Source organism: Paenibacillus sp. GCM10012306, assembly GCF_042649265.1.
Taxonomy (GTDB): Bacteria; Bacillota; Bacilli; order Paenibacillales; family Paenibacillaceae; genus Paenibacillus_AQ.
This window is the reverse complement of the sequence record NZ_JBHRYW010000009.1, coordinates 115,344-230,686: the sequence shown is the minus strand read 5'-3', so window position 1 is coordinate 230,686 and position 115,343 is coordinate 115,344. Positions and strand designations below refer to the sequence as shown.

The following is a 115,343-nucleotide window of genomic DNA, read 5'->3' as shown; positions in this document are numbered from 1 at the left end:
TCGGCTCTAACGTCCGCCCGAACTCTGTTAACGAATACTCCACCTTGGGTGGTACCTGGTTATAGACCTTTCTGGATATGATGCCTTCCCGCTCCAGCTCCCTTAATTGCAAGGTTAGCGTATGGTGAGTCACTTGCGGGTATATTTTGCGCAGCTCGTTGAACCGCTTGGTTCCGCTAAGCAGATAATAAATGATGACACCCTTCCATTTACCGCCGATGACGCCCAGGGTGGTCTCCACTGGACACCGTTTAGTTGTGGAATCTATCACTGCACTCATCCCTTCTAAGTATCTTTTTGGATACTGAGTATGATAATTTTGCGTACTTTTTGTATATAACTTATTTAACTATACTAAGGTTGCAAAGCGCAATTCATAAGAAAAGGAAGGAATGATCACCATGCAAAAACCAGAATCCATGCGAGCCGTTGGATATTATAAATATTTACCCATCACACATTCAGAAAGTCTGCTAGACCTCGAACTTCCAGTCCCTACTCCGCAAAGCCGAGATTTGCTTGTCCGAATCGAAGCCATCTCGGCTAATCCAGCCGATCCTATCGTACGTAAATATGAACAAGCCGGTGACGGTCCATATATCCTAGGATGGGATGCAGCAGGCGTGGTTGTAGAAGTTGGTCCTGAGTGCACATTCTTCAAGCCGGGCGATGAAGTCTTCTATGCCGGCAGTCTGGTCAGACCCGGTACCAATAGCGAGTTTCATTTGGTAGACGAACGGATCGTGGGTCGGAAGCCACAGACGCTGAACTTTGCGGATGCTGCATCACTGCCATTAACGACGATTACCGCGTGGGAGAGTTTATTTGATCGTTTAGGCATCCCTCATGCTCCCGAAATTAACCGCAACAAGTCCATTCTCATCATCGGGGCTGCTGGAGGTGTTGGATCCATCGCAGTACAGCTGGCCAGACTAGCAGGACTCACTGTGATCGGCACGGCATCGCGTCCGGAATCAGCAGCGTGGGTTCAAGAGCTTGGAGCGAAATATGTAATCAATCATTACGAGGACTTTGTGCCCCAATTGCAGCAGCACGGATTTGCTTCCGTCGACTATATCTTTTGCTTGAACAATACAGATCAACACTGGAACAAGATGACTCAGGCGATCGCTCCACAAGGTAAGATCTGTCTGATCGTAGAAAATGAAGAGCCTGTTGCGCTGAATCTGTTAAAAAGCAAAAGTGTTACCGTGGTTTGGGAGACCATGTTCACCCGATCCACGTTTCAAACAGAAGATATTATCGCACAGCATCATCTGTTGAATCGGATGGCTGAGTTGGTGGATGAGGGGAAAATTCGAACTGTAGTCACGGAGCGACTGTCCCCGATCAATGCTGCGAACCTCAAGATCGCGCATGCCAAAATGGAATCAGGGGCCGCCATTGGCAAGCTTGTGTTAGAGCACTTCAGCTAACAAAATAACATGAAATAAGTCGACCGACTTCTTGCTCGTCAGGTCGACTTTTTTTATTTTCGTTAAAAAAGACGAATTGTATCAAAGACGTTCTACATCTCGCCAAACTGCTTAACTTAATGCAATTCACTCTCTTCTTCCACTGCTTCATTATTCGCCTTCACCCGCTCTTCGTACAGGTATCCCCATTCTTTCATCATAAGGAGCATTGGCTCTAGCGTCCGCCCGAACTCCGTTAACGAATATTCCACCTTGGGTGGAACTTCATTGTAGACCTTTCTGGATATGAGACCTTCCCGCTCCAGCTCCCTTAATTGCAAAGTAAGCGTATGGTGAGTTACTTGCGGATAAATCTTGCGGATCTCATTGAACCTCTTGGTCCCGCCGAGCAGAGAATATATAATGACGCCTTTCCATTTACCACCAATTACGCCTAGGGTGGTTTCAACCGGACAGCGTGTACTTGAGGAGCTTATCACAGTATTTCATCCCTTCTATAGTATCTAACTGGATACTCAGTATGCTATTTTTGCGTACTTTTTGTATATAACTTATTAAACTATACTAAGATAGTAAAGCGCAATTCCACAAGAAAAGAAAGGATTGATCCCATATGCAAAACTCAAAATCCATGCGAGCCGTAGGATATTATGAGTATTTACCAATTACACATCCAGATAGTCTGTTAGACCTCGAAATTCCTGTCCCTACACCGCAAGGACATGATTTGCTTGTCCGAATCGAAGCCATCGCTGTCAATCCTGCCGATACAGTCGTACGTCAGTACAATCCATCTACTGAAGGTGCGCCTTATATTCTCGGATGGGATGCGTCAGGCGTCGTTGTTGAAGTCGGTCCTGAATGTACACTCTTCAAGCCAGGAGATGAAGTCTACTATGCGGGCAGTGTGATTAGACCTGGAAACAACAGCGAATTTCATTTGGTGGATGAACGGATCGTAGGCAAAAAGCCAAAAACGCTCGACTTCGCAGAAGCTGCATCACTGCCGTTAACTACGCTTACCGCTTGGGAGAGTTTGTTTGATCGTTTGGGGATTCCACATAATCCCGAAATCAACCGCAACAAATCCATTCTTATCATCGGAGCTGCCGGAGGCGTGGGCTCTATCGCAGTCCAACTTGCCAAACTGGCAGGGCTCACTGTGATTGGCACAGCATCACGTCCAGAATCAGCAGCGTGGGTTAAAGAGCTTGGAGCAGAGATTGTAATTAATCATTACGAGGACTTCCTGCCCCAATTGCAGCAGCATGGATTGGATTCCGTGGACTATATCTTCAGCCTGAACAAAGTAGACTGGAACCGTTTGACTCAGGTCATCGTTCCACAAGGGAAAATCTGCTTTATCATTGATAATGATCCGCCTGTTGAACTGGGTCAATTTTTAGGCAAAAGCGTTACACTGGTTTGGGAGAATATGTTTACACGTTCCACTTTTCAAACGAAAGACATCATCGAACAGCATCATTTATTAAATCAAATGTCTCAACTTGTCGACGAGGGAAAAATCCGGACCGCAGTCACCGAGCGGCTGTCCCCGATTAATGCCGCGAACCTCAAACTTGCGCATACCAAAATGGAAGCAAGAGGAGCTATCGGCAAGATTGTGCTGGAGCACTTCAATTAACACAGCAGCATGAGAAAGTCGACCGTCGACTTGCTTCGGCAGATCGGCTTTTTCACTTTCATTTTTTAAGAATAAAAGTCCTACAGCAAATTGACTTTAACACCCCTCCCCCATCTGGATAACTTTTCTTTCCACAGGACAAGCTAGTCCATAACCACTCCCACAGTTCGACAAAATCCGTATTTTATTCTTGACAGAAATCTAAAATTTAAATATAGTAAGCCCATCGGAATTAACCAACTGACTAATCAGTCAGGTCAAGAGGAGCGATGGAAGCTGCCCGCTATAGAGGAACAAGATCAGGATCGTCGCCAGCAGCTAATGGCCGCGGCGCTCGACTTATTTGCCCGTAAGGGATATCACGGCACCAAAATTTCCGATGTGGTCAAGGCCACCGGAGTGTCGCAAGGCACGTTTTACTGGCATTTTCAAAGTAAGGAACAGCTCACGCTGGAGCTGATTGAAGACGGCAAAGAAAAGCTGATTCTAGTCATCCAGCAAGGTTACCGCAAACACGCCGGTACGGTAGATGATATGGTAGGATCATCTGCGCGCCTGCTTACAGATTTGTTCACTTTTGCACACCAGAATCGGAATTTGATGGCTCTGCTGCTCATGAAAGGTCAGGGTGCTGATCAGCCGATCCGTGAAGCTGTCTCACAGACCTGGATTGCCTTTGAAGAAGCGTTCAAAAGCAATATAGAGCGAGCCGTAGAACTCGGAATGCTGCCCAAAACAAACAGCATGGCGCTGCGAGCCAACATTTTGGTCAGCTTGATTACAGGTGTTCTGTCCAAGTGGCTGTTCGGGCCAATGCATGACGTTGATTACCAATCGCCCTACTCCCCTGCTGCCATAGCTGAAGAAACCGCCAAATTCGAATTCCGGGGTTTGCTCGGATAACTTATAACCAGATCGTGTATAACAACATCAAAGAGAGCCAAGGAGGCCATCGTAATGACAACCAAACTAAACAAGTTTTTAAAATCCGCTTCACTGCTGAGCGTGCTCGTAATCGCACTCGCAGGCTGCGGAACGAACAACACAGCGGCACCAGCTGCTACGGATAACAATGCTGGTAATAAACCAGCCGAAACAGCCGCCGCGGACAACTCACTTGAGGTGATCAAGAAAGCTGGCAAAATCAGAATCGGGCTTATGGGCACCTATGCTCCATACAACTTCCTCAACGACAAGCATGAGATCGACGGCTTCGATGCCGACGTTGCCAAGGCCGTAGCTAAACGCATCGGCGTTGAAGCTGAATTCATCACAGGTGAATTTTCCGGGCTGATTGAAGGATTGCAAAAGGACAAATACGATGCACTCGTCAGCCAAGTCACCATTACCGATGACCGTAAGAAGACGATGGACTTCTCTACGCCTTACATCAAGAATGCTGTCAACGTAATCGTCAAAGGTGACAACACAACCATCAAAAGTCTTGAGGACTTCAAAGGTAAGAAGATCGGTGTCGGACTAGGCACGAACGATGAGAAATATTTGCGCGATGAAGCCATGCCGAAAGTCGGCAAGTTTGAAATTGCTACGTATAACGATGTGATCACCTCGCTCAAGGATCTGAACGTTGGCCGCATCGATGCCACGATCAATAACACTTTTGCCATCCAGCCACTGGTTGAGAAAAATCACTTCAATGTCAAGGCGGTCGGCGAGCCGATTAAAGAGGACTTTGCGGGTATCGCGATTCGCAAGAACAATCCGGAGCTGCTGGATGCCATCAATAAAGCACTGGATGAAATGAAGACGGACGGGACGTTCAAAGAGATTTTCCAAAAATGGTTTAAAGTTGACCCTAACATCTAATTAGTGTGAACGTGGAGGATGCACGGCATGGAACTGGTGTTACAGAACTTCCAATTTCTATTGACAGGCGCTTATTATACGCTGTTGATCACAATCGTCTCAATGTTCTTCGGCTTGATCATTGGGCTGCTTCTCGCCCTTGCCCGTCTCAAAGGAAATTGGCTGCTTAGCGGTCTGGCCAAAGGTTACGTGTCCATCGTTCGCGGCACCCCGATTTTGGTTCAGATTTTCATTATCTATTTCGGACTCCCCGATTACGGGATCACACTGGGGCCGCTCACTGCGGCCTTTATTTCGCTCAGCATCAACATTGGTGCTTACTTGTCCGAGACCTTCCGCGGTGCGATTCTATCCGTACCTAAAGGACAGACGGAAGCCGCACAGTCACTTGGCCTAACCTCTTGGCAGACCATGCGTAGAGTAGTTCTCCCGCAGGCAGCCAGAGTAGCCATTCCGCCGATGGGCAATACATTTATCGGAATGCTGAAAGAAACATCGCTTGTGTCTGTTGTAACAGTGACCGAGCTGCTGCGCTCCGCCCAACTGCTGATTGCACAGTATTACGTGGCTATGCCGTTTTATATCGCTATTGCTATTATGTATTGGGTGATGAGTGTGTTCTTTTCATTCATTTTGAACCGTATCGAAAACCGTTTATCAAAAGCTTATTAAGGGCGTGTGATGTTCATGATCGAGGTCAAACAACTCGGCAAAAGCTTCGGCGATCTTGTCGTATTTCGCGATATTCATCTGCAAATCCATCCCCGTGAAATTGTCGTTCTGGTCGGCCCCAGCGGCTCCGGCAAAAGCACACTGTTACGCTGTCTGAACGGCCTGGAAGAACCGGACGCGGGATCGATTGTGATTGGAGATGCGTCATGGGACGTCTCGATGAATGCTAACAGCAAGAAAGCGGCAATTCGGAACATTCGCACTTCAACAGGTATGGTGTTCCAGTCGTTCAATCTGTTTCCCCACATGACGGTTCTGGAGAATGTCATTATGGCTCCTACGATTGTCAAAAAGATGAGCCGCAGCCAAGCCGTCGAAATCGGAGAGTCACTATTGTCCAAGGTCGGTCTGCTTAGCAAAAAGGATGAATATCCTTCCCGCCTGTCCGGCGGACAGCAGCAGCGGGTTGCAATTGCCCGTGCGCTCGCCATGCAGCCGGAGATCATGCTGTTCGACGAGCCAACGTCGGCGCTGGACCCGGAACTGACAGGTGAAGTGCTGGCCGTCATGAAACAGCTGGCTAAGGAAGGCATGACGATGATCGTCGTGACCCATGAGATGAAGTTCGCACGGGAAGTGGCGAACCGGGTGATTTTTATGAGTGATGGAGTTATTCAGGAAGAAAATACGCCGGAGCAATTTTTCAAACAGCCGAAGACTGATCGTGCGCGGAAATTCTTACGGCAAATCGAAGGCGTACCAGACATAGAGTATCAAGTTTGATTCAAAGGAGTGGACAATGGGATGCCCAGCAAAACAGAGCATTTGAAGAACGTCGCGGAACGAGCGCGGGCAATCATGGAGAAGGAGAATGTGGATGCGCTCGTGGCGTCAAGCTGTGAGAATTTCTACTACCTGTCCGGCCATCCCAGCACGTTCATGTATACGCTGCGTATGAGCGAAGTTGCGCTGGCCGTCATGTTCCGTGATCCGAACCGGCCTACGGTCATCATTATGAATGAATTCGAAGCCGCCGGTGTTCCGGCGGACCTGCCACAGTGCGAGCTTCGTACATACCCGACCTGGGTCGACGTGGACGATCCGCTTGGGTTACGTGGTGCCAAGTATGAAGGACGCCGGCCCGTGAACCATCAGGTGCAGGAGATGTTCGGACTATTGGGACAGGTGCTGGCCGAATATGGCATAGAAAGTGGTAGAGTTGCTGTAGAGCTAGGCGCCATGCGTTATCCTGCTGTTACTGCGTTGCGTGAAGCCATTCCCGGCCTTCAGCTGGCAGAAGCAGGACCGATTCTTACCGAGCTGCGGTCGATCAAGACAGCTTGGGAGATCGCGCAATTGCGCAAGAGCTGCGATTACGCGGAGATCGGCATCGCTGAGACGATCAAGGGCATTCGAGCTGGTCATTCGGCAAAAGAAATTGCTGATGCGTTCCGGCTCGCTTTGCTAACTCATGCGGACGGCTTCGAATCCCGTTTTCATATGATATCGGTTGGCGATCATTTTGCACCCGCGCATGTTTTTGATACCCGGCCGAGCAAGCCAGGCGACCTCATCAAATTCGATGTCGGTGTCGATGTAGCCGGCTATGGCTCGGATATTGCACGGACCTTTGTGCTTGGTTCTCCATCGGATACGGTCACGCGCATTTATGGCGCGCTGCGAGCCGGACACGACCGGCTGCTGGAGATCATCGAACCGGGCTTGCCGATGAAGAATGCTTTTGACGAAGTGATGCCGCTGATTCGTAAGTCCGGAATCCCGAATTACAATCGCGGCCACCTGGGGCACAGCGCAGGATTGAGCCTTGCTGCCGAGGAAGCACCCTTCCTCAGCCCATCGGAAGAAACCCTTTTTCGCCCTGGCATGGTCATTTGTCTGGAGACACCTTACTACGGCTACGGTATCGGTTCGATCATGATCGAGGATATGGTGCTGGTGACAGACAACGGCTGTGAGCGACTGAATAAGCTATCGCGTGATTTGATATCGCTGTAACTGGATTTACTGTAATGAACAAAAGGACAAAAGGACAAAAGGACAAAAGGACAAAAGACGCGTTTACGCGGTCTTTTGTCCTTTTCTGTTGCCTAAACATATACGAATCTCGTCGACCGCACGGATGAATCAACCGACTGGTCGTGACACACTTTGGGCGCTTTTACGTCGCTTTTCACGGCGAAGGATGGTGGCAACCGTGATAACCCCAGCAATCGCCAACAAAGGAGATGCCATACCAGCGAGCGGAAGCGACGATGTACCATGTCCCGCGAAGATGCTCACATCCCAGAGTCCGTGCACGAACATGGAGGCTATGAGCGATCCGGTCGACCGCCGGGAGAGGTAGAAGATCGAACCGAGGCCGCAAGCCATCAATACCTGGAACAATGCACCCGCCCCGAGGCCCAGGAATATGTCCGGCAGGTGGAAGACTGCGAACATCGCTGATGAGAGTAACCAGACCCCGGTTTCACCGAAGCGGCTGCGCAGTGCGACTATCAATTGACCTCGGTGGATAGTCTCCTCATTGAAACCAACCAGGATGCTGCCGACGAAGAGATATAGCCACATGAGGGGCGTAACACGGGTGAAATCAGCGATCAGCATGTTCACAATCGCGATGACCGCCATGATGATCGGGAGAGTCATCGTCCACCCTGAAAGACTCCGCCTTTCAACCAGGCTGGGGCGCCACCAACCGTAGATCGTGACTATTGTGAAGGCCAGCACGGCACCGCCGGCCATTGGTATTACGTACCAGAGAAGAAGGGTCTCCTCACTCTCACCTATTCGCCTGTAGTTGACGCCGTTGGACACGAAGAGCGCGTAGAAGACTGCGATGTAGAGGAAATATCCGAGAACACCCCATTTCACGCGGGGACGAACTCGAAGGCTGGGATTCGAATCTTGCAGCATGTCCCTATTATTTGACATCATAATCACTCCTACTATAAATAAATATTTTCTTTCATTAACTCAAGTCCGCGGAAGTCGATCCCCCGTGCGACATGTGTTTCTTTTGCTATGTCTACTCCGGTTCATTTTATTCACTTGGCTTAAGCAGGCCATTGCGATCGTGGAAGCGCAGCGTCCTTCCTGTCGTCGCGGTCAGCTTGGCGAATGAGCCAATTGAATATGTCTTTTTTATCATTCTCAGCCCCTTTCTAGCGCCAGTATATCCCTTGACGCAACGTCAAGGGCAAGCATTTCTTTGATCTTATTAATGAGGAAAAATCAGCAAAATCCTCCCCCGATTATCAAGCATTTTTTTAACTTCAATCAAAAAAAGAAAGCCATAGCTAAAACTCCCGTATTGAATGGATCTGCCAACACATTCAATGGAAAGTTCAGTATGACTTCAATAACCGATTCACTTGCCACAACCTTAGACTTTAATTGTAAGCATCGCCTTCTTTGGCATCAATTGTGGAGTAGAAATCGTCAGTGTTAGCAACACCTGCATTTACCCCGACTTTATTGGGCGCATGTGCATGGATGGTTAGCAGCAATTGTTTCAGCTCAATATAAAATTGCACTTAATTAGGAAATACTCTTAGCTGCAACCATTTTAAGGTACAAAAATGCCGTTATTTACTCTTTTGAAGGCAATAGAAGAATCTCTTCTCTCCTCAGAGATGGTTTTTAATACGAACTATCAAGTTAACTCTTCAACTCAGCTAAATGTGAGGTATCGTTAAAGATATGCAGTTCATGTTGCTGATAGCCATTGGTCTGTAAAAGAGAGATACTGCCGACCGAAGCCTTAAAGTGCGATTTTTCTAACATATCAATGTTAAACCCCATCCACCAAGCAATGATATAGCCTAATGTTCCGCCATGCGTCGCTATAATTAAATTTTTCTGTTCCGTATGAATGATCCGTTCCATACAATCACAGACGCGCAAATAAAATTCCTTCCATGTCTCCCCGCCCTGAAACTCCTGATAATCTATATGAAAGCCGCGTTCTCCCATAGGGTTCCTATTCGCCTTTGCCCATTCTTTTGTTTTTCCAATTGCAGCTCCAGTATTGATTTCCCGCAGGCCTGCCTCTTCGATCACATTTAGTTCTAGATGCTTTCCAATAATATCTGCCGTTTGCTTAGCCCGCATTAAATCTGAAGCGTACAGCACGTACTCTTCTTTAGCTAGTTCACTCTTTAATTTTAGGCCAACCCGCTCGGCCTGCTTCATCCCTAGATCAGTCAGAGGCGTATCAGTCCAACCGCCCGACATATTGTTGATGTGATGCTCTGACTGGCAATGTTGAATAATATAAATTTTTCTCATCTCTAGTCCCCTCCCCATGGGTTTGTTCAACATTTTTAACATATATTATTAAAATTTTCAATAGAACAACCTACGAAAAGTGAGTGGATCCAACATGTCTCGGGTACTCGTTTTGTTGTGAATGATTGTCGTAAACAACGACTTGACATTCCATTTATATACATATAACATACGTTATATAACGATAGTTATTTATGAATCAATCTACTGTGGAGATGATACAATGCCCCCAAAAGCAGAAATAACCAAAGAAAAAGTTTTAGAGGCAGCATTTGAAATGGTTCGAGAGCAAGGACTTGATGTTCTGACAGCCAGAAGTATTTCGCAAAAACTAAAGTGCTCGACCCAGCCTATTTACAGCGTGTATGGAAACATGGAAGAGTTAAAAGATGATGTCTTTAATCAAGTTGCAACTTTTGCACTGACCAGCATGAAACAATACGACAATAACAGCAACGCACCTGCTATGAATTTTGCGATCGGGTGCCTGCTCTTCGCTCAAAATGAGAAACATCTATTCAGAGTTCTGTTCCTTTCTGATTATGGTGGTGACTATTTCAAACGGAATAAAGATAGACTCCAAGAGGAGATGTATACCGCCTTTCTACAAATCGATAACCGCTTAAGTATGCTGGAAAAGAGTAAGATCGAGAAAATCTTTTATAAGCTTTCCTTGTATTGGCTTGGAATTGGAACGATGATCAACACCAATATGTCCGAGCTCGATATTCACGAGGCTACAGAAATGCTCGAAGAAATGTACACAACGTTAACAATAAAAGAAGGCTTACACAATTAACCCTCACTTATAAAAATCCTAAAAAGGAGCGCGCGGCATGATCAGTAAACTGGGCAAAAAAATAGGAGAAGGCGGATGTTCGGAAGTATTCGAATGGGACGGCGCAGGAAAGATTGTCAAACTGGCAAAGCCTAACACCAGTCTCGCTGCCTTGCAAGCAGAATTGCATCATTCCCGAATCGCCAGGGAATGCGGGTTGCCTGTTCCTCAGCCATATGAACTGGTACATATAGGAGGCCGATCCGGTATCGTGTTTGAAAGGATTTATGGAGAGTCAATCATGGAACGTTTTATCAACGGCATACTACAGCCCTCCAGCCCGCAGCAACCACTTACTGTATACGATGATTATAATGACGTTCTAGCTACAGCTCAGCTCTTGTATCAAATCCACACGCATTCCATGTCCAATATGCCGAGTCAAAGAGACAATCTCAAGTATGATATTCGCCGTGCTCATTATTTGTCCGAGACTGATAAAACAGCAGTAATCAACCAATTAAATCAGTTACCGTTAAAGCATCAGCTGTGTCATGGCGATCCAAACCCAAACAATATATTGTTCCGGAATAATGAAGCAGTGATTATTGATTGGAACAATGCTTCGATCGGAAATCCGGAAGCGGACTTGGCCGAATATATCATTATGATTGGATATGCGATATTGCCCGATCATCTCCCATCAGAAGCAAGTACCGCTCTAAACGCCACGCGAGAAAATATCATTACCATATTTATGGACGAATACGAGCGGCTCTCCGGCATCAGTTATGCGGATATCGAGCCTTGGATTATACCTGTAGCAGCACGCAAACTTTCCGCTGATGGAATATCGGAAAAGGAGAAAAATTTGCTCGTAAACGAGATTAAAAAAGGGCTCCGTTGCACCTCCTTATAGTGGGTTTTATTGTACCAACATTAATTATGTTTAATCTTTACCCGCTTCAACTTAAACTTATCTTCTACAATTGTACTAATGGTTAGAATGCGGGGAGGCTGTACAGGTGCAAGTGATTTTAGACAGAATACGAGCATTATTTGTAGAAGAGCTAGGTGACAACAATTTAGTTGGAGTCTATCTGCACGGTTCTTTGGCTATGGATTGTTTTAATCCTGCAAAGAGTGATATTGATGTATTGATTGTGGTAAAAGAAACATTATCCGTCTTAGCTACACAACAGATCTCACAAAGACTTCTGTTACTCCATGACGATATCGAGAATAGCATTGAATGCAGCATCATCCTGGAGAAATTTTTAACTGAGTTTGTGTATCCAACACCCTGTGAGTATCATTTCTCGGATTTTCATCGGGAGCAGTATCGGACTAACGAGCATTACTTGTGCGGAGGGTATGAGGATAAAGACTTAGCCTCTCAAATAGCCGTAGCCTACCACAGGGGTAGGGCTTTATATGGCAGTCCACTTGCAGAGTGTTATCCACCGATTGAAAGGCAATACTATCTTGCCTCCATCCTGTACGACATCGAATGTGCATCCGATGAGATTTTGGATAAACCAATGTATGTAACGTTAAATCTATGTAGAGTGCTTTACTTTATTAGAAAGGGTGCAATCTCCTCCAAAAAAGAAGGGGGAATTTGGGGAACTGAGAATTTGCCAAGTAAATACCATGACCTGGTTCAATGCTATTTAGAGGAGTATACAAGGGGAAGCGTAAATATAAATATAGCTCCAGCCCGGCTTTCGGAATTTGCCGAATATATGCTGCTTGAAATACAGCAGGAACTCACGGGTGAGAGAAAATACAAATGCCCCCGAGTTTGAAATGACGTACGATCGTGGAAACAACATGTATGAAATGGAAATTTGGATTCCAGTCGTTAAGAGACCTGTTTCTTAGAAAAAAAAGAGCAACACGAGTGTCCCACTTCGTGTCGCTCTTTTTTATTTACAAAATATCAATACCGTCCCATAGTGCTTCATAAATCGTTTATAATCAGCATTCCCGCTTAACACAATGATGGCAGGATGAGCATTTACTTTGCGCTGCTTTAATATCGCCAACAACTCGTTTGATGTAAGGCAATAAAATTTACCGGCTTCATACCGAATTAGCAAAGGGGGGTGAGCGGCTATATCATCGATGGTTTGGTCCTCTCCCCCACGCACTGATCCTTCCTCCTGAATAAGCCGCAGCGGAAACTTCACAACACCGTAATACAAACGCTCTTCCTTCATGATATCATCCAGACTTAGAGCTACTTTTTGGGTGAGCAGCAGATAACAGTGAATCCATTCTTCCAGCATCCCGACATTCGTATATTGTACTGCTGATTCCAATGTGGGAGCGTATGTGATATGCCCATCATTTTTCTTAGAATAGATGATTTTCTTGATAGAATCCAAGGATAAAAAGTATTCATCCGCAAGCTCAGACACTGTCACTCCATGACCATACTTATTGCGAATCATGCGATTGCGCTTCTGCAAGGTCCCCCGGTAACCTGACGTTTCGCCCCATGCTCTTTTTTCCTCTCCGGAGGGAATATATAGCAGCTTGCCTGCCGCATATTTCTGCAATTCTTTGAGTAGTTCCGCTGGCAGGATATCACCGGCATTCTCATATTTCATCTCATCACCATCTATATAGATATAGCATCCATTCGGTCTTTCAATTCACTGATCGACTTCACAATTGAGCTGCAGGATCCCGTGTCATCAATAGATGCATGCCAGCGCAAGACATCGATTCCTTTATAATACGCCATACACAGGAATCTTTCCTTGTAATTCGGGATAACGATTCCTCTTTTCTTACTATACTCGGCCAACAATTCTGGAATTCTTAAGTATGGCTTATTCAAATCCATAATGGCAAAATCCAAAAGGAAATCGCAAATGCCGGAGTAGCTCCAGTCAGGAAATCCCACCGTGGTCTGCCCATCTGTAATCATATTTTCAAAAAACGTATTATTATTGACCAAAAACCGCTGGCCTTCACAATAAGAAATCCGCTTCTCCATTTCTTTGAAGTACTTGTCAAAAAATTCTCGTTCTAACACAGTCGTTTCGAACAACTCTTTCCAATTCAGCCAATACCCCTCACGGTCATCTGCAAAGTTATCGATCAGGAAATCTCTGCAGGTTCCGTAGGCCACTTTGCATTCCTCGTCGAATTCCCCATAGCCCTCTACGCTTGAAATATCGGATGAGCTAATATCGAAAATCTTGTCAAAAAACAACTCATAATGTTCTGCGAACTGCTCCGGACTTAATTGATCGGCAATGAACCCGGCTGGTGTCATGCTTACTTTTTCCGAAAGTATCGACTTAATAATATTATCTTTACTCATCTTATAATTTCCCCTCTCGTACTCTATTTATTAGGCCATCAGCTGCGCATCTGATAATGAAATCATAGCATTGGAAATGCCTGGGATATAGGTCGTGAACATCTTAAATAAACTTTACATACACGCCAGAAATACATTAGTGCTACATATTTTGCTTGTTATGAAGTGCCTGAAGGTAATGATATTCCAGAAGACATGGTGAGCTTTAAACTTCCTGGTCATACTTATGCAAAGGTTACTTGTACCAATAAAACAATCCAAGATGGGTACGGTTATGTATTTGATTGGATGCAAAAGAGTGGGCATAAGCAGCTAAGCGAAGCTTGTTCTATTGAGATTTTTTATATCGAAGAAACAGATGAGGAGAAGGTCGAGCTTTTAATACCTGTCGAATAACAAATGCATTCGATACCTCAATATTTCGCCTGTTACGAAGGCGGTTTTCTTTTTACATGTTAGCGATGTTCCGTTACAATTGGCTCAGCCGAATGGAACAATAGCCATTGTCTCATGGGGTGAATTCCCTCGCCAGATGATCGCGCATGCGAAAAGGAAATGGAGTGAAATGGATGAACGTTGTAATTGCGGCGGGTCGCCGTCATTCCGTTGGACTTAGGTCGGACGGTACGGCGATTGCTGTCGGTGATAATAAATATGGTCAATGCAATGTGAGCGGCTGGCGCGATATTGTGGCGGTTGCGGCGGGTAATGTCCATATGGCGACGAACACGGGTAATGCTCATACAATCGGTCTTATTGCACACGGCACAGTGGTTGCTGTGGGTTGGAATAAGCATGACCAATGCAATGTAAGTGACTGGCACGATATTGTAGCGGTTGCAGCAGGTTGGCGTCGTTCCGTCGGACTTAAATCGGATGGCACGGTGGTCGCTGTAGGTCGAAATCATGAAGGTCAATGCAATGTTAGTGGCTGGTATGATATTGTTGCGGTTGCAGCGGGTGACTGGCATACTGTCGGGCTTAAATCAGACGGTACGGTGACAGCTGTCGGTAATAATCGGTATGACCAATGCAATGTAAGCGGATGGCATGACATAGTGGCGACAGCTGCGGGTTACCTTCATACCCTCGGGCTTAAATCGGACGGCACGGTGGCTGCTGTGGGATTGAACAAGCATGGCCAATGCAATGTAAGCGACTGGCATGGTATTGTGGCGATAGCGGCGGGTAGTTATCATACCATTGGGCTTAAATCAGACGGTACGGTGTCGGCTGTCGGTGCTAATCAATATGGCCAATGTGATGTAAGCAGTTGGTGCGATATTGTGGCGATTGCGGCAGGTTGCGCTCATACCCTTGGGCTTAAATCAGACGGCACGATGGTTGCTGTGGGTGATAATGAATTTGGCCAATGCGATGTAAGCGGTTGGCGTGGCATCCGCACCCATTCTTGTAACTCTACAAGCAAGCCATAGGCAGCTACATGCGTGTGGTTCACCCCATAAGGTACTATGTCCAAAAGCCACATCGGGATTTCTTCCGGCGCGGCTTTTCGTCATTTTTTCCAACATACGCTTAGATTAATGGATTGTGTGTATGTTTGCTTTACGAGCTTCATTACAGAAGAAACGAATGAGCTTGCGGTGAATGCCCGGAAAAAGAATAAAGAAAATATCGCTCATCCGCCGAAAAGGCATTGGACAGATTAAAGGCTCATTTCGTTCAAGTCCTCTTAAAGCGATACGTGCAAATTGCTCGGGACTCATCATTTTTCTTTTCTTCATTTGCTCATTCATTTTCACTTTGTCGATGTTGATTCCTTCAGCCGTTGAAAAAATGGACGTATTTACGAATGTTGGACATAATGTGCTTACCTTTACACCGAACGTTTCCGCCTCATAGTGGAGAGATGTCGTCAAGCCTACGATAGCATGCTTGGTTGTCGCATAAGCCGCAGCCGTTGGCGAAGGTCCTAGTCCTGCCACAGAGGCGGTATTGGCGATGTGATCGAAGCCTTGCTTTTTCATTAGGGAATACGCTGCTTGAGTGCCATGGATCACGCTCCAGAGATTAACGTTTACGATTCTCTCCCAATGCTCTCGTGACATATCGTACAGTTCCCCATACATTGCGATCCCCGCATTATTAAACATATAATCCAGTCTCCCATGTTCCCCATATACACTGTGCACCATCGCCTCAATCTGATTGGCATCCGTAACATCCAATTTTAAAAATTGTGCATGACCACCCTCTTGTTCAATCCCACTAACCACCTGTTTACCGCCCTGCTCATCAATATCAGCAATGACGACGAATACATGGTTACTCGCTAATTGATTAGCAATCGCCTTCCCAATACCCGAAGCACCACCCGTTACAATCGCTACTTGGTTCAAAGCGTTCACGACCATCACACTCCTAATGAATGTAGTTAAAAACATTAGTACAATCGTTCTATTCTTAACAGAGAGAATTCTTATGATTTCAGAATCCCCTTTAGAAAGATGGTGACGCTTTGTTGAAACATCCCCCGCAACATGTCATAGTCCATCGTATAGATATGCTGGCATAATGCGCCTAACCAATTCCCGAACAGAAATGTTGCAGTCTGTACATCCTCGATAACAAATTCATTGCTTTCGACTCCATATTGGAAAATAGCCTCGTACGCGCGCATAGGTGTTGATACCAGATCGTATAGTTGCTTGGCCATTTCCGGCGATGAAGCCGGATTCCCCATTAATTCCTGATGGACCTTGAGCAGCGGGGTTTTGTAATTATCTAGCACAAAGATGGCTACTGCATACAATTTTTCTGTTGCCGTCGGATAGTTTGGCGAGAGAGCGTCCCATTTGTCACCCCACACCCGCATAGCATCTTGAGCTATAGTAATGAACAGCTTTTCCTTATTCTCAAAATGGTAATATACATGCCCTTTGCTAAAACCCGATTCCTTGGAAATATCCGAAATTGATGTTCCTGCAAAGCCCTTTTGCGAAAAAAGTTGCGCCGCTTTCTCCGCAATGATCTTCCTTGTCTGATCACTATCATAATGCCGCTTCATTGTTCTCATCCCTTTTGAACGATCGTTCTATTGATAGCATAACGGATTGACGGCTCATTTACAAGAAGTGGAAGAGAGATTTATTCACTCCTTTGGATGATAGAATTAAATCCCCGTTCATACCCACAAAAAAGAGGAACAAATGGCTACCATTAAATCGGCAGCCACTCTGTTCCCTTAACCTTTTTAGCTTTCGAATTCGCCCTTCGTTAAGCCAAAGACATATTCATCGAAGTGTTGTCCTTTGGAATAAATCATATTCCGTAGTCTGCCCTCTTGTACGAATCCAAGACGCTCCTGGAGGGCAATCGAACCTTCGTTAAAAGCATAGACATGTGCGGTCACTTTCTGATAACGTAACTCCTCGAAATAATAGCGTAACAGGATCGTAACTGCTTCAGAAGCATAACCCTTACGCCAGTGTTCTCGAAAAACGGCTACACCATACTTAAAAGTCCCATGCCGCGTATCACAGCCATGCGTATTAATACTGCCTACAAGATTGCCGTCGAGCGTTTCAATCGCTAGCATGATGCTATCACCCTCTGGCCCTTTTGACGCTTGATGCTCAGCCCAACTCTTCGTACCTTCTTCTGATCTTGGAAAATAGATCATATCGCAAAGTCTGGCACTTTCAGAATCGAAATCATTATTGTGGAACTTGTCCCAGTCGGTAGGTACAATCGCTCGTAATCTAACTTTATCGCCAGTCCAAATGTTGCTAATCATATAAACCCTCCTAAAGTAAATTGAAAATCTCCCGTTCCTCGCAAAAAGAGGTGGAGATCTTGCACGAGGATCTATATTTCTGATTATGAACTACATTGTTCTCACTCCTTTCGTGTAACGGGCCTTAAAAAGGTGTTGCCGCCAGCAGCGTCTTGTACATTTTAACAGCAGTCAAATGCTGGCCTTCATGGTATAGATTGAGGCTGAGGAATTCCTCTACTGATCCTAGCTTCATTCCGCCCGACGTAGTATACGGCGGCACGATAGGTTCTTCAAGGCGATCTGCCAAACTACGCTGAATGCGCTGCGGCTGCTCCCGCAGAAGGATCTTCAGTTCTTCGAGACTCGGAAGCACTAGAGAAGCAGGAGCGGTAAGCGGCGATGTGCCGTTCTCGAACAGCTCTGGAAATCCTTCAGGTAAATGCAGTGGTAGCCCGATACTTTTGAAAGCAAAGCGCTCGTTCAAAGTGTATACATGTCCCAAATGCCAGTGAATGTGATTGCGGAACCCCTGCGGAATACGTAACGCCGTTTTCTCGTCCAGTCCTTCCACGCTCTTTAATAGTTGTGCTCGTATATAAGCTGATTGGCTGAATAAGTAATGTTCCATTGATCTTACCCCTTAGCAATATTGATCTCTATTTATTCCATGAACGTGCTAGAAAATCCTTTTATACCAATCGGACGAAGGTTCAATGACGACAATAACTAGCAGGGATAATCCCCACTTGAATCGTACAATGAAGGGCTTTTATAAAAAAAGAGAGCGTCCACGTACCGGACCCTCTCCTTTACTTGTTTAGGTGGAAAATGAGGTTGTTGCACCTTTCCCCGGCAGCGGAGCGCTGGCTGGTTCAAGCCTGTCGGCTTCGGCCTTCCGCAGCACTTTCTGACCGCGCCAGCGCAGCAGGACGCACAGTCCTCTAACTAATTCATCAGCAATCATGCAGCAGTAAATTCCAATTAACCCCCATCCGGCCCAAATCCCGAAGACGTAGGAGCAACCAACGCCGATCAGCGACATAGAAGCAATGGACGTATACATCATATACCGGGTATCACCGATGGCACTTAGGGCGTTGCCCATGCCCATGTTGAGCATTTTGGACGGCTGCAGAATCAGATTAATGGCCAGCAGCGACACACCAAGTGCGAGGATTCCCGGATCTGTGGTAAACAGCCCCAGTATCTTCCGTCCGAACAAGAAGAGCAGCAGCATGTTCCCCATCACAACTGCAAGCCCGATGAACAGAGTGCGATAAGCCAGTTTGTAGGCTTCCCGCGTCTTCCCTCCTCCGTATAAATGGGCAATTTGAATCTGTCCGGCCAAGGCGACAGCGTACCCCAAGGTGAAGCAGTAAGATTCCAGTGTGTTCAGGTAGGTGCGCGCAGCCAAAGCTTCTGAGCCAAGCACAGCCAGGAACGAGTAGACGATCAGCTGTGAGAAGACCCAGCAAGATGAATTGACACCAAGCGGCCAACCGATCTTCAGAATTTCTCTGAACAGCCGCCGGTCAAAAATGAGGAAATCCTTCAGCTTAATTCTAATTTCAAATGCGCGTCTAAACATCATGGACAGCATAAGCAGCCCGATTGCCCGGCTTATGATCGTGGAGATCGCCACTCCCGCAAGTCCTAGCTTCGGCATGCCCATCACACCGAAAATAAACAGATAATTCAGAATAATATGAACAACATTGACCATAATCCCGGTATACATCGGTCCCCGTGTATTACCAGTATTGCGGATCGCCGTTCCGAGTGAAGCGATCAGGCCAACCATGAACAAACCGCCGCCGACATGCGCAATATAAACATTAGAGAGCGGACGAAGATTATCCGAAATATTCAATATCCCGCCAATCGGAGCAGCGAAGAAGAATAGCAGGATGCTAACGACTATACCGATAACCAAGCTCGCTGATACGCCCATAATCGCCAGCGTACGCGCCTCTTTGATCTTTTTCGAACCCATCCGCTGGGCGATCAGAATACCCGCGCCTCCGGCAAATGTCGTAAATAATGTAGTTAATGCGTTGAATAATTGGTTCGAGATCCCGACAACCGCGACCGCATCATCCGAGATCCGGCTGACCATCAGCGTATCCACCGTCCCCAGCAAAGTCTGGAGAAAAATCTCCAGGAATATAGGCCAGGCTAGCATCCACAGCCCAAATCCTCCAGTATCCTTTTTCACAAAACAAACCCTCCTTGCAAGTATACCAACCCTGATGTTCTGTCTACATTGACATGATTTATCTCCGTGACTAGTATATGATTATAGAGGAAAACGAACAGATTAAAGTACAAATAATCAACCAAAACTTTCAATATTCCAACTTGAACGAAAGGAGTTGTCCGGGTGGCTATACTACATTTCACCGTCCCTCCGATGCTGCATTATATTGTAAGCGGGCTGCATTATTTCGAAGCGGGCCACCGCCATATCGGGCGCCACCACATTGGTGCATTCGATCTATTAGTCGTGAAAAGCGGCTGTCTGTACATGGGGGAAGAGGAGTTGCGCTTTGAGGTTAAGGCGGGGGAGATGTTGATTCTTCGACCGGGCAACCATCATTTCGGCACAATGGATTGTACAGAACGGACTACGTATTATTGGCTACACTTTCATACGGCAGGATGCTGGAGTGTATCAGATGAGTACTCACCTCTGCCGGGTGGTAGCCCCATGGGCAGTGAGCTCCAGAATTCACAGCTATTCGAGGTCCGTCCGTTCACGCTTAGCCTGCCCCAGTACGCTGCGCTGCGGCAACCGCAGACCGTTCAAAGCCTGCTGGACCAGCTCATTCAGCTCGGCCCCAGTGCTCATCTGAGCGCTACACCGCTACGGCAGCAGCTTTTGTTCCAGGAGGTCATTCAGCATCTGACAGATTCCCTGAATAATGAGCGAAGCACGCCCTCCAGATCATGCGCCGAACAGACTGCCTCCTATCTGCGCACCCATTACCGTGAGGACATTACCGCGAAGCGGCTCGGAGAGCATCTGAATTTCCATCCCGTCTACATCGCACGCTGCATGGGTAAGGAATACGGCTGCTCGCCGATGGAATACTTGCTACATTACCGGATTCAACAGAGTAAGCTGCTCCTGATGCAGACCGATTATCCGGTGGCCCGCATCGCCGAAGAGGTTGGCTTCAATCATGTTCCGTATTTCAGCTCCAGCTTTGCCAAAATCGAAGGAATGTCGCCTCGGAAATACCGCCAGCAGTTCTCGTGAATCATCAGAAGCATATTTGCTCGGTGGACGATATATTATGCTTGTGAAGGGGCTTATAACCGATGCTCAATATCTTTTGGGAGGAGTGTGTCTTCTAAATGAAACATCAGTTGAGCCATAATATCCTTTGTATGATTGTTATAAGTCTAATTGCTAACATGAGCGGAAGTATGATACTTCCGCTCTTCGCAATTTATGTAGAGCAGTATGGAATTACGGCTTTTAGTGTGAGTGTGTTGTTCTCGCTTTTTTATGTAGGAAGATTTCTTGGTGGAGGCATTACGGGAAAGCTCTATAGTCAAATTGGAGCTAAACGTATAGGGATAGGGTTACTGTGTGCAGAAATCATATGTATGGTTATCTTCCCATTAGCTACGAGTTTCTGGCTCCTTGCCGTGCTGCGACTTATCCAAGGTTTGGTAGCCATTGGGCTTAGTGTATTCGTGAGAATTACCATAAACAATCTAAGTACTAGTGAAAACCGCGGGATCTTGAATGGCTACATGAGCAGTAGTGAAGGGGCAGGAATGATCCTAGGCCCTGTTATGAGTGGTGTCATTGTTTTGTATTTCTCGCTCTCGGTTCCATTCTATGTAGTGGCATTCCTCGCTTTCATTTCTCTAATCGCTGTATCTAGAATCGTTTTCCCTAAAGACTACACTCACCTACACAACGAAGGTACAGAAGGAGAAGAGCCAGCGAAAAAATTAACCGGACAGCTCTTTTTATATTCGAGTGTTCATTTCATTGAGATGAGTGCATACGCGATTTTTTTAACCTATTTCTCCGTATACGCAAAGTATAAGTTGGGTTGGGACACCTTTGACATTAGTCTTGCCTTTGCCATCGTCGGAATAGCTACGTTCTTATCTGCTCCCCTCATCGGTAAGCTATCCGACATTCTTAAAGACAGATTACTGCTATGTATTATAGGACTATTGTTAATCATCGTAGAAATTATCTTCTTTTTATTCTTTAACGAAAAATGGGTCGTTTATTTAGGAATGCTTATCGGCGGAGTGGGTGGAGCGAGTTATCTCGATTCATTTTTTTCACATATTGGAGACGTTATTCCAGAAAGACAACGAAGCGTATTTATGGGGAATTTGGCTTCTTTATCAGAATTGGGGGCCATTATCTCGCCACTTATCGCTGGTGTACTTATTGAAAAAATCAATATTACAGCTCCGTTCTATTACAATATTATTCTTGTCATCATTGCCATGTTCATTCAGGTAATTGTGCGATCAAAGCTTAAAAAGAAATAAGAACCTTCAGTATGCCTGATTCTCCGCATATAGCTTACCAATCACTTGATTGATTTCTTTAGCGGAGTCGGTAATTACTTTCAATGAATCCTGATTCGTCTCCGCAAAACTATTCATCTCATAAATACGAATTTCCTTAATTGCATCCGTTGAACAACCACTAACTGTCGAAATTAGAAATATGGCTATCAGCCCCGCTGGACTTTCATCTGTGCATCATCAGGACCTGAGATCTCGTTCTGCTCCTTTACGTTCTTGCTATGTTCGATATGATAAAATCCCCAATCACACATATCATTGAGCACCGAATGAAGTGTTTTTCCGTGCTCAGAAATGGTGTATTCCACTTTGGGCGGGATTTCCTGATACACCCGGCGGACAATGAGTCCGTCCTGCTCCAGCTCACAAAGCTGGTTGGACAGCATGCCTTGCGTGATGCTAATGGTTATACCTGTTTTCCAAGGCTATTCTCCATCGGTCCACCTGTCGTTCAAACCACCATTCTTTATAATCAGGATTAGGTCGCTCTTTCCACCAAGCATTGATTTCGGGGATGTGATAAGCCCCGTGTCTAGTAGCCAATTTAGAAGAGGTACTTGTTTTTCCTTCAGCACAAGTTTTAGGGCTATCCTTTGCGAGATAGCTCTTCTTCGAAACCCAATAAAGCGGAAAAAGGTTCTTACGTCTGAAAGAACGCCAAGAACCTTTCTTGTTCTAGTCGAGCATCATATACATGGCAATCGTGCTCTTCTTCGGATCCTCCGGCAAATTGATGTGCCCCTGATCTAGAGCATGCCGTAGGCTCATCATGCGCATGTTGAAAAGGAATTCGCCAGATACGAACTTCAGTTGCTCGTTCAGTCTGGCTGGCACGTCGTGTCCGATTACGGCGTAAACGGACTTGTAGAAGACATCCATGGCCACTTGCAACTGTGTGTAAAGTGGTAAGCTGACAAGGTGACTGAACTGTGTGAATTGTTCTTGCTTGAACACGGGAAAGTTCGGCACAAAAACTTCTTCTTGAAGATCTACAAAGCAACGAATTTCAAGTTTGCGCATAACTTCCTGTTCGACCGAGCCAAGTTCAGACAACTTCCGGTTAGCCCGAATCACGGATGCCAGGACACTGAACTCATAGGAAGACATCTCACCTGCCCGATCCCACAGGTCATGCATGCCAATCTTATAGAAACACATTGAGTCTCGTTCGTTCCCCGTACCGTTTTGTCCTTGCCTAATACTGTACGGGTAGTCATAAACTTCACACCCAACGATATCCCACTGGCCGTCGTGCGGGCGCTTCGTATACTCGTTGGGAACGGCGTTCCCCCTCAGTACATCCCGCGCCAAAAAGTCTACCGCCATAGGGATGAGTGTCCACATAATAAAGCTGCGCTCCCAACGCTTTCCTAGTACCTTCTCCAACTCCGGTAGCGCAGCATCCAGCAGTTCAATCAACAGTGGCGCGAATCTCACTGATGTCTCTTCCATCCTAAGGAAAATATCACGCTGCATCTCCCTATCCACAATAATAAAATCCGTTTCGAAATGATCCTTCTTGACTTCCTTTAGCAGCGTGCCGTCCACGAGTAGTTTGACCTCTTCCTCCATGTATGGCATTGAGATCCCGAGCTCGAGGCAGAGTTCCTCCAAGTTCAGCGGATTCCGGTAAGACGCTAGCAGAATGTTCTTCGGAATGAGCCGCTGAATTAGTTGCCAAGGTAAACCGTCCTTACCGTCCAAACCGCTCTTGCTAAAGCTTATGTCCTCTGCCTTAAAGCTTCGTAAACCGACTTCCCTTGCCATTTCGATTCCCTCCCGCATGTTCTTTCGGCATTCGTGAAGCTTGCGTTTAACCGTCCCTTCAGGTAGGCTTAGCCTCTTGGCAATGTCTGCGAGACGTACACCTTCGAAGTAATAGGCCACAACCATTTCGCGGTAGCCGGATGCCAGAAGTGATAACTCACGGCGCAATAAGGCAAGATTCTCTCGGAGCAACAGCTGATCTTCCGCTGTCGCTTGCCCGTCAGGCAAAATGGCAATCTGCACTTCGCTTAAGACCGTACCGCTTCGCCGTTTCTTATCTTTAGCCCAATGCGCATAGCGATTTCGCGCAATCGTCCAAATCCACCGGCTTAGGTCGTCTGGACAACTTCCATTCGCGAGGCTAAGTAGCGCCTGTGATGCAATGTCCTGTGCCAAATCTTCCGCTTCGTGTTTGCTTCCTGTCTTCTTCAGCGCGAAATAGTAGAGTTTCTCCAAGTAATCACGTTGAATGGACGTGGCGTTCATATCTAGCATCGCGCTTCACCTGCCTTTCATCTCAATAGTGTCGATTATGGCGGGATGGTTCGGAAAATGGTAAGTTATTTTTTAAAAGCGTTTAAATCATTCTTCCTCCTGCGAAGAATATAGCGTTGGATCATCTCCTGCAACCTTAAACACGTATTTCTTAGTAGACATGAATATCCATAAACTCTGCATTTCTAGGAAATACAGGCTCCAATAAAGGCACTTTTGCCTTTAATTCATTGAGACTTTTAAGCAATTGTACAACTTCATAATTTGTTTACTGAGTGATCTTCTTCTCATTAGCTATATATATCCCCTTACCCATGCCAGGTTTTAATGACCGAATAACGTTATCAACATCATGCTCCTCCTGAAAGGAGTCGATATTTATGATTGCCAGCACATCTCCTTTTTCACTTTTCATTTCCATGTTCTACGCTCTCCTATGAAACCGTTAGTTGCTTCTCTTCACGCCGTAATGTATCATCTTGCTGTTCTCATGCTTTTAGTATGATATACATAATCGATACGTTCACCAACACCATCTGCAATGGTTTGATTCTTCCTTTTTTGATATATCGTAAACCCAACACTCTCATACATTCTTTGCGCAGGGATCAGGTCATCATTTGTGGATACAATGATTTTCCTCACCTCATTTTGAGTGATTCTATCGACCGCTTCTTGAAGCTGTATTTTGCCATACCCCTTGCTTTTGTATTTTGAAGAAATGCAGTTATGGCCAATTTCCGCATACTCAGGCATGTTTCTTGGATCCAAAAAAACAAATCCGATGGCCTCATCGTTTAATGTTGTGATAAACCCATACTTATCTGCAATTTCCAAATTGTCAAAGAAAAAGTTTTCAAAATCTCGCCAATCAGAATTAGAACTCTGTTTATATCTGCCATCAAAAGAATACGCATCTGTCAATAATTCAAAGAGTATTCCTCGATTAAAATCACTAACTTTCTTGAATTCAATACTCATATTTTGACTCCCCCATTTCATTACTTGTACCTCACCCAAGCAATTTACAATATTTATTAATTCGTGGCAATCAATTCTTTAACACTACAGTTTCAGTTCATGCGCAAAAATATCATGCCCAGCAGATTTGGATAATCCTAAGAGCACGAGAGCAGAGTAACTCTGTAAAAGGAGGTATAACATGCTACAGAAAAGATGGGTAACTGTTCTTCTCGTTTTCTTCCTTACTGCATTCATTCCGACAGACGTGCTTGCATCAGGATCAATAAATAGACCTCAAGAAAGTGCTCAGTTGCCTTGCGATGTTGTGAAGGACGCGTTCGTCTCTACTTTATTCAAACCAATCGGCGCCGTCCTTGCCCAATACAACGATGAAAGACAGTTCGTGGTTGATCAAGTGGTTGAGGTTAAAAGATTAGAGCAAGGCCAGTATTACTGGGAAGCAACTTTAAAAGTTACGACCTTTGAGGGAGCGCATAACCCGCCCTACCACTCCTATATCATCACCTTCACTAACTTGTACTCAGATCAACCAAAAGTAGTAAGTGTTCAGCGGGAACCCTAACCTAATCAATCCAATTATGATATGGCGTCGCGTGGGTTATAGATAGTATTCAATATTCTTTTGGTGCTACAATTAACACCACGGGCTGATTCTACCGAATGTTAAAGAGAAGCTTGTAGAACTACAATCATTAATTAAAATCCATGTATTAACTGCTGATAGTAATGGTAGCGCGGCTAGAGAATGCGAAGATTTACCTGTAGAACTGCAAGTTATAGGTAAAGATAATCAGCGGGAAGAAAAGCGAAAGTTTATTAGCCAGCTCGATCAAGGTGTTGCTGTTATGGGCAACGGTGTGAATGATGAGCTAATGTTTCGAGAAGCAGATCTCTCCATTGCAGTCATTGGAAAAGAAGGCTGCGCAACGGTAACGTTAATGTCTAGCGATATAACCGTGACAGATATAATCGACGGATTAAACTTGTTAATCAATCACCATCGCCTAATTCCTACCCTTAGAAATTAAACGGTGAACCCATATAAACAGGCTAAGATAATGATCATCACTGATCTATCTTAGCCTATTTATGTTTTATTTCATTCGAAAAGGTGACATCAACTTACTTGTCATTAACCAAATGAACGCTTAGTTAAGAGTGATTCCATAAATTAATGTTAGATTATATAACATATACTCTATTAATCCATCAATAAAATGAGATTTTATTGCCTGAAAGCTAAATAATACGAAAAATACCCCGTAAATTCATTTAACAAGGGTTTTTTAGCTATAAAAAACAAAGAAAAACCTTTGAATATGCGATTAATAGCGTTATTTTATATAACTTAACATGACATTATACTTGACTTAATATTTTACACGATGCTAGAATTCCACTAGATTACATAAGGGAGTTGAGACATATTGATTAAATCCAAGAACAAACAGAGAGAGACAAGAAATCAAGCACACAGAGACCACATCAAAGCCTCCCCAACAGCAAGCCACCGTTTAAGTAAGAAATCTATTTTTGCAGCTTCACTTTCACTATCCATCGCTATCACCGGCCTGCTACCTATTAATAGCGCGCATGCACTAACGAGACTTACAGCGGATAACGGCACAAAATGGGATTTCCACGATTCCTTCGCACCAAACCTTGATACAGGTAGTGTTCGCAGTGCGACTTCTACACCGATGCAAGGCTTCGGTAATATTTTCGTACAAGTATCAACCCAGCCAGAACCTCGCATGAATGGCCAAATGATGCGTGACTTTGGACTTGTATACGATGGCACAGATACATTTGTTAGCACTCGCTCCGTTAATCTCGGCGATGTACACGTTACACGAGATGTCTACTTTGATAGCACAAATAACAGAACTCGTTTCTTCGATACGTTCACCAACACAACCTCTTCGCCGGTGACAGTTGATGTATCATTTGGTGGATCACTAGGCTATGGAACAGGTCCATACCACGCCTCCATTCAACAGACGTCCAGTGGTGACACCATCATCAACAATGAAGACTCATGGGTGCTAGTAGATAACGCCAGACCTGCAGACCGACCGATTGGTATTGTTCTTGGTACCCCAGGTCCCTTCGAAGGTGCTCTTAAGGGGACTGGTAACCAACAAAAAAATCCATTCACAACGCCAATGGCCGCTTCGGGCAATGATTCCAACTTTTACGGCTTCATTCATAGCCTATCCCTCAAGCCTAATCAAACCAAGTCACTTGCTAGATATGTAGTAGTAGGCGATACGGACGCTAATAAGTTGACCACAGCTGCCGATTCGATGAATCAATTAGTGCTTGAACCCGATTTCACCCACCTAACAGCAGAACAGGTGTGCACAATAAGCAACTGGGATCTAACTAAACTACCAGGCTATGACCCTAGTGCTTGCTCCACAGTTACCACCTTACCTATTCCACCAGCTCCAGCAGTACCACCAATGGTTACAACCTCCAAATATGATGTAGTGAACAAGACCATTGCAGAAATGCAAGCTGATATGGAGAATGGTATTACTACCTCAGCAGCTATCACACAAGCCTATCTAGATCGTATTAATGCCTATGACTTGGGTCAGCTTGGCTTCCACTCTTTCCTGCATGTTGGAGAAACAGCCCTCGAGCAGGCTAAGGCAGCAGATGCAGCTCGAGCGAATGGTCAGACAGGACCATTGCTAGGTATTCCAATTGCAGTCAAGGATATCTATGACACGAAGGACATGCCAACGACAGGCGGGTCCAAAGCGCTTGAAGGCTGGCAGCCTGGATCAGACGCTTATCAAATACAGAAGCTAAGAGAAGCAGGCGCTATCATCATTGGTAAGACAAATACATCGGAATTTGCCAATAGCGGCAGCATGAGCGAAAGCGGTTGGATGCAGACATGGAATGCAATTAACCCGTCCAAAACATCGTTTGGTTCAAGTGGCGGTTCAGCAGTATCTATAGCAGCAGACTTCGCCGCAGCAGCTATGGGTACACAAACAGGCGTTTCTCTGTACGCCCCTTCCGTAGGCGCAAGCTTAACTACCTTCCGCGGTACAGACGGCATGTCCAGCACACGCGGCGTTATGCCACTGACATGGGGTCAGGATTATGCAGGCCCAATTGCTCGCACCGTGACCGACCTAGCTATATTGCTTAATGCTACAACAGGAACTGATCCAGAAGATATCCTAACCAAGGATGCGGATCGATTAAAACCGGAGGATTGGACTAAGGCGCTGAATGCTAATTCCCTACAAGGCAAGCGTATCGGCTATATCCCTTCGTCATTTGTTTCTTCGTACGCAGATGATGGTACAGGCGAGGCGGTTAAAGCGCATTTTGCTGATCTGATTGCAGCAGGCGCCACAATGGTCGAAATGAGTTCTCCACCTAGCGGCGGATCAAATCCAGGGGGCAACGTGGGTAGCGAAGGTTGGGCACGTTACATCGAGCTGCACAAGGATTTCCCTTATGAGACCGGTGATCATCTACTCGCTTCACCACTTGTACTGCTGTACAACCAAAGAAACCTACAAGTTCGCCCACGTATGACTGAAGCTCAAGTACAAGCCTATATTAATTACAGAACCAATTATAAGAGTATAATTGCAAATTGGATGGATCAAAGCGGTGTTGACAGCGTGGTGTATCCTGGATTCATCAGTGACGTATACAACAATGACAGTGCAGCTAGTCAGCTGAGCTCAGATAGAGCCACTGGTGTCTTGACATCCAACGTTGGTCTACCAACCGTTGTGGTACCTGTAGGCACTAGTCCAAATGGTTACTCATTGTCTATGCAACTGGTGGGCAAGGCTTGGGATGATGCCAACATTCTCGGCATGGGCTACGCGCTAGAGCAACAGACAAAAGCTCGCGTTCTCACAAGCTTTGCACCTAAGCTAACTTACCTGTCGAACGAGACAACTGATCCTCAGGGTGGATCGGGCGAACCAGAAACCAAACCTACTGAACCAGCCAAACCTACTGAACCAGCTGAACCTGGGCCTACTGAGCCTACTAGTCCTACTGGCCCTACTGGCCCTACTGGCCCTGGACCTAACGGACCTACCGGACCCACTGGACCCACTCCTACTCCTGGCCCTACTGGAACAACCGGACCTGCTGGACCAACTGAGCCTCCAAAAGGCTCCACTGGAAAAGATGGCGCACAGACAGAAAAACCACCAGTAACCATTTCATTCACTGATACAAATGGACATTGGGCAAAAGAAAGCATTGACTTCCTGATTCAAAAAGGACTGATCAACGGCTATCCAGATGGCAGCTTCAGACCTAATCTGGGCATCACCCGTGCAGAAGCCGTGAAGGTACTGACTACCGAACTCGGATTGACACCGCAGGCGAACAGTTTTACAGATGTTACCTCCAGCCACTGGGCTGCTGGATTCATCGGAGCCGCACAACATGCTGGCCTTATGACTGGATACACGAACGGTACGTTTAAAGCAGATGCTCCGATAAGCCGTGAAGAAATGGCCGCTTTGCTGGTAAGAGCATTCAAACTGAGTGACGGCACTACCGTTTCGTTCCCAGACATTCCAGCAAACTCCTGGTCATACAACTATATTGCAGCACTAACAGCTAACCAGATCATCACGGGTTATACAGACGGCACATTCAGACCTGCCAATGACATCACTAGAGCAGAATTCTCCACAATGGTGACCAAGGTATTGAAGCTAATCAAGTAGTAATTACATCTATCAGTTCTAATTATTCAGCTATCATTTAAGGAATCATACAAGAAGAAGCTATCCCAAAAGTAGCTTTTCTACGACTGATGCTCCCCATACAGCAACAGGTATTATTAATTCACCTGTCTACTGTATGGGGAGCATTTTTATGCTACAAAAGAAATCCTGAATTTGTTGATTTCCCTGTAGACGGAAGACCTTCCAAGAGGATTAATTTAGTTTGTTTCATAGAGTAGCCTCCAGACACGCCAAAATCAATCGGATTTTCCACCCCATCTACGTGGCCTATCATATATTCTCTTGCTTTAATGCATCCATAATGTTTTCCTTTTTTACTTTTGCGCTGGAATATAGCATGGCCGAACCGACAATGACAAATACGGCGACAACGACAGACACAATGCTTATCCACGGTATGGTGAACCCGTAGCTAAATCTATTCGCAAATGCCCTATAGATCACATACATCACGACGAAACTGACGGGTAGCCCGAAGAGCAGCGACTTGACCCCATAAAATATACTTTCATAGTTCATCATTTTCGCAAAGCTTTTTGGCGTCATGCCAACGGATTTAAGCATCGCAAACTCTCGTTTTCTAAGGAATATACCCGTGGAGATCGTATTAAAAATATTCGCAATGGAAATCGCTGAGATCAATACGATAAAACCATAAGAAAAGACGGACAGCAAAAGAATCTGTTGCTCTTCACTTTTTCTGGATTGATATAAATTACTGACATTCAGATTAGTCTCATGCATCTCTTCGATTTCCTGTTGCGTCTTCATCGGTTCCGTACTTTTCAAATGGAGGGAGGTGTGAACGTTAATTAGGTCCTCGTCGACTGTCAATGTATTCAAGATCCGTTCCGAAACGATAATATCTACCCCGCCTATACCTATTGCGTTCATCCCCATAGGAGCTTGATCCGTCAATGCGGCAATGATCACTTTGTTTAGCTTCGTTTCTCTCACATTTTCTTCATAGATATTCGTTAATTCGATGACTTGACCGACCTTCGCATATACGGCCTTCGTCTGCACGTATTTTCCTGTGTCCATATCATTGTAATGGATCGTATCCCTCACGATCGCGGCAGGATGCTCCGGGTCTATGAGCCGTTCATAATCTACGCCGACCGCTTTGGCATAGGCTTGCAGACTGAAATCATTCAAGGCATGGATCTTAATATCGTAAGGATATTTTCCCTCTTGCAGCAAACTCTTATCTTTCTTAACCTTCTCTTGCAGTTCATCGGCGATGAATGCTTCATCAATCCAAGCGTTCTTATACAAATCATGCATCACGTTGTATTCTGTTACTCCATTCAGGGATGCAATTGCTTGTACCAATGAATCGTCGATTCTTTGTCCATTGCTATACGATACTCCAATATCGAAATTGACACCTTCTTGCGACATATTCAGAGATTGTTTCACCCCGGCAGTAAAAAAGGATACTGTCAGAAACAAAACAATGCTGATCACGAGCGAAAATACGATAGCATGATATCTTCGTTTGTTCCGTTTTAGATTTTTCAATCCGATTTCCGCCTCGATGCCGAAGAGCTTGCGAATGAATTTCGATGTTTTCACGGCTTTGACCGTGAGCTTTAAATCACTCGTTTGGCGAATGGCGTCCATGGCGGATACTTTAGATGCTCTGACCGCCGGGAAATACGTCGAAATGAAAATCGTCAGCATCGAGACAACACAGATGATCAAAAGCGTTAACGGTGTGACGATGAGCGTCAGCTTTTCAGTGGTCCATAACGCGCCTTGAATCATGGCATTCAGGAACCAAAAGATAATTCCCATCCCGGCAAGACCACATAAAATTCCAAGGGGAATGCTGATCGCACCAATGACGCCCCCTTCAAAAAGTACAGCGTTTCTCTTCTGCCTTTTCGTAGCCCCCACGCTCGCGAGCATCCCTAAATGGCGGGAACGTTCCGAAACGGATATCGCGAAAGCATTATAGATGAGTGAAACCGAGCCGATCATAATAACGGCTATCAAGATCACCGATAAGGAGTATATGGTGCTGTATGAGGCTTTATTTTTGGACAAGCCATAATAATGAAGTAAATCGTTATTAAATTCGACCCTCTTGATGTGGTTTCTTTCAACCAAGTTCTCCGCATGCGTGAACAAGTTGGGATTAATACTCTGAAGGACTACGGCCGCATTGACTCCATCATTTGCCCCGATAAGCTTATCATCGAGATAAGTAATAGCCGTATATCCTGGAGCCCAATTCGTTTCCCATACGGGACGCTTGATGAACCCCACCACCGTATAATCCTTTGTCTTCATATGCTGTAGCGTTTCAATCAAAATGTCGTTTACCCTACGGAGCGGATCTCTTTCATTTAGGGGATGATCGCCCCCTTGCTGAAATCGTTCGCCAACGCGAAGGGTTAAGTGATCGCCAATTTCGTATTTCACTTTAGCATTCGTTGCAACAGCTTCGGAAATAACGACTTCCTTATCACTTTGCGGAAGCCGCCCCTTGCTTAATCCAATTGGAAGTTGCGTGAAAGCTTGTGCATCATATTCCTTGATGATCAAATACGGCTTATTGGGATCCTGCCCGGTTTCTAATAAGGCATACCCAAGATCTTTTGTGACCGCAACCGTTTTGGTTGCATCATCGGCGCGTATCGCCGCGAGTTGTTCTTTGTTTACATTCTGATATTGAACATGCCACTCCCCTCTATCCGCAATGGTCTGCCTGATCATTAAATCGGAAAAAGAAAAAACAAATGTAGCAACAGCGGTCACCATAGCAACCGAAATGATTACACCGATGATGGTTACGAGTGTCCGCCGTTTGTTTTGTTTCAAATGCCGGATGGTGAGTGTATTGACAATATTCATCGCCGGATCACCTCGTCTTTGGCAATCCTTCCGTCTTCAATCGAAATGATCCGATCGGCCTGCAAGGCGATTTGTTCGTCATGCGTAATAACGATCAGCGTTTGATGATAGGTTTTATTCAGCATTTTCAAAAGTTCGACGATCTCGCTGCTATTCTTGCTATCCAAATTGCCCGTCGGCTCGTCTGCCAGCATGATCGCAGGATTGCCAATAATTGCTCTGCCAATCGAGACCCGTTGCTGCTGTCCACCAGATAATTGATTCGGCAGATGGTTAAGCCGATGCTGCAAATTCAGCGTACTGACAAGACTATCCAGATGCTTTTTATCTACCTTCTGCTTATCCAGCAGGAGCGGCAGCGTAATATTCTCCTCCACCGTCAGGACAGGAATCAGGTTGAAGAACTGGTAGATCAAGCCGATTTGCCTGCGCCGAAAGATGGCCAGCTGTGTTTCATTCAAGGCATACAGGTCCGTATCCTCGACAAAAACTTTACCGCTAGTCGGCCGATCCACACCGCCCAGCATATGGAGAAGCGTCGATTTCCCCGAGCCGGACGGGCCGATGATCGCGACGAATTCGCCTTTTTGAACAGAGAAAGAAACATCGTCAAGCGCCTTTACCACAGATTCACCTGTGCCGTACATTTTAGAGAGATGCTCTATTCTTAAAATCTCCAAAGGTATCCCTCCTTTCCTCGATACTCATTCCCAGAAATACTTCATCTTGCTATATCCAACATCCCATAGCGTTCCTTCTCCCTCAATGGTGATCCTAAGCTCATTTGCCTGCGGGAGATACATTTCAGACTCACCTATCTCATGGCCTTGATCTCCTGCAGATATGCTAAGGTACTCATTCCCATCGACGGAAACACTGATACTTCCATAATTACCCTTTTGGTCAGATATGCCATAATTTATGAAGAGATACATCTCCTCCTCAATGCCTAACGTGTACGTATACGTTTCCTTCATTTTTCCTGCGGTGCTATACACATTATAATGGGGTTTCACAGTATGACCGCCAATGATGAGACTGGATTGTTTCGTTCCCGTTGATAGATTGCCAGCGCTGTCTTTCAATTCATCTATAGCTATAAAAGGACCCATTTCTTTGGTGAACACTTTATCAACCACTACAAAGCACCCCCAGATCCCGCTCATAAGGACAACTATGGAAATACCTGTAGCCGCTATATTTCTCCAGACGTTTGTTGTACGAAATCCAAGCTTATACGCCCCGAATCCAACGGCTGCGCCTATTGCGTTCTGAATGACATCGTTCGTATCGAAGCTGCCAAGCATCGTTATTCCCTGAATGGTCTCCAGTACGAATATGGACAAGATGAACAATGTAATAAATCGAACAAAGCTAGTCCGGTATAACAACGGAATGAAGATTCCAAAAGGGGCGAAGGCTATGAAGTTTCCAATACCCACAAAATCCATCAACGTTGGGTGCAGAAAATCAGGTAGACTTGGCATCTTGAAAAAACTGTCTGGTAAAAAAATAAAGGTGTGCTCAGTAGCGTACCCTGCCTTACCTGCTCTACCGAAAGCGAAAAACAAAAAATAAAGAATTACAATAGAGTAGGATATGGTCAGGAACAAAAGAATCTTACGTTGTTGTTTCAATTGCATTGTGGTACCTCCATCGCTTATCTGATGGATATTATTCTATCTGTCTAACATGACTTTCCGGTGACGATAAAGGTGACAATTCAGTCACTTACCGAGTGTCCTAAATGACTTGCTTATAAAATTTAATCCGAAACTGCGTGCCTTGCCCGCTATCGCTCGTCACATCGATCACTCCGTTCTGGCTGGCAATAATGCTGTGAGCCATCGCAAGCCCTATACCGATACTACCTTCGCTGGCATTTTTCCCTTTGTAAAAACGTTTGAATATATAAGGCAAATCTTCTTTTGCAATGCCTTTTCCATTGTCGGCAATAATGATTTCCGTAAATAAAGCATTCTCGGAAAATACGATCGAAATGGCTCCGCCTTCCTGCGTGTGCTCTACACCGTTTTTCAAAATATTGATGACTGCTTCGACAGTCCAATTGAAATCGCCGATAAAAGTGACTTCGTCATCTCCCGTAATGGAAAGATTTTGTCCCTTAATATCCATCGGAATCATCACCGGCTCTAATGCCTTTTGAATAAGCTTGTTCATGGGAATTACATCTTTTTTGAATGGGATGGTTTTCGCGTCCATTTTCGATAATTTTAATAAAGAGGAAACAAGCCAATCGATGCGTTCAAGCTGAATGCGGATATGGTGGGTGAACTCTGTTCTTTTGGCGGGAGGTAAGTCAGGGGCGCTTAACAAATCGGCCATGACCGTCATGGAAGTGAGCGGCGTCTTGAGCTGATGTGAAATATCAGATATGGCATCCGTCAGCTGAAGCTTGTCCCGTTGCAGAAGCGACCGATGCTCCGACAACATGAGTGTCACTTTGTAAATATCATTTTTTAAAATGCTAAGCTCGCCTTCCTGATTATCCCGAACGTCAAGCGTATCGTTACCGTTGCTAATCTCCCGTAAATAGATGGACAGCTTCTCTAGCTCGCGGTATCTCCATCTCGTGAATAACAAACTGCTGGCAATAAGCAGAATGGATAGAATACAAACAAACGCTGCTGTGACAAACGAAATGAACGCAGCCACAATGATTGCCGTTACGCTAATGGAGCCCATGATGAACAATAACAATTGAATTTCCCTATTACGCAGCATCTAATCACCAACCTTATAGCCTAAACCACGTACGGTTTTGATCAAAGCCGGTTGCCCTGGATCATCCTCCAGTTTTTCCCTCAGCCTTTTAATATAAACCGTTAAGGTATTGTCGTTCACGAACTCGCCAGCCATGTCCCAGATTTGCTCTAAGAGCTGATTTCTTGTAAGAACCTGTCCAAGGTGGTTGCCGAAGATCAGCAATAAGCGATATTCCAAGGCGGTCAGCGAAACCTCGGCGCCGTTTTTATACACTTTTCCTTCCAGCGTATGGATACGGACATTATCGATATCTACGATCGCTCCCGTGTGGGACGACTTCTGGTATCTTCGCAAGACAGTCTTGATACGGGAGAGAAGCTCACGAACCCGAAACGGTTTGGTGATATAATCGTCAGCTCCCATATCAAGCCCCATCACAACATTGACCTCATCGTCGATCACCGTTAAGAAGATAACCGGAATATCCCGCCGCTCCTTCACCATCCTGCACAATTCATAGCCGCTTCCGTCCGGAAGCTGTAAATCGAACAGGCACAAAGCGAACTGATCGATATCTTCTTCGAGTACCTTTTTGGCTGAGGCGACATCATGGCATAGAACCGTTGAGTAATGATCTTGCTGCAGCGAATATTCCAGACCTGAGGCGATCGTCTTATCATCTTCGACTAATAAAATTTTCATGTGGGGATCATCCTTACATTTGCGTTAATTATTCTAATTTTTTCAGGCTTAATTGATCTATCGACTAAAAATGTGAAATATATTCAAGGGCGGTTGTTCCATATACGCTTTTAAAGTGTTTATTTAAGTGGGTTAAATCAAAGAAACCGCATGCAGCTACCGCTGAATAGATATCTCTATTTTTCTCAATCAACTGCTTTGCCCGTTCTACTTTGCAATTAAGGAAGTACTGGTAGGGTGAAATTCCAGTGTGAGCCTTAAATATACGGATAAATTGATATTTCGATAAATTAAGCTCTGTACAGATCTCATCAAGCTTGAGGACATGCTCCAGGTTTCCATAAATCATATCCTTTGCTTTTCTTATGATCGAGCTATCCTTCTTGTCGTCCAAAGAAAGCTTGGTCTGCACAAGACTATCTGTCAGAGATAGAAATAACTCACTGCATAACGCTTCATCTTTTTCGCTTAGTATTGCTTGAGACAGGCTTACAACTCGTTGTCCAAGTCTATCATCGTACACAATAGGCGTTGAAAAGCGCACAATATCCTTTTTTCCAATACCCTCTAGAAACATTTGCGTCGTATCAATATATAACATCACATAATCTAGACCTGACTCATCATGTGCCATACCGTCATGTACTTGTTCTGGATTGAAGAACATCACGCCATTTTGATGAGATAATTGCAAGCTGCCATCTATGTGATAATGTTGAATCCCGCGTAAGGTTACACCGATTGCATACTCCTTGTGAGCATGCTTTTTATACTTGAATTCGGTCATACTTGCCGACAATGCAGTAATACCTGCCGATTTTTTATAGAGAAATTTCTCCATTATAGCACCTCTATATGAACTTATCTAAATCCAGATCATGATACCAGCGTAAACTAAAAAAATGGCCATCATAACACTAACAATCTTATCGTGCTTCTGTAAGAACTCTTTAAAGATCGTGCCAAAGAGAACCCATGTAATAAACGCTAAAAAACCGACCAATGTTATCTCCATAACACTTAGCATTATAGCAGGGGCTCCACTGTAATAGGGCAGAACAAATGTTGGAATTACAGTCAATGTGAAAAGAACGGATTTAGGATTTAATAACTGCATCATAAAGCCAGACCAAAACGTGGCCGCTTGGTTTTCGGTTTTATCTGACGAACTCTTTTTACATATCAGATACGCCAGATAGAGCATATAAAGGCTCCCGATGACCTGCATGATCATTAATACTTTCGGTAGAATGGTTAGTAGTAAATTATTCAAGACGGCGGAAACAACAAGTAATAAGCCAAAACCAACCGTGGCTCCATACGAATATTTCATTGCTTTTTTTGCCCCAAAATGATTAACAGTGGACAAGATGACAATATTCGTAGGCCCCGGTGTAAATGTAGCGATCACGCAGTAAATCAAAAAAGATGTAGTGTCCATGAGAAGGTTCCTTTCAAGCGGTTCTCACATCCTACATCTTATAATGAGTGACATATAGTACATTATTGCTGATCATAAGCTCCATCCGGAGGTGTACAAATTTGCTCAGTCAATCAGTCTCGACCCGCCTCGTACAGCTTCTGCGCTACATAGGCCGGCTTTACGAATGCATCCGTCATATGGTCTCCGTCACCGACGATCAGGCGGAACATCCCAAGCCGCGATGCCATATGCGGATACCAGCCAAGGCCCTCTGCTCCTGTAAAAACGTTGTCCTGGTAAAAAAACAAATAGCTGCTAGGCGTGGTGAGTGTATAGAATTTTTTGAGATCCAACTTCTCAAAGAGTGGTTTTGCCGGTTCCGGAGTGACGCCTGCGTATATCCACTTGGCCTGCTCCAAAGTCGCTGTATTAACGAAAAGGGCCCGAAACAGCGGAAACGGAAGCATAATTGTATCGTCATTCGAAGCGGCTCTGAGCTGTGCGAACCCTTGCGCCGTTTGAGACGGTAACTCGTCAACTATAGCCTCGTCGTCTTTTAATACAAACGCATCCCAAAAGACGAGCCGCCTAATGCGATCCGGTATCTGTTCCGCAACCTTCTGGATGACCGAGCCACCGAAGCTATGCCCGACGAGAACGATGTCTTGCAGGTTCATTCTTGTTACATAGTCGACGACAGACTTCGTAATCATCTCATGCGTAACTGCTTTGTTCGGGTCTTTACCGTGCCCAGCATATTCTGGCGTATAAACGACATGCCCTCTCTTGCGCAGCTCCGCTGCTATGCCGTCCCAGAAGTGGGCATCGGCCCAAGAGCCATGTACAAGTACAAAGGTCAGTTTTTGCTCCGGAGGCAACCGGTGACTTTCAAATGTTTCACGGGCATCATATTGCCCAAACCATCCGCTTGCAGGATAGGGGGAGTAATAGAAGCCTGAAGGCATTAAACGGTAATTGGGATAGGAAAATTGAGGAACCTGCGGGTAATAAGGATACATGCTAAAACATCCTCTCAACATCGATATAACTCAGCTTATGCCTAATGCTTTTGAGAGGTTCCTCAGCTTCAACTACTACTTTCAATTTTTCCGATATACCTTAATTCATTCCCCATTCAATTAGGTTAAGTGCAGCTTATATTTTTCATACCATTCATAAATCGGCAACGCTTTGTTAAGTATTGAATCAGGGTCATGAGTTTTTTCTAATTTAGGAAATTCTGAAAACCTATTTAAATATCCATTAACGCACCAACGGACAGTCCAATTTAAATCTGTAGCCCAGGGGAGCCAGAAATCTATCTCATTTTTCGTTGCATCTTGTAATAAGCCATACGTATACCAACCACGCACCCCACCTTCTTTCTCTTGCTTTAAATTCCGCCAATAGATGTCACGCTCATCAGCATCTTTCGGTTTTTGCAAAGCCCAGATAGCGATTTTTCTTACCACAGGTGAATCATCACACGCAAATCTCCATAACTCATCTCGACTGCATTGTTCTTGTCTAACCAAGATCGAGAAAGCTAATCCTTTCTCTATGGGATCACTCGAAACAATTGAAATGAATGGATTTGTAATAGCAATTGGGGACGGACGGTTCGGAACACCGCTTTTTGAGTAACCATCGTTAAGTGCTTTAATGACATTCGAAACATTAATCCTCGGTGCCAGGTTATCATAGCCGACTAAAGGAATTCCAAAATCAACTAACGCATTTCGTAATGTATCTATCTGGAGATTCGGGTATTTAGAAAGTAAATATGCGCATACCCCTGTCACAAGTGTAGATGCCCCAGAAGTCCCTAAAAAATACGATATTTCATTAGGTTTCTCTAGTGCCTCGCAATAAGGAATTGGCAAGTACAGTCTTGGCGCTAAAACATCTGGTCTACTATGTCCGTCGCCATTTCTTCCCCAAGGCTCATCTGGATAAACTGAATGAACATCTATGTTTGCAGAGCCATGATCATTATAGCCGCCAACTGCTAAATATTCTGTGGGGGGCATTATATTATCTAACCTTGTATTACCGTTAGCACAAATTACAAGGATTCCACTCTTAACAGCTGAAGCCAGTGCCTGAACTGTAGAGTTCTCACTTGTGTTTTTTAACAAAACTGAATTATCCAATGCGTGCCAACCCATACTTAGAATTATTTTTATGTTCCACTCTTGACTTCGTTCGAGAATATAATCTATACCACGTTTTAACCGTTCACCTTCACCCTCTTTAAAAGCTAGATGATCGAGAACTATAAAATTTGAAGCAGGTGATAAACTTGTATATTTTATTCCTTTAAATTCAAAAGGCTCATGAGACAGTGCTAGTACAGCCATTAGTCCATGCTCACCTTTATCACCATCGGAATCGTTAGGCTCTTCAAAGGCAATTTCTCGACACTCTACGGATAAATCGTTATGAACTGAAACATATTTAATTCGTGAACCCAAATGACGAATTGTATGATGAGGTCTTATCGTATCAATTATTACAATACCAATATCTTTACCTGCATCCTCTTCAGGTGGGGAAGTAAAGCCAAGTCGTGACCATGTCGGCTCATATAATTTCTGATGCAATGAATCCTCATCCTCTCTATATATCAATGACGGAACCGGAGAGTGTGTTGGACAACTGAAGAACAACCGGGGTTTCCTGCGGTTTCTGCTTCGCGGCATAGAGAAAGTAACGCCCCCGGTTGGATGACTTTCGCTTACCCATAACGTGTTGAAGCAAGCGCAGTAGACCAAAAACGCAGAGCAACGATTCTCCAATAACGAGAAAATCGCTGTTCTGCGTTCTTTTTTTGTCGTTAGAATGAAAAAAGCTGTCTCCTGTCGTTAAAAAAACTACTTTTGGGACAGCCCCTTTTCGCTATTACAAGTATTGTCTGTGCTCAGGCCATTCCTTAAACAGCTATATCTTTTTTACTGGTCGCAACACTGCATAACCATATCCCTCTGGGAAATGCCGTTGGTAGTCCTGTTTGGTTTCTTCATCCCATTCGTATCCCATACCTTTGGGGTCGAAGTTCCAAGCTACTTCTTCCACTGTGTTCATAACAGCGCCATTATCCTTAAGGTAATCGAAAATCGGGTGGAAAAAGACCAAATATTCAGATTCCGGGATCTCCTTGCATTCCATCCCTTCCGGAATAGGACCATCATACCCCAGAGAAACGGGGATTCCATACAAGTACCCCTTTTGCCCATTCCGGTAAAACCATCCTGCCGTCTGACCAAGTTGTCCAGGAAGGGCATGATTAGACATACTCTCCAACGTACCACTAATCTCATCACAAGAGTGTCCGTTTCCCCAGAAGTCCCCATAGTTTGTTACAGAAATGTCCCAGATCCCGATAAATTTGTGCGCTGGTATGAACTCGACTTTGATCTCCGCTGGTTGCAAATGTACTTTACTCATCTTATCCCGCTCCTTGATCAAATAATGATAAGGTGAGAATACCTCCTGACGAATAGCCAATGGAATAGGCCGGGGAGCTTTTTGGTATGCTGCAGGGGTGAGCCGAAAAGCCTTGTTGAATGCTCGTGTAAACGCTTCTTGTGATGAGAATCCATACTTTACGGCAACATCTAGAACCCGCTGATCACTATCGCGGAGCTCCAGGGCGGCGCGGCTGATCCTTCGAGTCCAGATGTAATCCCGTAAGGTCATCCCGGTTAATTGATTGAACTGTCTAGAACAATAATAGGGTGAATAGCCTAGCTGTTCTGACATCTGAATAAGCGATGTGCTCTCCGTAATATTGCTCTCCACCCAGTCTACCATTAGCTGGACCATTTCATTCCATTCGTACATGGAAGTCCTCCCTCCTTTCGTTATGATCATAACACCGGTAATTTTTGCATACTTGATTCGAGTTGTACATCAAAGCGTCCCCTATTTTTTACAACTCCTCAAGATGTAACAACCTTCACGCGCTTCGAACGCATCCACCAGCCGCCAACCAAGACAGTAACCACGTAAACTACGCCACAGGTTAAGAACAAAGGCTTCAAGTTACTCTCAACATAGAGGAGTGAGCCAATCATCGGGCCAAGCGCACTGCCGATATACCGGACTAAGTTATACACGCCGATAACCGTAGCGCGTTCCTCTGGAAATTGCTCCGCCAGAATCGTCGTTGGCATGGACGTAGTTAATCCCATCGTAAAGCCGAATAGACACACATCCACAATCAAGATCGGCAACGATAGATGGGCGGTTAGCGCAAACAGAACGACACTAAATGCTTGAAAGAGAAAGGCATATAGTAAGCCTCTGCCGCTTCCCATTACATTACGCATCCAACTTCCCATTCTAATACTCACAATCGTACAGACGGACATCAGGAGGAGAACAGTACCGACTTTTCCCGAAGACATGCTGTAAAACGTACTTAGAATTTGGGGCACGAACACAATGTATACCAAATAAATTACAAACTGGATGGATCCATACAATACGACGACAGCGCCAAGATGATTGCGAAAAATAATCGTGAGCGATTTTAGACTAAAGCCCTGCGTAGATACTGTCTGTGACTTGGTCTCAGGTAAGAACTTCATGTTAGCGAGCAGAAGCAGCAGTATGATGAGTGTTAAAAAGATAAACACACCTTGGTAACCGAACTTCTCTCCAATCACTCCACCCAGAAGTGGACCTAAAGCAGGTGCTAGTAAAAGCATAAGCTGATAAGTGGCCATTCCCTTTGCCAGCTCTTTTCCACGGAACAAATCTCCGATTACGGCTGCCCCTATAACAGGAACGGCTGCTGAACCTATACCCTGCAAGACACGAAACACCAGGAACAAACCAATGGAATGAGAGAATGCGCAACCTAAAGATGCTACACAATATAAAACAAGCGCAGGTATAAGCACTTTTCGTCTTCCTTTGGTATCTGCCAGTGGTCCGAACACGATTTGCATAACAGCTAAAGCAACCAAAAATAATGAGACCGTCAAGCTCATTAAATAACTTGTTGTATTCAGTTCATTTTGCATGTCGGACAACAAAGGTGTATATAAGTTTTGTCCTAGAGATCCTGTAAAGGCACTGAAGCCAACGAGATATAAAATAAGGCGTAAATTCATAACAACTTTCTCCTTTTCGCATTAACTGACTATTGGTCAGTTTCTTGATGTCCAGTTCATTATATTGACTAACTGACTACAAGTCAATAAAATTAAAATTGCAAAGGGGGCACGAATACCATGAAGAGAGTAAACAAAAAACCAGAGATTCGACGTAATGAAATCATAGAGACCTCAATGGAACTATTCAGAGCGAAGGGTTACGATCAAACTGCTGTAAGCGATATCGTCAAAAAACTAAGCATCGCTCAAGGTACGTTTTTTTATCATTTCAAAACTAAAAAAGATATTATGATCGCCATTGTGGAGCGCTTGGTCGATGAAAAAATCACCAAGATCAAAGCGCTAGCTGAAACCGAAGAAATGAGTGCGGAGGCCAAACTCTATGCCATCTTGTGGAGACAATCCTACGATGATGAGAGCATTATAGAATTTCTTCACCACGAATATAATGCATCGATTCACCAGAAAGTCCTCGTACAAATCGTCCAGGAAAGCGTCCCTTATGTGATACAAATTCTGGAGCAAGGAATAGCTGAGGGAACCTTTCAAATTCAAGACCTGCAGGAAACCGCTGAGTTCATACTCGTTGGGGTTAACATTATGTTCGATACAGGGATATTCTTGTGGCAGGAAAATTCATTGGACCAAAAGAAATTGGCATTCAATCGAATCGTCGAGCGTATGCTCGGGAATTCTTTTACCTTTTCTAACCCGAATTCAATATCTCAGCTGCCAATAAACTGAATTTAAGCCCGTAGTAGACAGTTCTTCGCTGCGGTTTATGTAGGCCTCAAAATAGAAACAGACCGCATTCCTTCAACAGGATGCGGTCTGTTTCTTGTCTAAGCACACAAGCCAATCGCTTTTTTAGCGGGCTAAGTGGACTTATTTCATTAGAAAGGCTGGATGCCAAAACGTCCGATAACTACAAACAAACTAATCAAAAGCAGTACTAGACAGGTTACAGCCCCTGATGTTTCCTTGCGTCTCAAATGATATATTATTGCAAGTAACATGATAATTCCGGTTCCAATCGCAGCAACACCTGTAAGATATGGTGCGATGTTAAGTGCACCTGGCAAAATCAAACCGATAGCACCAAGTACCTCCGCAATACCAATAAATTTCACTAGCCCCACGGACAAGTTTTGCTCCGGCTTCGGTTTTGTAAACAGCTTCATTAAGCCAGGCAGTAAAAACATGACTGCAAGTAAGCCTTGTGCGATCCATAATGCAATATTCATTATAAACAACCTCCCATATAACTATTATTCATTAACTTTATTTATGTAACTTAGTGTAATTTCATAAGAACATTTTGTCAAGAAATTATTTACCGTTATCATTCGATCAGTCTCGCCGGCCTTGTATAGCTTCTGCGCCACCATAGCCGACCTTGTGAACGCATCGAATAGGATATTGAATCGAGAATAGCCATATATAAAATAACAAAACCACTCCCGCTAATATGGGAGTGGTTTCGTTATTTTCGAATAGTATTAAGGTTTCTTAATCCTTAACATACTGTTGGCACCCTTTTGAAACTCATAACCAACTTTGATTTCTTCCGTAATATAACCTTGGCTTTGTATAAAATCAATTAACTTATCTAGATGTTCATATCGATTGCAGGATAGGTCAACCAAAGGGAAAATGCGTATTTCTTCCTTGGTAACACGCATTAACTCCTGTATAGCTTGCAAGTGGAAGTCATAGTCCAACCGATCAGAATACATAAATAAGAAATGGGCAGATAATGTTAAATCAAATTCCTTATCTACAAATGGCAACACCGGTAAAACGGCAGGGACATAACGATCAGGTGACTTTTTCATATCATTGGCACAATCAGTTAACGCTTGTAGCCTGTGGGCTCTTAAGCCTTCTACAGACTTAAAATAATCCCAGCTGTAATTGGACTGTGCTTTTTCCATATTAAGCATAGCATGCGCAATATCTTCGGCACCTTTTGCAGCAAGCTGTTCAAAAGGATGATCATAAGCAATATCAGTGGCAGTAACGTCTGCCCCTAGTTGGTTGGCAATTGTAGTGAAAGAACATGCCCCCGCCGGACAATCAAGGATTTTTCGTTCTTGTAACTCCTCTTCAGATAGACCAAACATCAACATGTACTCATCAAATGTTCTTCCAATAAAAACAATCCGACTCAAATCTAATTTAACCTCTGCTCTACTCATCTCGGCTCACCTTTCCTCTTCTCAACTGTTCTCATCAAACCGGAGTGTTCAGGAGGAATTATACCAATAAATGTTATAAAAATCCATATTAATTATTAGCCATAATTACAAATTCCGTACTGTTCAACAATCTCATGTTCACCATAAATATTCGCAACTTGGAAGACCATATTAGACGCAAAGCATATTGAGAAATCGGGGTGAATATTGTCTTTTTCGCGTTAACAGTATTTGTTGCTATGAGTCATTTTTTAAATCAATATAAAAAGCGAAAGCACTCCTACTAATCGAAGTGCTTTCGCTTTTTAGAATTTCTTCACTAATTCCATCACTTAGGTCATTACGGTTCAACGTCGAATTACTTGCTTCTCATCATTAAGACAGACCAAGATTCTTCAGACCCAAGTTGTCCTCACTCATCCCCTCTTACCGCACTACCTCAACCAATGCCGAATCCACCGCCTGAACGAACGATGTCCAATCTTCAGTCGTATATAGCAACAGCCGGTGCATTGCACGAGTACATGCCGTGTAAAAATGCTTCCGTTCGCTCTCTCGCTGATACGTTTGCGGGGATGCATCATAGATCAGTACGGCGTCGAACTCAACGCCTTTTGCCAAATATACAGGAAGCACCGATGCCCCCTTCTCAAAGCGCTGAGTCTCCTTGGTGATGAGCCGCAATTCAGTCGCCCCCTGCGCCGTCAATGCTTCATAAGCCTCCCGGCTCTCGGCAGCAGTCTTGGTAATGATTGCGATGGAGTCAAAGCCTTCCGCTTGAAGCGCAGCAAGATCCTGCAGAATGCGGATTGCGCGATCTTCCACAGTATCTGCAACAACTAGCGACGGCTTCTCGCCATTTCTATTAAAAGGTACGATCTCTTCACCAGGAAGCAGCGACTTCGTAAACTCCACGATCTGCCGAGTAGAACGATAGCTCCGAACAAGCCGGATCAGACTCGTTTCCTCCGGGCCGTACAGACCGATCAATGATGAATTCGCCTCATCTAGTTGTGTTGACTGGGGAAAAATCGCTTGCCCAAAGTCACCAAGCACGGTCATGCGGGCGCGGGGAAACAAACGTTTGAGAAACACATATTGAAACGGGGAGTAATCCTGGCCTTCGTCAACGAAAATGTGCCGCACCACGGTGTTCGTCCGCGTGCCTTCGAGCAGTTCTTTTAAATATAGAAACGGTGTTGCATCCTCGTAGAAAAGTTCGTGCCTACTCAGTTTCTCCTTCGTTTGTATGCAAATTTCCGCCCACTGCTGAGGCACTTTGGCCTCACCCGTCATATGCAGATACGATGCTTCCTCGCCGAACAGCTGGCTGTACAGTCCAATCACATCGATGAACCGGAGTCGCTTCACCTCCCGCCGCAGCGGCTTGAAGTGTGCCTTCACAATTATCCGGCACAGTATCTCTTCTTGCTGCAGGGCAGAATCGAAGATTTCCTCTTCACCCTGCTCCTTCTCCGGACGATCGCCATAGAGATCCACATATTGCTGCGTAAAATCAAACACGGCCTGTTCCCGCTCGTACTTCTTACGGAGCATGCTATAGGCTTCCGTATAGTGATCCGAATCGAGGTAATCCAGTTCATCCTGAACCCACTCCGCTTCCAGCTCCTGCCCCGCAAGCGACGCCAGCTCTTTCAGCAGCCATTCTTGCAGCAGTAACACACGATTCATCAATCGGATGGAACTGTCGTAGCTGTAGAATTGAGCTTTCATTTGTTCAGCGGTAATCAACTCACGATCCTGGAAATAAATACTATGGAACAGCATGCCTTCCTTTCCTAGCCAAAGCGCATAGTTCTGGAGAGCGTGCAGAAAAGCTTCGGAAGCTTTATACTTCATACCAATCAGCCGCGCTTCTGCTTCCTCTGAGCCCGCCGCTGTCAGCACATATTCAATCTGCTCGAACGGATCTTCCAAGGTCATCGTGCCGCCAAGCCAATACGCGAGGTATTCCTGAAACGTCGTTTGCTGCATATTCTCTTCGCCAAGCTCAGGCAGAACGGTCGATACATAACTGTTGAACATCGGATTCGGCGAAAAAAGCACGATCTGGTCCGCGCTGAGCCGCTCCCGGTGCTTATACAATAGGTAAGCTACCCGCTGCAATGCTGCGGATGTTTTGCCGCTGCCCGCCGCCCCTTGCACAATTAGCATATGGCTCTTATCATCGCGGATGATAACATTCTGTTCCCTCTGAATCGTCGCCACGATGCTCTTCATTTGATTATCTGCGCCCTTACCGAGCACCTGCTGAAGCAATTCATCCCCGATCGTTACGCTCGTGTCGAACACATTCTGCAGCTTACCGTCCCGAATCTGATATTGCCGCTTTAAGGTCATATTCCCCGTGATTTGTCCGCCCGGTGTGTCATACTCAGCAGCTCCTGGCGAGTGATCGTAATACATACTTGCAATAGGTGTCCGCCAGTCATAGACCAGAAAGTTTAACCCATCTTCATCTACAAAAGAGGACACACCAATATACACTTTCTCGCTAAATTTCAAGCCGTCCTCATGAAAATCAATCCGCCCGAAGTACGGTGACGGCAGCAGACGTTTCATACTTTTATAACGCTGCAGCCGTAATTTGTGACTACGTTCGCGCTCGTTCAACAACGCCTCTTGCTGCTTGATGCTGTAGAAGGTCTCTTCGAAATCTTCGTCCGTACTCGTATTGACCGTAACTTCCTCCCAAAACTGCTTGCGAATGCCGACCACCTGATCACGAAGTCCGCTCACTTCCGGCTCCACTTCAGCGATTCTCAACTGTAATTCTTCCGTAACGGCATCCAGCCGTTCCTGTTCTTCCTGCCAATCCTTACCGTTAATCATCTTCTGAACACACTCCTTGTCATACGCGTTTGAAGGATGAAAAAAGACATTTGACAAACCCTGAATCCCCATGATAAGATTAAGATATAAATAAGATGCAATATTTATAACATTTTACATAAAAATGAGTAATGATTTAACTATATCATAATGCTTAAATGGACGCAATCCATTTATTCAGCGGAAGAACCAGGCGAATTACGCCCGGTTCTTTTTTTGTTCTCGTGAGAAGATCTATACGATGCTAATCGACGCAGGCATCCACCAGAATGTACCGAAGCGGTTTCGCTAGAATGGTATTGGTGGTCTCCGCAGTGAATGTGGCGCCAGGTTTAGTTTGAGCTTGATTGTAAATGTCAAAATGACTAAAGTTCGAATCCTGAACATAAAAACGCAAATAATGATTATCGCCTACTGTCGACTCTCCTGTATTTTGCGAAGTCAGCTGCATTTTGATCAGAGGAACTTCACCTTTCTTGTCTATCGTTTGAATGACAGATTGTATGGGTCGAACAAAAGAATCAGAATGCTGTCCCAGAACATGCTCCTCATCACTTACGACACCAGAAGGAAGATACCCAGGATCTTCGTAAAGACGGGTGATTTTGTGACTCGAATCCCACTTTGTATCCAAATGAAAGGCTTTGGCAACTACGCTGAGCGGAATGTACATACTTCCTTGAATCAAGACCGGTATCGTATCCATTCGGGATGCTACACCATTAATTTCAATGTCTTTTACCCCAACGTTCATCTTTAAACTATAGTTTTTCTCTGTTTCATTTAGGTAGTTTTTTCTGGAGATCACAGCACTTTTATTCACTGCATCATAAGTTACTTCCGCAGCTAATAAATCGGATAGACTTCGCAAAGGAACCATCAGACGATTGTTCTGATCGAGGTAGGGGGATTGTGGTGCAGTGTAGGTCACGTAATATTGATTGATTTGTAAAAGGACTGGGGAATGGACTGTTGCGATTCTAGCGGACGCCCTATCTGCCAACGACATCGAGAAACTAAGGATTAGCGCTAACGTGAGGAACATCATTATTCTTTTCATAGTCAAAAGGAGCCACCTTTCTGTCTCTATCGATTTCTTCTCTTCACCACAAATCTTTCTTTTAGTTCTGTATAGACTCCTAGATTTCCATTATTTATATTATAATTCAATTCAGTGATCGGAGTTACTAATTATTTGATAAAGCGAGTGAACATATGAAAGTCTCAATTGAAGAAATAAGCCGTGATCAGGAAGAGGAAATTCTCATCCGGTGCCATGAGGTAGATGACGAAATAAATGAAATCGTAAATAAACTACAGACAGACAACCTCACTTTGCTGGGACATCATAATGACAAGGTCCACCGCATCAAACTTAGTGATGTCTATTATTTCGAAGCCGTGGATGGGAAGGTGTTTCTTTACAGCAAAGATGACGTTTTTGAGGTAAAGCAAAAGCTTTATGAATTGGAGGAATTGTGCAAAGAAAAGAACTGTTTTCGGTCCTCGAAATCAACGATTTTGAACATAGCTAAGATTTCAGTTATTCATCCGACCCTTAGCGGCCGATTCCAAGCGGTGCTTGATAACGGGGAACGCGTGGTGATATCAAGGCAGTATGTGCCTGTGCTTAAAAATATGCTGGGATTGTAAGAGGGAGGGATACCTATGAAGCTTTCCGAATTTGCAAAAAATATTATACAAAGTTTCTTGATGATCTTCGCATTAATCATCCTCATCATTACGGTATTGCGAACCATTTTTTATCCCGATCTTGCCTTTGACTTGAAATCTATTTATATCATAATGGCCTTTTCACTTTTGGCGTCATTAATGAACATTATTTTGTATTCTTCACATGATTTAAGTGAGCAGCAGATGCGTGCAAGAATTATAGTCCATTTTGGGGCTTTGGAGTTGATCTTGCTTTCCCTTGCTGCTGTCCTTGGGATTGTAAATAACGTCTTGCAGGTATTCATTATGGCATTAGAAATTGCGGTAATCTACGTTATAATTCGTCTACTATCATGGCAAAATGATAAAAAAGAAGCCCAAAAAATCAACGAAAAATTAAAAATGATGCGGTGAGCGGATAGCTTATCGCTCTTTTTTTGCAACTTATTCCCCCGTAGCTACAGCTTATTGTTTTTCTATATACTTCCTTCTAGCCGTTTTTTATGATGATCTCATAAAAAATGAATACGAACACGAAGGGAGTAACAGCGATGGGAATGTTGGTTCTAAGTATTGCTCTGATTATAGAGATGGTCTTGGCAATATATTGCTTGATAACGAAGCACAACCATCAGAAATTAAGAAATTGGGTTAGAATGGCTATCTTTGCTGTCTTTATCACACTTACCTTGACCTCAATCATCATGTGGAGCTTCCGCTGGGTGTTGCTTGCTATACTGCTGTTCCTACCCGCGGTAATTGGTGCGGTTTCTCTTCTCCGCAACAAAACAACTACCCAAGCCTACAAAGGCACGCGTATTGTCAGAAAAGCAATTGTGATGATATTCACGTTAATGCTGGCCCTTGCACCTGCACTTGTTTTCCCCCAATATAAACCACTGAAAGTAACAGGCGAATATAAAGTCGCAACCGCTACTTACACCTACGTTGACAACAACCGGATTGAGGAATTTAATGACACGGGGAAAAACAGATTTGTTAATGTGGAATTTTGGTATCCCGTGCATGGGAATGGCTCCTTCCCACTTTTGGTATTCTCGCATGGCGCATACGGAATTAAGTCAAGCAATGCCTCTACCTTTACTGAACTCGCAAGCCATGGTTATATCGTAGTTTCGATTGATCATCCGTATCATTCCTTCTATACGACTTCAAAGGATGGGACGACTGTTACGATCAATAAAGAATATTATCAGGAAGTCAGTAATGCCAACAAAGATGGTATTTACACGATAGAGCAAGTCTATGGACTCATTCAAAAATGGATGAAGCTGCGAACAGACGACATGAATTTTGTAATCGATATGATCCTGCAAAAATCAAAGAGTGATCCTAACCCGCTTTATAAACAAATTAATACGGATAAAATAGGTGTGTTCGGACACTCCATGGGCGGTGCTGCAAGTATTGGGCTTGGCAGAGAGCGTGATGATGTGCATGCCGTTGTCAATATTGATGCCCCCATGTTCAGTGAGTTGAATTATGATAAAAAGACTGATGATCTCGTCGCCAGTGGCAAACCCTACACAACACCCGTTCTTAATATTTATTCTGACGATGTCTGGAAACAGCTCGATAACCAGCCATCTGTCTATGCTGCAAATAAAGTAGCTGATAGAAACTTCTCAGAGATGTATACCGTTCATTTTCAAGGTGCAAAACATTTAAGCCTGACGGACTTACCGTTGTTTTCTCCTCTACTCGCCAATATGCTACAGGGTGGAAAAGCAGATATTGATTCGCATTACTGTATTGAAACAGAAAACCAAATTATTCTTAATTTCTTTGACCATGTATTAAAGGGAACAGGCCCGTTCACACCTAAGGCTACCTATGGGTTAAAATAGAAATAGAGCTGCAACAGTTCTTATCACATTAACTGCACACTTGGGAGGACAACCAGAATGATTGATGCTCATATTCATCTTGAACAATATGAACCGGAATTTATCGCCAGCACACTGCGTGAGTTGCATGGTCTGGACGTTCAAGCGCTCCTGGCTGTCTCCATGAATTATGAATCCTGCCTTCGCACCGAAAAGCTGGCCGCCCAGTATCCCGGTCTCGTCCGGCCGGCTTACGGCTTCCACCCGGAGCAGCCGGCGCCTTCGCCGGAGGAGATCGCCAGGCTGCTGGAATGGATTGAAGCCCGGGCAGACAGACTGACCGCCATAGGCGAGATTGGGCTGCCCTATTATACGCGGGCGGAAGCGCTGGAGCGCGGCGAGTCTTTCGAGATGGCGCCGTACATTGCGCTGCTCGATAAGTTCTTGGGGCTGGCGGCGCGCCTTCGCAAGCCGGTCGTGCTGCATGCCGTGTACGAGGACGCGATGATCGCTTGCGATCTGCTGGACAAGCACGGCATTACCCGGGCCCATTTCCACTGGTTCAAGGGCCCGGAAGAGGCCATCGCGCGAATGATCCAGCGCGGCGATTATATCTCTTTCACGCCGGATCTCCTGTATGAACAGGAGATCCAGGATCTGGCCCGCCGCTACCCTCAGGAGCTGGTGATGGCGGAGACGGACGGCCCGTGGCCCTTTGAAGGGCCATTCGCAGGCCGGACCACCCACCCGGCCATGATCCATGATGTGGCCGCCGCATGGGGAGCATTGCACGGCCATTCAGAGAGCCGGGCGAAGGAAATTTTAACCGCCAACACCGTGCGGTTCTATGGATTGTAACGCGAGGCCGTGTGGCTCCGGACCAGTAGAAACGACTTTGTCGTCCTCTAAAGGGACGGTATCCGTTTCAGCAGGAAATATAAGAATGATTCATAGCGTAAAACATATAAATTCTTATATTTAAAAAGGGCGTTGACCGCTTGGCGGCAACGCCCTTCTTTTTTTCTCATAGCACACATTATCGCAGGGGATGAATATGGATTGTCCCAGCATCTCACCATCGGTTCTAGGCAAGCTTTTGATAACTTTCAATATTCGTCAATTTCGTTCTGCCTTCATCATGCTCTTCCTCCGGGTAACGTACCGGGTTCAACGCATGCAGCGTTCTAGCGATATTAATACACTCCTGGAGTTCCCCGTCTTGCTCATATTTCCTGAACAAAATCTGCAGCAAACGGCGGGTTGTGTCCTCTTCGGCAAGACCAATCTTCATTAACATGTCCAGAACGCTGAAGCGGATCAGGGAATCTGCAACAACGGTTGTGCCATCAGGCATTGGGCGATAGCCAGACAACATTTCGAAGAGAGTAACAAGCCAGTCAGTGGCCGGAGCACCGAGAAGTCGGATTTCATCCTCCATATTGTATTGATTGAGGTACATTCCCTTCAGCTTGGATGCTTCATCCGTATCTTTGTCGAGAGCGAGGTCCAGATAACTATTGGTCCAATACTCAACCTGCGCAGTTATGGGCAGTTGTTTTATTCTCTCCTTATGCACAGCAAATCTTTTCATTTCAGGAAATGCCCTGTAATAGGCCTCTTGACTCACCGTACGATCAAGGTATTGATAATAACCTCCACCATGATCCACCACAAAAGCCATGAAATCATCCGTCTTGTTCAAGAGCTGCATCACATCCTGAAGCTCATCTACCATCTCAATCAGCATTTCTATGAATTTTGCACGCAGATCATTGGCTTCCTGGATTTCGGGTGCATTCGCGTCCTCATCCTCCTTGTCATACAATTCGGTCAGCCTGCACTCCAGCAGGTATGCGAACTCATCCATTGCTTCCGGCTGAGCCGGATCTTCATAGGAAAAATCACCCGAATTAAACTTCAAGCCGCTGCGTCCGTTCACCCGATCTGGAGTGTAAGAACTGTAGTACGACTCTACCGTTTTTTGCAAGGCTGCTAGAGTATTCCACCGCAACAGTACCCGTCCGTAAGTGGACTCTGCATCCAAAACAACAGCATATACATCTTGATTTCCCTCGGTTTTGGAAAAGTCCTCTAGCGTCTTTCTGCAATGCTCCATAAACACTTCTTGAAATAAACTGAAATCAGGGTCTGCCATTACTACACCTCATGTTGGTATTTATTCCGGTTCTTTATCGGACTTTGCATTTTCGTACAGCTCATGTCCAATTACCTTCCATATCAGGGATTATCCCCCTTTAAAGTATGGCATAGCAATCTAATGGCCGAAAAGAGTATAAAGACTTATGTTAATCTCAACTATTCCCCGGCAAGCTGCTCCACATGAGATCTGGCATTTCCCTCTTTTTCAACATGCCACAGCACCCGCTGCAGCAGAAAACCTAGCAGTCCTATTGCCGCAAGGACACTACCGAAAATTATAAAAATGACGCCAGGGCCAGCACGTTCTACCAAGACTCCCCCCAGCATTGGGGCTACAATCATAACGGCACTGAGAATTGTACTTTGGATGCCGAATATCCGCCCTGTCATGTGCGATGGCGTCTCTTTTTGCAGGCAATAATTGAAGGTGATCATCGCCATTCCGTTCCCAAGTCCCAATAAAATCCCCAGTAGCAGCACCAGGATCACGGAGGCTCCCGGCGGCAGCAATCCCAAACCGGAGAACGACATGCCGATCAGCGCATATCCACAGCCAATCTTCCAGCCGTATCCAGCACTAGCGTTCATCTTGTTCATCACCATAATCATTAGCACAGCTCCCACACCCGAAGCTGCCACCATCCAGCCCAGCATCGCCTCCTGCTCTGGCGCAATGGCCCGGAATAAGCTCGTAAACTGAAAATCTATCATCTGGATCGCCAGTGATCCAATGAGACCAAATATCAGGGTGCTCAACAGCAAGCGACTGCGGAGAATAAAGCTCCAGCCTTCGCTCCACATCTGACGTAACGGAATCTGTTCCTCTGAAGTCTCCGAATGCGTCTTCTCTGCAACAACCCCGTCATTTTTGACTGTAAGCAACAGCAAATAAGAGCCGGCTCGCAAGCAAGCATTGAGTAAAATACACCATTGAGGCGAGAGTACCGACAACGCCAACCCGCCAAGCAGCGGACCGGCAATCTTGGAGCTTTGATTCACAATCCCATTCAGAGAGGTCGCCTGTAAAAGCTGGTCCTCCCGGACAATGCTACGTGTCAGGGATTGCTGGGCAGGAACATTTAATGTTGAGAGTCCCGCGCGCAGCATCAGCAAGGGGAGCAGCCACCACATGTTCGGAGCGAGCAGCACCAGAACGGTCAGGATGGCGGTAAGCAGATCACAGATGCGCATCAGCTTGAGCTGGTTCAGACGGTCAGCAGCCACGCCTGCCACAGAGCCCAGCACAATGCCGGGCAGCGCGAGCGAGACCGGGATCAGCGCCAGCATTAGCGGACTGGCCTGCCAGCGATAGCCCACAAGCACCTGAATCGCGAGTGCATCGAACCAGTCACCGAAGGTCGAAGTCGCGTAGGCGGTGTAGACGCGCATGTAGACTTTATTGCGTAATAGGCTTGGTGCTGATTGAGCAGTAACTTGCATAAGACATTCCTCCAGTGGCTTGAATGGATCAAGTTGATCCTGATGTCAAAGTAACAGAGGAATGTCAGAGAAAGATCAGAGGGGATGGATTGCCCCACGAATAACGGCCTCAAGCGGCTTTAACCATTGGTCCAGTCCCCGAGCCGCTTGCTCCGCTTCGAACATTTTTTTGTATTTAGCCTGTAAAGCCTGGGGAAATGAAAAAATCGCTCCACAGTACACGATTCGATGTAGTGCCTGCATTAGTAAGGGAACAAACCCTGAAGTCTCCAGAATCTGCAGCCCCTCATCCAGAAGCGCTTCACCGTCACGCCAATTCTTTTGCCGCAGCTTCCATAATCCCTTGGTGATATTGTAACTACCGCTCTCACGCAGAAAAGGTCTTGCGCTCAGACGCTCTTCTATGTCTCCTAGCATCGCTGCCACTTGTACGTCAGGCGTTCCGGCCGCCAGGTGAACAAACATCTCGCTTATGGCTACTGGTAGTTCAAAATTTTCGTACTCCGGTTCCTGGATGACTGTATAGGTGAGTTTTAAGCGTTCCAGTGCTATGTCCGTCTTCCCAGCCACTGCATAAAGGTCAAGTATATTCAGGATTTTCAGTTCCTGATGCTGAAACTGCGGCAAAATCTCTCGTTCAAGTAATAACTCACAGCTAGCCAATCGATCTGCAGGGTCGCCAGTGAACATGAAGAACAGCATCAAGGAGTACAGCCGATCCCTCAGCGGGGCTTCCGTTGTGTGCAGCAACCATTCCAGATCACCTTGCACAAAATGAACATAGACAGCATAAAAAGGATCTAATTCATAACCGAGCACATCCTGCTGCCGCGCCAGGGTCTGCATGGATCTCCCCTGTCCATATTGATGATATTTCACGAAAACCTCGCGCATGGTCTCATGCAGCGCGGTATCTTGGATAGATGGAGGGGTGAGTGTGCTGGCGGTATCTTGTACCGCCAGACTGTAGCCGAGACCACGTACCGTTCGAATCGTCAGCCCGTGAAAGCCCCCTAGCTTTTTACGCAATCGGTAAATATGATCATCCACCGTCCGTTCCACCGGATATTCCAGCGGCCATACCTTATCTAGCAGTTGTTCCCGGCTGAAGGTGCGTCCCTTGTTCAGATAAAGAAACCGCAGAAGTGCGAATTCTTTAGGCAGCAGCTCCACTGTAAGTCCTTCGGCAGTCACTTTATATTCATTGTCATTCAATTCAAGCCGCATCCAGGAACCTTCCTTCTCACGTTCACTTTAATGGCCTCATTATATCAGGCTGACCTCGCCTCACTCCAGAGAAAATAGGCATGTGGCTTCCTTATCCCCTCTCTTCATGCAAAAAAAGCCTCTACATCTGCTGCAATCAGCAAATATAGAGGCGTAAGGCCTGCTTCATTCTTTTTTTAGATCAAATCTGATTTCTGCAAAAGTCGCTCGATAATCACAGCTACCTCTGCACGGGTGATACTTGCTTTTGGAGCTAACTCTGTGCTGCTTCTACCGGAGACAATACCTGCTTGCAGGCTGTCTGCAATGGCATCTTTCGCCCAATCTGATGCTTGCACAGCATCTGTAAAGCTGCTCGTCTGAGCTGCTGCCGCTTGCGTTGCCAGCTTGTCTTTCAGACCGGTAATTTTCATAGCCTTGGCAATGATGTTCATCGCCTGTTCGCGCGTGATCTTGTCTGTCGGACGGAAGGTACCGTCTTCGAAACCGTTGATCAGGTTGTAAGAGACAGCGGTTTGCACCGCACTGCTATACCAAGCCGAATCCTGTACATCCGTGAACGCAGTTCCGCCGTTCTCCAGTTTCAAGCCCAAGCCTCTAACCACAATCGCCGCAAACTCAGCGCGGGTAATGTCTTGTCCCGGGTTGAACAAGCCGTTACCGACACCGTCAATAACCATCCGGGAGCCCATGTTGTTCACTGCATTTTTAGACCAATGATTCGCAACATCTTTGAACTCTTTCGGATGCCATACAATAGAATAAGTGCTGTTGGTCAGACTGTTCACCTTGGCAAAATACCTACCATTAATCTCAACAATTTTGGTTGGCACATGACGGACAGTACCATCCGGATCGACAACGATTCCGGTAGTGATTTTGTTAGGGTCTACACCATCTGGGATGGCAATCGTACGTTCTACATAGGCGTTGAACTTGGAGATTTCGATCGTTTTGTCGCCATGAATAGCTACAACCTTAAATTCAAGCGGGGGTGCAACTAAAGTAAACTGCCCTTTCGCCGCTGAATTCTCCACAATTTTTAACGTTTCTGGCGTAGATTTATCGACTTCAATTTGAACCTTAATATCCTGGAGAGATACCGCTGATCCGAATTGACTCGAGATGGAGTTGATATTAATTTGCTGTGCTGGCAGTGTGTACGTCGCTTGCCCAGTTTTAAGCTCCAGCACCGCCTGTTTTTGTTCCATGTCCTTGATCATTTGACCTGTCAATTGACCAATGGCCACATCCGTATTTGTGACCACAGGGATCGTAATCACAACCCCTTGTCGCTCACCAGCCAATTTCTCTTCCAGCTTGGGCTGATCAACTGAAATTGTGGTAACCGTCTGGTTGTTCACTTGCGTGGTTTCAGCCGTACCAATCTTCTCAACCTTACCGTTAACAATAATATCCACACCTGTGCTGCCCGGATTAGGGGTGCTCGGAGTGCTTGGTGTGCCCGGGGTTGGTGTTGGTGTTGGCGTTGGTGTAGGAGTTGGATTGTCTCCCCCGCCAGTCGCAGGTGCGCTTGGCGTTACGGTGTTAGAGCTTGCCGAAGCTACGCTGCTACCCTCGCTGTTGACCGCTTTTACTGTGAAGCTGTACGTTGTTCCGTTGCTCAGACCTGTAATTGTGATCGGGCTGGCAGTTCCAGTGCCAACGATTTTACCCGCTGCATCCAGAACGTCATACCTCGTAATCTCACTTCCCCCATTGTCGACTGGAGAATTAAAGAACACTGTTACTTGACCGTCCCCTGCGCTTGCAGTTACATTCGTTGGTGCTCCCGGTGCACCTTTCGGCGTTGCACTAAGTTCATTGGATAATGAGCCTTCTCCATCCAGAAGACTGGACCGTACTGCAAAATAATAAGTTGCGCCATTAATCAGACCTTTTACATCATAGCTGTATACGGAGCTGCTGACAGTCGCCGCCTCAGTTCCGAAATTGCCTGAAACGAGACTATAGTAGATTTTATAACCGTTAGCGCCTTTTACAGGCGTCCATATGAGGTTAACCTCCGCATTGCCTGCAATCGCGGATTGCAGCACCGGTGGACCCTCTACGATTGGCGTGGAATCAGTAATTGTAACCGCCAATACTTGTGGCGAGCCTGCGCTGAATTGGAATGCCAAGTTGGTTGTACCGACTGGCTGAATGGCCAGGTACTCTTTTTTAATCGAAACTGTGCTGCCACTCAAAGTGTAATCCGTACCTTCAGTCAGTACGTTGTCACCGTTCTTAATGCCTGTGAACGTGTTGCCGTTCAGCGTCAAGGTGACCGTTATATCGCCTTGCGCTGAAGTCTTCTTATCAAAGTTCGCGCTTGTCGGGCCGATGCCACTATTGTTTGGTGTGCTGTCGGTGACGGTAATCGTTAGTGTCTGCGTTGCACCTGCACTAAACTCAAAGGTTAACGTTGTCGTGCCTACCGCTTGCCCAGCTAAGTACGATTTCTTAATCGCTACTGTGTTGCCTGTAACTGTGTAATCCGTTCCAGCCACTAGTGTTGCTGTTCCGTTCTTAATACTGGACAACGTGTTGCCATCCAACGTCAGAATGGTTGTTACATCCGCTTGCGCTGAAACTTTTTTATCAAAGTTCCCGGTCGTCGGTGTGATCACGCTGTTCTTCGGCGTGCTGTCGCTCACTGTAATGGCCAGCGTCTGCGGGTTTCCTCCGCTGAACGTGAACTCCAGACTCGTTACTCCCACTGGCTGAAGCGCCAGGTATGATTTCTTGATCGCTACTGTCGCTCCTGTAACTGTATAATCCGTTCCAGCTACCAGTGTTGCTGTTCCGTTCTTAATGCTGGACAACGTGTTGCCATCCAACGTCAGAACTGTTGTTACATCTCCTTGCGCTGAAACTTTTTTATCAAAGCTTCCGGTTGTCGGTGTAATTACGCTGTTCTTCGGCGTGCTGTCGCTCACGGTGATGACCAGTGTTTGCGGGTTTCCTGCGCTAAACTCGAAGGTTAGCGTTGTCGTACCTACCGCTTGCCCAGCTAAGTACGATTTCTTAATCGCTACCGTGGTGCCTGTAACCGTGTAATCCGTTCCAGCCACCAGTGTTACTGCACCGTCCTTAATGCTAGACAACGTGTTACCGTCCAACGTCAGTACGGTTGTTACATCCGCTTGCGCTGAAGTCTTCTTATCGAAGCTTCCGGTTGTCGGTGTAATTACGCTGTTCTTCGGCGTGCTGTCGCTCACGGTGATGACCAGTGTTTGCGGGTTTCCTGCGCTGAACGTGAACTCCAGGCTCGTTACTCCTACTGGCTGAAGCGCCAGGTACGATTTCTTGATCGTCACTATGGTTCCATTCACATCGTAATCCGTTCCAGCCACCAATGTTGCCGCGCCGTTCTTAATGCTGGACAGCGTGTTGCCATCCAACGTCAGAACTGTTGTTACGTCCGCTTGCGCTGAAGTCTTCTTATCGAAGCTTCCGGTTGTCGGCGTAATCACGCTGTTCTTCGGCGTGCTGTCGCTCACTGTAATTGTCAGGGTCTGTGGGTTACCTCCGCTAAACGTAAATTCCAGGTTAGTTACTCCCACTGGCTGAAGCGCCAAGTACGATTTCTTAATCGCTACTGTGGTACCTGTAACCGTGTAATCCGTTCCAGCTACCAGCGTTGCTGTTCCGTTCTTGATGCTGGACAACGTGTTTCCATCCAACGCCAGAACAGTTGTTACATCCGCTTGCGCTGAAGTCTTCTTATCGAAGCTTCCGGTTGTCGGCGTAATTACGCTGTTCTTCGGTGTGCTGTCGCTCACTGTGATAGTCAGCGTCTGCGGGTTTCCTGCGCTGAACTCAAAGGTTAGCGTTGTCGTGCCTACCGCTTGCCCAGCTAAGTACGATTTCTGAATTGCTACCGTGTTGCCTGTAACTGTGTAATCCGTTCCAGCCACCAATGTTGCTGCGCCGTTCTTAATACTGGACAACGTGTTGCCATCCAACGTCAGAACAGTTGTTACATCTGCTTGTGCTGATGCTTTCTTATCGAAGCTTCCGGTTGTCGGCGTAATCACGCTGTTCTTCGGCGTGCTGTCGTTCACTGTGATTGCCAGTGTCTGCGGGTTTCCTGCGCTAAACGTGAACTCCAGGTTCGTTACCCCTACCGCTTGCGCCGCCAGATACGATTTCTTGATCGCTACTGTGGTTCCATTCACATCGTAATCTGTTCCAGCCACCAATGTTGCCGCGCCATTCTTAATGCTGGACAGCGTGTTGCCATCCAACGTCAGAACTGTCGTTACATCCGCTTGCGCTGAAGTCTTCTTATCGAAGCTTCCAGTTGTCGGTGTAATCACGCTGTTCTTCGGCGTGCTGTCGCTCACTGTGATAGTCAGCGTCTGTGGGTTTCCTGCGCTAAACTCGAAGGTTAGCGTTGTCGTGCCTACCGCTTGTCCAGCTAAGTACAATTTCTTAATCGCTACCGTGGTGCCTGTTACCGTGTAATCCGTGCCTGCCACCAGTGTTGCTGCACCGTTCTTAATACTGGATAACGTGTTGCCATCCAACGTCAGAACTGTCGTCACATCCGCTTGCGCGGAAACTTTCTTATCAAAGCTTCCGGTTGTCGGCGTAATCACGCTGTTCTTCGGCGTGCTATCGCTCACCGTGATTGCCAGTGTCTGCGGGTTCCCTGCGCTGAATGTAAACTCCAAGCTGGTTATCCCTACTGGCTGATTTGCCAAATATGATTTTTTAATCGTCACAGTGTTGCCTGTAACCGTATAGTCCGTTCCATCCACTAATGCTGCTGCGCCGTTCTTGATGCTAGTCAACGTGTTACCATTCAACGTCAGCGCAGTTGTTACATCCGCTTGTACCGCAACGTTCTTATCAAAGCTGGCAGTGTCCGGGCTGATTGTTGATGATACAGGTGAGGTCGTGGTCATCACGAGCTGTGAATTACCTGAGATGATCACCTGACCATTCACAGACATCAAAGAATACGCTTGTGCATCTGTTAAATCAACGTTGGCATTCTGCCAAGTCGTACCCTGATCATTGGAATAATAGACTACCGGTGTATAGGTACCGGAAACTGCACCAAGTGCATAGATATTATTCCCTTTTGCCCCCAATACCGGTGTCAAACCGAATAATGAATCATTCCCTATTACCGTTGGCGCAGACCAGGTGGCCAGATCCGTGCTGGTACGAGAGAACATTTTATATGAGGGATCATAGCCTAACAGAATATATTTAGTGCCATCATAGAGAATATCACTGATTGCATCCGTCTGGTTCGGATAGCCACTGGAGCGATTGGCCCAGTTGATGCCGTCCGGGGATGTCCAAATGCTCAATCCATTCACATTAGCGGAGTTATCGTAGGAGTAACCCAGCGCAATAAATTGTTGATTGGTAAAGGTCACAGAGAACAACGCCTGAATGTTCTGATTTGGCAGAACAGGATCACTCCATGTGACACCGTCTGCTGACGTTTTAAGAGAAGGACTAGAATACCCCTTCGTGCCTACCGCTACGAACTTGCCATTTCCAAAAGCGATATCTGAAAAAAGAGTAGAGTCCGTAACACTCGTCTGTACTGTCCAGGCGGAACCGTTCGCAGAAGTTGCAACAGTGGTTTTATCCTGGTTCCAGTCGCCTACAGCAACGTATTTACCATTACCGTAAGCTACGGCATTAAAACTGTTAGCTCTTGCCGACACGCTTGCCGGGTTCCAGGAAGTCAGATCATTAGAGGTCCATATGCCCCCGTCGCTTCCTTGTTTACCCACTGCGATATACTTCGAGCCGTCATGAATGATTTCATTATAGGTTCCGCCCCACTTGTAGCTCCAATCGGAGCCATTGGAAGAAACCATAAGTCCTTCGTTACCAAGACGGAAATACTTCCCGTTAAGGAAGGCTGAGCTTTGTGTCACGAAAAAATTGCTATAGGGCTGCATAGTCCAAGAGGTACCGTTTGTAGACGTGTAAACCGCCCCATATCCATAAGGGGCCTGAAAGCCAAACAAATAGTATTTACTGCCATCGTAGAATCCATTGAACATTTGATTATTTACTTGTGAGGAGTTTTGTTTAAACGGAGCACCCGCCAGTGTAAATGTAGACAAATCTGTAGACGTCCACACATAGGCCCAAGGGTCAGAGATGTAATACCGGTCTTTCATCCAAACCAGCATATTGGTACCGATAGAGGGGTTGCCCTCTGGATTCAGCGGACGTGCTGACGTCCATGTCGTACCATTCGTTGTAGAATAAATGAATCCTGAAGTATCACCAACTGCAAGGCGTGTACCATTATTGCCCACGGTGATTTGTGTTAGCGCTGTCGTAGCATTCAAACCAGTTGGCACAACTGCGGTCCATGTGATCCCATCAGCGGACTTCAGCAGCTTGCCTTCCGTTAGTGCATAAAATGCAGAGACTCCATTATGATCCAGATACTTCACATTCGTGATTGTTTTGGTCACACCTGAAGTCTGTTGTGTCCAGTTCGTACCATCCGTTGAGGTCAGTATCACACCATCATTTCCGGTAACAACGAATTTACCACTTCCGTAAGCTGCTCCATAAAAGACAAAAGAGCTGGGATTGCCCACGCCGGTGTAATTAACATCCGCCTGCGTTTTTACGTTACTCCAATTTTCGGCGTCCGTCGATTTGATAATTGCACCATAGTAGCCAACTGCAATATACAGATTATTGCCGTAAGCAATATTGGTCATCGCGGAACTAGGTAAATCTGATTTGCTCTTGGTAATAAAGGTGTCTGGCGCAGCACCTGCTGCGAATGAACCGGAGGGATGAATGCTGAAAAGAATGAATATGCTGAATAACAACAGGCCTATTTTCGCCAACCTTGATGCCGTGAAGCCTTCTCCCATAAGGTAACCCCCAATATTTTTTTCAATAAAATATAATTAGTAAAGAAGCCGTTTACTCCTTCCTCTCTTGAATGAAAATCAAAACAAACTAGACTTTGTTAAATCAATCCTATATTTCGACAAAAAAACTGGAATTCCTTCACGAATTCGACCTATAAACGCGAATATTTATGATTATTTTCATAGCAAAAGCAAGTTGACCTAATCAAAAGCAAATAACCCGTAAGAAGGTCACTTTTGTTCAAAGCGATCACTCCTTACAGGTTACTGTTCCAAATAGGCTTATCCCGTTCGATTCTTGACTCCCTCTAGTGTGTATGGGTACCATAGGATTAATATTGCTTATATATGGATTAAGCTTTTTAGATAACAGCAGCTGGAGCAAAAAACAATGGAATCCTATAAGATTTTGCGAATTCATAACCAGCTTAGACATAGGAGAGTGAGAATTTGAGTAGTTTGCAGCATTCATTCCAAGAGGTCTTTACCATTATGGAGGCTTCATTTCCCATCTCAGAATTCAGAACGCGTGAAGCACAGGAGGCGCTACTGAATCATCCACGTTACCGCCTCATTACAGACAAGAACGACGAGGGGAACGTTATAGCCTTTATGGCTGTGTGGGAATTTCCCGAATTCCGCTTTGTGGAGCATATTGCCGTCGATCCGGCTGCTCGGGGCAAAGGTGCAGGGGACAAGCTCATGCGCGCCTACATCGCAGAGTCGGAAACACCAGTTCTGCTGGAGGTAGAACCACCTGCAGATGAATGGTCCCGTAGAAGAATCGGTTTTTATGAACGTTTGGGCTTTTGTCTAAATACGTATGACTATATGCAGCCACCACTCCGAGAGGGTCAGGATGACCTACCTTTGAAGATTATGAGTCATGGCCGTCCTATAGATGAAGATGAATTTAATCACTTCAAGGACACCGTGTATAAACATGTATATAAGGTCCTGCCAATTGTGTAATATGCGTCAAAGAAGCCAAAAAAAGCCGGCAAGTCCTCGTGTAAACGAAGGCTCCCGGCTTTTTGTTTTATAAAACGTATGGTCAGTACTTTACAGGCTCAAATGGAGAATCGGGAACGGTTTACCGGAAGGATCCAGCTCTGAACGTCCCTGCTGCACAAATCCGAATTTAATGTAAAAGGCACAGGCACCGGGATTCTGCTCATTAACGTCTACCTCAAGCTTGTCACCCTTCAGGCTGATCGCCTGATTTAACAATCCCTTGCCAATCCCCTGACCATGAACCTTAGGGTCCACGAACAGCATCTCCACCTTGGCTCCATCCAGACCGATAAAGCCTGTCGGTTGCCCCGCCTCGTCTACTGCCATCCACACTTCCACGCTAGTTAACGCTTCATCACGCACCATCCCATGGAAGAACTGAATGTCCTCCTCTGTCAAAAAATGGTGTGTGGCGCGGACGGCCTGCAGCCAAATTTCCACCAGTTGTTCATGTGCTTGTGCTTCATAAGGAATAATCTTCATCGTCAATTGATCCTGCTTTCAAAGTAGTAAATTTATAATAAAAAATGAGTTCGTTATTATTTCAATAGCGTTACCGACTGCTGTTGCGGGTTCCATTTCACATCTATCCCAAACAGTGCAGGCACGCTACTTAATGGAATCAACAGACGGTCATTCACATTCCGGGAGGGAAGTATGGTAACAGTCGTACCATTAACTACAGCCCTATCAGACAATGGTTTATGAGTTACCGAGCGGTTCCCGATCGCTATAGTCAGCTCACCCGTTCCGGCGTTACGATTCATAGTCCCTCCGCTCAGAGTCACCAATTCTTTTAACGGAACGTAGACCCGGGATTGTTCAACAACAAACGGTTCTTGCAATTTCGTGGAAACCCCGCCCACGATGAATGTTCCGGGAACAATGCTTTTCCCCACAGCGTATCCATGATTGACCGCAATGCTCTCCATATCGGCAGAAGTTGAAATAATAACAACCGTCGTATTCTTGGAGATCCGTGGATACAACCAGCGAATATCTTCATTATGCATGCGGATGCATCCGGCGCTTACGTATTTTCCGATAGATGATTCGTTATTATTGCCATGAATCGCATAAGTAGTGCCTTTCGTCCCGTTCACTTCCAGCCCTAGCCAGCGATCACCCAGCGGATTTGAAGGATCTCCTCCAGGAATCTTATCTTTATAATAGGGTCTGTTCTGGATTTTGACAACAATCTTGAAGCTGCCTTCCGGGGTTAAAGCTTTGGTCTTGCCTGTAGCTACCGGGAAAGTCTTCTCCAGCTTCCCACCGCTGAAATACGCCAGCTTGTTGGTTTTCTTGTTCACAATCAGCAGATCCGAGCTGGCAGATGCTTCCGCCACGCCCCCTATGCAGGCTGTGAACAGCAGCCCGAGCACAAGCATAAGCCCAAGGGTCCGCTGCAAGGAAAGCCGCAACCGGCCTTCCGTCAAACAAAAATTCATGTACGCACCTCCGACAAGTCTTTGAGTGTTCCCTGGTGAAACACTTTTATTTACATACGAAAATCAGCCGCAATTGTTGCACCCCTACCTGTACCTATTTCGTTATCCCTGTCCACGACTTGGATCTACTGTTTCTTTCTCGAACCAAATACGATAACATGACCACCCAGCACTCCATCACCATGCCACTGGTAAATAATAGGACTACAGAATAATCCAAATTCCTGCAAGTCATAATAAAAGCGCATTATAAACCGAAACCGCCAAGGAGGCTACCCATTTGAATTCAAATCTTTCCAGCCAAATCAACCAATGTGAGCAAATTATTCAGCAACTTGTGAACCAAACGCAACAAGCGAGCCAAAACTATCAGCAGTTGCTTCAGCAGGAGCAACAAAATGCAGTGAGACTCGAAGAAATTGCCCAGCGTGAACATAAAGCTGCACAAATGATTCAAAGTACACTGCAAGGCCATCAAACAGCCATCCAGCAAATGCAACAGATCTCCCAGATCTGTAGACAGCTCGAGAACAGTGCACAGACTAGCAATTACAACACTTCAATGCCAAACTTCAATCCAGCCTTCAACCCGTCCTACAATCCGTCGTTTAACCAGCAGCAACCTATGCATTCAGCACAGCATTCCCCGATGCATTCAAGCAGCAGCATGGGGAACAACTCAGGTTATTCGAGTCTTCCCGGGTACAACGCAGGTTCCGGCATGAACCATTCCATGCAGAGTAATTCCATGCAGAACCATTCCATGCAGAACAACAACAGAAGCTATCAATAAACAGCATACGTTGTAAAAAAGGGCGAACGGGTCTCCGTCCGCCTTTTTTCAGCTGCTGACCAAACGATCTTTATCTCGCCTTCTACTATACAACCAGTCGACCTCTCTTCTCGGCCAGACTAATCGTTGCCTCCACGCCCGAGTTGAACTCCAGAAAGTCACTCTCTACACCGTCACTGAAGATTACTCCGTTCTCTGGCATCTGCGAAGTAATGCGTAGCGACTCCTCCTCGGCAATTTGTCCAAAGACCAGCTCAGCAGAAGTAGCTCTGCTGGGAAAAGGCTCTCTTACTGTGAAGTACAGCTTGGCATGATCCCAGGGCAGCCGGACCTCCGGCAGCTTCTGAGTTCCTGAGGCTGAAGTTACTCTACTGCTATCCGTTTCTTCCGACCAAGGCATTCCCTTCAGCTGTGCGGCCTTCTTCGTTATACCGGCAGCTCCGGCCAGTACGCTTTTGAGCCAGCCAGTCGAGCCAAGTCCAGTCGAAACGATGATTCCGCTGGAAGATTGCTGCTCTGTTCTTCCGTTAACCTGCAATTGGTAACGGGCGGACACGTGTGTATTCCGGCCAATGAACAGATCGTTGACGCCATAGAGACTTTGCCCATCGTTAAGCTGCACCTTGGCTAGGGTTATCTCTGTCAGTTGGCGCTTACCACGAAATACGTCGGGAATGATCAATCTCAGATCTTTGACCGTAAAAGGCAGGAGCACCCCGTCCCAGCGGCCCGGGTCGGGATTGACCCCGATCAGTGGCTGGCCGTTCAAATATTTAAGAATATTGGCGACTAGTCCATCCTGCCCGACGGCCACCACTGTATCCGCTTCGCCAAAGATAAAATTCGGGACATGCTGGCGATCCAGCACCTGCACCCGCCCCAGTGCACCAAGCTCCATTACAGCTTGTTCTACGGCTGCCCGATAATTGAAATCTTCTGACACATAGTCGCTGAAGTCTGCCCCCAGCCGCTCGATATAGAACTGGGCTTGCTGAATCGTATTATAGCGGACGACCAATTCCTCCAGTCGGGTCTTGCGCTTAACCAGAACAATCTTGTTCTCCGCTCTGGCTCCACTCATCGGCCGCCCGCCCCTCTGCCCGCCGCCGCAGCGACGCGATCAGGCTTCGCGATCAGTCCTTGCAGCAAATCAGGCGTAATATTAAGCTGCCCGATCTTGGCAGCGTTGCCGGCCAGATCCTGGAACGCGACGGCGATCAGCTTCTCCGGATTCATGCCGACCTGGGTCAAGGCCTGCAGCACATTCGGCGCCACATTTTGCAGCGAGTTCATGATGGCCGACAGTTCGTAGGCACGAGCGTCTGCTTCTGCTTTTTTATTCGCGATGGCCAGTTCAATCAGTTCCTGCTTCTTCTCTTCCAGTGCTGTATCAAAGCTAAGTTGTTCTTCCTTCATCTGATTTTGTTTCTGCTTCACCGCACGTTCAGCATCCAGCTGCGTCTCCCGGATCTGCTTCTTCTTCGTTTCTACAGCGATCTCGGTGCTTAGCTCATTCTCCTTAACCCGTCGCTCCTGGTCAATCGAGGCATTGCGCCGCTCGTATAGCGCATTGTCGGCGTCACGCAGAATTTCTTCTCTGGCCTGCGCTTCCAGCGCCCGCAGTGTCTCCTTGTTCGGTACGATGGCCAGAATCGACAACCCCATCAGCTCAATACCTAACTTCTCAATCTCTTCATTTCTGGCGATTTCCTGTGTAATGCTGCGGGCCATAAGTTCACTCGACTGGATCGCTTCCTTAAGCGGAAGCTGCTCCATCTGCTTCTTCGTCAAGACCTTGGCGATGTTGATGACCCGCTGGGCTAGTTTGCCGGGGTCGTCAGAGAGGTACGTATTTTTTTTCAGATTATAGGTGTAGTTGAGTATCTGTGTAGTCTTGCTGTAGTCCACGATCCGGTAGGTTAGCTGTCCCTGAACCGTTACGGTCTGGTAATCATGCGTAATTTCCTCGAACATGAATGGAACATCTATCGACGATACCGGCACTACAATAACTGAGGTAGTTGGAGCGTAATAGTGAAAAGAAAGGCCGATTCCTTCTCGGACGACTTTGCCGTTCTTCACCTTCAACACATATTCACTGGGTTGGAATTTCACAAATTTGAATCCGAACATAGACAAAACCTCCTGTTATAAATATTTTGTTATTAATTATTTGTTATTAACATTATATTATCACGCGCTTTTGTTATTATCAATATGTTATTAACATTTTTACGTTGTTCATGTTCACTGTTTTTGCACAAAATCAATTGTCCGCTTTAGGTTTGTCCATTGAGTCATGAAGCACATTCCTTTATGATGATTTTTATCGAGAATGATTATCATTATTGGTGATGGTCTTATATCTATATGGGGGGAAAAAATATAATGAAGTCAGTTAGGCAATCCATAGCCGTATTATGCATGATCGTACTAATGGGCACGCTGCTGTTGGCCTGCAGCAGTAAGAACGAACCACAAGCCAGCAATAATAAAGGAAACAGCACCAACACTACTGCAACAACACCAGCTTCATCACCGGAGGCTGCTACTGATACTGACACTAAAGCTAGCGGTACCCATTCGTATACAGATTACAGAGGGCATACGGTAGAAATTCCAGATCACCCGCAGAAAATTGTCTTCTTCGGGGAGACTTACGGCGACCTGCTGACTCTGGGTGTACAAGCCATTGGCGCGGCCAAAGTATTGTATGAGAACCAAATTTATGAGGATAAGGTTCAAGGCGTAGAGGATGTTGGCTTACCCATCAGCTTGGAGAAGACACTTGATCTGCAGCCCGACTTGATCATTTACTCCGTTACGGATGAAGCAGATTTTGAAGCGTTGTCCAAAATCGCCCCTACCGTCATCTTCGATACCTTTGCACCGCTGAAGGAACGGATGCTGGAGCTCGGAACAATCCTGGGCAAAACGAAGGAAGCCGAAGCCTGGGTCGCCCAGTACAAGGTTAAGGAAGCTGCGATGTGGGAACAGCTTAAGGCTTCCGGGATGAAGCCAGGTGAGACCGCATCGGTCTTCACATATTATCCCGGCGACCGTCTGTTCGTTATGGCTACTACAGGACTTTCACAAGTGTTGTATGAAGAGAATGGCTTTAAGCCGACTCCATTAATCCAGAAGGTGCTGGATGAGAAGAAAGGCTTCGAGGAAATATCCATGGAGCTGCTTAAGGAATACGCTGGTGATCGTATCTTCATCCTGAATCCGGTAGCGGACGAAGCCAAAAAATCCACGGAACAACTGATTAACAGCCAGCTGTGGAAGAACCTTCCTGCTGTCCAAAACGGACATGTATACTTCCAGGATATCGAGCAAACATCTGCTGACGCTTCCACCAGAGAATGGCTCCTCCAGCAGATTCCGAACCTGATTTCCGAAAAGTAAAACGGAGTTGCCGCTGCAGCAAATGATTCGAAGCCGATCAACATCTGTTGATCGGCTTCTTTGTTTTATATACAATAGTTATAATTGATAATGATTATCACTGAACCAAGGAGGATACTACCTATGCTTCACCCCACACCCCCTACCGTCCCGCTGCATTCCTTGCTGTTTCAACTGTCGGATGTTGAGCTAAGAATGCAAAATGCCGGTACATCCTCCCAGCCACCACCTGCTAAGCAGTATACTCTGCTCGTCTTTACCAGCGGTACAGGAGAGCTGCATGCAGGCGGCGAGACTGTGATGCTAAGAACAGAAGCATGCGTACTACTCTCCCCTGGGGAGTCTCTTCATATCTGCGACAACGAGACTACGCTCTATTACTACGAGGTTAGCTTCACATCCATCTATACCAGTGAAAGCAAGCCACCTATGGCCTATTCCCGCCGGATACTGACAGGTCGACGGGAACTGGTCGCCTATCCATTCTCCAAGCTGATCCGGCTTGTGGAGGAATTATACTCAGAACGTACGTATACCGATGAGATCAGTCGTATGAAGCAGAATCTTAAACTTCAGGGACTGCTACTGTTCTTGTTCGAGTACAATTTCCGTTCTGAAGACATTGAAAGCCCTACCCAATCTGTTGAACGTACGATACGTTACTTGCAGGATCGCTATATGGAGAACATTACAGTGAAGCAGCTGTCCGAGATTGCCGGCATGTCCATCTGGCAGTACACCCCTATCTTCCAGAATCTCACTGGCAGTAAGCCATTAGAATATCTCACGGATCTGCGGATTCACCATTCCAAGCACTTGCTGCTCCATTCAGGTGAACCGCTGCGAGAAATTGCCCGCCAGGTCGGCTACGCCGATGAGTATTATTTCAATCGCCGCTTCCGGCAAAGAACAGGAATCGCACCAGGTCAGTACGCTCATTCCCATCGCCCAACCCGCCGGGTAACGGACTGGACTGGACATGAAGTAGAAATTCCCGACAAACCGAGACGCATCATTTATCACGGCGAGACGATCGGCGATCTACTGGCGCTGGGCATTAAGCCTATCGGCGGAGAAGAGGCCTTCTCCTGGAACCGGGTCTACAAGCACCGGCTGAAAAAGCTGGTCAATGTTGGCTTTCCAATGGATGCCGAAGCCGCCGACTCCCTTAGTCCCGATCTGATCATTCTAGCTAATGCCAATGATCAAGAGTACAGCCGCATCTCCGCCATTGCGCCGACGCTGGCCTTCGATACATTCGCCCCATTGGAGGAGCGGCTTCATCTGCTGGGGAGCTGGCTAGGTAAAGAAAGCGAAGCCGCAGCCTGGTTGGATAGCTTCAGCACAAAAAACGCTGCCTTATGGCAGCGCCTGCATGCTGAAGAACTAGTAATGCCGGGTGAAACGGCGTCTGTTCTGATTCACGCCCATGGAAACCGCCTGTTTGCCATGGGACGCTCCGGTTTAGCCCCGGCGCTCTATGCGCTAGGGGGCTTTATGCCTGTGGATAGAATCAGAGAAGAGATTCTGGACCAGGATCTCGGCTTCGGCGAGATTGAAGCCGTCGACCTTGCTGCCTACACAGGCGACCGCATCTTCATGCTCATCCCCGAACACGAGGATTCCCGAGTGGCCATGGAGGAGCTACTGCGCAGTTCCGAGTGGGCAAGCCTGCCGGCTGTGCAAAACGGTCTCGTCTACTTGCTGGACGGGGCTAAGTGGAACGCCGGCGATGCCCTGACCCGGGAGAGGCTGCTGACATGGCTCCCCAAGCTGTTGCAAGAACCAACTCCTGCTCCAGTAGGACGATTACTTCAATGACCCGAGAATCCTGCGGATCTCAGTGACCCGCGCCGCTTCCACAGGGCGCAGCGGGTCACCGTTCTTCCGAACGGCGGAGCCAAAATGCAAGCGACGCACGCCCGTGTCGCGCACAAAATCGCTTAGGCCACTTGCAGTCAAGCCGCTGCCAGCCAGAATACGCAGTGGCTTCCCGGCGGTCAGCCGCTCCAGAACGGCCAACCGCTCTGCCCCTTCCGGGGCCGTCCGGCGGCCGCCAGATGTCAGAATATCCGTAATCTGCGGATATCTGAGCAGCACCTCCAGGGCCTCCAACTGGTCAGCCACTTCATCAAACGCCCGGTGGAAGGTAACTGGCACGCCAGGAGCTTCCTCCAGAAGCGAAACCAGCGCCCGCTCATCAATAGTACCATCCGGACATAACACCCCCAACACCAGAGACAGCCCTCCAAGCGATGATATATGACGGATATCCCTGCGCATTACTCTTAGCTCGGATTCATCATATACAAAAGAGCGGGCATGCGGACGAATCATCACCCGGACCGGGATATTCACAGCCGCCCGCACCTGCTCAATTAGGCCAAGACTTGGCGTTAATCCGCCTTCAGCGATGCCTGCAATCAATTCAATGCGGTCAGCACCATGACGCTCGGCTGTCACAGCATCCCCTAAAGTTGTCGCAATCACTTCCAATAGCATAGTCACTCTTCCCCCTAACCATGTCTTCTTGATGAAAACCTCTTATATGGCTTTATTCATTTCTCTATAAGTGACGTTAATCTACATTCATTGTACTGCGTTCCACAGGAAATTTACAATTCCCCTACAAATAAGGACTTAATTAGGTGAACAACCTTCTTAAAAGTTTATATATTACATAAATATAACATCATAAACTCTACTTTTGATTTTCATTTGTAAATATAGTTAACATAAGTATAATAACAATAGGTATACTTCATCATCGTAATATTGAAAGGATGGTCGCACATGAGCACCGAACCTGTAATTACACTAGTGGATTCATTAACTCCGGAAATGGAACTTGGGTTAAGTGAAATGCTAATCCGTGTTGTGGATGACGGAGCCTCCATCGGCTTCCTCCCGCCATTAGACAAAGCCGAAGCCTTGGACTACTGGAGGAGCGTTCCGGGTCCTGGTGTCTTGCTCTGGATTGCTTGGGAAGGAGACGCCATTACGGGCACGATTCAGTTGCAGCTAGCCAGAAAAGCCAATGCGCTCCACCGGGCGGAGATCGCTAAACTAATGGTGCATCCGGATCATCGCAGAAAAGGCATCGCCGGGCGGCTCATGGATACGGCCGAGGCTGCAGCTGCTGCAGAAGGCCGCGAGCTATTGACACTGGATACCCGTGAGGGGGATCCTTCCAATCTGCTCTATCAGTCGCGCGGTTTTATCGAGGCGGGCCGAATCCCGTATTTTGCCCGCTCCGGGGATGGACAACTGCACACCACTGTGTTGTACTACAAAAAGCAATAACGAAGCATTACTTTTTGAATAAGCGGCAAGCTCCGGGAATTGGGGCTTGCCGCTTATTCATGAAGATAAAACGGATGATCCGCAGGCCGCATAGCTGGGTCTTTGGTCATTTGACTCCCCTTTCACCAAATGATAGGGTAGTTTCGAAGTAAAACTTTTTCCGGGAGGGAACATCATGACTGAAGTGAAGCTTACGATTGGCTACGACGAATTCGAAGAGGGTAAGCGGATTGGTGAAGAGATTGAAAAGCTCAGTCAGAGCGCTGAAAGTGCAGCACTGAGCAGCCTAATTATTGGCGACTGGGGACAGACCTATGAGAACAGCTCGGAAGAGGTGGTAGAAGCCCTGGTCCAGCACAGTGCAAGCTTCCCGCTGCTTCGTAAGCTGTTCATCGGCGAGATGGACTCTGAGGAATGCGAGATTTCGTGGATTACCCAAAGTGATCTGTCTCCGCTGCTCACTGCCTTTCCGGAGCTGCAATCCTTCACTATTCAAGGCTCGAATGATCTCAGCCTGAGCCATCTGAAGCATGACAAGCTGGAGGAACTGAGAATCATCTGTGGCGGCCTAGGCAAAGATGTTCTTGCGCAAATTGCCGGCAGCAGTCTGCCGAATCTACGCAAGCTGGAGCTGTACCTCGGTGTAGATGAATACGGATTTGACGGCAGTCTGGAGGATATTCTCCCACTGATTGAACCCGGCAAATTTCCCAAACTCAACTATCTAGGGCTGAAAAATAGCGAGATTCAGGACGAGATCGCAGCAGCGATCGCAGATGCTCCAATTCTGGATCAGCTCGACACACTCGATCTCTCCCTTGGCACTTTAAGCGATACCGGTGCTGAAGCACTGCTCGCCAGTGAAGAAATCAAGAAATTAAAAGCGCTGAATCTTAGCTATCATTATATGTCTAATGAAATGGTAGCCCGCTGGCAGCAGAGCGGACTGCCTGTCGATGTCAGCGACCAGCAGCAAAGCGATGATGACGAGGACTGGCGTTATCCGTCCATCACGGAGTAACGCAGAGATGCAGCCGCTGATCGTCATCGGCCATCCTGGCGACCGGCGGACAGATGGCATCCGGCAGGCCAGGGAGAGGATTGGCCTCCCGCCTGCCATCATTCTGCCCTATGCCGGACTGCTTCAGGGCCGGCATATAGCTGAGCTGCTGGCAGAGCAGCAGCCAGGAATGGCTGACGCTGCTGCCAGGGGCAGCGTTTCCCCGCTGCTGCGGCTGGACTCGCCGGGCGGCAGCTTCGAGAGCGAGCGCGCCCTGATTGCCCTGGGCGCGCCGGACGCCCCGGATACCAGCGATGTGCTGTATCCGGGCACGGAGCGGCAGCAGCACGGCTCGCTGCCACAGAACACTGAGCAGCGACAACTCGGCTCGCTGCCGCAGAGCGATGAGCGGCGGCCGCTTGGCCCGCTGCCACAGAGCACTGAGCGGCGACTGCTTGGCCCGCTGCCGCTCAGCGTCAAAGCAGCACTCCGGCTACAGGATATGCCAGGCGTGCTGCACCATCCTTCCCAGTGGTTCCGCGGCTACTGCCGGCTGCTGGGAAGGTTGAAGCGCGAGGCGGCGGAGGCCTGGACCGGCGCGGAATGGCTTAATGATCCAGCGGAGATCGTCGCCATGACCGACAAGCGGGAGACACAGCGAATTCTCGCGGCAGCGGGAGTTCCTGTGCCGCGCCCGCTCGGTGGCGCCCAGCCCCCTGTGGACTATGCCACACTCCGTGAGAAGATGAGCGCAGAGCGAATGCACCGTGTGTTCATCAAGCTGGCCTGCGGCTCTGCGGCTTCCGGCGTAATCGCCTATCAGGTGAACCCTTCCACAGGGGCCGAGCTGGCGATAACAACCGTTGGGGTAGAGTCTTTCATCACTCGTCCTCCGATTTATTATAATTCCGGGAAGCTGCGTCGCTATACCGACCGGAAGACCATCGAAGCCATTATCAATTGGCTCTATCGGCACGGTGCCTATGCCGAACAGTGGGTGCCCAAGGCTAATCACGGCGGACGATCCTTCGATATCCGCCAGCTTGTCGTCTTCGGAGAGGCCTGCCATGCCGTGGCCCGCTGCAGCACAACGCCGATCACGAATCTGCATCTGCGCAGCCAGCGGATGACGCCAGCAGAAGCCGGACTATCTGGAGAGATGCTGGAGCAAGTACGAGAGACTGCTAGGCAGGCACTTGCTGCTTTTCCTAACTCCGGGATCGCAGGGATGGATGTGCTCGTATCAGGCAGCCCGCAGCGCACGTATATTGCAGACGTTAATCCGTTTGGCGATCTGTTGTATGATGTGGAGTACCAAGGCTACGGCACCTATGAATGGGAAATGAAGAGGCTGGCTGACAAAGGCCAGTTTCCCCTTTTCCAAACACCGCTTATAAAGGACGGATCATCATGATAGATATGAACACCATTGTTGGCACCCATGACATCCTAATGATTACACTCGACACCCTTCGTTATGATGTTGCCGTTCTGGAGGAAGAGAATTGTCCCAACCTGTGCGGAACCGGGTCATGGGAGAAGCGACATACGCCGGGAAGCTTTACTTATGCGGCTCATCACGCATTTTTCGGCGGCTTCCTGCCAACACCTGCAACAACGGACAAATCGGAACATATCCGTATGTTCCATTCCAAGAACACCGGGATGAAGACCCATCCCCACACCTGGCTGTTCGATACACCGGATATCGTCTCCGGACTGGCCGCTGAGGGGTACCGCACGGTTTGCATCGGGGGCGTTATTTTTTTCACCAAGAAGAACCCGCTCGCCCGGGTGCTTCCCGGCTATTTTCAACAAAGCTACTGGCGCATGAACTTCGGTGTGACCAACCCACGCTCCACGGAGCATCAGGTGAATCATGCCCTTAAAATTATGGACACAGTAGATCGGTCACAGCGGTTATTTCTCTTCATGAACGTATCCGCGATCCACGGGCCGAACCATTATTTCCTGCCTGGAGCCAAAAAAGACTCTGTCGACAGCCAGCGCGCTGCACTCCGCTACGTCGATGGAGAACTCGGCCGTTTGTTCCAGGGCTTCCGCGAACGCGGTAATCCGGTATTCTGCCTGGCCTTCTCCGATCATGGTACAGCCTATGGCGAAGACGGCTACCAGGGCCACCGGCTCGCGCATGAGACGGTATGGAATGTTCCATACCGCGAATTTATTTTATAATACTAAACAGATTCCGAAAGGATGGAGAACAGTCTATGGCGTCATCGTATCATCCCCGGTTGCTCCATGGCGACGTTAACTCGTCCCCCTCTTCGGAGGAGCTTCTGCAATGGAAAAGCGGCATTGCCGCAAATCCTTATCGTTCGTATCTATATTCCTATCCGCATAAAACGGCTTACCGCGATCTGGAGCCGCCACTGCCATTGAATGAATTATGGCGTGACGAACCTGCGGAATCATTCTTTCTGTACATGCATATCCCGTTCTGCGGTGCCCGCTGCGGGTTCTGCAATCTGTTCACATTACCCGACAAGCGGGCCGATGTGCACGCCCGCTATGTGGATGCTCTGGAGCGACAAGCCCGGCAGTGGGCAACGTTCACCGCCCATAAACCGTATGCCCGGTTTGCGATTGGCGGCGGCACCCCAACCTTGCTGGCCCCGGATCAGCTCCGTCGCCTGTTCGGCATTGCTACGGACGTCATGGGGCTCGCAACAGACAAGGTCTCGATCTCGGTAGAAACTTCGCCAGAGACCCTTACCGTAGAAAAACTGGAGATTCTGAAAGAAGCAACCGTAGACCGGGTCAGCATGGGCATTCAAAGCTTCGTCGCGTCAGAGTCAGCAGCGATTTACCGGCCGCAGGACCCTGATGTGGTCTATCGGGCGTTGGAACTACTGGGACAATATGATTTTCCAATTCTGAATCTCGATCTGATCTATGGACTTCCAGGTCAGACGGTAGAGACTTGGCTGTATTCGCTGAACCAAGCCCTGTCTTATAATCCAGGTGAGATCTTCATCTACCCCCTCTACACCCGCGAGCATACGATTGTGAAGCCCGGCGATCTGGAGCGGCAGGAGGATATCCGACTTCAGTGCTATAACGCCGCCCGGGAATTGCTTGAGCGTCATGGGTACCGCCAGTATTCCATGCGCCGCTTCGCCAAGGAGACAGCCGGAAGCCACAAGCCGCTCATTGACTACAGCTGCCAGGAGGAAGGGATGGTGGGACTGGGCTGCGGAGCGCGCTCCTATACCCGGGGCGTACACTATGCCTCCCGTTACGGGGTCAGCCGCAAGGCTACGGAGAGCATCATTGCCGATTATGTGGCGGCAGAGCGTTATGATACCGCCGATTACGGGATTGTGCTGGAGCCGGAGGAACAGAAGCGCCGCTTTATCCTGAAAGCCATCCTGCATAGCGAGGGATTGAAGCTGTCCCATTATGCAGAACGTTTCGGCACCCTGTTGTGGAGTGACTTTCCTGAGCTAGCCCTGCTTACCGACTCCGGCTTCGGCCTCGTAGAGAACGATGTGCTGCGCCTGACCGGTGAAGCCCTTGGCTACTCCGACTCTATCGGCGACTGGTTTATTTCATCCAGTATTCGGGAGCGTATGGAAAGGTTCGTCCTCCCATGAAGGCAGTGCTCTATTACCGCGGGACCCTCACCTCCTGTAACTATGACTGCCCTTACTGCCCCTTCGGCAAAACACGAGATAGCGCCGCTACACTCGCCAAAGACCGCGAGGGCGTCGAACGGTTCGTACAATGGGTGGGCGATCAGGGAGCGGCCGGTCACCGGCTTTCCATCTTCTTCAACCCGTACGGAGAAGGCCTGACTCACCGCTGGTATAAGGACGCCATCACAACCCTTGCGGGCATGGAACATGTCGATAAAGTGGCGATTCAGACCAACCTGTCAGCCAGACTGGATTTCACCGCCGCGCTGGATCCGGCCAAAGTTGCGTTCTGGGCGACCTACCATCCCGGACAGGTAGAGGAGGAGCGCTTTCTTGCGCAGTGCATGACCTTGTACCGAAGCGGGATTCCGTTCAGTGTGGGAAGCGTGGGCGTCCGCAGCGCCTTTGCCGCTATAGCTTCGCTTCGCACCTCACTGCCTGAGGATGTATACCTGTGGATCAATGCCTACAAAGATCGCCCGAATTATTACACGGTGGAAGACCTAGCCTATTTGCGATCGCTAGATCCACACTTCGAAATTAATGCAACAGATTATGAAAGCCTCGGTAAATTCTGCAGCGCTGGCAGCACCGTCTTCTACGTTCAGGGAGCCGGGCTGGTGAAACGCTGCTACAAAGACCGGGGTGTAATCGGCAACCTGTACCGGGACGGACTGGAAGGTCTCTCGGCCAAGCGGGCTTGCCGAATGAACGTTTGCGACTGCTATATCGGCTATATCCATATGCCCCATCTGGAGCTGCAGGAAATCTATGGCTCCGGGCTATTGGAGCGAATCCCTTACGGAGATATGAGACTATGAATGAGAATAAGAATACCGGATTTACGGTGTGGCTGACTGGCTTGTCCGGCGCTGGCAAATCAACGATTGCCTCCGGACTGACAGCAGCTTTAGCAGAACTGGGTCGACCTGTAGAATGGCTGGATGGCGATGACCTCCGGCAGCATGTCTGCAAGGGTCTGGGCTTCAGCCGCGAAGATCGATTCGAGAATATCCGCCGCGCCGCCTATCTTGCAGGACTGCTTAACCGTCATGGCGTAATCACAATCGTATCTGTGATCAGCCCTTACCGCGAGATGCGGGAATACGCCCGGCAGACCCTGTCAGGCTTCGCCGAGATCTATGTAGACTGTCCTTTACAGGTATGCGAGGAACGGGATGTCAAGGGACTATACGCCAAGGCGCGCCGTGGCGATATCCCCTTGTTCACAGGCATCACTGATCCCTATGAGGTCCCGGAACATCCGGAGCTAACCTTGCACACGGCAGAGCAATCCCCCGAAGAAAGTGTGGCTACTCTGCTGAAATGGCTGAAAAACAACAAGGGAATGTAATGCCTGCGTTAAATTTGCGATATTGGAACCCTGCCGAATTTTTCGGACAGGGTTTCTTTGCTGCATGTGGAAATAGAATGAGGATAGCCTGACTGATCAGGCACATTAAATAAACCATTGGAGGGACAGCATACCGATGACTTCAATTATCAACTTTGCCCACCGCGGCGCATCCGCCGTCTGCCCGGAGAACACCATGGCGGCCTTCCGCAAGAGTCTGGAGCTCGGAGCGACCGGAATCGAAACAGACGTTCAAATGTCCAAGGATGGCGCACTGATTCTGATTCATGATGAAACGCTGGATCGTACCACGAACGGCACCGGTGCCGTGAAGGATCATACACTGCGCGAGTTGCTCAGCCTCGATGCTGGCTCCTGGTTCGGCACAGACTTTGCAGGGGAGCCTCTGCCGCTGCTGGAAGACCTTCTGGAACTGCTCCACGAGACCGATATCATTCTCAATATTGAGCTTAAGAACGGAGAGTGCCTGTACCCTGGCTTAGAGGAGAAAGTTATAGCCGCTGTCCGTGAATGGGGCATGAGCGATCAGGTTGTCATTTCCAGCTTTAATCATTACTCTCTTGCTTATTTCCATTCCTTGGCACCGGAGATCCGCACGGGCATTCTATACATGGAGGGCCTGTACCGTCCGTGGGATTATGCCGCCAGCCTTGGTGCTACTGCTCTGCACGCCTACCACTACGCGTTACTTCCAGAATTCGTATCGGAAGCTGCGGCACGTGGTGTCGTCTACCATCCATTCACCGTTAATGATCCCGAGCGGATGAAGTACCTGATCGATGCAGGTGTAGCAGGCATTATTACAGACCATCCTGACATTCTGGCCGAGCTGCTGGCTGCCAAAGGAGTGTGACACGGTGAAAAAGGTCTGGCTGCTCGGCTTCGGCTTTTTCAGCATCAGCATTACATGGAGCTTGTATAATGCGTTTGTTCCATTTTTCCTGGAAAAGTATGTGCACAGTGTTGCCCTGATCAGCTTTATGATGACCATTGATAATTACTTTGCACTGTTCCTGCAGCCGTGGATCGGCAATCGCAGCGACCGGACAGTGACCCGTTATGGGCGCAGAATGCCTTATCTTCTGATCGGTATGCCCCTGGCCGCTGTACTGACGATGCTGATTCCGTTCCACACCGGACTATTCACCTTGCTACTCTTCATGATGCTCATGAATCTGGCGATGAGCCTGTTCCGTTCGCCCACTGTGGCGCTGATGCCCGATATTACGCCTGATAGCCAGCGGACAAGGGCGAACGGACTAATCAACTTCATGGGCGGAATCGGCTCCATCCTGGCTTTTGGCGTGGGCTCTGTTCTTTATGACTCCAGCCCTGTACTTCCCTTCATCGCTGCCGGACTTATCACACTGTTATGTCTGCTAATCGTGTCACGCTTTATTAATGAGCAACGGGACCGGGTGAATGAGCCAGCACCACTATCCGCTGAAGCTACGCCCTCCTTGCCCAACTCTGCAGCGCTCCCCTCCAAGCTCTCCAGGATCTCGTTCAAAAGTCAATTGGACCGGACCACCCTATTTCTGCTGGCTGCCATTTTCTTCTGGTTTGTCGCTTATCAGGGGGTTGAAACGTTATTTACGCTGTATGGCAAACATCATCTTGGCCTTAGTGAAAAGGCAGCGTCCTTCTCGCTCACCTTCTTCTCGCTGGCTTTTGTGCTCTTCGCCATTCCCAGCGGCTGGCTGGGCAGTGTCTTCGGCAAGAAAAAAGTCATCATAACCGGCGTATGCGGTCTGATGACTGTGTTTGCGCTTGTAGGTTTGGCAGAGAATCTGCTTATATTGCGGGGACTGCTACTGCTGGGGGGCATCTTCTGGGCCTGCATCAACATCAACTCTTATCCTTATCTCGTTGCTACAGGAACAGAGGAAAGCATCGGCACACGGACGGGAATGTATTATCTGGTATCTTCCCTTGCCGCCGTCGGATCTCCACCAATTCTCGGTCTATTAATTGATCTGCTAGGATATTCCGTTCTGTTCTACTGTGCAGCCTTGAGTATGGCGGTGGCTCTGCTCTGTCTGATGCTGATCAAAGAACGCAGGGATACATCCAGTTCCTACCAAACCCCCGGTGTCTGACCAGCTTGTAACGAGGTATCACAATAAATGATCTAATAAGATATTATCCTACTTAGCATGAGATATGTCGCTTGTCGGTTTATATACGGAGTAACGTCCGGTCCCAAGTTGCTTCGCATTATACATGGCGATGTCAGCCTCTCTAAGAAGGCGGTAGTGGTTAACCTTGCCGTGACTCATGGCAATACCTATACTGGCTGATACGAACAAATTATGCTGCTCCAGGCTATATTTTTTGGCGATCTTCTCCAGAATACGGACAGCGAGTTGCTCCGCTTCCTTCTGGCTGTAACGTTTGGCAATGATGACGAACTCATCTCCACCGATCCGAAAAATATGCCTCCGCCCCTTGCTAGAGAACTGGGCTAGCTTGCTGCCGACAGCTTCCAGCAATAAATCACCTACATGGTGACCGAGCTTATCATTAATCGACTTGAAACGGTTCAGATCCATATACAACACCGCAATCTGTTCATTTTCCTTGCAGTGGTCCCAAAAATGGTCCATACCATTCTTGTTCAGTAGTCCTGTCAACGCATCTTTATAGGCCAGCTCCTTGAGCTGGTCTCTTTCTACCATAACAAGCATAATTCTGGAGCCCAGGAACATTAGAAAAGCAATAGTTAGGACATAAACTGCTAAGGAGATGATAAGATCCTGTCCAGTCTCGTTAATATTTGGATTGCGCACCCGTCCCAGGATATGCATCCCCCATATTCCGCAGCCGTTGATAATAATGAATATGCCGGTATACATAGCCCGAACTCTCTGGGACTTGCCCGCATAACCTTGAAACAATCGCAGTGACGCATAGGCGGCCGACACAGCAATGAGGATAGAGCACACAACCAGTACAAATTGTCGGGTTTCTTCCATGTTGCCTCCACACAACCTTTTTTGCATATTGATTCTGCATGTTAAATTTCGAATAATAATATTTAAGTATAACATAATCTATCTCAACATTTTCTGAACAAGCCTTTCAAAGAGGCTACACAGGTGAACCTGAGCCATGAGAATACCACGGATAACCTTATGCAACAGTATCTGTATAAGACAAACTTAAGGATCGGTCGTCACTACGACGAATGTTGTTTGGACTCTGGTCGCTGTTGTCCTATTAAAAAATGGCAGTCCGCGATTGATATACGGACCGCCATTTTTATGATTTTACAAAGGAATTCCCCTTAATGTGTGAACAGCTACTCTAGTCACTCAGATGCTCGATACAGTTGTACAGCTCGCAACTCCAGATGCCATCGTTCTTGACCACCCGGGTAATGGAAGTGTTCTTAAGTAGTTCATGAACATCCAGACTGGGAACCAGCCCTCTGAGCGTGTTGCGCAGCAAGGCGCCGTGGCTGACTATCAGCACATTCTTGCCTGGGTGTCTCTCCGCCAGTTCTTCGATCGCCTGCCGGCCTCTTTGCTCAGCCAAATCGGGGCTTTCCAGTCCGAGATCAAGCGCTTTCCAGTCTTTGCCCCAGCGCTCCACCCGCTCCTGTTCATTCGTGCCTTCGATAAGTCCCCCGTCCATCTCGCGCATGCCCGGTACCAGACCGGCAATTTCCATGCCCAATCTTCGGCTGATGGTCTCTGCCGTCTGTCGTGCCCGAAGCAGATCGCTAGAGTAGAGATAATCCCAAGTCTCTCCACTGAGTCGTTCAGCAATCGCTTCTGCTTGCTCCAGCCCCTCCGCATCGAGTGGGTTATCTGTAATGCCCTGGACCCGGCCTTCCTTATTCCAGAACGTGCTCCCGTGCCGTATCAAGCCAATTGTGGTCGTCATTGCATTACCTGCCTTTATGCTTTATATATTCCATGATTACTTAAAGTATAAACTATGATGGCTGCGGTTGCACATGGCGGTCCCTCTAAGCGGTTCTTCAATATAAGCCTAACAAAAGAAAGTAACGAAAAGCGAAGAGGAACGAAGGGGGAAGTTTGGAACTGTAGGAGCGAAGCGCTCGTCTTTGTCGCCAGATTTCAACCGCAAGGAGCGGTTATAAAGAAGAAATCTGGGGACAACAACGACCGGAAGTCCAAACATTCCACCGTAGTGACGATAGAGCCTTACGTTCGGATCTTAGTTTCGTCTTATATAAGCTGAAAATACAGGCGTTTGCACCTGCGTTCGGGGCGGTATGAATTGACGGCTGCGAGGACCAGTTATATGATAAGAGCGCCCAAGATTATGCAAATTGGGCCATATTATCCTAATTGACGGCATGAGATGCTGCAACTGACAAAAGGAGATTCATACTGATTATGAACATGAGAAAAACATGCAGTTCACTGATTTTAACCGCCGCCCTTCTTCTTCCAGCTCTTACCTCGGTGCCTTATTCCGCCGGTGCGACCCCCGCACCCAAGACCCTGGTATATGTTGACAAGGGCAACCATTCTTACATTCCCCTCCGCTTCCTGAATGGCTTTGATGGAATTAAGGCTGGATGGAGCGCTGCCGGGGACAAAATTGAAATTACAAAGGACGACAATGTCCTCACATTAGTACCTGGACAAGTCGGAGCCTCCTTAAATGGCAATCCTACAACGACTACGGAACGCGCTTTTACAGATAACGGAACATTGTATGTCCCTCTATCTGTGGTTAGCAAATCATTGGGACTGGGGCTGAAATGGGATGCTCCATCCTCTTCCATTACAGTGACTAGCGGGGATGCAGCTTCCACCCTGCCTGTACTTAGCGGTGCGCTGATTCCTGCGGGGAGCCAGGGGGTAGTCGCGGCTGCCAAAAGCGTTAAGGTCGGAAGCCGCAGCTTCCAAATCCAGACGGTTACCGTTTCTCTACTGCATCCCAAGGTCAGATTAGATATGGTCCTGGCTGGAAATACAATCGGGAAAGTAGAAGATCTGAACAGTATTGCCAAGCGCAGTGGCGCCATTGCTGCTGTCAACGGAACTTTCTTTGATGCTTATACCAAAGGAGCATACAAGGCTCCTTATGGCTATATCGTGAGCAATGGCAAGCTACTTAAAAACAGCCCGGCCGACCGCAGAGTCGTCTTCACTTACGATAAGAACCACTTGGCCGGACTTGTGGCAGGTCTGGATTTCAAACCTCTCTTCGACACCGGACAAGTTGAGGGTGCTGTTCAGGCTGGCCCGCGTCTGCTCGTTGACGGCAAGGTATCCCTGAATGTGGCGGCTGAGGGCTTCCGCGATCCCAAGATTCTGACTGGCGGCGGGGCGCGCAGCGCACTGGGCCTGACACGCGATCATAAGCTGATTCTTGTGACCACAGGCGGCGCTACCATTCCGCAAATGGCAGAGATTATGAAGCAGGCTGGCGCCTACCAGGCCATGAATCTGGATGGCGGGGCCTCCAGCGGACTATTCTACAACGGAAAGTATTTAACCTCGCCAGGACGCCAGATCAGCAATGCCCTGATCGTCAAATATCAATAATTTGCACTGCTGCCTATACTCTGAACCAAAGGAGACTTGAATGTGGAGACAATTTTCATTGTTGAGGATGACGCCAAGCTAGCGAGCCTGCTGAGTGCCTATCTTACCAAATATGAATTCCGGACCGTTATCGTAGACGATTTCAATAGTGTTCTGGAGGATTTTAAGCAAAGCGCTGCTGATCTCGTGCTCCTGGACGTCAATCTGCCGCGATATGACGGGTTCTACTGGTGCCGCCAAATCCGCAAGTCCTCTCTCTGCCCCATTCTCTTCATCTCCGCCCGAGACAGTGGAATGGATCAGGTCATGGCGCTGGAGAACGGCGGTGACGATTATATTACGAAGCCCTTTCACTACGAGGTGGTCCTGGCCAAAATCCGCAGCCACCTGCGCAGGGCCTATGGCTCCTATGCGCAGATCCAGGAGGAGCGTACACTGCGGTCGGGAGGACTGATCCTTTATCCAGAGCGTTATGTCGTGCAGTATGCCGGGGGAACCGCCGAACTGACTCAGAAGGAAGCTGTGCTTCTAGAAGCACTCATGCTTAAGGAAGGACGTGTCGTCAGTCGGGAACGCCTGCTGGATCTCATGTGGGAGGACCAGCATTTCATTGATGACAACACCCTGAACGTATATATTACCCGGGTCCGGAAAAAGCTCAAGGAGCTGGGGCTGGAGACAATCGTGGAAACTGTGCGGGGCGCGGGCTACCGCCTCAGTCTTGTGGGCGGCAGCCTATGAAGCTGTTCTGGAAGAATCAACTCCCCTTGCTGCTGTTCTATCTGCTCCAAATGCTGCTAGTCCCTGTGCTGTACTGGATATCCGGGGAGAACAGGCCGTTCTCGATTGTGCTGTACGGGATACTGATTAGCAGTGTCATCCTCCTGCTCTATCTGTGCTACCGTTATGTCCAGCACCGCCGGCTATATGCCATACTGAGTCTGCAGCAGGAGCCTTCACCTAAGGATTATCTTGAACCGCTTGGCGACTCTCCGCTGCCGGAGGCGGTGCATGAACTGATGCAGGGAATCGATCGCCAATATCAGGAGCAGTTGAACAGTCATGTCACGCGAATGGATCAGCATATCGTATTCATGAACCGCTGGGTTCACCAGATGAAGACGCCCCTATCCGTGATCCAGCTCACGCTCCAGGACCTGGAGGACGATGCCGCTGCCAGTATCCAGGAAGAGGTGGAACGGCTCCGCAAAGGGCTGGAGATGGTCATCTACAGTTCTAGGCTGGACCGTTTCGAAGAAGATTTTCAGGTCGAAGCTCTGCTTCTGCGCCAGACGGTGAGCGCGGCGGTATCCGAGAACCGCCGGCTCTTCATTCGGCGGGGCATTCATGCCGAGATTCGGGTAGACCCGGATCTCTCGGTGTACAGCGATGCCAAATGGTTGATGTTCATGCTGAGTCAGTTACTGACCAATGCCGTTAATTACACCGCCGGCTCCGGTAAAACGGTGACGATCACGGCGGAGCGTCAGGGCCTGAATACGGTCCTGAAGATCTCGGACCAGGGTATCGGCATATCCCCGGAAGACCTGAAACGGGTATTCAATCCTTACTTCACGGGTGAACGGGGACGCCAATACCATGAATCCACTGGTATGGGTCTGTATCTCGTCCGCGAGATCTGCGCCCGGCTGGGACACCAGGTGAAGCTGGAGTCCAGACCCCAAGAAGGAACCACCGTACAGATCATTTTCAGTGGCACTGCCCAAAGACAGTAAGCCCCTAAGGGTCATTCGTAAAAGCCATTTGCGGTTTTTACGAATGACCTCTTTTTTATAACACTCGATACAAAGTTCAAGTGCCCCATATACAGACCCAAATCCAGAATAAGGAATCTGGAGCAGGGAATAATACAGCAGCACATCGAGCTCGCCCACCATAGAAGGCCCTGTTAGCGACACGAACATAACCTTAAAGGATCTGTAAGGTTATGTTAAGGTAATTCCATAGCGCACGCTCGCCCCATCCTGTACATTGATAGCAGGAAGTCATACCTTTTGCCCCTTTAAACGGCAAGGGCGACAATAACGCTTCAGACAGGAAAGGAATGAAACGTCATGAACGTATTGGAAGTTAAAGCTCTTAATAAAGTATATCCCGGCAAAGTGCTCACCCAGGCGCTGACCGATATCCATCTCAGCATCGAAAGCGGTGAATTTGTTGGTATCATGGGCCCGTCCGGCAGTGGTAAAACCACCTTGCTGAATATGGTCTCCACCATTGACCAGCCCACTTCGGGCGAAGTGAACATCAATGGCAGCAATCCTTATCGGATGAATAAGAAGGAGCTCGCCCATTTTCGCCGTAGACAGCTCGGCTTCGTCTTTCAGGACTTTAATCTGCTGGAAACGTTGACCGTAGCGGAGAATATCGTGCTGCCGCTAACCCTGGATAACCGTAAGCTCAGTGAAATGGAATCCTTGCTGCGCAAGGTGGCTGGACAGCTTAATATTACGGGTATTCTGAACAAGCGCACCTATGAAATCTCAGGCGGACAGCGACAACGGACTGCCATCGCCCGCGCCATCATCACCTCACCCGCGATTATCCTGGCCGACGAGCCAACCGGGGCGCTGGATTCCAATTCCTCCCGCATTGTGATGGAATCCCTGGAAGAGATCAACCGCAAGGACGGTGCCACCCTGATGCTCGTGACCCATGATCCGCTGGCAGCAAGCTATTGCAACCGGATCGTCTTCATTAAGGACGGGAAGCTTGCAGCCGAGATTCACCGGGGAGACAACCGGCAGGCGTTCTTCCAGAAGATCATTGACACACTTTCATTCTGGGGAGGGAATAGCCATGAACTTTCCTCAATTCGCGTTTAATAATGTCCGGCGCAACTCCAGGGCATACATCGCTTATTTTCTAAGCAGCGCCTTTATGGTCATGGTCTTTTTTGCATATACCGTCTTCATTTATCATCCCGATGTAGCCAATAATTCCATGGGACCGAGTGCAGCAATCAGTATGAAGGTGGCCGCGTCTATTGTATATGTGTTCGCCTTTTTCTTCGTCATGTACTCCATTGGAACATTCCTTAAATCGCGGAATATGGAATTCGGGCTTTTAAGTATTCTCGGTGCACGTCCGGGGCAGATCAACAAGCTGGTTTTTCTGGAAAATATGCTGATTGGCCTGCTCGCGATTGTCACGGGAATTGGAGGCGGCATGCTGCTCTCCAAGTTCTTTCTGCTGCTCAGCACCAAGATCATCGGCATTGATGGGCTTCCGTTCTACCTGCCTCTCAAGCCTATGCTGATCACAGCGGCTTCCTTTATCACTTTGTTCTTGGTGATCTCGATCTTCACTCTGCTGTTTATCCGCAAAAACAGAGTGTTGGAGCTGTTGCAAGGCAACGCGAAACCTAAGAAACCGCCTAAAGCCTCTATTCTATTGTCTCTGTTTGGCGCCGCACTGCTCACGACCGGATTTTTCGCGCTGCGCATAGAACTGAACCCTGTGACCATTATTCTTGCCGCCGTGACGGGAATCGCTGGAACGTATTTTTTCTACTCACAGCTGTCCGTACTGTTCATGCGCCTGCTCCAGCGCAGCCGGAAGTCAACCTGGCGCGGCACGCGGCTACTCTGGGTTTCAGAGATGAGCTACAAACTGCGCGATAATTCGCGGATGCTCTTCCTGATTACTGTGGTTACTGCACTCGCCAGCATGGGTGCAGGCGTCGTTCTGTCGATCAACCAGGCTGGAAGAGATATGTATTTCGGCAATCCTTTTGCCGTGACCAAGACCTTCTACGAGACTTCTTCCGCCGAACCTGACCGGAGTGAGATTCATCGTGAGCTAAAGGCCGCAGGCGTAGCTTATACAGAGACGAGAATCGATACACTATATGCCACGTTGGCCAATTCTCGCGGGGATGGAGGTAGGCCCAAAACACTTTATTTGCTGGGTTTGTCGCAATATAAGGAGCTTGTGAAGGTACTTGGATTCCCCGCAATAGATAACCTGGGGCCCAATGAGGCTGCTCTGATCGCCAGTAAGGATAACATCGCCTCAAATTATATCCGCGAGGGCGGAATCACTATGGAAGAACATCCGACAGAGACGCTTGCCGTTAAAAAGATCATTATTTCAGACCAAGCGGATTTCCTTAATAAAGGTATTCCTATCATTATTATCCCAGAATCTAGGCTAGAAACGATTCAGGCCGCAAAATCAGCCAAGACTGGAAAGACAATCAAACCCTATATAGAGTATCTCTACAAGGTACCAGCTTGGGATAAGGAGTCTCTGCCTACAGCAAACAGTCAGGATGCTATAATTGGGGCGAAGCTTTACCAGATTGAAGCCGCAAATCGGGACAATAACAGTGGAAGGTTGACTTCCTACCTAAACTCTCGTGCAGAAAGTTACTTATTACTGAAGCAAAGCACAGCTATGATCAGCTTCGTCAGCATCTTTGTCGCGCTGATCTTCTCGGTTGCATCCGCCAGTTTCCTGTACTTCAAACTGCACAGCGAGTTAGCTGCGGATATCCGCATGTACCGTGCGCTATCTAAAATTGGACTAAGTACTGGAGAGATGGCTGCAGTTGCAACCAAGCAGATCGCTATCTTGTTCTATATTCCTATCTTCATCTCAGCCATTCAAAGCCTGGTCGTGATCAGTCCCATTCTCGGGCAAATGGGGATCGTAAATGTCGTTGAGCCTGTCCTGGTCACTTTCGCCGCCTATCTCGTGCTGCAAAGTGTATTCTTCCTCATCGTGAAATCACGCTATATTCACAGTCTTAAGAAAATGATGGTTTAATCGTAAACTGGAAAACCTCCCGCTAATGCTACCTACACAGCCCCATATAGGGCCGTAAGCGCATTTTAGCAGGAGGTTTTCCTTCTATTTCTACAACTGATCGTGATATCGCTAAAATAGCAGGAGTTATTCTAGCAAAGCGCAAAAGTGCGGTTACCGCTCATTATAATTTTCGCGCCAAGGCCGTCAGCTTCTGTATGCCCTCACGCAGCAGAGGTTCACTTAAAAAGGAGTAGCAGAGCCGCAGCCATGATTTCATCTCGCCAAGCGGATCGCAAATCGATCCGGGTACAAAAGATATGGAATGCTCCAGACTTTGGCGAAGAAGAACATCTATCGGCGTCCCATCTGGCAGCTGCACCCACAGGGTCAGCCCGCCTCGGGGAGTCTTCCACTTCCAGCCGCTTTGGGACAACTCCTCCTCCATAATTTCCTTTTGCACCTGAAGCGCGATCCGCAGCTTGCCGAGATGCTGCTGCAGCCGGAGAGAGGTATAGTAGTGCAGGAATATTTTCTGGTTCAACAGCGGTGCGCCATTGTCTTCAAGCGATTTGAACATGATCAGCCGCTCCATCATCGGATATCGACAAGCGACAGCGCAGATCCTGAGTCCAGGCGCCACATATTTGCTGAAGCTACCGATATAGACGACCCACCCCTCCGTATCGTAGGCAAAAATAGGTGGTGGCGGCTCTTCCTCAAAATACATATCCCGAAATGCATCATCCTCTACCAGCAGGCAGCGGTAACGTTCCGCGAGCTCCACCAGCAGCTTGCGCTGCCGTACAGGCACTGTATAACCTGTGGGATTGTGATGCGTCGGATTCATGTAAAACATGCGAGGCTTATGCTTGGCCATCAAGGCCTCGAGCTCGTCCAGATCATACCCGTCCGGAGTAATCTCCACAGGGACCTGTCGTGCACCTGCCCGTCGAAAAATATCCATGGCTACGCTATACGTAGGTCGTTCTATCAGCACAGTATCCATTGGTCCCAGCATCATCCGGGCAATCAGGTTGAGCGCTTGCTGGGCACCGGAGGTTATCAGCAGTTCGCTCGAAGACAGCTGCAAACGTCGCTGCTTCCGAAAATGCCCGCTGAGCGTCTCCCGCAATTCCTCGTCGCCCTGTACACTGGCATAAGTCCCCATCACCTTGGGATACATGTCGAATACTCTTTTCACATAGTCAGATAAGAAAAGATTGGGCAGCAGCGCCGGATCAATGAGGGCCACGGAGAACTGGTATTTCGCCGGCACACGCTGGATGTCATACAAGGGATTGGCGCTCAGATAAGAAGAACCCCCGCTTCCTTCGCCAAAATTAAAATCGGGAACTATAATTTGACTGCTGCCCTGCGAGACATAATAACCCGACTTATCCTTGACATACACCTTGCCGTCCTCGGTCAATTGGCGGTAAGCCTTGAACACGGTCAGTCGGTGTACACCCAATTCCTCGGCCAACAATCGGATGGAAGGCAGCTTGTCATGACTTTTCCATTCCCCCCGCTCCATACGATTCAGGGCGTACTCATAGACTTGACGGAACAAGGGATGTGCCTGCTCGCTTACCTTCCCTTTTTTCATTAGGCACAAGCCTCCTTTCCATTCTTTCCTTACTCTCTATTCTTTCCGCACTTAGCATACTTCCTTATATCTTATTGTACATTATCTCGCCACCATCTGTTCTGTAATAATCAATCTGTTCTGTTCTCTTCCTTATATGATTAACGAATACTTCAAGTATGACTCTACAACATTTCCAAAGGGGAACTGAACATGATTCTTTTGGCTTATGCACTTGTTTGTCTAATCTTCGGCACGACCTTCCTGGCAATCAAAATCGGCGTGGATGCCGGAGCACCGCCGTTCTTCTCCGCAGGACTGCGTTTTTTCCTGGCCGGTGTTATTCTGTTCCTGTGGATGGTCTGGAAACGCAAAGCCAGCTTCTCCCTGCTATTACGCAAGGAAATGCTGATAACCGGAGCCGCACTGACCTTCGGAACCTTCGCTGCCCTCTACTGGGCTGAACAATATGTATCTTCAGGATTGGCTGCGGTGTTGTCAGCAACCGGCCCGATTATGATGCTACTCTTGCAAACCGTCGTTCTGCGGCAAAAGACCCCGACACTTTCCCTGTTCGGCTCTCTCATCGGATTCACCGGTGTTCTGTTGCTCGTTCTACCTAAACTTACTGTAGATGTCTCTCCCTTATGGATCATAAGCTGTGTTGCCATTCTGATCGGAGAGCTCTGCTATGCAGCAGGAGCGCTTTATTCCAAAAAAGTGACCACCAGCATGGCGGAAGTCTCGCCCATTGCCCAGAATGCCGTCCAGATGATGTATGGCGGAGCATTCATCTTTATTCTCTCGTTCTTTACAGAGGATGTACAGACGGATTGGCTGTTCTCCTTCCCTGTAGCCGGATCAGTACTGTATCTTATTGTGATTGGGTCCATGGTCGGTCAGACGCTGTTCTACTGGCTCGTCGCCAAGACCAATCCGGTTTTCCCATCGACCTGGCTGTACGTTTCACCACCTATTGCTGTAGGCGTGGGGGTCCTCTTTTACAATGAAACGATCAACTGGGTGACTCTTCTCGGCATAATAACCATTATCGTGGGAATCATTCTTATTAATGGAAAAACCCTGAAGCAGATGATTTTCAAATCCAAGGTTCTACCAGCGGTGCCAAAAAAAATATAGCTTACATTTTCAGAAAAATGACTTTTTTTTCACAGAATTTTAAGCGAGATATGATAAATTGGGGATGGTCCAGATGCCGGGAACGGCAGAGGCCATCCTTTTTTTCGCTGAATACGGTCAGAACGTTTGGACGGAATCAGAAATTTTCTACTATTTGTTTGTTGCCAAGGAGGATTCATCTATGAAATTGAGTAAAATGAAGCTTGTGACACTCACCGTAATCAGCGCCGTCCTGCTTGTCTTCTTGTACCGCATGTTTTTTCCGATACAGTACAGTGTTGAAGTAGAGGGTAAGGAAACACCGTCACCCAAATTCCAGCTTAGCCACGGCGAGTTATTCGTTCCCGCTTCCTTTCTGGAGAGTAGTTTGGGTTTGAAAATCTCATGGGACCCATTGCCGCAAGAATCAACTCCAACCGGTAAAGGGATCTATTACCGCGATAAGGTGCTTACGCTAATGTACCATGCCATTTCTCCAGAGGTGCAGCAGGGGGCCTCATCCATATCGACAGCCGAATTCAGAACCCAGCTTGAATTGTTAAAGAAAAATAATTTTCACATCATTACTATGGATCAGTATGCTGATTTCATACTCAAGGGCGACAAGGTACCGGATAACGCGGTACTGTTGACGTTTGACGACGGATACGAATCCTTTTACACATATGCCTATCCGATTCTGAAAGAATTTGGGGATACGGCGACCAACTTTGTCATCGTCGGCGCGGTTGACGGCCATGTACCAGGCATGCCAAAACTAACGTGGGATCAAATGCGGGAGATGAAAAAGTCTGGCATGAGCTTTTACAACCATACCTACGATGCGCATCATATGATTACTGTTGACAGTGAAGGCGATCAGAAGCCTGCGCTGCCGCATTTGCAATATCTGCCCAAAGAAAATCGGGTAGAAACAGTGCAGGAATACCGAAACAGAATCGATGCTGATTTACGGCACGCGGATAACCGCCTGCAGACCGAGCTCGGCAACACTCGCAACATTCTGTGCTTCCCTTACGGAAAATACAGCCTAACCGCCCTCGAAGTGGCAAAGGCACAGGGCATCAACCTGTTCTTCACGATCGGTAAAGGCATCAATACTAAATTCGACCAAATTGGCTACCGCTTGGACGCTTCCAGAGCAGGAGACACACCGGAGCGTTTGATTGCCAGAATGAAACGTGGAGGCAAAGAGTCGGAGAATGCTGAGACGAAGGGGCTACTCATGGTCAACGATATTCCGCTGCCTTTTTCCGGTTCTGTACCTAGAATGAAAGGCAACGAGTTGATGATTCCCTTACGGGAATTCAGCGCCGCAACAAAGATCAATATGACACTCAGCAACAGAGACCGCAAAGTGTCATTGAGCTTATTCTAGTTCTTAATTCAAGCAAGATATTGTGAGAGCAAACGAAGGCGATCTGTCGCGGATCAAATACCTGCATGCAGGATATTGGATCTGGTTACAGGTCGCCTTTTTATTGTTGATGCTTGAGTTAGATTGCTGTAGGGGTGAGGGCCCATGGACTACAGTCAGCCTTCGTTTTTACCGAAGTCCTCTGCCTCCCGCCGGCGCTCCTCACGGATCTGTTCGCCTACAGTGCCTTTACCTCCGTGTTCGCTCGGGAGCGTATCCATAGCATCCATCGTACCTGTTGAAAAGGCCAAGGATCTGGCGTCCTTCTGGTCGGCCGCTGCAAGTGCATCCGATTCTTCTACGGAACCAGTCATTCCTGCCCGCTTTATGTCTTGCGCTGCCCGGTCCTGTGGGAGCTTATCTGAGGAAGAACCGTTTCTAGTGTCCAACCCTGTATCATGCTTATCCTCCAGACCAGAACCATTGAAAGCGGCGTCGACAGTATGTTGTACGGAATCATCCGCAGCTTCCCGGATATCCAACGCCCGGGCTTCAGGCAATGCCTCCGCGACCTCTCTATCCGAGTAATTGGCATTCACTGCGCGATGCCGTCCGAAAATACGGTGGACTTCCTGCTCCTGCTCGCCTTCCGCATCCACCATCACCAGGATATGTCCCGAACCTACATACCGGTCATAACTCTCGGCTTCATCCTCCGGAACACCAAGTCCGATCAGCCCTCCAACCAGACCGCCAGTTCCGGCACCCACAGCTGCTCCTGCTAAAGTTGCCGCGATGGGTCCAGCTGCAATAATCGGCCCAATGCCGGGAATAGCCAGCGCCCCGATACCAACCAGTAGTCCCGTCACTCCTCCAAGCACACCTCCGGTCGCAGCACCTGAAGCCATACCTACTGACGCCCTGGTTCCTGTCCCTTCAAAAATCGTATGGGCATCCTCTGGATTACGGGCAATGACGGAGATATCATCTGTCCGAAAACCATGCTGTTTTAATTCCTCAATCGCTCCGGAAGCCTCATGTTCGACTGTAAAGACACCCACAATTCTTTTATCCATAACGATACCCTCCTGTTGTTAGTCCTCGTTAGTTTACCCTGCTTCATAGCTTAATTAACCAAACTTTCAGCAGATAAACGAATGCTGGTCCATTTCACCACGGGTATATACAGACCATCTACTCAGGAATTGGGGTATAATGAGGGTGCTGTTCTATATATTGAACTTAAGATACTAACATAAGGATCGGCGTCACTCCGGTGAAGCTTGGACTTACGGTCGCTGTTGTCTCCAGATTTCCTCTATTTAACCGCTTGTAGCGGTTGAAATCTGGAGACAAAGGCGATCGCTTTCGCTCCTTCAGTTCCAATCTTCCCCTCCACTCCTTCTCCCCTATTCGTTTTTCTTTAGTTCAACTTATATAGAATCAGAACTATTTTTTCGGAGAAACGAGGCTAAAGCAGCCATGGCTATCTATAACTATAATCCGGAGCGTCCCTTTCGGAGTAATCCCGATCTGCACCTGCACTATTGGGGGCGGGAACAATGCGTTCCCGGGCATACGGTCGGCCCCGGTGTGCGCGATCATTACAAAATTCATTTTATCCATGGAGGCACCGGTGTAGTTGAGGTTGGCGGATGTAGTCACACCCTTGGCGCCGGACAGGCCTTCCTTACGTATCCTCATATTGTTACTTACTATGCTGCTGATCAAAATGATCCCTGGTCCTATTCCTGGATCGGTTTTACCGGTGAACAGATGGATTCTATTTTGTCCAAAACTTCTTTGTCGCCAGGCTGCCCTGTATTTCCGATGGATGATCAGTTGATGCCGAATCTGTATGCGAGATTGACCTCAACAGCGGAAGCAGCAGATTGCCTGGATCTATCCTTAAAAGCGATTATGTATGAGTTCTTTTCTCTGCTGCTGCGAACCGTCCCGGCGTCTCCGATCAGCTTGCCCGTACCACGGCAGAAAAGCGCCTATGTGGAGCAATGTCTGCATTTTCTTCATTCGCATTACTGTGAGACGATTACAGTGGAGATGATGTCCTCCTCCTTGAAGCTGGATCGCAAATATTTATCGGCGCTGTTCAAGCGCACCGTTGGGCTGCCGCCGCAACAATATCTGCTTCATTTTCGCATCGCCAAAGCCTGTGAGCTGTTAACAGAAACACCCTGCAGCATAGGTGAAATCTCAAGGTCGGTCGGCTACCAGGATCCGCTGCTCTTCTCTCGCATGTTCAAGAAGGTGAAGGGCTGCTCCCCGAAGGATTTCCGGCTCAGTCATGCCAAAACGGACATTGTACTATAATTCCCTTCCTTTCTGACATACGTTTAGGCGTCTTCTTTCGCTACAATAAGAACGTAACACACACCCGAAAAGAGTGCAGATTCCCTGTGAAATCCTGCGTCTAATCGCACGATAACCAATGCTTTTCGGAGTCAGTTTTATTTTGAAGGATCTCAAGTGATTGAGCTTCACTAAAACATTTAGGAGGAACATTCATGTACAATGCCAGCCCTACCCGATACGACAGCATGACATATAACCGGACAGGCAATAGCGGTCTCCGCCTTCCAGCCATCTCACTCGGCCTTTGGCATAATTTTGGTGGAATTGATACCTTTGAGAACGGTAGAGCCATGGTTAGACGCGCTTTCGATCTCGGTATCACCCATTTCGATCTCGCTAACAACTACGGACCGCCTGCAGGTTCTGCGGAAGAGAGCTTCGGCCAGATACTGGCCAAAGATTTTGGTGCTTACCGTGATGAGCTGATTATTTCCACAAAAGCAGGCTATTATATGTGGCCAGGTCCTTATGGCGAATGGGGTTCCAAGAAATATCTCGTCTCCAGTCTCGATCAAAGCCTCAAACGGATGGGCCTGGATTATGTAGATATTTTCTATCATCACCGTCCAGACCCTAACACCCCGCTGGAAGAAACAATGGCCGCACTGGATCTGCTTGTCCGTCAGGGCAAGGCGCTCTACGTGGGAATCAGTAACTACGATGCGGAAGATACCCGCAAAGCTTCGCAAATTTTGCGTCAGCTGGGGACTCCATGTCTGATTCATCAGCCGAACTACTCCATGTTGTCGCGCTGGATTGAAGATGGACTGCAGGATGTGCTGTCCGAAGAAGGCATCGGCACCATCGCGTTCTCGCCACTGCAAAAGGGCATTCTGACCGATCGCTATCTGAACGGAATTGCCGCTGATTCCCGGGCAGCCGGACCAAGCGTGTTCCTCTCCGAGAATGAACTTACGGAAGAAGTCCTTGGCAAAGTACGGGAGCTGAACGAGCTGGCTGCAGCACGTGGTCAGAAGATGTCACAGCTCGCCCTGTCTTGGGTTCTTCGCGGCGGAAGAGTAACCTCTGCCCTGATTGGTGCCAGCAAGGTGAGCCAAATCGAGGATGCCGTAGCTTCCTTGAACGCACCTGAGCTTAGTGCGGAAGAGCTGGAGCAAATCGAGTCCATTTTACGCGGATAATTCCATACAAGTATCTCAAAAACGGCAACTGGAGCCGGACAGCTATACGCTGCACCGACTTTAGGTTGCCGTTTTTACTTTGAGACTTGCGTAACAAAGGGGCTGGCTGATAAGGGGCTATTATATTGCTTTGGGGACATTCTGCCTTGTTCTCTCGCTCTCTCGCTCCCTTGCTCTCTTGTTCCCTTGCTCTCATTGATCAATTGCCCCAGGTCTGGAAAGTCGGAGGTTTTGAGAAATAGAGGCAAATCTGCACCTTAATTTGTATTTATACACGATAAAAAGGGAATTAAGAGCAAAAGTGTATACTAATTCTTCGGCTTAGCCCGAAAAGAGGCTTCTCCTGTGAAAATAGAGTGCATTATTGCATCTATTTGCCAAATTCAATGGTTTTATCTTTAAATAAGGTGCAGAATTGCCACTATTTCGGAGCGACCAAACTTCGGTGCCACGAGCGGGCAGCAACAGAGCTATGGAGCACAGAGGGTATGGCGTTCGGGAGGGTAGCGGACGAGCAATTAGCGACCGAGCGTCAGCGGCTGAGCGGCCAGCGGACCAGCGGCCAGCGTTCGAGCGGCCAGCGTTCGAACCCACAAGCCACCAACCGCCATCACCCATCTTATTGGGTCAAGTCATACCAAAGAGGATGTCCTTAAAGCTATAGCTTTGGGGACATCCTCTTGAGTTATAGCATAATTCAATTCATTCTCGCCTCAGCATGAGCCATAAGCTATAGCTTAGAGATCACCATAACGGCTTCAGCGCGAGTAGCTTTCTTATTAGGATCAAGCTTATTATCACTGCTGCCTTGAACCAATTCAAGCTTATGGGCAGCGGCTGCGTATGGCTTGGCCCAGGCCGATATTTGCGCCTGATCGGCGAACGGTATTCCTTCATCGCCTACATTAAAAGGCAACATATACTTATAGGCATACGCCTTCATCACCATAACGACCATCTCCTGACGTGAGATCGGGCGCTCCGGCGCAAACACCGTTTCGGACTGTCCGCTGGCAATCCCCGTCTCCACTACCGCGGCTACGGACTCGCTATACCATTTGCTAGAAGGTACATCCGTAAAGTCAGATGTACCGTAAGCCTTTAAGTTCAACTTACGGGCAATAAAGGTAGCAAATTCCGCGCGTGTCACCTGCTGATTGGGCGAGAAGCGGGTATCACTTGTTCCTGTCGCGACATGCTGAGCTACCATCGATTTGATCGCAGGCAAAGCCCAATGTCCGGCAGACACGTCCGTGAACGACTTGTCATATTGCAGCACCGCATATTTACTGAAATGACTGACATCTACCGACAAATATCCGTCACTTAACCTTCCTCCCAAATATTGCATCCCACCCAATTCGTTCAGATTATAAATCCCCGTGAGATTAGGTTGGCTGCTTTCTACAACTTTGAGTTTTAACGTTACTGGGTAGCTGAACGAGCTTAGCTTGCTTTCCTTACCATCTTCCTTGATAAGTGACAGCGTAATATTGAAGGCTGCACCACCTGGCGTGATGACTGTATTAGCAGATTGCGAAGCTGCTCTGGCTGTATCTTCGGCAAGCTCGGTAATGCCGATCGGGGTGAACCCTACGGAAATTCTTGAATTGACCAGCTGTGCTACAGGAACCAAGCTTTTTAGCTGCTCAAGCACCTGTCCAGGGATAGCCAGCGATAGATCATCTTTTTCAATCACCAGCGTGTTGTCCTTATTTAGCAATTCTCCGGCTGCTGGCAGCAGAAGCTGCTTGATATCCTCGGCAACCGACACTTTGACCTTGCCGTTGTCGCTTCTTAACGCAACACCCAGGGTCTTGGAGGTTCCATCCTTGTCCACTAGAGTTGCTAATAGAGCTGGGCCTGCAGGAGCCAGTCCCACAGTTGCAGGACCCGTGGCAGTTACGCCGCCACCGCTACCACCACTTCCATTTCCTAGGCCTGAACCACCTGGTCCTTCCGTATTACCACTTCCATCCGGTACCTTAGGTATAGGGAAAATGAAGGCTTGCAGCGAACGGCCACCGTCCTTGTTCACAGCAGCTACGTTGACATGATACGTCTTTCCGTTGGTCAATCCATCAATGAAGAAGCTGGTCTTCTGAATCGGAGATTGCGTCAGCAGCTTGCCGTCCAGCCATACCAGATATCCATCCAGATCCGCCTCCGTATTACTGTTCCAGGTCAAGCTCAGTGTCCCGTCTCCTGAAGTAGCTTTCAGACCTGTAGGGGGATCTGGAAATGTACCGATAAACGCATCTACAAATGCTTCGAACCTATAGCTAACGGCATGTTCAGGCAGGGTTTGCAGATAAAGATCAATACCAGCGCTTCTTGTGTTCACCTTGGGTAGGGCAATCTCATCACCAGAAGCCTGTTTGGATAGTCGGAGCGTATAAGTTGCTTTGCTATCTAATGCCTGCTGGAAAGAAAGGCTAATAGTCTTATTCTTGGGCGTTAATCCTCTCACGGGGATCACCGTCCCGTCCGATTTTACCAGCTCGAAATCACTTGCCTGAATAGCATTATAGTTGAGTGTATATGGCGCGGCATTGTAGTCGTAATCAAGCGCATCCGTGAATTTCAAATCCAGATAGAATGCATCTGTAAAAGTATCTGTAAGCTGCTCCCAGCTTGGCGTGAAGGATACAATGCTATCAAGTGGCTGGAGTTTCGTTCCTGGTTTGGCCCCCGCATATTCTGCTTTTGCCTCCTTCATCAAACCTGGGGCTCTCATCATATACGGTGCCGACCTTCCCGTCTCATGGCCCAGCCAGTCCACTGCGCTTACCTGAAATTGGTGAAAGGAATGATATGAAAATACAGGAAGCCGGTCATATCGTTCTGTAATCGGAAACATAGAGTTGTCACGGGTTGAGAAAATCAGCTCGTTATTGTCATACACGTTGTAGTGGGAAAAGCCAAATATTCCTCCACGGTCTACAGGTGACCAATTTAGAAAAAGATGAGTGCCGTCATTATAGTAATCATATTGAAAATTTCGATAGATGTCGGGAGCACCAAACAGTGGGGAGAAATTGAATTCATAGGTGCTTCCCGTTACGCTGGCCGGTATCAGATTCTCATCTCCCGCTCTGACCTTAATGTTCCAGGGAGCCAGTCCCGTTCCGATCTGCCCGTTCACATTTGCCCAGAAAATATTGGATGAAGAGGAATGATACACTGCTCCCACCACGTCCGAAGAGACGGGAACCTCTTGTCCTCCGAGATCAAGACTCAGGGAAATATCCCTCTGATCGGAATAGATAATCCCCGAGATTTCTCCGGTGGACGCATCATACTTTAATTTGAGAATGCTAGCCGCATATGTCAATACCGGAGCGCTCAGGACCAGCAGCATGACAACTGCCAGGGAAACGCTGATTTTTCGTATGATCTTGTGCAGAATAATTCCTCCTAAAAATAGATATGTATGTATTGGAAATCTTTCCCCATAATAAGATGAATTCCAACAAATAACAATATATATTTGCTATAGATATATTCCTATTTCTTACTTTTCTGCACCTTTTTCAACATCTCCTGATACTTCTTGTTAGCGGGAACCTTCGAAGCAGCGATCCTAATCTCGTTAACGGCCTTTTTCATCGTATTCTCATCCCCTTGCGCTTGGGCCAAACCGGAATAAGCAGCAGCCATTTGGTAGTGTACTTCATCCGACCAAGGCAGCATTTTCTCCGCCGATTGCAGGCTTTGCAGCGCGTTGCTCCACTCTCTCGTGGCATTTGCCGCTTCTCCCTTAGAGATCAACATATACCCTGCCGTCATCCAGGCAAAAGCGCAAATAGCGATAAGACAAGGCAGTACGACGCCAGTAGGCCGTAGGCCAGTGAGCATGATCTCTTTTCCCTTGTATCCCGCTAGCTCCATTTCAGAGAGAAGCATTACAAACAAACCGAAGACCAGCGGATAAGCCAGGTCGATGTCAAAAGCAAGGTGGGCACAGAAAAATAGCACGGCCAGCATGCTGCTTAAGCCTTCCCGCCCCCGGCGCCAGCTGGCCCGAAGTGCAGCCAGGATCATGGCGATAAACGCCAAGGCCCCGACAATGCCTGTATCCAGCGCCATTTGCAAATACTGCTGATGCACATATTTTACAAAGACAGAGGGATACAACACCGCCCAGCCTCCCCCGCCGGTACCAATCAGCCAATGCGCCTTCCACAGCCGCAAGCCATCACTCCAATAGATACGACGCAGAGAGAACTCCGAGGCGTCCCAGCCAATGCTTCGAATGCTTCCAGCGCCGCCATGGAGCGCACCAACACCAACCGCGGTTAGAAGAAGCGTAAGGATGATAATTGCTCCCCATACAGCCCCCTTGCTTCTTCTATTCAAAAGCAAATAAAAGACCGTTCCGACAGCGCTAAGAATTAATACTGCTCTTGAACCTGACATCAATAGCCCGCACAGCTGAATGGCCATTAACAGCCAATATCTCTGCTGACTGGACCGCCTGTAGGCGTGCCAGCCTGCGGCCAAGCCAGCTGCCATCACGACAGCGTACACATTGGCATAGCCCAACGTGGATTCCAGTCTGCCCTCGCGGAAGAGGCCGAAGAAGAACCCCCAAAGTGTGAGTCCTGCACCACTCCAGGCCCATGCCGCCCAAAGTTGATCACGCTGATGACCGGATAAGCCAGTAAAGAGCAGCGCGACCGGTAGCAGCAGCGATACTTTGGCCGCCTCCAGCACGGCTTGTTCAGGATTAGCGGCATGTCCTACTGCCAGCCAATATAAAGTCATTATTATCAGTAGAAAGATATGCACCGGTAGCAGCGTAAACCTTTTAACCCTTACCAGATCTATCGCGGTTACAGCATAAAGGACCACAGCTAACGTCAAAAAGGAACGAGGCTCAAAAAAACCCGCTCCAAGCATTCCGACAATTATAAATAACAGCAACGTGTAAAAGGGCAACCTTTTCGTTTCATATGTGGTCATCATAATTGTTCTTGTTCGACAGACTTTACCAAAAATCCTTTATCCATCCTATTGAAAAATCTGTGTGATATACACCATGATTAGAAGCCCGATAATGAACGAATAGGTCGATGAACGCTCATAACCATGGCCGTGACTCTCCGGAATCAGTTCCTTGTAGACGATAAAGAGCATCGCCCCTGCAGCAAAAGCAAGACCATAGCCGACTACATTCTGCATCGAACTGGCTGTAAAATAACCGATCACTGCTGATACCATCTCCATGAGTCCGGTCAATGCGGCGATCCCTAATGCCTTCCACCGGCTTGTCCGGGAGTTCATCATAAATACAGCCAGAATCAGCCCTTCCGGGATGTTTTGTGCACCGATAGCCAGCGCAACCGTGGGTCCAAGGCTGGCCTGCTGGCTGGCATAGCTGAACCCGGTGCTGAGTCCTTCAGGGATGTTATGGATAAAGAGCGCAATGATGACGAGCAATGCCTTGGAATCCATATTGGTGTATCCAGGCTTGTTCTCTACATCTATATGGGGAATATGACTCTCAATCAAATCCAGTAGCAGAACCCCAGTGATCAGTCCAAGGGTCAAAGATATGATCCCCGACTCCTGGATTGCCTGCGGCATTAACCCAAAGGTGGCAGCAGATACCATGATTCCGGCGGCGAATGCAACCAGCACATCCTTCCATTTCTCCGATAGTCTCTTCACGAACAGTATAGGAATTACGCCGAGCACAGTCGCCATTGCTGATAAAAAACTGCCTAGAAGCGCATTAGCCAAGTCTTCAACTCCTTTGGGACAAGTCGGATAGACCAGCATATGCTCTAGACAGGGATATTATTACTATTATTGATATCTCATCGAATTCAAACCGTTCTCCGTTCATTTAAATCCAGGCTCATATGTTCATCGTCGTAGTAAGTATCACCGATCTTAACAGCTTTTTTCTCCTTGCCATAGCTAGTGAAACCCAGCGACTCATACAGCTTTACCGCCGCTTCATTACCAGACATCACAGCCAGGTTCAGAATCTCTACACCCTCAAGCTGCGCCGCTCTGGCGATCAGTTCCTGCATTAAAGCAAAGCCGAGACGAAGCTTGCGGGCTTCCGGGCTCACATAGACCGCTACTACGAGCCCTTTGTGCTTGACCTTCTCCCGGTTCTCCCGGATAAAAGTCACCATACCTACAAGCTCACCATTATCATTAAAAGCTCCGAGAGTGAATTTGTCCTGATCCGGCTGCAGTCTTGTTTCAACCATCCCCAGCGGCATATCCTTTTCATCTTCATAACTGCTTAGAAAGGCTTCAGGATGATCTTTCAATGCTCTTAGCCGAAGCTTCTGATAAACTTCAGCATCGTTAGCGTTTAAAATACGAATAACCAAATCTACCACTTCTCCTTCTTAAACTTACATTCTCCCCTTACCCTATTATAGTACCGCAAATACGATAATTATTGCTTCAATATAAACAAAACCCACACAGAGCTAACTTGTGTGAGTTATGTTTTGTAGCTATTTGTGTTTACACCAAACGCTTCCGAATCGTCCCTGAAATGATATCTATCACCGTAATCATCACAATAATCCCGAGCAGAATGATTCCTACACGGTCCCAATTTCGCGCTCCAAGCGCGAAGATTAGCGGCGTACCAATCCCTCCGGCACCAATGACACCAAGTATCGTAGCCGAACGGACATTGATCTCGAACCGGTAAAGTGTATAGGAGAGGAACCCGGGCAGCACCTGAGGCAACACCGCGAACCACAACACCTGCATGCGGGTAGCCCCAGAGGAAATCAGTGCTTCCAGCGGCCCACGGTCGATATTCTCGATTTCGTCTGCGAACAGTTTTCCCAGCATCCCTATCGAATGCAATCCCAGCGCCAGCACACCAGCAAAAGAACCCGGGCCTACAGCCTTGATGAACAGCAAGGCCATAACAATCTCAGGAAAGGTGCGCACAAAGCTCAAGACCAGCTTACCAGAACCCGAGATTACTTTTCCCCGGCTCATATTCACCGCTGCCCAGAAAGCAAACGGGATACAAACAAATGTAGAAATAAACGTACCTAACACTGAAATTGCCAGTGTCTCCAACAATCCGTGTAGCAAATCCTCGCCGTCCGGCAAATAGACGAATCCCCAGTCTGGGGAGAAGATTCCGCTAAAGATTGCCTTCGTAATCACCCCGGCCGTCTCTTTGAAACCGTTAAACGGAACACCTGAAAACGCCCAAATATAAATGGCGGCCAGCGCCACATAAATCAGCCAGCGGAAACGGTTCTTCCGTGGTTTGGGAACAAGCTCACTCCATGGTTTACTCATAATAATTTCTCCCGCAGCTTTGTACTTGCATAATCAATAATCAGCACCACTGCCAGCGTGAACAGAATGATGGTGCAGGTCTTGTCGTACTCCAGAAAGCCCAGCGTAACCTCATAGTAGTGACCGATACCCCCTGCTCCTACTAGACCAAGCACGGCCGCTGCACGGACATTGATCTCAAAGGCATACAGCACATACGACATGAAATGCGCTTGTACCTGTGGAATTACACCAAATACAATGCGCTGAATTTTGTTCGCCCCCACGGAAGTCATGGCTTCCAGCGGTCCCTGATCAATGGTCTCTAACGCCTCATAGGTAAGCTTGGCAATCAGCCCTAGCGAGAAGACCGTCAAGGCGAATATCCCCGGCAGTGGCCCTAACCCGAAAATCGCTACAAAGATGGACGCCAGCAGCAAATCCGGGATCGTACGAATCAAGTTTAATAAAAAGCGGACTGGATGATGCAACCAGCGGCTAACGGTGATATTGCTTGCACTAAGCAGCGCCACCGGTACAGCCAGAATAGCGCCCAGCGTAGTGCCGACCAGCGCCATCCGGATCGTCTCCAGCATTGCATCCACGATTTTGTTAAAGTAGGACCACTTCGGCGGGAACATCTCCTTCAGCAGGTCCAGCATGTTCGGCAGACCGGATATCAGTTCCCCCAAGCTGGAATTTGTCACAACAGCGCTTCTCCACAGCAGAACAATCAAGATCGCCGCCGTAAAATAATGCTTTAGCCTTCTCGGTGCTTTCGGCCGAAGTTTCTCCGTATTGGTACTCATGACACGGGCACCTCAAGCGCAGACTCACCAAGCAGTTCGTCCTTCTGGATGGGACGTCCATAGATTTCTGCGAACTTCTCATCTGTTGCTTCAGACACCGGCCCGTCAAATACGACCTCTCCGGCACGTAGCCCGATGATTCGGGTGGCATATTGTCTCGCCAAATCAATAAAATGCAGGTTCACAATCGTCGTTATGCCTAACTCTACATTGATTTTCTTCAGATCATCCATAACCTGCTTCGTGGTGAGCGGGTCCAGTGAAGCCACAGGCTCATCGGCGAGAATTACCCGTGCCTCCTGTGCCAGCACCCGGGCTATCGCCACCCGCTGCTGTTGTCCGCCCGAAAGCTGGTCTGCACGCGAATAGGCCTTCTCAGCAATATTCACCCGATCCAACGCCTGAAATGCCAGCTCGATGTCGCTTTTCGGGAAACGGCCAAGGATCGTGCGCAATGTAGAGTGATAACCGACTCTTCCGGCCAACACGTTACGCAGCACGGTGGTTCGTTTCACCAGGTTAAAGCTTTGAAAGATCATCCCGATGTCCCTGCGGATCATCCGCAGTCGGCTGCCCTTGGCCTTCGTAATGGATTGACCGCCGATGCGGATGTCACCCTCTGTAATATCATGAAGCCGGTTGATCGAACGCAGCAGCGTCGACTTCCCCGCACCGGATAGCCCCACAATCACAACAAATTCTCCATTAGCAATGGTCAGATTAATCCCGTTCAGGCCCTTGGTGCCGTTCGGGTAGGTTTTAGATACATTCTGAAGCTCTATCAATGGAATCATTCCTTTGTGTTATATCGAATAAAAGAGATAGCCAGACCGGGGCAAGCGCCCGGACCGGCTATCCTCATGTCTTATCGGTAAGATTGTTGTGAAAGACCCGACCTACTCTGTTTTAACCTTTTGGTTGTATTCGCGAACGATATCGAATTTGCTATCATCGGATTTTACATAACCTTCGTGGGAATAAATATCCTTGATGATCTCGTGACCTTCTTTGTCAGCCACAATATCGATGAAGGCGTTCTGGATTTTCTCCACCCACTCTTTGTTCATGTCAGAGCGAACCGAAATGGTGTCGTTAGGAATCTTATCCGTAAAGGCCAATACCCGTGTGTCTTCAAAGACTTTCGGATAGTCTTTCAAGACAATGTTGCGGGCATCTTGGAAAATTGCAGCAGCATCAACGTCACCGTTCAGCACGGCCAGCACGCCTTGGTCATGCCCTTTAACTGTGATCGCCTGAACATCCTTCAGTGGATCAAGGCCTGCGTCCATCAGTGTAGCAGCCGGCCATACAAAGCCTGCAGAAGAAGTTACGTTCTGGTAAGCAATCTTCTTCCCTTTCAGATCAGCAACAGTTTGGATCGGAGAATCTTTTTTAACAATGATCATCGATTTATAGAAATCCACCAGTTGGTCGGTAGGTGCGCCAGTATCATCATTCACACCGAAGCGTTGTGCTTGCAGGATAACTTCAGCAGCGCCTTTTTCCTTAGCCAATACATAAGCGGTTGGCGGCAAGAAGCCTACGTCTACTTTTTTGGAAGCCATCGCTTCGATAACGGTGTTGTAGTCAGTGGAGATGCTAACTTGGACAGGAATTCCAAGTCTGTCGCTCAGCAATTTCTCAAGCGGCTTGGCTTTGGCTTCGAGCGTATCCGCATTCTGGGACGGTACAAATTGTACAGTCAGCTTCTCGGGAACATAGCCTTCCGCTACTGGAGCCGTCGTTTCCTGTGGTGCGTTGGTAGCAGCCGATCCTTGGTCTGCGGAGTTGGCCTGGTTCGTGTTGTTAGTACCACAACCACTAAGAAATGCAAAGGACATCATTAGCGGCAAAACGAATTTACTGATTTTTTTCAACCTTAAGACCTCCAGATTTGTCTATTTTTTGTACTTCTAAACTATAAAGGGATTCTGTTAAAAGTAAGGAGGCTGATTGTCAATTCTCCGTAAAATCTTCACCCAACCTCTTAAATCCACTTTTATTTCTGTTAGAATGATAGCGAAATGATCTTGGGGAGGCCTATTACTAATGAAAAAAAACGATACTATCACCTGTGAAATTCTCGTCACGAGTGATCTGCACGGCCATATCCAGCCTGTCGATTACCGAACCCGCGAGATGAGTCATCAGGGCTTGGCCCGAATCGCCACCCTCATTCACAAGGAACGACTTCATACACCTGAACTGCTGCTGATCGACAACGGTGATCTTATTCAAGGCACACCGCTGGCATATTATTCAGCCACCCAAGGCAAAGAAGATCAACATCCGGCAATTTCTGCCCTGAATGAGCTGCGCTATGATGCAGCCGTTTTTGGTAATCATGAATTCAATTTCGGAATGGATGTGCTTGATAAAGCTGTGCAGGACTCTAGCTTTCCATGGCTCTCAGCGGGAATTACCGATAAGGATACCGGCGAACCGGCCTTCGGCAAGCCTTATATTGTCAAATGGATTGACCAGAAGATCAAAGTTGTGGTTCTTGGCGTAACTACACACTATATCCCCAATTGGGAGAACTCTCTTCATCTTCAGGGATTGGAATTCCATGACGCCCTTGAATCCGTAAAAAGATGGTGTGCGGACATTCGAACTGACGAACAGCCCGACCTCCTGGTCGTTGCGTATCATGGAGGATTCGAGCGGGATCTGCAGACCGGGGAACCTACGGAAAGACAGACCGGGGAGAACCAAGGCTATGCGATGTGTATGGAGATTGAGGGACTGGATGTGCTGATTACCGGTCACCAGCACCGTTCCATCACCAGTGAAATCAATGGAGTAACTGTGATTCAGCCTAGCTTCAATGGGCAGGCACTTGGCAAGATTACCGCTACCTTCACCGAAGAAAACGGGAAATGGAGACTTCAGGACAAGCAGGCCGAATTACTCTCTGTAGACTCCAGTATTGCTGTGGATGAGCGTATTATTGAGCTGACAAGTGCTGTTGAAGCTAAAACACAGGTCTGGCTCGATTATACCGTGGGGCAGGTTCAGGGGGACCTCTCCATCACTAGCGCTGCCGAATGCCGCTTGGCCGATCATCCGTTCATTGAATTTATGAACAAGGTGCAGATGGAAGCGGCCGGTGTGGACATTTCTACAGCACCACTGCTTCGCAACGAGTGTAGAGGTTTCGATCAGACCATAACACGCAGGGATATTCTCGCAAACTTCATCTATCCGAACACATTGACCGTACTGCGGCTGAAAGGAAGAGATATTCGACAAGCCCTGGAGCAGACCGCCAATTACTTTCAGATCGGTGAAGACGGCCAGCTTGAGATCAACCCAGCCTATATCGAGCCTAAGCCGCAGCATTACAATTACGATATGTGGGAAGGGATTGAATACATTCTCGATATCGCGCGGCCTGTCGGCGAGCGGGTGACCCTGCTGAACTATCATGGCAAACCGCTAGACAATGACGGGGATTATGATGTCGTTATGAACAACTACCGCGCAGTCGGCGGGGGCGACTATGAGATGTATCCAGGAAAACCAATCATCAAAGAGATTCTCATCGATATATCGGAGATTGTGACCCATTATATTGAGCAAAAGGGGCATATTGAGGCAACTTGTGACGGGAACTGGCGAGTAATTGTGGGAACTGATGAATAACTGTGCAAATCTATAAACACACAACATCATTCCGAAAATGAACTCGATGTCTCAATAATGAACTTCCTGTAGCCTAAAGTACAAATGACCCCTTCGTTCGCAAGAACTTCCCTCGGACAAATGACACAGCTCAAATCCACTCGATAGGGCGTGGAAAATAACAGGAATAACTCCTGTTATTTTAATCATATCTACTCTTTTTACGAAAATAGCTGGAAAAAATCCCGTTAATCACCTCGTGTCTGCCGCATTTACGGAGAAAAGAGGTTTTTAACGGGAGAAATTCCCGTTATTTTGATTAAATAAGGGGAACGGAGCGAATTAACGGTATATTTTCCTGATATCAAAATCCTGCTCAAGCTCAAACGTGGGCTAAAGCGAGCGAGTGCAGACATTTGTTCATACGTACAGCATATAATCAGAGGCTAATATAGATGAAGGTACCAATAGTAAAAAGCGCACTAATGAACGCTTCGCTTATTCAAATTAAGATCTGCGGATGAACGCTGCGATATCTTCCTCGATCAGCCCCAACGCCCCTCTCCAGAACTCTACAGAGTGAACATTGATGCCCATTTGGGCGGCCACATCAACGATGTTATGCTTGCTTGTGGCGCTTAGAAACAGACGATACTGAGCTGCAAAATCTTCTCCTCTTTTTAAATACTCCGCATAAAGCCCCTTGGAGAACAGCAAGCCGAATGAATATGGAAAGTTCAAAAATTCATTCCCGGCCATAAAATATCCCGCCTTGCTCAGCCACATATACGAATGAATCGTGTCCGGGTCAATGCTCTCCCCATAAGCTTCCGACATACATGTAAGCATTAACTCATTAAGCTCCACAACAGATAACGTTCCCGATGCCCTACGCTCATACAAGCGTGTCTCAAATAAATAGCGGGCATAAAAATCCACAAGATAATAGCCAGCGTCGGAAATACTTCTCTCCAGGATCGACACAATCTCTTTCTCTGCTGCGCCAGCGATCAATGTCTGGTTGACCAAAGTCTCACAAAAAATCGAAGCCGTCTCCGCAATTGGGATCGGATAATCTGTATTCAGCATCGTCTCTCCCACCAAACATGAGCTATGATAGGCATGACCGATCTCATGAGCAAGCACAGCAACATCCATAGAATTACCTGTAAACTGCGTCATGATTCTGCTTTCCCCAATCGGAAAAATATCAATACACATCCCATAGCCGCCTTTTCCAGCTCTCGGCTGCGCATCAATCCAACACTTCTCAAATACCTTCCGGGCAAAATCCGCCAGCTCCCCACTAAAGGTTCCGAAACTGGATACTATGGTGTTCTGTGCAACTTCATAGGAAATTTCACTCTTTTCATCACTTATTGGCGCAAAAAGATCATAGAACGGTAGCTTAGATGAATGTCCGAGCAATACCGCCTTTTTCTCATAAAAATTGTGGAAGCTTGGCAAGCTTTCTTGAAGTGCCGAGAGCATGGCGTTCAATGTCTCACGGTCCATTCTTGAAGCTGTCAGCACCTTGTCCAAAGGTGAAGCGTAGCCCCGCATTCCGTATACTGTTAGCGCCTCACCGCTAATTCCATTGATGCAGGCCGCACAAATTTGGGCAATCGATTTACAAGCTTGGGCTTCTGCCTCATAAGCTTCTTTTCTTACCATCGGACTATGATCATAGGCCATGCTTCTCAGCTCTGCCAGAGTTACTTTACGCACCTCTTCTTGACTCTCAAGTTCCGCAAGCACACTCGAAGCTGTCTCCATGTAGAGTCTCTCCCAAGCCTTGGACCCGGTGCTCTGCATTTTGGTAATAGTAGCCTCCACTTCTTCATTTAAAACAAACCTGGATTGAGACAACACTTCACTTAAATAGAAACGATGCTCCAACAGATAGGCCGAGCTTCCAACAAGCTCATCCAGATTCTCGCAATCAGCACACCAGCGTTTAAAACCAGCGATTATGCCGACAATTTCTGCATTCGCATGTTCAATATCATCCAGCAGGCTTATTGCCTCCTGACTACTGCCGTCGGCGCTGAGTACCAGCTCTGCGTAAGCCATCAGACAAACATACACACTTTTATATTGATTATGCTTTCTTAAAAAAGCCTCGGTTGCAGCAGGGGTTGGTCCCGCAGTATGCAAATTTGCCGCAGCCCATTCTTTTAAACCCTCTATATATTGATCCAGACGATTGCGATCTTCCTTCAGCTTCTCGGACTCAAAAGAAGGATACAGGCTATCCAGATCCCATGTCATATTCATTGATGAACCCCTCTCCTTAGTACAGTCATATATCTTAAGTTCAATTCCCCAATAATACCAGTAGTCTATATCATTTTTCATTATTATTTTTCACATTTTCCTATAAACTCTTTATTAGGAATTTTAAAGTATAATATGGATTAATATTAATTTTATTAGTAATTATTACTAAATGATTATTGGAGAATAATATGAGAAATTTTACGAACAGCACCGCCAAGAAAATATTGGCCAATGAAATCAGCATGGAAGTATTGTTACAGCAATATCCAGAGTATCAAGAAGAGGTCCTCCACGAAATTAGTGTACTAAGAAACGGCAGAGAGTCTAAGCTTATTACTGCCATCCTTGATAAATATACTGTAAGCGCAAAGATTGCTCATACTAAAATTCAAAAAAGCAGGTTCAATGAAACAACAATAAATGCATTTTTGCCCGATGTAATCAAGGCCCGATTTGCTATTTATCTGCTAGAGCAGCTTAACATCGCCGTTTCATCCAAAACCCCGGAGAATAATGTAAAGTTCAATTTTTGGGATGGCATTATATTGCAGAAGCTTTTATTCAGAAAGGGTCTTGAGAGGAAACCCGTCTCACTGGGACTGTTCAAGTTTTGGTGGAGGTTTGTCATTCAAAAGAAGATATTAATGCCTCTAGTCAATAAAAAAGGAATCTATTGTTTCTATTCGCGAGCGTTCATTAAAGAGCTTTCAACTCTGATCGGAAACCAATCCTGTCTTGAAATCGCTGCCGGTGATGGCACCTTGGCTAAATTTTTGCAGAATGAGCATGTAAACTGCCAAGCTACCGATGACTATAGTTGGAGCCATTACATAACCTACCCCTCCTTTGTGGAAAAAGCGGACGCCAAAACGGCCCTGCTTAAATACACTCCCCAGGTAGTGCTATGTTCTTGGCCTGTACCTAAAAACTCATATGAAAAACATGTATTCAAGGCACCCTCAGTTGACCTATATATCGTTATCGGAACAAAGAATCCCGCATTTACCGGAGATTTTGACGCCTATTATAACGCTGATAAGTTTACTATGGAGTTGGACGAGCGACTTTCTTCTCTCATTCTGCCCCCGTCGGATGAAAATGCTGTTTATCTTTTTAGGCGGAAAAAGAATCCCTCTGCATAGCCTTCCAGCCGTCCCCCTCAAGGCGGAGCTTGAGTGAATGCTTTACTTATTGCGAACTAAAAAGGGATCATGAGGGTCCCTTTTTCCTTGTAATAAATCCAATATTTTAACCTACCCAGGAAGCCTCTTCTTCCCCAATTGATCACACCTCAAAAGACAAGTAGAACAAAGCTACTCCTAAAACAATAACTCCGCCAATTATCATTTCCATACCTTTTCTGTTTCGCAGATAGCGATATCCCCCGATAGATATTAGTGCTCCAGACATCAGTACGATCATCAAGGATAGCTGTTCCCTATTCCTATCATCATGATCTTTGATTAATAACGAAAACACTATAAGAATAGTTGCCACACAGAAGTGGACACCAAGATCTTTAAAAACTTTTCTCACAACAACACTCCTTATGCAAAATGCCCCACCATTACTGGCAGGGCACATTGCTTCCGTTGCATTTATTTTACTGGACACTGGTATGATCTGTAAACTAAATCCACTAGTACATTTTTTACGGGCTTAGTAAACAAGGAAAACTCAATACACCTAAAACCGCAACATCAGTTCGTGACATAGAGGTTGATCATCAGATAATTGCGGGATTCGAAGATCTCTTAGCACTCACACATCACTGCTCGCCGAAGCAGGAGTGTCACTTGAACAACTCTTGCAGAGACTCGGACATGCAAACGACGAGATTACGCGTAAGATATACCTTCATATAACTAAAAAGAAAAGAGGCTTCTCAAAAGTTCAGCGAACTAATGAGAGCCTCTAAAAAAAACGGTTAGCTGTTAACAAATGAACCTATTAATCACCTAGACCCTTGTTCCAGCAAGGGGCTTTGGCTTTATTACATCATGCCACCCATTCCACCCATGCCGCCCATGTCAGGAACGCCAGCAGCGCCTGCTGGTTCTGGCTTGTCAGCAATAACAGCTTCGGTTGTCAGGAACATGGACGCTACGGAAGCAGCGTTTTGCAGTGCGGAACGAGTTACTTTCGCAGGGTCAACAATACCTGCGTCGAACATGTTCACCCACTCGCCAGTTGCAGCGTTGTAGCCGATGCCGATAGCTTCTTTTTTCAAGCGGTCCACGATAACGGAACCTTCTTGACCAGCGTTCGCTGCGATTGTGCGAACTGGCTCTTCCAACGCGCGAAGCACGATGTTTACACCCGTTTGCTCATCGCCGGATACAGTTACTGCGGCAACAGCGTTATATACGTTCACAAGAGCTGTACCCCCACCGGATACGATACCTTCTTCAACCGCAGCGCGGGTTGCGTTCAGGGCGTCTTCGATACGCAGTTTACGCTCTTTCAATTCAGTTTCAGTTGCAGCGCCAACTTTGACAACGGCTACGCCGCCAGCCAATTTAGCCAGACGCTCTTGCAATTTCTCTTTGTCGAACTCGGAAGTGGTTTCTTCCAGTTGAGCACGGATTTGGTTTACGCGAGCAGTGATGTCCGCTTTGTCGCCGCTTCCGTCAACGATTGTAGTGTTTTCTTTGGTTACGCGCACTTGACGTGCGTTACCCAATTGCTCGATGGAAGTGCTCTTCAGGTCCAGACCGAGCTTCTCAGTGATCACTTGGCCGCCAGTCAGGGCAGCGATATCTTGCAGCATAGCTTCACGGCGGTCGCCAAAGCCAGGAGCTTTAACAGCAACAGCGTTGAAAGTTCCGCGCAGTTTGTTCACGATCAACATAGCTTGTGCTTCGCCTTCGATATCTTCAGCGATGATGACAAGCGGTCTAGCTTGTTGAACGATTTTTTCAAGCAATGGCAAGATTTCTTGCGTGCTGCTGATTTTCTTATCTGTGATCAGGATGTACGGGTTGTCCAGAACGGCTTCCATTTTGTCCGTGTCAGTGATCATGTACGGAGAAATGTAACCACGGTCGAACTGCATACCTTCAACCACTTCAAGCTCAGTCAGGAATCCGCGGGATTCTTCAACGGTGATAACGCCGTCTTTGCCCACTTTTTCCATAGCTTCAGCAATCAGTTGGCCTACTTCGTCGTCAGCAGCAGAGATTGCCGCTACTTGAGCGATGGATTGTTGACCTTCGATTGGCTTAGCGATCTTTTGCAATTCTTCTACTGCTGCACGAACTGCTTTGTCGATCCCTTTGCGGATAACCATAGGGTTAGCGCCTGCAGTTACGTTCTTCAGACCTTCACGGATCATAGCTTGAGCCAGAACAGTTGCAGTTGTAGTACCGTCACCAGCAACATCGTTAGTTTTGGTAGCTACTTCTTTAACCAGTTGAGCACCCATGTTCTCGAATGCATCTTCGAGTTCGATTTCTTTGGCGATGGTTACACCGTCGTTAGTGATCAGCGGGCTGCCGAATTTCTTCTCCAGTACCACGTTGCGGCCTTTCGGTCCAAGTGTTACTTTTACCGCGTTTGCCAAAGCATCAACACCGCGCAGCATAGCGCGACGAGCATCTTCACTGAACTTGATTTCTTTTGCCATTGTGTAATATACCTCCTAAAAGTTTTGTTAGCATACACTACTTAGATATTCTCCGTCAAAACTGGCTTCGAAAGCATCGACTTAGTTTTGTGAATATACTTCTTCGATCTTCATCGTCAAAACTGGCTTCGAAAGCATCAACCTAGTTTTGTGAATATAATTCTTCGTGCACTATTCATAAGTAATTGAGTTCAAGCTTATAGACGACTCTTAGTCAAGAATCGCGTGAATGTCGCTTTCTTTCATAATCAAATATTCTTTGCCTTCGTATTTGATTTCAGTTCCGGCATATTTTGAGAAGATTACACGGTCGCCTTCTTTAACTTCTAGTGCCACACGCACGCCATCTTTCAATGCGCCGCTGCCTACTGCGATAACCTTGCCTTCTTGTGGCTTTTCCTTAGAAGAGTCCGGAAGCA

Annotated in this window: 102 protein-coding genes and 3 pseudogenes (2 of these 105 cut by a window edge); 48 read left to right on the top strand and 57 right to left on the bottom strand. The window is 47.4% G+C overall.

Going from position 1 to position 115,343, the window contains the following annotated elements; genetic code table 11:
* Positions 1–280: the 5' portion of a winged helix-turn-helix transcriptional regulator gene (locus ACFORK_RS20190; protein WP_379202288.1), read on the bottom strand. Its footprint begins 95 nt before the window's first position; only the first 280 of its 375 coding nucleotides appear in the window; its start codon is at positions 278–280; its stop codon lies beyond the left edge, outside the window.
* 121 nt (positions 281–401) lie between these two features.
* Between ACFORK_RS20190 and ACFORK_RS20185 the strand changes: the two genes are divergently transcribed.
* Positions 402–1,436, top strand: a complete 1,035-nt coding sequence (locus tag ACFORK_RS20185; RefSeq protein WP_379202286.1) for a zinc-binding alcohol dehydrogenase family protein — start codon at positions 402–404, stop codon at positions 1,434–1,436.
* A 116-nt stretch (positions 1,437–1,552) separates the two neighbouring features.
* On the opposite strand, the gene ACFORK_RS20180 is transcribed toward ACFORK_RS20185, so the two are convergent.
* On the bottom strand, positions 1,553–1,915 hold the full coding sequence (locus ACFORK_RS20180; RefSeq protein WP_379202284.1) for a winged helix-turn-helix transcriptional regulator: 363 nt from the start codon (positions 1,913–1,915) through the stop codon (positions 1,553–1,555).
* 134 nt (positions 1,916–2,049) lie between these two features.
* Here ACFORK_RS20180 and ACFORK_RS20175 point away from each other — a divergent pair, with 134 nt between their 5' ends.
* From ACFORK_RS20175 to ACFORK_RS20150, 6 genes are all read left to right on the top strand, one after another.
* Positions 2,050–3,081 (top strand): zinc-binding alcohol dehydrogenase family protein, encoded by a 1,032-nt coding sequence (locus ACFORK_RS20175; protein ID WP_379202282.1) that lies wholly within the window; start codon positions 2,050–2,052, stop codon positions 3,079–3,081.
* A 321-nt stretch (positions 3,082–3,402) separates the two neighbouring features.
* Entirely contained in the window at positions 3,403–3,984 is a 582-nt protein-coding gene (locus ACFORK_RS20170; protein WP_379202280.1) for a TetR/AcrR family transcriptional regulator, read from the top strand.
* 54 nt (positions 3,985–4,038) lie between these two features.
* Complete coding sequence (locus ACFORK_RS20165; RefSeq protein WP_379202278.1) at positions 4,039–4,908, top strand: transporter substrate-binding domain-containing protein; 870 nt, start codon at positions 4,039–4,041, stop codon at positions 4,906–4,908.
* Positions 4,909–4,935: 27 nt separating this feature from the next.
* Positions 4,936–5,580, top strand: a complete 645-nt coding sequence (locus ACFORK_RS20160) for an amino acid ABC transporter permease (RefSeq protein WP_379202276.1) — start codon at positions 4,936–4,938, stop codon at positions 5,578–5,580.
* Between the two features lie 15 nt (positions 5,581–5,595).
* The gene (locus ACFORK_RS20155) at positions 5,596–6,363 is read left to right on the top strand and encodes an amino acid ABC transporter ATP-binding protein (protein ID WP_379202273.1); all 768 of its coding nucleotides are present in this window, start codon (positions 5,596–5,598) and stop codon (positions 6,361–6,363) included.
* Between the two features lie 21 nt (positions 6,364–6,384).
* A complete protein-coding gene (locus tag ACFORK_RS20150) occupies positions 6,385–7,596 on the top strand; it encodes a M24 family metallopeptidase (protein WP_379202271.1) in 1,212 nt (403 codons plus the stop codon).
* A gap of 129 nt (positions 7,597–7,725) precedes the next feature.
* On the opposite strand, the gene ACFORK_RS20145 is transcribed toward ACFORK_RS20150, so the two are convergent.
* The 4 genes from ACFORK_RS20145 to ACFORK_RS20130 form a co-directional block, all read right to left on the bottom strand.
* Positions 7,726–8,535, bottom strand: coding sequence for a CPBP family intramembrane glutamic endopeptidase (locus ACFORK_RS20145; RefSeq protein WP_379202269.1), 810 nt, complete (start codon positions 8,533–8,535; stop codon positions 7,726–7,728).
* Between the two features lie 106 nt (positions 8,536–8,641).
* Positions 8,642–8,749, bottom strand: a complete 108-nt coding sequence (locus ACFORK_RS20140) for a MerR family transcriptional regulator (protein ID WP_379202267.1) — start codon at positions 8,747–8,749, stop codon at positions 8,642–8,644.
* Between the two features lie 241 nt (positions 8,750–8,990).
* Positions 8,991–9,134 (bottom strand): hypothetical protein, encoded by a 144-nt coding sequence (locus ACFORK_RS20135; RefSeq protein WP_379202265.1) that lies wholly within the window; start codon positions 9,132–9,134, stop codon positions 8,991–8,993.
* Between the two features lie 124 nt (positions 9,135–9,258).
* A complete protein-coding gene (locus tag ACFORK_RS20130) occupies positions 9,259–9,888 on the bottom strand; it encodes a histidine phosphatase family protein (RefSeq protein ID WP_379202263.1) in 630 nt (209 codons plus the stop codon).
* Between the two features lie 223 nt (positions 9,889–10,111).
* Between ACFORK_RS20130 and ACFORK_RS20125 the strand changes: the two genes are divergently transcribed.
* From ACFORK_RS20125 to ACFORK_RS20115, 3 genes are all read left to right on the top strand, one after another.
* Positions 10,112–10,687 carry a TetR/AcrR family transcriptional regulator gene (locus ACFORK_RS20125; protein ID WP_379202260.1) on the top strand — a complete coding sequence of 192 codons (576 nt, stop codon included), beginning with the start codon at positions 10,112–10,114 and terminating at the stop codon, positions 10,685–10,687.
* A gap of 37 nt (positions 10,688–10,724) precedes the next feature.
* Positions 10,725–11,585, top strand: a complete 861-nt coding sequence (locus ACFORK_RS20120) for a phosphotransferase family protein (RefSeq protein ID WP_379202258.1) — start codon at positions 10,725–10,727, stop codon at positions 11,583–11,585.
* 106 nt (positions 11,586–11,691) lie between these two features.
* Entirely contained in the window at positions 11,692–12,474 is a 783-nt protein-coding gene (locus tag ACFORK_RS20115; RefSeq protein WP_379202256.1) for an aminoglycoside adenylyltransferase domain-containing protein, read from the top strand.
* Positions 12,475–12,594: 120 nt separating this feature from the next.
* Here the strand turns inward: ACFORK_RS20115 and ACFORK_RS20110 are convergent, their stop codons facing one another.
* Together ACFORK_RS20110 and ACFORK_RS20105 are read right to left on the bottom strand one after the other, a co-directional pair.
* Entirely contained in the window at positions 12,595–13,281 is a 687-nt protein-coding gene (locus ACFORK_RS20110; protein ID WP_379202253.1) for a CD3324 family protein, read from the bottom strand.
* A gap of 11 nt (positions 13,282–13,292) precedes the next feature.
* The gene (locus tag ACFORK_RS20105; RefSeq protein ID WP_379202251.1) at positions 13,293–14,003 is read right to left on the bottom strand and encodes a hypothetical protein; all 711 of its coding nucleotides are present in this window, start codon (positions 14,001–14,003) and stop codon (positions 13,293–13,295) included.
* Positions 14,004–14,138: 135 nt separating this feature from the next.
* On the opposite strand from ACFORK_RS20105, the gene ACFORK_RS20100 reads away from it, so the two are divergent.
* Positions 14,139–14,399, top strand: coding sequence for a GyrI-like domain-containing protein (locus ACFORK_RS20100; protein ID WP_379202429.1), 261 nt, complete (start codon positions 14,139–14,141; stop codon positions 14,397–14,399).
* Positions 14,400–14,572: 173 nt separating this feature from the next.
* A complete protein-coding gene (locus tag ACFORK_RS20095) occupies positions 14,573–15,439 on the top strand; it encodes an RCC1 domain-containing protein (protein ID WP_379202249.1) in 867 nt (288 codons plus the stop codon).
* Positions 15,440–15,544: 105 nt separating this feature from the next.
* On the opposite strand, the gene ACFORK_RS20090 is transcribed toward ACFORK_RS20095, so the two are convergent.
* The 5 genes from ACFORK_RS20090 to ACFORK_RS20070 all read right to left on the bottom strand — a co-directional run bounded on the left by ACFORK_RS20090 (position 15,545) and on the right by ACFORK_RS20070 (position 19,957).
* On the bottom strand, positions 15,545–16,372 hold the full coding sequence (locus ACFORK_RS20090; RefSeq protein WP_379202247.1) for an SDR family NAD(P)-dependent oxidoreductase: 828 nt from the start codon (positions 16,370–16,372) through the stop codon (positions 15,545–15,547).
* Between the two features lie 71 nt (positions 16,373–16,443).
* On the bottom strand, positions 16,444–17,031 hold the full coding sequence (locus ACFORK_RS20085) for a TetR family transcriptional regulator C-terminal domain-containing protein (RefSeq protein ID WP_379202245.1): 588 nt from the start codon (positions 17,029–17,031) through the stop codon (positions 16,444–16,446).
* A 186-nt stretch (positions 17,032–17,217) separates the two neighbouring features.
* Positions 17,218–17,760 carry a GNAT family N-acetyltransferase gene (locus tag ACFORK_RS20080; protein ID WP_379202242.1) on the bottom strand — a complete coding sequence of 181 codons (543 nt, stop codon included), beginning with the start codon at positions 17,758–17,760 and terminating at the stop codon, positions 17,218–17,220.
* Positions 17,761–17,884: 124 nt separating this feature from the next.
* Positions 17,885–18,370 (bottom strand): DinB family protein, encoded by a 486-nt coding sequence (locus tag ACFORK_RS20075; RefSeq protein ID WP_379202240.1) that lies wholly within the window; start codon positions 18,368–18,370, stop codon positions 17,885–17,887.
* A 189-nt stretch (positions 18,371–18,559) separates the two neighbouring features.
* The gene (locus ACFORK_RS20070) at positions 18,560–19,957 is read right to left on the bottom strand and encodes an MATE family efflux transporter (protein WP_379202238.1); all 1,398 of its coding nucleotides are present in this window, start codon (positions 19,955–19,957) and stop codon (positions 18,560–18,562) included.
* Positions 19,958–20,122: 165 nt separating this feature from the next.
* Between ACFORK_RS20070 and ACFORK_RS20065 the strand changes: the two genes are divergently transcribed.
* Together ACFORK_RS20065 and ACFORK_RS20060 are read left to right on the top strand one after the other, a co-directional pair.
* A complete protein-coding gene (locus ACFORK_RS20065; RefSeq protein ID WP_379202236.1) occupies positions 20,123–21,001 on the top strand; it encodes an AraC family transcriptional regulator in 879 nt (292 codons plus the stop codon).
* Positions 21,002–21,099: 98 nt separating this feature from the next.
* Positions 21,100–22,269: an MFS transporter gene (locus tag ACFORK_RS20060; RefSeq protein WP_379202233.1), complete on the top strand. Its 1,170-nt coding sequence runs from the start codon at positions 21,100–21,102 to the stop codon at positions 22,267–22,269.
* Between the two features lie 188 nt (positions 22,270–22,457).
* On the opposite strand, the pseudogene ACFORK_RS20055 reads toward ACFORK_RS20060, so the two are convergent.
* From ACFORK_RS20055 to ACFORK_RS20040, 4 genes and pseudogenes are all read right to left on the bottom strand, one after another.
* Positions 22,458–22,709, bottom strand: a pseudogene (locus tag ACFORK_RS20055) (winged helix-turn-helix transcriptional regulator); the annotation flags it as partial.
* A gap of 274 nt (positions 22,710–22,983) precedes the next feature.
* On the bottom strand, positions 22,984–24,570 hold the full coding sequence (locus ACFORK_RS20050) for an RNA polymerase sigma factor (protein ID WP_379202231.1): 1,587 nt from the start codon (positions 24,568–24,570) through the stop codon (positions 22,984–22,986).
* Positions 24,571–24,838: 268 nt separating this feature from the next.
* Positions 24,839–24,991 carry a hypothetical protein gene (locus tag ACFORK_RS20045; RefSeq protein ID WP_379202229.1) on the bottom strand — a complete coding sequence of 51 codons (153 nt, stop codon included), beginning with the start codon at positions 24,989–24,991 and terminating at the stop codon, positions 24,839–24,841.
* 53 nt (positions 24,992–25,044) lie between these two features.
* Positions 25,045–25,551, bottom strand: a complete 507-nt coding sequence (locus ACFORK_RS20040; protein ID WP_379202227.1) for a GNAT family N-acetyltransferase — start codon at positions 25,549–25,551, stop codon at positions 25,045–25,047.
* Between the two features lie 181 nt (positions 25,552–25,732).
* On the opposite strand from ACFORK_RS20040, the gene ACFORK_RS20035 reads away from it, so the two are divergent.
* Together ACFORK_RS20035 and ACFORK_RS20030 are read left to right on the top strand one after the other, a co-directional pair.
* A complete protein-coding gene (locus ACFORK_RS20035; RefSeq protein WP_379202225.1) occupies positions 25,733–26,116 on the top strand; it encodes a DUF3888 domain-containing protein in 384 nt (127 codons plus the stop codon).
* A gap of 865 nt (positions 26,117–26,981) precedes the next feature.
* The gene (locus ACFORK_RS20030) at positions 26,982–30,281 is read left to right on the top strand and encodes an amidase family protein (RefSeq protein ID WP_379202223.1); all 3,300 of its coding nucleotides are present in this window, start codon (positions 26,982–26,984) and stop codon (positions 30,279–30,281) included.
* Between the two features lie 291 nt (positions 30,282–30,572).
* Here the strand turns inward: ACFORK_RS20030 and ACFORK_RS20025 are convergent, their stop codons facing one another.
* The 9 genes from ACFORK_RS20025 to ACFORK_RS19985 all read right to left on the bottom strand — a co-directional run bounded on the left by ACFORK_RS20025 (position 30,573) and on the right by ACFORK_RS19985 (position 40,619).
* Positions 30,573–33,164, bottom strand: a complete 2,592-nt coding sequence (locus ACFORK_RS20025; protein WP_379202221.1) for an FtsX-like permease family protein — start codon at positions 33,162–33,164, stop codon at positions 30,573–30,575.
* On the bottom strand, positions 33,161–33,844 hold the full coding sequence (locus tag ACFORK_RS20020; protein WP_379202219.1) for an ABC transporter ATP-binding protein: 684 nt from the start codon (positions 33,842–33,844) through the stop codon (positions 33,161–33,163). Before ACFORK_RS20020 ends, ACFORK_RS20025 begins: the two co-directional genes overlap by 4 nt.
* A gap of 24 nt (positions 33,845–33,868) precedes the next feature.
* A complete protein-coding gene (locus ACFORK_RS20015; RefSeq protein ID WP_379202217.1) occupies positions 33,869–34,807 on the bottom strand; it encodes a VanZ family protein in 939 nt (312 codons plus the stop codon).
* Positions 34,808–34,907: 100 nt separating this feature from the next.
* Positions 34,908–35,909, bottom strand: coding sequence for a sensor histidine kinase (locus tag ACFORK_RS20010; RefSeq protein WP_379202215.1), 1,002 nt, complete (start codon positions 35,907–35,909; stop codon positions 34,908–34,910).
* Positions 35,910–36,593: a response regulator transcription factor gene (locus ACFORK_RS20005; RefSeq protein ID WP_379202213.1), complete on the bottom strand. Its 684-nt coding sequence runs from the start codon at positions 36,591–36,593 to the stop codon at positions 35,910–35,912.
* A 64-nt stretch (positions 36,594–36,657) separates the two neighbouring features.
* Positions 36,658–37,434: an AraC family transcriptional regulator gene (locus ACFORK_RS20000; RefSeq protein WP_379202211.1), complete on the bottom strand. Its 777-nt coding sequence runs from the start codon at positions 37,432–37,434 to the stop codon at positions 36,658–36,660.
* 24 nt (positions 37,435–37,458) lie between these two features.
* A complete protein-coding gene (locus ACFORK_RS19995; protein WP_379202209.1) occupies positions 37,459–38,034 on the bottom strand; it encodes a LysE family translocator in 576 nt (191 codons plus the stop codon).
* Between the two features lie 113 nt (positions 38,035–38,147).
* A complete protein-coding gene (locus tag ACFORK_RS19990; RefSeq protein ID WP_379202207.1) occupies positions 38,148–39,035 on the bottom strand; it encodes an alpha/beta fold hydrolase in 888 nt (295 codons plus the stop codon).
* Between the two features lie 120 nt (positions 39,036–39,155).
* A complete protein-coding gene (locus tag ACFORK_RS19985; RefSeq protein ID WP_379202204.1) occupies positions 39,156–40,619 on the bottom strand; it encodes a S8 family serine peptidase in 1,464 nt (487 codons plus the stop codon).
* A 26-nt stretch (positions 40,620–40,645) separates the two neighbouring features.
* Between ACFORK_RS19985 and ACFORK_RS29100 the strand changes: the two are divergent.
* A pseudogene (locus ACFORK_RS29100) lies at positions 40,646–40,746 on the top strand (transposase); the annotation flags it as partial.
* Positions 40,747–40,956: 210 nt separating this feature from the next.
* Here the strand turns inward: ACFORK_RS29100 and ACFORK_RS19980 are convergent.
* Together ACFORK_RS19980 and ACFORK_RS19975 are read right to left on the bottom strand one after the other, a co-directional pair.
* The gene (locus ACFORK_RS19980; RefSeq protein ID WP_379202202.1) at positions 40,957–41,859 is read right to left on the bottom strand and encodes a helix-turn-helix domain-containing protein; all 903 of its coding nucleotides are present in this window, start codon (positions 41,857–41,859) and stop codon (positions 40,957–40,959) included.
* A gap of 98 nt (positions 41,860–41,957) precedes the next feature.
* Positions 41,958–43,136, bottom strand: a complete 1,179-nt coding sequence (locus tag ACFORK_RS19975; protein ID WP_379202200.1) for an MFS transporter — start codon at positions 43,134–43,136, stop codon at positions 41,958–41,960.
* Between the two features lie 120 nt (positions 43,137–43,256).
* Between ACFORK_RS19975 and ACFORK_RS19970 the strand changes: the two genes are divergently transcribed.
* Positions 43,257–43,883: a TetR/AcrR family transcriptional regulator gene (locus tag ACFORK_RS19970; RefSeq protein WP_379202198.1), complete on the top strand. Its 627-nt coding sequence runs from the start codon at positions 43,257–43,259 to the stop codon at positions 43,881–43,883.
* Positions 43,884–44,032: 149 nt separating this feature from the next.
* On the opposite strand, the gene ACFORK_RS19965 is transcribed toward ACFORK_RS19970, so the two are convergent.
* The 4 genes from ACFORK_RS19965 to ACFORK_RS19950 form a co-directional block, all read right to left on the bottom strand.
* Positions 44,033–44,383, bottom strand: coding sequence for a DoxX family protein (locus ACFORK_RS19965; protein ID WP_379202196.1), 351 nt, complete (start codon positions 44,381–44,383; stop codon positions 44,033–44,035).
* A gap of 255 nt (positions 44,384–44,638) precedes the next feature.
* Positions 44,639–45,337, bottom strand: coding sequence for a class I SAM-dependent methyltransferase (locus ACFORK_RS19960; protein ID WP_379202194.1), 699 nt, complete (start codon positions 45,335–45,337; stop codon positions 44,639–44,641).
* Between the two features lie 426 nt (positions 45,338–45,763).
* On the bottom strand, positions 45,764–48,190 hold the full coding sequence (helD, locus tag ACFORK_RS19955) for an RNA polymerase recycling motor HelD (RefSeq protein WP_379202192.1): 2,427 nt from the start codon (positions 48,188–48,190) through the stop codon (positions 45,764–45,766).
* 244 nt (positions 48,191–48,434) lie between these two features.
* Positions 48,435–49,250 (bottom strand): copper amine oxidase N-terminal domain-containing protein, encoded by an 816-nt coding sequence (locus tag ACFORK_RS19950; RefSeq protein WP_379202190.1) that lies wholly within the window; start codon positions 49,248–49,250, stop codon positions 48,435–48,437.
* 155 nt (positions 49,251–49,405) lie between these two features.
* Here ACFORK_RS19950 and ACFORK_RS19945 point away from each other — a divergent pair, with 155 nt between their 5' ends.
* From ACFORK_RS19945 to ACFORK_RS19930, 4 genes are all read left to right on the top strand, one after another.
* The gene (locus ACFORK_RS19945; protein ID WP_379202188.1) at positions 49,406–49,843 is read left to right on the top strand and encodes a LytTR family DNA-binding domain-containing protein; all 438 of its coding nucleotides are present in this window, start codon (positions 49,406–49,408) and stop codon (positions 49,841–49,843) included.
* Between the two features lie 15 nt (positions 49,844–49,858).
* Positions 49,859–50,278 carry a DUF3021 family protein gene (locus ACFORK_RS19940; protein WP_379202186.1) on the top strand — a complete coding sequence of 140 codons (420 nt, stop codon included), beginning with the start codon at positions 49,859–49,861 and terminating at the stop codon, positions 50,276–50,278.
* 137 nt (positions 50,279–50,415) lie between these two features.
* Positions 50,416–51,732 (top strand): alpha/beta hydrolase family protein, encoded by a 1,317-nt coding sequence (locus ACFORK_RS19935; protein ID WP_379202184.1) that lies wholly within the window; start codon positions 50,416–50,418, stop codon positions 51,730–51,732.
* 57 nt (positions 51,733–51,789) lie between these two features.
* Positions 51,790–52,569, top strand: a complete 780-nt coding sequence (locus ACFORK_RS19930; RefSeq protein WP_379202182.1) for a TatD family hydrolase — start codon at positions 51,790–51,792, stop codon at positions 52,567–52,569.
* A 226-nt stretch (positions 52,570–52,795) separates the two neighbouring features.
* On the opposite strand, the gene ACFORK_RS19925 is transcribed toward ACFORK_RS19930, so the two are convergent.
* From ACFORK_RS19925 to ACFORK_RS19910, 4 genes are all read right to left on the bottom strand, one after another.
* Entirely contained in the window at positions 52,796–53,866 is a 1,071-nt protein-coding gene (locus ACFORK_RS19925) for a DUF4303 domain-containing protein (RefSeq protein ID WP_379202180.1), read from the bottom strand.
* A gap of 161 nt (positions 53,867–54,027) precedes the next feature.
* The gene (locus ACFORK_RS19920; protein ID WP_379202178.1) at positions 54,028–55,311 is read right to left on the bottom strand and encodes an MFS transporter; all 1,284 of its coding nucleotides are present in this window, start codon (positions 55,309–55,311) and stop codon (positions 54,028–54,030) included.
* Between the two features lie 75 nt (positions 55,312–55,386).
* Entirely contained in the window at positions 55,387–56,538 is a 1,152-nt protein-coding gene (locus tag ACFORK_RS19915; RefSeq protein WP_379202176.1) for a winged helix-turn-helix domain-containing protein, read from the bottom strand.
* Between the two features lie 176 nt (positions 56,539–56,714).
* Complete coding sequence (locus tag ACFORK_RS19910) at positions 56,715–63,413, bottom strand: X2-like carbohydrate binding domain-containing protein (protein WP_379202174.1); 6,699 nt, start codon at positions 63,411–63,413, stop codon at positions 56,715–56,717.
* Positions 63,414–63,905: 492 nt separating this feature from the next.
* On the opposite strand from ACFORK_RS19910, the gene ACFORK_RS19905 reads away from it, so the two are divergent.
* Entirely contained in the window at positions 63,906–64,385 is a 480-nt protein-coding gene (locus tag ACFORK_RS19905) for a GNAT family N-acetyltransferase (protein ID WP_379202427.1), read from the top strand.
* Between the two features lie 90 nt (positions 64,386–64,475).
* Here ACFORK_RS19905 and ACFORK_RS19900 read toward each other — a convergent pair whose 3' ends face one another.
* Both ACFORK_RS19900 and ACFORK_RS19895 read right to left on the bottom strand, forming a co-directional pair.
* Positions 64,476–64,916 (bottom strand): acetyltransferase, encoded by a 441-nt coding sequence (locus tag ACFORK_RS19900; protein WP_379202172.1) that lies wholly within the window; start codon positions 64,914–64,916, stop codon positions 64,476–64,478.
* Positions 64,917–64,966: 50 nt separating this feature from the next.
* Positions 64,967–65,875, bottom strand: coding sequence for a L,D-transpeptidase family protein (locus ACFORK_RS19895; RefSeq protein ID WP_379202170.1), 909 nt, complete (start codon positions 65,873–65,875; stop codon positions 64,967–64,969).
* A 280-nt stretch (positions 65,876–66,155) separates the two neighbouring features.
* Here ACFORK_RS19895 and ACFORK_RS19890 point away from each other — a divergent pair, with 280 nt between their 5' ends.
* A complete protein-coding gene (locus ACFORK_RS19890) occupies positions 66,156–66,668 on the top strand; it encodes a hypothetical protein (RefSeq protein WP_379202168.1) in 513 nt (170 codons plus the stop codon).
* Between the two features lie 85 nt (positions 66,669–66,753).
* On the opposite strand, the gene ACFORK_RS19885 is transcribed toward ACFORK_RS19890, so the two are convergent.
* On the bottom strand, positions 66,754–67,749 hold the full coding sequence (locus ACFORK_RS19885) for a diacylglycerol kinase catalytic domain-containing protein (RefSeq protein WP_379202166.1): 996 nt from the start codon (positions 67,747–67,749) through the stop codon (positions 66,754–66,756).
* On the bottom strand, positions 67,746–68,801 hold the full coding sequence (locus ACFORK_RS19880; RefSeq protein WP_379202163.1) for an SPFH domain-containing protein: 1,056 nt from the start codon (positions 68,799–68,801) through the stop codon (positions 67,746–67,748). Before ACFORK_RS19880 ends, ACFORK_RS19885 begins: the two co-directional genes overlap by 4 nt.
* Positions 68,802–69,056: 255 nt before the next feature.
* Between ACFORK_RS19880 and ACFORK_RS19875 the strand changes: the two genes are divergently transcribed.
* Both ACFORK_RS19875 and ACFORK_RS19870 read left to right on the top strand, forming a co-directional pair.
* Complete coding sequence (locus ACFORK_RS19875; protein WP_379202161.1) at positions 69,057–70,076, top strand: ABC transporter substrate-binding protein; 1,020 nt, start codon at positions 69,057–69,059, stop codon at positions 70,074–70,076.
* A 123-nt stretch (positions 70,077–70,199) separates the two neighbouring features.
* Positions 70,200–71,897 (top strand): helix-turn-helix domain-containing protein, encoded by a 1,698-nt coding sequence (locus tag ACFORK_RS19870; RefSeq protein ID WP_379202159.1) that lies wholly within the window; start codon positions 70,200–70,202, stop codon positions 71,895–71,897.
* On the opposite strand, the gene ACFORK_RS19865 is transcribed toward ACFORK_RS19870, so the two are convergent.
* Complete coding sequence (locus tag ACFORK_RS19865) at positions 71,886–72,578, bottom strand: copper homeostasis protein CutC (RefSeq protein ID WP_379202425.1); 693 nt, start codon at positions 72,576–72,578, stop codon at positions 71,886–71,888. The two genes, ACFORK_RS19870 and ACFORK_RS19865, sit on opposite strands and share 12 nt — an antisense overlap.
* A gap of 291 nt (positions 72,579–72,869) precedes the next feature.
* Between ACFORK_RS19865 and ACFORK_RS19860 the strand changes: the two genes are divergently transcribed.
* The 9 genes from ACFORK_RS19860 (at position 72,870) to ACFORK_RS19820 (ending at position 81,512) form a co-directional block, all read left to right on the top strand.
* A complete protein-coding gene (locus ACFORK_RS19860; protein WP_379202157.1) occupies positions 72,870–73,379 on the top strand; it encodes a GNAT family N-acetyltransferase in 510 nt (169 codons plus the stop codon).
* Positions 73,380–73,554: 175 nt separating this feature from the next.
* Positions 73,555–74,400 (top strand): STM4015 family protein, encoded by an 846-nt coding sequence (locus tag ACFORK_RS19855; protein WP_379202155.1) that lies wholly within the window; start codon positions 73,555–73,557, stop codon positions 74,398–74,400.
* The gene (locus ACFORK_RS19850; RefSeq protein WP_379202153.1) at positions 74,336–75,793 is read left to right on the top strand and encodes an STM4014 family protein; all 1,458 of its coding nucleotides are present in this window, start codon (positions 74,336–74,338) and stop codon (positions 75,791–75,793) included. Before ACFORK_RS19855 ends, ACFORK_RS19850 begins: the two co-directional genes overlap by 65 nt.
* Positions 75,790–76,575 (top strand): STM4013/SEN3800 family hydrolase, encoded by a 786-nt coding sequence (locus ACFORK_RS19845; RefSeq protein ID WP_379202151.1) that lies wholly within the window; start codon positions 75,790–75,792, stop codon positions 76,573–76,575. Before ACFORK_RS19850 ends, ACFORK_RS19845 begins: the two co-directional genes overlap by 4 nt.
* A 35-nt stretch (positions 76,576–76,610) precedes the next feature.
* Entirely contained in the window at positions 76,611–77,996 is a 1,386-nt protein-coding gene (locus tag ACFORK_RS19840) for an STM4012 family radical SAM protein (RefSeq protein ID WP_379202149.1), read from the top strand.
* Positions 77,993–78,859, top strand: coding sequence for an STM4011 family radical SAM protein (locus tag ACFORK_RS19835; RefSeq protein ID WP_379202147.1), 867 nt, complete (start codon positions 77,993–77,995; stop codon positions 78,857–78,859). The genes ACFORK_RS19840 and ACFORK_RS19835 overlap by 4 nt, the downstream gene beginning before the upstream one ends.
* Positions 78,856–79,392, top strand: coding sequence for an adenylyl-sulfate kinase (cysC, locus tag ACFORK_RS19830; RefSeq protein ID WP_379202144.1), 537 nt, complete (start codon positions 78,856–78,858; stop codon positions 79,390–79,392). The genes ACFORK_RS19835 and cysC overlap by 4 nt, the downstream gene beginning before the upstream one ends.
* A 136-nt stretch (positions 79,393–79,528) precedes the next feature.
* Positions 79,529–80,266 (top strand): glycerophosphodiester phosphodiesterase, encoded by a 738-nt coding sequence (locus tag ACFORK_RS19825; protein WP_379202142.1) that lies wholly within the window; start codon positions 79,529–79,531, stop codon positions 80,264–80,266.
* Positions 80,267–80,270: 4 nt separating this feature from the next.
* Entirely contained in the window at positions 80,271–81,512 is a 1,242-nt protein-coding gene (locus ACFORK_RS19820; RefSeq protein WP_379202140.1) for an MFS transporter, read from the top strand.
* Between the two features lie 48 nt (positions 81,513–81,560).
* On the opposite strand, the gene ACFORK_RS19815 is transcribed toward ACFORK_RS19820, so the two are convergent.
* Complete coding sequence (locus tag ACFORK_RS19815; protein WP_379202138.1) at positions 81,561–82,388, bottom strand: diguanylate cyclase domain-containing protein; 828 nt, start codon at positions 82,386–82,388, stop codon at positions 81,561–81,563.
* Positions 82,389–82,719: 331 nt separating this feature from the next.
* Entirely contained in the window at positions 82,720–83,301 is a 582-nt protein-coding gene (locus tag ACFORK_RS19810) for a histidine phosphatase family protein (protein WP_379202136.1), read from the bottom strand.
* Between the two features lie 479 nt (positions 83,302–83,780).
* Here ACFORK_RS19810 and ACFORK_RS19805 point away from each other — a divergent pair, with 479 nt between their 5' ends.
* The 5 genes from ACFORK_RS19805 to ACFORK_RS19785 all read left to right on the top strand — a co-directional run bounded on the left by ACFORK_RS19805 (position 83,781) and on the right by ACFORK_RS19785 (position 89,732).
* On the top strand, positions 83,781–84,941 hold the full coding sequence (locus tag ACFORK_RS19805; protein WP_379202134.1) for a phosphodiester glycosidase family protein: 1,161 nt from the start codon (positions 83,781–83,783) through the stop codon (positions 84,939–84,941).
* Positions 84,942–84,983: 42 nt separating this feature from the next.
* Entirely contained in the window at positions 84,984–85,682 is a 699-nt protein-coding gene (locus ACFORK_RS19800) for a response regulator transcription factor (RefSeq protein WP_379202131.1), read from the top strand.
* Positions 85,679–86,677, top strand: a complete 999-nt coding sequence (locus ACFORK_RS19795) for a sensor histidine kinase (protein WP_379202129.1) — start codon at positions 85,679–85,681, stop codon at positions 86,675–86,677. The genes ACFORK_RS19800 and ACFORK_RS19795 overlap by 4 nt, the downstream gene beginning before the upstream one ends.
* Positions 86,678–87,016: 339 nt before the next feature.
* Entirely contained in the window at positions 87,017–87,787 is a 771-nt protein-coding gene (locus ACFORK_RS19790) for an ABC transporter ATP-binding protein (RefSeq protein WP_379202127.1), read from the top strand.
* Complete coding sequence (locus ACFORK_RS19785) at positions 87,762–89,732, top strand: FtsX-like permease family protein (protein WP_379202125.1); 1,971 nt, start codon at positions 87,762–87,764, stop codon at positions 89,730–89,732. The genes ACFORK_RS19790 and ACFORK_RS19785 overlap by 26 nt, the downstream gene beginning before the upstream one ends.
* Positions 89,733–89,895: 163 nt before the next feature.
* On the opposite strand, the gene ACFORK_RS19780 is transcribed toward ACFORK_RS19785, so the two are convergent.
* A complete protein-coding gene (locus tag ACFORK_RS19780) occupies positions 89,896–91,320 on the bottom strand; it encodes an aminotransferase-like domain-containing protein (protein ID WP_379202123.1) in 1,425 nt (474 codons plus the stop codon).
* A gap of 192 nt (positions 91,321–91,512) precedes the next feature.
* On the opposite strand from ACFORK_RS19780, the gene ACFORK_RS19775 reads away from it, so the two are divergent.
* Together ACFORK_RS19775 and ACFORK_RS19770 are read left to right on the top strand one after the other, a co-directional pair.
* Positions 91,513–92,439: a DMT family transporter gene (locus ACFORK_RS19775; RefSeq protein WP_379202121.1), complete on the top strand. Its 927-nt coding sequence runs from the start codon at positions 91,513–91,515 to the stop codon at positions 92,437–92,439.
* 181 nt (positions 92,440–92,620) lie between these two features.
* Complete coding sequence (locus tag ACFORK_RS19770) at positions 92,621–93,817, top strand: polysaccharide deacetylase family protein (protein WP_379202119.1); 1,197 nt, start codon at positions 92,621–92,623, stop codon at positions 93,815–93,817.
* A 155-nt stretch (positions 93,818–93,972) separates the two neighbouring features.
* Here the strand turns inward: ACFORK_RS19770 and ACFORK_RS19765 are convergent, their stop codons facing one another.
* Positions 93,973–94,872, bottom strand: coding sequence for a general stress protein (locus ACFORK_RS19765; protein ID WP_379202117.1), 900 nt, complete (start codon positions 94,870–94,872; stop codon positions 93,973–93,975).
* Between the two features lie 406 nt (positions 94,873–95,278).
* Between ACFORK_RS19765 and ACFORK_RS19760 the strand changes: the two genes are divergently transcribed.
* From ACFORK_RS19760 to ACFORK_RS19750, 3 genes are all read left to right on the top strand, one after another.
* The gene (locus ACFORK_RS19760) at positions 95,279–96,127 is read left to right on the top strand and encodes an AraC family transcriptional regulator (RefSeq protein WP_379202115.1); all 849 of its coding nucleotides are present in this window, start codon (positions 95,279–95,281) and stop codon (positions 96,125–96,127) included.
* Positions 96,128–96,321: 194 nt separating this feature from the next.
* Positions 96,322–97,311: an L-glyceraldehyde 3-phosphate reductase gene (mgrA, locus tag ACFORK_RS19755; RefSeq protein ID WP_379202113.1), complete on the top strand. Its 990-nt coding sequence runs from the start codon at positions 96,322–96,324 to the stop codon at positions 97,309–97,311.
* 407 nt (positions 97,312–97,718) lie between these two features.
* Complete coding sequence (locus ACFORK_RS19750) at positions 97,719–97,967, top strand: hypothetical protein (RefSeq protein ID WP_379202111.1); 249 nt, start codon at positions 97,719–97,721, stop codon at positions 97,965–97,967.
* Positions 97,968–98,041: 74 nt separating this feature from the next.
* Here the strand turns inward: ACFORK_RS19750 and ACFORK_RS19745 are convergent, their stop codons facing one another.
* The 8 genes from ACFORK_RS19745 to ACFORK_RS19710 form a co-directional block, all read right to left on the bottom strand.
* Positions 98,042–100,672 (bottom strand): S-layer homology domain-containing protein, encoded by a 2,631-nt coding sequence (locus tag ACFORK_RS19745; protein ID WP_379202109.1) that lies wholly within the window; start codon positions 100,670–100,672, stop codon positions 98,042–98,044.
* A 146-nt stretch (positions 100,673–100,818) separates the two neighbouring features.
* Positions 100,819–102,078, bottom strand: coding sequence for an O-antigen ligase family protein (locus tag ACFORK_RS19740; protein WP_379202107.1), 1,260 nt, complete (start codon positions 102,076–102,078; stop codon positions 100,819–100,821).
* Positions 102,079–102,324: 246 nt separating this feature from the next.
* Complete coding sequence (locus ACFORK_RS19735) at positions 102,325–103,056, bottom strand: ZIP family metal transporter (RefSeq protein ID WP_379202105.1); 732 nt, start codon at positions 103,054–103,056, stop codon at positions 102,325–102,327.
* An 86-nt stretch (positions 103,057–103,142) separates the two neighbouring features.
* Complete coding sequence (locus ACFORK_RS19730; protein ID WP_379202102.1) at positions 103,143–103,664, bottom strand: GNAT family N-acetyltransferase; 522 nt, start codon at positions 103,662–103,664, stop codon at positions 103,143–103,145.
* A 139-nt stretch (positions 103,665–103,803) separates the two neighbouring features.
* On the bottom strand, positions 103,804–104,607 hold the full coding sequence (phnE, locus tag ACFORK_RS19725) for a phosphonate ABC transporter, permease protein PhnE (RefSeq protein ID WP_379202100.1): 804 nt from the start codon (positions 104,605–104,607) through the stop codon (positions 103,804–103,806).
* A complete protein-coding gene (gene phnE, locus ACFORK_RS19720; protein WP_379202098.1) occupies positions 104,604–105,395 on the bottom strand; it encodes a phosphonate ABC transporter, permease protein PhnE in 792 nt (263 codons plus the stop codon). Before phnE (ACFORK_RS19720) ends, phnE (ACFORK_RS19725) begins: the two co-directional genes overlap by 4 nt.
* On the bottom strand, positions 105,392–106,180 hold the full coding sequence (phnC, locus tag ACFORK_RS19715; RefSeq protein ID WP_379202423.1) for a phosphonate ABC transporter ATP-binding protein: 789 nt from the start codon (positions 106,178–106,180) through the stop codon (positions 105,392–105,394). The genes phnE (ACFORK_RS19720) and phnC overlap by 4 nt, the downstream gene beginning before the upstream one ends.
* Positions 106,181–106,291: 111 nt before the next feature.
* The gene (locus tag ACFORK_RS19710; RefSeq protein ID WP_379202096.1) at positions 106,292–107,272 is read right to left on the bottom strand and encodes a phosphate/phosphite/phosphonate ABC transporter substrate-binding protein; all 981 of its coding nucleotides are present in this window, start codon (positions 107,270–107,272) and stop codon (positions 106,292–106,294) included.
* A gap of 172 nt (positions 107,273–107,444) precedes the next feature.
* Here ACFORK_RS19710 and ACFORK_RS19705 point away from each other — a divergent pair, with 172 nt between their 5' ends.
* Positions 107,445–109,040 carry a bifunctional metallophosphatase/5'-nucleotidase gene (locus tag ACFORK_RS19705; protein ID WP_379202094.1) on the top strand — a complete coding sequence of 532 codons (1,596 nt, stop codon included), beginning with the start codon at positions 107,445–107,447 and terminating at the stop codon, positions 109,038–109,040.
* Between the two features lie 486 nt (positions 109,041–109,526).
* Here ACFORK_RS19705 and ACFORK_RS19700 read toward each other — a convergent pair whose 3' ends face one another.
* A complete protein-coding gene (locus ACFORK_RS19700) occupies positions 109,527–111,296 on the bottom strand; it encodes a M3 family oligoendopeptidase (RefSeq protein ID WP_379202092.1) in 1,770 nt (589 codons plus the stop codon).
* 191 nt (positions 111,297–111,487) lie between these two features.
* Here ACFORK_RS19700 and ACFORK_RS19695 point away from each other — a divergent pair, with 191 nt between their 5' ends.
* Positions 111,488–112,441, top strand: a complete 954-nt coding sequence (locus ACFORK_RS19695) for a hypothetical protein (RefSeq protein ID WP_379202090.1) — start codon at positions 111,488–111,490, stop codon at positions 112,439–112,441.
* Between the two features lie 142 nt (positions 112,442–112,583).
* On the opposite strand, the gene ACFORK_RS19690 is transcribed toward ACFORK_RS19695, so the two are convergent.
* Positions 112,584–112,835, bottom strand: a complete 252-nt coding sequence (locus ACFORK_RS19690; RefSeq protein WP_379202088.1) for a hypothetical protein — start codon at positions 112,833–112,835, stop codon at positions 112,584–112,586.
* A 223-nt stretch (positions 112,836–113,058) separates the two neighbouring features.
* On the opposite strand from ACFORK_RS19690, the pseudogene ACFORK_RS19685 reads away from it, so the two are divergent.
* Positions 113,059–113,230 (top strand): annotated as a pseudogene (locus tag ACFORK_RS19685) (site-specific integrase); the annotation flags it as partial.
* A gap of 62 nt (positions 113,231–113,292) precedes the next feature.
* Here the strand turns inward: ACFORK_RS19685 and groL are convergent.
* Together groL and groES are read right to left on the bottom strand one after the other, a co-directional pair.
* Positions 113,293–114,924 carry a chaperonin GroEL gene (gene groL, locus ACFORK_RS19680; RefSeq protein ID WP_379202086.1) on the bottom strand — a complete coding sequence of 544 codons (1,632 nt, stop codon included), beginning with the start codon at positions 114,922–114,924 and terminating at the stop codon, positions 113,293–113,295.
* Between the two features lie 210 nt (positions 114,925–115,134).
* On the bottom strand, positions 115,135–115,343 hold the 3' portion of the coding sequence (gene groES / locus ACFORK_RS19675; RefSeq protein WP_175373947.1) for a co-chaperone GroES. It continues 73 nt past the right edge of the window; only the last 209 of its 282 coding nucleotides appear in the window; its start codon lies beyond the right edge, outside the window — the gene reads right to left on this strand; it ends in the stop codon at positions 115,135–115,137.

Excerpts from the sequence above, each read along its gene's own strand:
- ACFORK_RS20185 (WP_379202286.1), top strand. The coding sequence starts at position 402 with ATGCAAAAACCAGAATCCATGCGAGCCGTTGGATATTATAAATATTTA.
- ACFORK_RS20175 (WP_379202282.1), top strand. The coding sequence starts at position 2,050 with ATGCAAAACTCAAAATCCATGCGAGCCGTAGGATATTATGAGTATTTA.
- ACFORK_RS20170 (WP_379202280.1), top strand. The coding sequence starts at position 3,403 with ATGGCCGCGGCGCTCGACTTATTTGCCCGTAAGGGATATCACGGCACC.
- ACFORK_RS20165 (WP_379202278.1), top strand. The coding sequence starts at position 4,039 with ATGACAACCAAACTAAACAAGTTTTTAAAATCCGCTTCACTGCTGAGC.
- ACFORK_RS20160 (WP_379202276.1), top strand. The coding sequence starts at position 4,936 with ATGGAACTGGTGTTACAGAACTTCCAATTTCTATTGACAGGCGCTTAT.
- ACFORK_RS20155 (WP_379202273.1), top strand. The coding sequence starts at position 5,596 with ATGATCGAGGTCAAACAACTCGGCAAAAGCTTCGGCGATCTTGTCGTA.
- ACFORK_RS20150 (WP_379202271.1), top strand. The coding sequence starts at position 6,385 with ATGCCCAGCAAAACAGAGCATTTGAAGAACGTCGCGGAACGAGCGCGG.
- ACFORK_RS20145 (WP_379202269.1), bottom strand. The coding sequence starts at position 8,535 with ATGATGTCAAATAATAGGGACATGCTGCAAGATTCGAATCCCAGCCTT.
- ACFORK_RS20140 (WP_379202267.1), bottom strand. The coding sequence starts at position 8,749 with ATGATAAAAAAGACATATTCAATTGGCTCATTCGCCAAGCTGACCGCG.
- ACFORK_RS20130 (WP_379202263.1), bottom strand. The coding sequence starts at position 9,888 with ATGAGAAAAATTTATATTATTCAACATTGCCAGTCAGAGCATCACATC.
- ACFORK_RS20125 (WP_379202260.1), top strand. The coding sequence starts at position 10,112 with ATGCCCCCAAAAGCAGAAATAACCAAAGAAAAAGTTTTAGAGGCAGCA.
- ACFORK_RS20120 (WP_379202258.1), top strand. The coding sequence starts at position 10,725 with ATGATCAGTAAACTGGGCAAAAAAATAGGAGAAGGCGGATGTTCGGAA.
- ACFORK_RS20110 (WP_379202253.1), bottom strand. The coding sequence starts at position 13,281 with ATGAAATATGAGAATGCCGGTGATATCCTGCCAGCGGAACTACTCAAA.
- ACFORK_RS20105 (WP_379202251.1), bottom strand. The coding sequence starts at position 14,003 with ATGAGTAAAGATAATATTATTAAGTCGATACTTTCGGAAAAAGTAAGC.
- ACFORK_RS20095 (WP_379202249.1), top strand. The coding sequence starts at position 14,573 with ATGAACGTTGTAATTGCGGCGGGTCGCCGTCATTCCGTTGGACTTAGG.
- ACFORK_RS20085 (WP_379202245.1), bottom strand. The coding sequence starts at position 17,031 with ATGAAGCGGCATTATGATAGTGATCAGACAAGGAAGATCATTGCGGAG.
- ACFORK_RS20080 (WP_379202242.1), bottom strand. The coding sequence starts at position 17,760 with ATGATTAGCAACATTTGGACTGGCGATAAAGTTAGATTACGAGCGATT.
- ACFORK_RS20075 (WP_379202240.1), bottom strand. The coding sequence starts at position 18,370 with ATGGAACATTACTTATTCAGCCAATCAGCTTATATACGAGCACAACTA.
- ACFORK_RS20060 (WP_379202233.1), top strand. The coding sequence starts at position 21,100 with ATGAAACATCAGTTGAGCCATAATATCCTTTGTATGATTGTTATAAGT.
- ACFORK_RS20050 (WP_379202231.1), bottom strand. The coding sequence starts at position 24,570 with ATGCTAGATATGAACGCCACGTCCATTCAACGTGATTACTTGGAGAAA.
- ACFORK_RS20045 (WP_379202229.1), bottom strand. The coding sequence starts at position 24,991 with ATGGAAATGAAAAGTGAAAAAGGAGATGTGCTGGCAATCATAAATATC.
- ACFORK_RS20040 (WP_379202227.1), bottom strand. The coding sequence starts at position 25,551 with ATGAGTATTGAATTCAAGAAAGTTAGTGATTTTAATCGAGGAATACTC.
- ACFORK_RS20035 (WP_379202225.1), top strand. The coding sequence starts at position 25,733 with ATGCTACAGAAAAGATGGGTAACTGTTCTTCTCGTTTTCTTCCTTACT.
- ACFORK_RS20025 (WP_379202221.1), bottom strand. The coding sequence starts at position 33,164 with ATGAATATTGTCAATACACTCACCATCCGGCATTTGAAACAAAACAAA.
- ACFORK_RS20015 (WP_379202217.1), bottom strand. The coding sequence starts at position 34,807 with ATGCAATTGAAACAACAACGTAAGATTCTTTTGTTCCTGACCATATCC.
- ACFORK_RS20010 (WP_379202215.1), bottom strand. The coding sequence starts at position 35,909 with ATGCTGCGTAATAGGGAAATTCAATTGTTATTGTTCATCATGGGCTCC.
- ACFORK_RS20005 (WP_379202213.1), bottom strand. The coding sequence starts at position 36,593 with ATGAAAATTTTATTAGTCGAAGATGATAAGACGATCGCCTCAGGTCTG.
- ACFORK_RS20000 (WP_379202211.1), bottom strand. The coding sequence starts at position 37,434 with ATGGAGAAATTTCTCTATAAAAAATCGGCAGGTATTACTGCATTGTCG.
- ACFORK_RS19995 (WP_379202209.1), bottom strand. The coding sequence starts at position 38,034 with ATGGACACTACATCTTTTTTGATTTACTGCGTGATCGCTACATTTACA.
- ACFORK_RS19990 (WP_379202207.1), bottom strand. The coding sequence starts at position 39,035 with ATGTATCCTTATTACCCGCAGGTTCCTCAATTTTCCTATCCCAATTAC.
- ACFORK_RS19980 (WP_379202202.1), bottom strand. The coding sequence starts at position 41,859 with ATGTACGAATGGAATGAAATGGTCCAGCTAATGGTAGACTGGGTGGAG.
- ACFORK_RS19975 (WP_379202200.1), bottom strand. The coding sequence starts at position 43,136 with ATGAATTTACGCCTTATTTTATATCTCGTTGGCTTCAGTGCCTTTACA.
- ACFORK_RS19970 (WP_379202198.1), top strand. The coding sequence starts at position 43,257 with ATGAAGAGAGTAAACAAAAAACCAGAGATTCGACGTAATGAAATCATA.
- ACFORK_RS19965 (WP_379202196.1), bottom strand. The coding sequence starts at position 44,383 with ATGAATATTGCATTATGGATCGCACAAGGCTTACTTGCAGTCATGTTT.
- ACFORK_RS19960 (WP_379202194.1), bottom strand. The coding sequence starts at position 45,337 with ATGAGTAGAGCAGAGGTTAAATTAGATTTGAGTCGGATTGTTTTTATT.
- helD (WP_379202192.1), bottom strand. The coding sequence starts at position 48,190 with ATGATTAACGGTAAGGATTGGCAGGAAGAACAGGAACGGCTGGATGCC.
- ACFORK_RS19950 (WP_379202190.1), bottom strand. The coding sequence starts at position 49,250 with ATGAAAAGAATAATGATGTTCCTCACGTTAGCGCTAATCCTTAGTTTC.
- ACFORK_RS19945 (WP_379202188.1), top strand. The coding sequence starts at position 49,406 with ATGAAAGTCTCAATTGAAGAAATAAGCCGTGATCAGGAAGAGGAAATT.
- ACFORK_RS19940 (WP_379202186.1), top strand. The coding sequence starts at position 49,859 with ATGAAGCTTTCCGAATTTGCAAAAAATATTATACAAAGTTTCTTGATG.
- ACFORK_RS19935 (WP_379202184.1), top strand. The coding sequence starts at position 50,416 with ATGGGAATGTTGGTTCTAAGTATTGCTCTGATTATAGAGATGGTCTTG.
- ACFORK_RS19930 (WP_379202182.1), top strand. The coding sequence starts at position 51,790 with ATGATTGATGCTCATATTCATCTTGAACAATATGAACCGGAATTTATC.
- ACFORK_RS19925 (WP_379202180.1), bottom strand. The coding sequence starts at position 53,866 with ATGGCAGACCCTGATTTCAGTTTATTTCAAGAAGTGTTTATGGAGCAT.
- ACFORK_RS19920 (WP_379202178.1), bottom strand. The coding sequence starts at position 55,311 with ATGCAAGTTACTGCTCAATCAGCACCAAGCCTATTACGCAATAAAGTC.
- ACFORK_RS19915 (WP_379202176.1), bottom strand. The coding sequence starts at position 56,538 with ATGCGGCTTGAATTGAATGACAATGAATATAAAGTGACTGCCGAAGGA.
- ACFORK_RS19910 (WP_379202174.1), bottom strand. The coding sequence starts at position 63,413 with ATGGGAGAAGGCTTCACGGCATCAAGGTTGGCGAAAATAGGCCTGTTG.
- ACFORK_RS19905 (WP_379202427.1), top strand. The coding sequence starts at position 63,906 with ATGGAGGCTTCATTTCCCATCTCAGAATTCAGAACGCGTGAAGCACAG.
- ACFORK_RS19895 (WP_379202170.1), bottom strand. The coding sequence starts at position 65,875 with ATGAATTTTTGTTTGACGGAAGGCCGGTTGCGGCTTTCCTTGCAGCGG.
- ACFORK_RS19885 (WP_379202166.1), bottom strand. The coding sequence starts at position 67,749 with ATGAGTGGAGCCAGAGCGGAGAACAAGATTGTTCTGGTTAAGCGCAAG.
- ACFORK_RS19880 (WP_379202163.1), bottom strand. The coding sequence starts at position 68,801 with ATGTTCGGATTCAAATTTGTGAAATTCCAACCCAGTGAATATGTGTTG.
- ACFORK_RS19875 (WP_379202161.1), top strand. The coding sequence starts at position 69,057 with ATGAAGTCAGTTAGGCAATCCATAGCCGTATTATGCATGATCGTACTA.
- ACFORK_RS19870 (WP_379202159.1), top strand. The coding sequence starts at position 70,200 with ATGCTTCACCCCACACCCCCTACCGTCCCGCTGCATTCCTTGCTGTTT.
- ACFORK_RS19865 (WP_379202425.1), bottom strand. The coding sequence starts at position 72,578 with ATGCTATTGGAAGTGATTGCGACAACTTTAGGGGATGCTGTGACAGCC.
- ACFORK_RS19860 (WP_379202157.1), top strand. The coding sequence starts at position 72,870 with ATGAGCACCGAACCTGTAATTACACTAGTGGATTCATTAACTCCGGAA.
- ACFORK_RS19855 (WP_379202155.1), top strand. The coding sequence starts at position 73,555 with ATGACTGAAGTGAAGCTTACGATTGGCTACGACGAATTCGAAGAGGGT.
- ACFORK_RS19850 (WP_379202153.1), top strand. The coding sequence starts at position 74,336 with ATGTCAGCGACCAGCAGCAAAGCGATGATGACGAGGACTGGCGTTATC.
- ACFORK_RS19845 (WP_379202151.1), top strand. The coding sequence starts at position 75,790 with ATGATAGATATGAACACCATTGTTGGCACCCATGACATCCTAATGATT.
- ACFORK_RS19840 (WP_379202149.1), top strand. The coding sequence starts at position 76,611 with ATGGCGTCATCGTATCATCCCCGGTTGCTCCATGGCGACGTTAACTCG.
- ACFORK_RS19835 (WP_379202147.1), top strand. The coding sequence starts at position 77,993 with ATGAAGGCAGTGCTCTATTACCGCGGGACCCTCACCTCCTGTAACTAT.
- cysC (WP_379202144.1), top strand. The coding sequence starts at position 78,856 with ATGAATGAGAATAAGAATACCGGATTTACGGTGTGGCTGACTGGCTTG.
- ACFORK_RS19825 (WP_379202142.1), top strand. The coding sequence starts at position 79,529 with ATGACTTCAATTATCAACTTTGCCCACCGCGGCGCATCCGCCGTCTGC.
- ACFORK_RS19815 (WP_379202138.1), bottom strand. The coding sequence starts at position 82,388 with ATGGAAGAAACCCGACAATTTGTACTGGTTGTGTGCTCTATCCTCATT.
- ACFORK_RS19810 (WP_379202136.1), bottom strand. The coding sequence starts at position 83,301 with ATGACGACCACAATTGGCTTGATACGGCACGGGAGCACGTTCTGGAAT.
- ACFORK_RS19805 (WP_379202134.1), top strand. The coding sequence starts at position 83,781 with ATGAACATGAGAAAAACATGCAGTTCACTGATTTTAACCGCCGCCCTT.
- ACFORK_RS19795 (WP_379202129.1), top strand. The coding sequence starts at position 85,679 with ATGAAGCTGTTCTGGAAGAATCAACTCCCCTTGCTGCTGTTCTATCTG.
- ACFORK_RS19790 (WP_379202127.1), top strand. The coding sequence starts at position 87,017 with ATGAACGTATTGGAAGTTAAAGCTCTTAATAAAGTATATCCCGGCAAA.
- ACFORK_RS19785 (WP_379202125.1), top strand. The coding sequence starts at position 87,762 with ATGAACTTTCCTCAATTCGCGTTTAATAATGTCCGGCGCAACTCCAGG.
- ACFORK_RS19780 (WP_379202123.1), bottom strand. The coding sequence starts at position 91,320 with ATGAAAAAAGGGAAGGTAAGCGAGCAGGCACATCCCTTGTTCCGTCAA.
- ACFORK_RS19775 (WP_379202121.1), top strand. The coding sequence starts at position 91,513 with ATGATTCTTTTGGCTTATGCACTTGTTTGTCTAATCTTCGGCACGACC.
- ACFORK_RS19770 (WP_379202119.1), top strand. The coding sequence starts at position 92,621 with ATGAAATTGAGTAAAATGAAGCTTGTGACACTCACCGTAATCAGCGCC.
- ACFORK_RS19765 (WP_379202117.1), bottom strand. The coding sequence starts at position 94,872 with ATGGATAAAAGAATTGTGGGTGTCTTTACAGTCGAACATGAGGCTTCC.
- ACFORK_RS19760 (WP_379202115.1), top strand. The coding sequence starts at position 95,279 with ATGGCTATCTATAACTATAATCCGGAGCGTCCCTTTCGGAGTAATCCC.
- mgrA (WP_379202113.1), top strand. The coding sequence starts at position 96,322 with ATGTACAATGCCAGCCCTACCCGATACGACAGCATGACATATAACCGG.
- ACFORK_RS19745 (WP_379202109.1), bottom strand. The coding sequence starts at position 100,672 with ATGCTGCTGGTCCTGAGCGCTCCGGTATTGACATATGCGGCTAGCATT.
- ACFORK_RS19740 (WP_379202107.1), bottom strand. The coding sequence starts at position 102,078 with ATGACTTTATATTGGCTGGCAGTAGGACATGCCGCTAATCCTGAACAA.
- phnE (WP_379202100.1), bottom strand. The coding sequence starts at position 104,607 with ATGAGTAAACCATGGAGTGAGCTTGTTCCCAAACCACGGAAGAACCGT.
- phnE (WP_379202098.1), bottom strand. The coding sequence starts at position 105,395 with ATGAGTACCAATACGGAGAAACTTCGGCCGAAAGCACCGAGAAGGCTA.
- ACFORK_RS19705 (WP_379202094.1), top strand. The coding sequence starts at position 107,445 with ATGAAAAAAAACGATACTATCACCTGTGAAATTCTCGTCACGAGTGAT.
- ACFORK_RS19700 (WP_379202092.1), bottom strand. The coding sequence starts at position 111,296 with ATGAATATGACATGGGATCTGGATAGCCTGTATCCTTCTTTTGAGTCC.
- ACFORK_RS19695 (WP_379202090.1), top strand. The coding sequence starts at position 111,488 with ATGAGAAATTTTACGAACAGCACCGCCAAGAAAATATTGGCCAATGAA.
- groL (WP_379202086.1), bottom strand. The coding sequence starts at position 114,924 with ATGGCAAAAGAAATCAAGTTCAGTGAAGATGCTCGTCGCGCTATGCTG.